The 115,343-nt window shown below is 38.4% G+C and carries 88 protein-coding genes, 1 rRNA gene and 1 riboswitch; of the genes, 28 read left to right on the top strand and 61 right to left on the bottom strand.

From position 1 onward, the window contains the following. Nucleotides 1-300: 300 nt before the first annotated feature. The 4 genes from ACIQXI_RS20525 to hutH all read right to left on the bottom strand — a co-directional run bounded on the left by ACIQXI_RS20525 (nt 301) and on the right by hutH (nt 6,783). Nucleotides 301-2,154 carry an SLC13 family permease gene (locus ACIQXI_RS20525; RefSeq protein WP_402928182.1) on the bottom strand — a complete coding sequence of 618 codons (1,854 nt, stop codon included), beginning with the start codon at nt 2,152-2,154 and terminating at the stop codon, nt 301-303. A gap of 159 nt (nt 2,155-2,313) precedes the next feature. Then, nucleotides 2,314-3,582: an imidazolonepropionase gene (hutI, locus tag ACIQXI_RS20520; protein WP_402928180.1), complete on the bottom strand. Its 1,269-nt coding sequence runs from the start codon at nt 3,580-3,582 to the stop codon at nt 2,314-2,316. Continuing rightward, nucleotides 3,579-5,252: a urocanate hydratase gene (gene hutU, locus ACIQXI_RS20515; RefSeq protein WP_402928185.1), complete on the bottom strand. Its 1,674-nt coding sequence runs from the start codon at nt 5,250-5,252 to the stop codon at nt 3,579-3,581. The genes hutI and hutU overlap by 4 nt, the downstream gene beginning before the upstream one ends. A 16-nt stretch (nt 5,253-5,268) precedes the next feature. Beyond that, nucleotides 5,269-6,783: a histidine ammonia-lyase gene (gene hutH / locus ACIQXI_RS20510; RefSeq protein WP_402928178.1), complete on the bottom strand. Its 1,515-nt coding sequence runs from the start codon at nt 6,781-6,783 to the stop codon at nt 5,269-5,271. 205 nt (nt 6,784-6,988) lie between these two features. Here hutH and ACIQXI_RS20505 point away from each other — a divergent pair, with 205 nt between their 5' ends. The 3 genes from ACIQXI_RS20505 (at nt 6,989) to ACIQXI_RS20495 (ending at nt 12,500) form a co-directional block, all read left to right on the top strand. Then, nucleotides 6,989-8,449, top strand: coding sequence for a helix-turn-helix domain-containing protein (locus ACIQXI_RS20505; protein ID WP_402928176.1), 1,461 nt, complete (start codon nt 6,989-6,991; stop codon nt 8,447-8,449). Nucleotides 8,450-8,782: 333 nt separating this feature from the next. Beyond that, entirely contained in the window at nt 8,783-10,303 is a 1,521-nt protein-coding gene (locus ACIQXI_RS20500; RefSeq protein ID WP_402928175.1) for a catalase, read from the top strand. Between the two features lie 511 nt (nt 10,304-10,814). Further along, a complete protein-coding gene (locus ACIQXI_RS20495) occupies nt 10,815-12,500 on the top strand; it encodes a methyl-accepting chemotaxis protein (RefSeq protein ID WP_402928173.1) in 1,686 nt (561 codons plus the stop codon). A 282-nt stretch (nt 12,501-12,782) separates the two neighbouring features. On the opposite strand, the gene thiC is transcribed toward ACIQXI_RS20495, so the two are convergent. The 3 genes from thiC to ACIQXI_RS20480 all read right to left on the bottom strand — a co-directional run bounded on the left by thiC (nt 12,783) and on the right by ACIQXI_RS20480 (nt 18,487). Then, nucleotides 12,783-14,561, bottom strand: a complete 1,779-nt coding sequence (gene thiC, locus ACIQXI_RS20490) for a phosphomethylpyrimidine synthase ThiC (RefSeq protein WP_402928170.1) — start codon at nt 14,559-14,561, stop codon at nt 12,783-12,785. A gap of 154 nt (nt 14,562-14,715) precedes the next feature. Next, nucleotides 14,716-14,830: riboswitch (TPP riboswitch) on the bottom strand. Nucleotides 14,831-14,878: 48 nt separating this feature from the next. Continuing rightward, a complete protein-coding gene (locus ACIQXI_RS20485; protein WP_402928169.1) occupies nt 14,879-15,808 on the bottom strand; it encodes an AEC family transporter in 930 nt (309 codons plus the stop codon). A 576-nt stretch (nt 15,809-16,384) separates the two neighbouring features. Beyond that, nucleotides 16,385-18,487 (bottom strand): methyl-accepting chemotaxis protein, encoded by a 2,103-nt coding sequence (locus tag ACIQXI_RS20480; RefSeq protein ID WP_402928168.1) that lies wholly within the window; start codon nt 18,485-18,487, stop codon nt 16,385-16,387. A 196-nt stretch (nt 18,488-18,683) separates the two neighbouring features. Here ACIQXI_RS20480 and ACIQXI_RS20475 point away from each other — a divergent pair, with 196 nt between their 5' ends. Together ACIQXI_RS20475 and ACIQXI_RS20470 are read left to right on the top strand one after the other, a co-directional pair. Continuing rightward, complete coding sequence (locus tag ACIQXI_RS20475) at nt 18,684-20,339, top strand: S-layer protein (RefSeq protein ID WP_402928184.1); 1,656 nt, start codon at nt 18,684-18,686, stop codon at nt 20,337-20,339. Nucleotides 20,340-20,739: 400 nt separating this feature from the next. Then, nucleotides 20,740-22,044 carry a hypothetical protein gene (locus ACIQXI_RS20470; RefSeq protein ID WP_402928167.1) on the top strand — a complete coding sequence of 435 codons (1,305 nt, stop codon included), beginning with the start codon at nt 20,740-20,742 and terminating at the stop codon, nt 22,042-22,044. 126 nt (nt 22,045-22,170) lie between these two features. On the opposite strand, the gene ACIQXI_RS20465 is transcribed toward ACIQXI_RS20470, so the two are convergent. After that, the gene (locus ACIQXI_RS20465) at nt 22,171-26,427 is read right to left on the bottom strand and encodes an S-layer homology domain-containing protein (RefSeq protein ID WP_402928165.1); all 4,257 of its coding nucleotides are present in this window, start codon (nt 26,425-26,427) and stop codon (nt 22,171-22,173) included. A 725-nt stretch (nt 26,428-27,152) separates the two neighbouring features. On the opposite strand from ACIQXI_RS20465, the gene ACIQXI_RS20460 reads away from it, so the two are divergent. Next, complete coding sequence (locus ACIQXI_RS20460) at nt 27,153-28,337, top strand: CaiB/BaiF CoA transferase family protein (protein ID WP_402928164.1); 1,185 nt, start codon at nt 27,153-27,155, stop codon at nt 28,335-28,337. Between the two features lie 140 nt (nt 28,338-28,477). Here ACIQXI_RS20460 and ACIQXI_RS20455 read toward each other — a convergent pair whose 3' ends face one another. The 3 genes from ACIQXI_RS20455 to ACIQXI_RS20445 form a co-directional block, all read right to left on the bottom strand. Continuing rightward, a complete protein-coding gene (locus tag ACIQXI_RS20455) occupies nt 28,478-29,980 on the bottom strand; it encodes a hypothetical protein (protein WP_402928162.1) in 1,503 nt (500 codons plus the stop codon). A 430-nt stretch (nt 29,981-30,410) separates the two neighbouring features. Further along, the gene (locus ACIQXI_RS20450; protein ID WP_402928161.1) at nt 30,411-30,965 is read right to left on the bottom strand and encodes an HPP family protein; all 555 of its coding nucleotides are present in this window, start codon (nt 30,963-30,965) and stop codon (nt 30,411-30,413) included. A 248-nt stretch (nt 30,966-31,213) separates the two neighbouring features. Then, the gene (locus ACIQXI_RS20445; protein ID WP_402928159.1) at nt 31,214-32,569 is read right to left on the bottom strand and encodes an acetamidase/formamidase family protein; all 1,356 of its coding nucleotides are present in this window, start codon (nt 32,567-32,569) and stop codon (nt 31,214-31,216) included. Between the two features lie 303 nt (nt 32,570-32,872). Between ACIQXI_RS20445 and ACIQXI_RS20440 the strand changes: the two genes are divergently transcribed. Both ACIQXI_RS20440 and ACIQXI_RS20435 read left to right on the top strand, forming a co-directional pair. Continuing rightward, entirely contained in the window at nt 32,873-33,595 is a 723-nt protein-coding gene (locus ACIQXI_RS20440; RefSeq protein WP_402928158.1) for a response regulator transcription factor, read from the top strand. After that, nucleotides 33,592-34,983, top strand: coding sequence for a sensor histidine kinase (locus tag ACIQXI_RS20435; RefSeq protein ID WP_402928155.1), 1,392 nt, complete (start codon nt 33,592-33,594; stop codon nt 34,981-34,983). The genes ACIQXI_RS20440 and ACIQXI_RS20435 overlap by 4 nt, the downstream gene beginning before the upstream one ends. A 41-nt stretch (nt 34,984-35,024) precedes the next feature. Here ACIQXI_RS20435 and ACIQXI_RS20430 read toward each other — a convergent pair whose 3' ends face one another. The 6 genes from ACIQXI_RS20430 to ACIQXI_RS20405 all read right to left on the bottom strand — a co-directional run bounded on the left by ACIQXI_RS20430 (nt 35,025) and on the right by ACIQXI_RS20405 (nt 40,775). Beyond that, nucleotides 35,025-35,384, bottom strand: a complete 360-nt coding sequence (locus ACIQXI_RS20430) for a YxeA family protein (protein ID WP_402928154.1) — start codon at nt 35,382-35,384, stop codon at nt 35,025-35,027. 1 nt (nt 35,385) lies between these two features. After that, entirely contained in the window at nt 35,386-37,254 is a 1,869-nt protein-coding gene (locus ACIQXI_RS20425; protein WP_402928153.1) for an FtsX-like permease family protein, read from the bottom strand. Further along, complete coding sequence (locus ACIQXI_RS20420) at nt 37,241-38,008, bottom strand: ABC transporter ATP-binding protein (protein ID WP_402928152.1); 768 nt, start codon at nt 38,006-38,008, stop codon at nt 37,241-37,243. Before ACIQXI_RS20420 ends, ACIQXI_RS20425 begins: the two co-directional genes overlap by 14 nt. 346 nt (nt 38,009-38,354) lie before the next feature. Next, nucleotides 38,355-38,828 (bottom strand): glutathione peroxidase, encoded by a 474-nt coding sequence (locus tag ACIQXI_RS20415; RefSeq protein WP_402928151.1) that lies wholly within the window; start codon nt 38,826-38,828, stop codon nt 38,355-38,357. 16 nt (nt 38,829-38,844) lie between these two features. Beyond that, nucleotides 38,845-40,179, bottom strand: coding sequence for an FAD-dependent oxidoreductase (locus tag ACIQXI_RS20410; protein WP_402928149.1), 1,335 nt, complete (start codon nt 40,177-40,179; stop codon nt 38,845-38,847). Between the two features lie 308 nt (nt 40,180-40,487). Then, nucleotides 40,488-40,775: a DUF6509 family protein gene (locus tag ACIQXI_RS20405; RefSeq protein ID WP_402928147.1), complete on the bottom strand. Its 288-nt coding sequence runs from the start codon at nt 40,773-40,775 to the stop codon at nt 40,488-40,490. Nucleotides 40,776-40,955: 180 nt separating this feature from the next. On the opposite strand from ACIQXI_RS20405, the gene ACIQXI_RS20400 reads away from it, so the two are divergent. Then, entirely contained in the window at nt 40,956-42,140 is a 1,185-nt protein-coding gene (locus ACIQXI_RS20400) for an alanyl-tRNA editing protein (RefSeq protein WP_402928145.1), read from the top strand. A 102-nt stretch (nt 42,141-42,242) separates the two neighbouring features. Here the strand turns inward: ACIQXI_RS20400 and ACIQXI_RS20395 are convergent, their stop codons facing one another. The 3 genes from ACIQXI_RS20395 to ACIQXI_RS20385 all read right to left on the bottom strand — a co-directional run bounded on the left by ACIQXI_RS20395 (nt 42,243) and on the right by ACIQXI_RS20385 (nt 48,430). Further along, nucleotides 42,243-44,681, bottom strand: a complete 2,439-nt coding sequence (locus ACIQXI_RS20395) for an S-layer homology domain-containing protein (RefSeq protein WP_402928144.1) — start codon at nt 44,679-44,681, stop codon at nt 42,243-42,245. A 26-nt stretch (nt 44,682-44,707) separates the two neighbouring features. Further along, the gene (locus tag ACIQXI_RS20390) at nt 44,708-46,150 is read right to left on the bottom strand and encodes an Ig-like domain-containing protein (RefSeq protein WP_402928143.1); all 1,443 of its coding nucleotides are present in this window, start codon (nt 46,148-46,150) and stop codon (nt 44,708-44,710) included. Between the two features lie 267 nt (nt 46,151-46,417). Beyond that, nucleotides 46,418-48,430 (bottom strand): methyl-accepting chemotaxis protein, encoded by a 2,013-nt coding sequence (locus ACIQXI_RS20385; RefSeq protein ID WP_402928142.1) that lies wholly within the window; start codon nt 48,428-48,430, stop codon nt 46,418-46,420. Between the two features lie 306 nt (nt 48,431-48,736). Between ACIQXI_RS20385 and ACIQXI_RS20380 the strand changes: the two genes are divergently transcribed. The 4 genes from ACIQXI_RS20380 to tatC are packed head-to-tail and all read left to right on the top strand — an operon-like array spanning nt 48,737 to nt 52,310. Then, nucleotides 48,737-49,477 (top strand): gluconate 2-dehydrogenase subunit 3 family protein, encoded by a 741-nt coding sequence (locus tag ACIQXI_RS20380; protein WP_402928141.1) that lies wholly within the window; start codon nt 48,737-48,739, stop codon nt 49,475-49,477. 18 nt (nt 49,478-49,495) lie between these two features. After that, nucleotides 49,496-51,208 (top strand): GMC family oxidoreductase, encoded by a 1,713-nt coding sequence (locus ACIQXI_RS20375; protein WP_402928140.1) that lies wholly within the window; start codon nt 49,496-49,498, stop codon nt 51,206-51,208. Nucleotides 51,209-51,256: 48 nt separating this feature from the next. Beyond that, nucleotides 51,257-51,460 (top strand): twin-arginine translocase TatA/TatE family subunit, encoded by a 204-nt coding sequence (gene tatA / locus ACIQXI_RS20370; RefSeq protein ID WP_402928139.1) that lies wholly within the window; start codon nt 51,257-51,259, stop codon nt 51,458-51,460. 10 nt (nt 51,461-51,470) lie between these two features. Further along, nucleotides 51,471-52,310, top strand: coding sequence for a twin-arginine translocase subunit TatC (gene tatC, locus ACIQXI_RS20365; protein ID WP_402928138.1), 840 nt, complete (start codon nt 51,471-51,473; stop codon nt 52,308-52,310). Nucleotides 52,311-52,563: 253 nt separating this feature from the next. On the opposite strand, the gene ACIQXI_RS20360 is transcribed toward tatC, so the two are convergent. After that, nucleotides 52,564-53,379, bottom strand: coding sequence for a metallophosphoesterase (locus tag ACIQXI_RS20360; protein WP_402928137.1), 816 nt, complete (start codon nt 53,377-53,379; stop codon nt 52,564-52,566). A gap of 260 nt (nt 53,380-53,639) precedes the next feature. On the opposite strand from ACIQXI_RS20360, the gene ACIQXI_RS20355 reads away from it, so the two are divergent. Together ACIQXI_RS20355 and ACIQXI_RS20350 are read left to right on the top strand one after the other, a co-directional pair. After that, nucleotides 53,640-56,663, top strand: a complete 3,024-nt coding sequence (locus ACIQXI_RS20355; protein WP_402928135.1) for an ATP-binding protein — start codon at nt 53,640-53,642, stop codon at nt 56,661-56,663. A gap of 5 nt (nt 56,664-56,668) precedes the next feature. After that, on the top strand, nt 56,669-57,370 hold the full coding sequence (locus ACIQXI_RS20350) for a response regulator (RefSeq protein WP_402928133.1): 702 nt from the start codon (nt 56,669-56,671) through the stop codon (nt 57,368-57,370). A 134-nt stretch (nt 57,371-57,504) separates the two neighbouring features. Here ACIQXI_RS20350 and ACIQXI_RS20345 read toward each other — a convergent pair whose 3' ends face one another. The 18 genes from ACIQXI_RS20345 to ACIQXI_RS20260 all read right to left on the bottom strand — a co-directional run bounded on the left by ACIQXI_RS20345 (nt 57,505) and on the right by ACIQXI_RS20260 (nt 76,404). Next, nucleotides 57,505-62,067, bottom strand: coding sequence for a cadherin domain-containing protein (locus ACIQXI_RS20345; RefSeq protein WP_402928132.1), 4,563 nt, complete (start codon nt 62,065-62,067; stop codon nt 57,505-57,507). 15 nt (nt 62,068-62,082) lie between these two features. After that, nucleotides 62,083-62,607 (bottom strand): phage tail protein, encoded by a 525-nt coding sequence (locus ACIQXI_RS20340; protein ID WP_402928130.1) that lies wholly within the window; start codon nt 62,605-62,607, stop codon nt 62,083-62,085. Nucleotides 62,608-62,621: 14 nt separating this feature from the next. Continuing rightward, nucleotides 62,622-63,122, bottom strand: a complete 501-nt coding sequence (locus tag ACIQXI_RS20335) for a phage tail protein (RefSeq protein WP_402928128.1) — start codon at nt 63,120-63,122, stop codon at nt 62,622-62,624. A gap of 5 nt (nt 63,123-63,127) precedes the next feature. Further along, nucleotides 63,128-63,652, bottom strand: coding sequence for a phage tail protein (locus tag ACIQXI_RS20330; RefSeq protein ID WP_402928127.1), 525 nt, complete (start codon nt 63,650-63,652; stop codon nt 63,128-63,130). 49 nt (nt 63,653-63,701) lie between these two features. Further along, the gene (locus ACIQXI_RS20325) at nt 63,702-64,820 is read right to left on the bottom strand and encodes a hypothetical protein (RefSeq protein ID WP_402928125.1); all 1,119 of its coding nucleotides are present in this window, start codon (nt 64,818-64,820) and stop codon (nt 63,702-63,704) included. 28 nt (nt 64,821-64,848) lie between these two features. Continuing rightward, on the bottom strand, nt 64,849-65,961 hold the full coding sequence (locus tag ACIQXI_RS20320) for a hypothetical protein (protein WP_402928123.1): 1,113 nt from the start codon (nt 65,959-65,961) through the stop codon (nt 64,849-64,851). Between the two features lie 19 nt (nt 65,962-65,980). Continuing rightward, the gene (locus ACIQXI_RS20315; protein ID WP_402928121.1) at nt 65,981-67,045 is read right to left on the bottom strand and encodes a hypothetical protein; all 1,065 of its coding nucleotides are present in this window, start codon (nt 67,043-67,045) and stop codon (nt 65,981-65,983) included. A 66-nt stretch (nt 67,046-67,111) separates the two neighbouring features. After that, nucleotides 67,112-67,594 (bottom strand): GNAT family N-acetyltransferase, encoded by a 483-nt coding sequence (locus tag ACIQXI_RS20310; protein ID WP_402928120.1) that lies wholly within the window; start codon nt 67,592-67,594, stop codon nt 67,112-67,114. Between the two features lie 306 nt (nt 67,595-67,900). Next, nucleotides 67,901-68,623, bottom strand: a complete 723-nt coding sequence (locus tag ACIQXI_RS20305) for an amino acid ABC transporter ATP-binding protein (RefSeq protein ID WP_402928118.1) — start codon at nt 68,621-68,623, stop codon at nt 67,901-67,903. After that, a complete protein-coding gene (locus ACIQXI_RS20300; RefSeq protein WP_402928116.1) occupies nt 68,616-69,275 on the bottom strand; it encodes an amino acid ABC transporter permease in 660 nt (219 codons plus the stop codon). Before ACIQXI_RS20300 ends, ACIQXI_RS20305 begins: the two co-directional genes overlap by 8 nt. Before the next feature lie 80 nt (nt 69,276-69,355). After that, nucleotides 69,356-70,150, bottom strand: coding sequence for a transporter substrate-binding domain-containing protein (locus ACIQXI_RS20295; protein ID WP_402928115.1), 795 nt, complete (start codon nt 70,148-70,150; stop codon nt 69,356-69,358). A 487-nt stretch (nt 70,151-70,637) separates the two neighbouring features. After that, complete coding sequence (locus ACIQXI_RS20290) at nt 70,638-70,997, bottom strand: Na+/H+ antiporter subunit G (protein ID WP_402928114.1); 360 nt, start codon at nt 70,995-70,997, stop codon at nt 70,638-70,640. Beyond that, nucleotides 70,975-71,259, bottom strand: coding sequence for a Na(+)/H(+) antiporter subunit F1 (locus ACIQXI_RS20285; protein WP_024360779.1), 285 nt, complete (start codon nt 71,257-71,259; stop codon nt 70,975-70,977). Before ACIQXI_RS20285 ends, ACIQXI_RS20290 begins: the two co-directional genes overlap by 23 nt. After that, entirely contained in the window at nt 71,259-71,741 is a 483-nt protein-coding gene (locus tag ACIQXI_RS20280) for a Na+/H+ antiporter subunit E (RefSeq protein ID WP_402928113.1), read from the bottom strand. Before ACIQXI_RS20280 ends, ACIQXI_RS20285 begins: the two co-directional genes overlap by 1 nt. After that, entirely contained in the window at nt 71,741-73,246 is a 1,506-nt protein-coding gene (locus ACIQXI_RS20275) for a Na+/H+ antiporter subunit D (protein WP_402928112.1), read from the bottom strand. Before ACIQXI_RS20275 ends, ACIQXI_RS20280 begins: the two co-directional genes overlap by 1 nt. After that, nucleotides 73,239-73,577, bottom strand: a complete 339-nt coding sequence (locus ACIQXI_RS20270) for a Na(+)/H(+) antiporter subunit C (protein ID WP_402928111.1) — start codon at nt 73,575-73,577, stop codon at nt 73,239-73,241. Before ACIQXI_RS20270 ends, ACIQXI_RS20275 begins: the two co-directional genes overlap by 8 nt. A gap of 3 nt (nt 73,578-73,580) precedes the next feature. Continuing rightward, nucleotides 73,581-74,003 carry a Na(+)/H(+) antiporter subunit B gene (locus tag ACIQXI_RS20265; RefSeq protein WP_402928110.1) on the bottom strand — a complete coding sequence of 141 codons (423 nt, stop codon included), beginning with the start codon at nt 74,001-74,003 and terminating at the stop codon, nt 73,581-73,583. After that, nucleotides 73,993-76,404, bottom strand: a complete 2,412-nt coding sequence (locus ACIQXI_RS20260) for a Na+/H+ antiporter subunit A (RefSeq protein WP_402928108.1) — start codon at nt 76,402-76,404, stop codon at nt 73,993-73,995. Before ACIQXI_RS20260 ends, ACIQXI_RS20265 begins: the two co-directional genes overlap by 11 nt. A 570-nt stretch (nt 76,405-76,974) precedes the next feature. Here ACIQXI_RS20260 and ACIQXI_RS20255 point away from each other — a divergent pair. Next, complete coding sequence (locus ACIQXI_RS20255) at nt 76,975-77,661, top strand: histidine kinase (RefSeq protein WP_402928107.1); 687 nt, start codon at nt 76,975-76,977, stop codon at nt 77,659-77,661. 64 nt (nt 77,662-77,725) lie between these two features. Here ACIQXI_RS20255 and ACIQXI_RS20250 read toward each other — a convergent pair whose 3' ends face one another. Beyond that, nucleotides 77,726-78,931: an MFS transporter gene (locus tag ACIQXI_RS20250; RefSeq protein WP_402928105.1), complete on the bottom strand. Its 1,206-nt coding sequence runs from the start codon at nt 78,929-78,931 to the stop codon at nt 77,726-77,728. Nucleotides 78,932-79,046: 115 nt separating this feature from the next. On the opposite strand from ACIQXI_RS20250, the gene ACIQXI_RS20245 reads away from it, so the two are divergent. Beyond that, nucleotides 79,047-79,772 carry a DUF421 domain-containing protein gene (locus tag ACIQXI_RS20245; protein ID WP_402928104.1) on the top strand — a complete coding sequence of 242 codons (726 nt, stop codon included), beginning with the start codon at nt 79,047-79,049 and terminating at the stop codon, nt 79,770-79,772. A 19-nt stretch (nt 79,773-79,791) separates the two neighbouring features. Here ACIQXI_RS20245 and ACIQXI_RS20240 read toward each other — a convergent pair whose 3' ends face one another. The 8 genes from ACIQXI_RS20240 to ACIQXI_RS20205 all read right to left on the bottom strand — a co-directional run bounded on the left by ACIQXI_RS20240 (nt 79,792) and on the right by ACIQXI_RS20205 (nt 88,432). Then, the gene (locus ACIQXI_RS20240) at nt 79,792-80,496 is read right to left on the bottom strand and encodes a CBS domain-containing protein (RefSeq protein ID WP_402928103.1); all 705 of its coding nucleotides are present in this window, start codon (nt 80,494-80,496) and stop codon (nt 79,792-79,794) included. Nucleotides 80,497-80,753: 257 nt separating this feature from the next. Beyond that, nucleotides 80,754-81,536 carry an ABC transporter permease gene (locus ACIQXI_RS20235; RefSeq protein WP_402928102.1) on the bottom strand — a complete coding sequence of 261 codons (783 nt, stop codon included), beginning with the start codon at nt 81,534-81,536 and terminating at the stop codon, nt 80,754-80,756. Continuing rightward, complete coding sequence (locus ACIQXI_RS20230) at nt 81,533-82,426, bottom strand: ABC transporter ATP-binding protein (RefSeq protein ID WP_402928100.1); 894 nt, start codon at nt 82,424-82,426, stop codon at nt 81,533-81,535. The genes ACIQXI_RS20235 and ACIQXI_RS20230 overlap by 4 nt, the downstream gene beginning before the upstream one ends. After that, complete coding sequence (locus tag ACIQXI_RS20225; protein WP_402928099.1) at nt 82,423-82,626, bottom strand: PLDc N-terminal domain-containing protein; 204 nt, start codon at nt 82,624-82,626, stop codon at nt 82,423-82,425. Before ACIQXI_RS20225 ends, ACIQXI_RS20230 begins: the two co-directional genes overlap by 4 nt. A 219-nt stretch (nt 82,627-82,845) precedes the next feature. After that, on the bottom strand, nt 82,846-83,283 hold the full coding sequence (locus ACIQXI_RS20220) for a protein-tyrosine phosphatase family protein (RefSeq protein ID WP_402928097.1): 438 nt from the start codon (nt 83,281-83,283) through the stop codon (nt 82,846-82,848). A gap of 90 nt (nt 83,284-83,373) precedes the next feature. Further along, nucleotides 83,374-83,751 (bottom strand): hypothetical protein, encoded by a 378-nt coding sequence (locus tag ACIQXI_RS20215; RefSeq protein ID WP_402928095.1) that lies wholly within the window; start codon nt 83,749-83,751, stop codon nt 83,374-83,376. A 190-nt stretch (nt 83,752-83,941) separates the two neighbouring features. Beyond that, complete coding sequence (locus ACIQXI_RS20210) at nt 83,942-86,950, bottom strand: beta strand repeat-containing protein (protein WP_402928094.1); 3,009 nt, start codon at nt 86,948-86,950, stop codon at nt 83,942-83,944. A gap of 531 nt (nt 86,951-87,481) precedes the next feature. Next, nucleotides 87,482-88,432 (bottom strand): carbohydrate kinase family protein, encoded by a 951-nt coding sequence (locus tag ACIQXI_RS20205; RefSeq protein WP_402928092.1) that lies wholly within the window; start codon nt 88,430-88,432, stop codon nt 87,482-87,484. 355 nt (nt 88,433-88,787) lie between these two features. Here ACIQXI_RS20205 and ACIQXI_RS20200 point away from each other — a divergent pair, with 355 nt between their 5' ends. The 8 genes from ACIQXI_RS20200 to ACIQXI_RS20165 all read left to right on the top strand — a co-directional run bounded on the left by ACIQXI_RS20200 (nt 88,788) and on the right by ACIQXI_RS20165 (nt 98,936). Continuing rightward, on the top strand, nt 88,788-89,351 hold the full coding sequence (locus ACIQXI_RS20200; RefSeq protein WP_402928091.1) for a GNAT family N-acetyltransferase: 564 nt from the start codon (nt 88,788-88,790) through the stop codon (nt 89,349-89,351). Between the two features lie 18 nt (nt 89,352-89,369). Continuing rightward, nucleotides 89,370-90,266 carry an EamA family transporter gene (locus ACIQXI_RS20195; RefSeq protein WP_402928090.1) on the top strand — a complete coding sequence of 299 codons (897 nt, stop codon included), beginning with the start codon at nt 89,370-89,372 and terminating at the stop codon, nt 90,264-90,266. Between the two features lie 173 nt (nt 90,267-90,439). Beyond that, the gene (locus tag ACIQXI_RS20190; RefSeq protein WP_402928088.1) at nt 90,440-91,546 is read left to right on the top strand and encodes an extracellular solute-binding protein; all 1,107 of its coding nucleotides are present in this window, start codon (nt 90,440-90,442) and stop codon (nt 91,544-91,546) included. A 262-nt stretch (nt 91,547-91,808) separates the two neighbouring features. Beyond that, complete coding sequence (locus ACIQXI_RS20185; protein WP_402928087.1) at nt 91,809-93,596, top strand: ABC transporter ATP-binding protein; 1,788 nt, start codon at nt 91,809-91,811, stop codon at nt 93,594-93,596. Nucleotides 93,597-93,643: 47 nt separating this feature from the next. Then, nucleotides 93,644-94,714, top strand: coding sequence for an ABC transporter ATP-binding protein (locus ACIQXI_RS20180; protein WP_402928086.1), 1,071 nt, complete (start codon nt 93,644-93,646; stop codon nt 94,712-94,714). Nucleotides 94,715-94,726: 12 nt separating this feature from the next. Then, on the top strand, nt 94,727-96,448 hold the full coding sequence (locus tag ACIQXI_RS20175) for an ABC transporter permease (protein WP_402928084.1): 1,722 nt from the start codon (nt 94,727-94,729) through the stop codon (nt 96,446-96,448). Nucleotides 96,449-96,475: 27 nt separating this feature from the next. Next, the gene (gene argH, locus ACIQXI_RS20170; RefSeq protein ID WP_402928083.1) at nt 96,476-97,993 is read left to right on the top strand and encodes an argininosuccinate lyase; all 1,518 of its coding nucleotides are present in this window, start codon (nt 96,476-96,478) and stop codon (nt 97,991-97,993) included. Beyond that, nucleotides 97,986-98,936 (top strand): N-acetylglucosamine kinase, encoded by a 951-nt coding sequence (locus ACIQXI_RS20165; RefSeq protein WP_402928081.1) that lies wholly within the window; start codon nt 97,986-97,988, stop codon nt 98,934-98,936. Before argH ends, ACIQXI_RS20165 begins: the two co-directional genes overlap by 8 nt. A 28-nt stretch (nt 98,937-98,964) precedes the next feature. Here the strand turns inward: ACIQXI_RS20165 and ACIQXI_RS20160 are convergent, their stop codons facing one another. The 4 genes from ACIQXI_RS20160 to ACIQXI_RS20145 all read right to left on the bottom strand — a co-directional run bounded on the left by ACIQXI_RS20160 (nt 98,965) and on the right by ACIQXI_RS20145 (nt 102,869). After that, a complete protein-coding gene (locus ACIQXI_RS20160) occupies nt 98,965-100,257 on the bottom strand; it encodes a transglutaminase domain-containing protein (RefSeq protein WP_402928080.1) in 1,293 nt (430 codons plus the stop codon). Between the two features lie 155 nt (nt 100,258-100,412). Beyond that, nucleotides 100,413-101,567, bottom strand: a complete 1,155-nt coding sequence (locus ACIQXI_RS20155) for a transglutaminase domain-containing protein (RefSeq protein WP_402928078.1) — start codon at nt 101,565-101,567, stop codon at nt 100,413-100,415. Nucleotides 101,568-101,815: 248 nt separating this feature from the next. Beyond that, nucleotides 101,816-102,076, bottom strand: coding sequence for a metal-sensitive transcriptional regulator (locus ACIQXI_RS20150; protein WP_010857552.1), 261 nt, complete (start codon nt 102,074-102,076; stop codon nt 101,816-101,818). Nucleotides 102,077-102,170: 94 nt separating this feature from the next. Continuing rightward, nucleotides 102,171-102,869 carry a glycosyltransferase family 2 protein gene (locus tag ACIQXI_RS20145; protein ID WP_402928076.1) on the bottom strand — a complete coding sequence of 233 codons (699 nt, stop codon included), beginning with the start codon at nt 102,867-102,869 and terminating at the stop codon, nt 102,171-102,173. Between the two features lie 166 nt (nt 102,870-103,035). Between ACIQXI_RS20145 and ACIQXI_RS20140 the strand changes: the two genes are divergently transcribed. Next, the gene (locus tag ACIQXI_RS20140) at nt 103,036-104,967 is read left to right on the top strand and encodes an SEL1-like repeat protein (protein WP_402928075.1); all 1,932 of its coding nucleotides are present in this window, start codon (nt 103,036-103,038) and stop codon (nt 104,965-104,967) included. A 97-nt stretch (nt 104,968-105,064) separates the two neighbouring features. Here the strand turns inward: ACIQXI_RS20140 and ACIQXI_RS20135 are convergent, their stop codons facing one another. The 6 genes from ACIQXI_RS20135 to ACIQXI_RS20110 form a co-directional block, all read right to left on the bottom strand. Continuing rightward, the gene (locus ACIQXI_RS20135) at nt 105,065-105,469 is read right to left on the bottom strand and encodes a hypothetical protein (RefSeq protein ID WP_402928073.1); all 405 of its coding nucleotides are present in this window, start codon (nt 105,467-105,469) and stop codon (nt 105,065-105,067) included. A gap of 73 nt (nt 105,470-105,542) precedes the next feature. Further along, nucleotides 105,543-106,913, bottom strand: a complete 1,371-nt coding sequence (locus ACIQXI_RS20130; RefSeq protein WP_402928072.1) for an ATP-binding protein — start codon at nt 106,911-106,913, stop codon at nt 105,543-105,545. Next, nucleotides 106,910-107,584: a response regulator transcription factor gene (locus ACIQXI_RS20125; protein ID WP_402928070.1), complete on the bottom strand. Its 675-nt coding sequence runs from the start codon at nt 107,582-107,584 to the stop codon at nt 106,910-106,912. The genes ACIQXI_RS20130 and ACIQXI_RS20125 overlap by 4 nt, the downstream gene beginning before the upstream one ends. Before the next feature lie 105 nt (nt 107,585-107,689). Next, nucleotides 107,690-108,787, bottom strand: a complete 1,098-nt coding sequence (locus ACIQXI_RS20120; RefSeq protein ID WP_402928068.1) for a DUF1648 domain-containing protein — start codon at nt 108,785-108,787, stop codon at nt 107,690-107,692. A 1-nt stretch (nt 108,788) separates the two neighbouring features. Continuing rightward, on the bottom strand, nt 108,789-109,184 hold the full coding sequence (locus ACIQXI_RS20115) for a GntR family transcriptional regulator (RefSeq protein ID WP_402928067.1): 396 nt from the start codon (nt 109,182-109,184) through the stop codon (nt 108,789-108,791). 71 nt (nt 109,185-109,255) lie between these two features. Next, entirely contained in the window at nt 109,256-110,146 is an 891-nt protein-coding gene (locus ACIQXI_RS20110; RefSeq protein ID WP_402928066.1) for a LysR family transcriptional regulator, read from the bottom strand. 122 nt (nt 110,147-110,268) lie between these two features. Here ACIQXI_RS20110 and ACIQXI_RS20105 point away from each other — a divergent pair, with 122 nt between their 5' ends. Continuing rightward, nucleotides 110,269-110,934 (top strand): O-methyltransferase, encoded by a 666-nt coding sequence (locus ACIQXI_RS20105; RefSeq protein ID WP_402928064.1) that lies wholly within the window; start codon nt 110,269-110,271, stop codon nt 110,932-110,934. Nucleotides 110,935-111,269: 335 nt separating this feature from the next. Here ACIQXI_RS20105 and aceB read toward each other — a convergent pair whose 3' ends face one another. Beyond that, nucleotides 111,270-112,868: a malate synthase A gene (gene aceB / locus ACIQXI_RS20100; protein ID WP_402928063.1), complete on the bottom strand. Its 1,599-nt coding sequence runs from the start codon at nt 112,866-112,868 to the stop codon at nt 111,270-111,272. A 99-nt stretch (nt 112,869-112,967) separates the two neighbouring features. Further along, on the bottom strand, nt 112,968-114,251 hold the full coding sequence (aceA, locus tag ACIQXI_RS20095; protein ID WP_402928061.1) for an isocitrate lyase: 1,284 nt from the start codon (nt 114,249-114,251) through the stop codon (nt 112,968-112,970). A gap of 215 nt (nt 114,252-114,466) precedes the next feature. Between aceA and ACIQXI_RS20090 the strand changes: the two genes are divergently transcribed. Continuing rightward, a complete protein-coding gene (locus tag ACIQXI_RS20090; protein ID WP_402928060.1) occupies nt 114,467-115,138 on the top strand; it encodes a LytTR family DNA-binding domain-containing protein in 672 nt (223 codons plus the stop codon). Nucleotides 115,139-115,250: 112 nt separating this feature from the next. On the opposite strand, the gene rrf is transcribed toward ACIQXI_RS20090, so the two are convergent. Next, nucleotides 115,251-115,343: ribosomal RNA gene (gene rrf, locus ACIQXI_RS20085) — 5S ribosomal RNA — on the bottom strand; the annotation flags it as partial.

Genomic DNA, 115,343 nt, shown 5'->3' with positions numbered 1-115,343 from the left:
TAAAAATATGATTGTTTTAGACTACTAACACGAAAAACTTCCTATATATATGTCTGTGTGATTTTGCTATTTAGCAATTTTATTTCATGTTGAATAAAATTGCGTCTACCAGATAATTTCACGTATACATTCTCCATACAGTCGATAATAGATTCTTACAAAATAACAACTCTCTATATTTTCTCACTTACTATTCACGGTTTCCCTCGTCTATAATCATTTACTAGTACCTTTCCGCTGTAGCTTAACCCCATAGCGGAAAGGTACTATCTTTTAAAGCTTTATGGACATAAAACGTTTTTAAAACGGAAAGAAAAATGGAACTGCTATCATCATCACAATAAACATAACAATTTGTAGCGGTACACCAATTTTTACAAAATCCATAAATTTATAGCCACCTGCTGTCATTACTAATGCATTCGTTGGTGAGGCAATCGGTGTGGCAAACGCCATACTTGCTGCTACAGCTACTCCAATCATAAAGGTTGTAGGATTTGCATCCATAGCAATTGCCGCATTCATAGCAATAGGCGCAAACAGTACAGCAGTTGCCGTATTACTAATAAATTGGCCAAAAATGACGGTTAACACATATATCCCTATCAACACTCCATAAGGGCCATAGCTACCGAGCACATCAATAATGCCATTCGATAAAATAACCATGCCACCTGTTTTCTCTAACGCTGTTGCCATCGGGAGCATCGCTGCCACGAGTACAATACTTTCAAAATTCATATTGTTATAGGCATCTTCCATATTCCGCAAACAACCAGTCAAGAGCATCAATACAGCTCCTATCATTACTGAAATAACAGCCGGGAATACCTCAAAAGCCATTAATCCAATCATCAACAACATGATCGCACCAGCAATACCAGCCTTTCCTGTTGCTGCAGCAACACTGGCATGCTCCTTTGGCTGACCAACCACCACAACATCCTGCGTCTCTTTGGCAAGCACTAATATTTCATCCCAAGCCCCTTGTACTAAAATAGCATCTCCAAATTTCAGCTTATGTGTGACCATATCCTTTAATTTATAGCTACCTCTATAGTTAATACCAATAATATTAAGATTGTACTTTTCACGGAATCCAAGTGAGCTTACTGTTTCATTAATAAAACTAGAATTTGGTGTCAATAGAACTTCCGCAATGCCGAGATGCTTTGTTACTAATTCATCCGCCTCATTCTCTGTCAATTCCTGCATTACTAAGCCATAATCCGCTGCCAAGCAAGCAATATTCTCTTCCTCTCCTTGTACATAAAGTTCATCCAAAGCGTGAATGACACTGGTTGGCCCCGCCATTTCTTGATATGTCATAGGCAGTAAGTTAATACCGTCCTGTGATTTACGCTGAATTTTCATCATACAGAGGGCGTATTTCGCAGGGAGCTTTAATTCAGCTAGTGATGTGCCAATAATCGATGAATCTTCCGGCACGAACATTTTAAAGAGTCGATTGTTTAAGTCATATTGCTTAACAATTTTTTTGGGTGACAGTTTATACCCAGTCGAGGTTTGGGTTTTATTTTTATCATGTGGCAGCAATATATTGCGCACAAGCACCAAATATAAAATACCGGCAATCATGCCAACGATACCAATAGGTGTCACCTCAAAAAAGCCCAGTTTCGGATAGCCACGCTCAACCAACAACTGACTAACAATTAAGTTTGGTGGTGAAGCAATTAATGTCATTAATCCCGATAAGCTTGCGACATAAGAAAGAGGTAATAAAAACTTTGAAGGGCTTTCCTTCATATTAATTGCAATACTAACAACAATCGGCATCATCAAGGCAACTGTTCCAGTATTACTCATAAAAGCACCGACAGAGCCAACAATAATGAGCAATAATACAAATAACTTCAGTTCACTATTCCCCGACCATTTTAATAAGAGTTGCCCAGCCATTGCCGCTAAACCCGTACGCAAAATACCGGCACCTACAACAAAAAGTCCAGCAATCATGAGCACAACCGAGTTAGAAAAGCCAGCTAAAGCTTCCGCAGGCGTTAAAATATCCGTAATAACAAATGCGAGGAGTGACACAATGGCAACAAAATCCGCACGCACTCGATTTGTCATAAATGCAAAAATCGTCATTCCTAAAATAAGAAATGTTAATGTCAGTTGCACGTTCAACATTCCTTTCTAACTATAATCACAACTATATTCTATACGAAAAAAAGCATAAATAACGGATTTCTCCCTATTTATGCTTAATCTGTAATATTTAATTTGTCAATATTCCGCAATGGCAAACACATTAAGGTAATTGAACAGCAGAATCCACCTTGATAGTTACAAAAGAATACTATCCCGAACTACTACGCGACCATTTTTAATAACTGTATGCGTATGGTTCATGCCGTAAAAATATTGTAATTGCTTATAATTCGCAACATCTAAAAGAATAATGTCCGCTTTTTTACCCGCTTCAAGCGAACCAATTTCATGACCTCTGTTAAGTGCATATGCTGCATTAATCGTCGTAGCTGTTAATACTTCTTCCAATGTCAAACCCATATGCATACAAGCTAAATTCATAATAAACGGTAAACTCATTGTTGGCGACGAACCTGGATTAAAGTCTGTTGAGATTGCAACGGGTACACCTTCATCAATCATTAAACGCCCTCTCGCAAAAGGCGCACGCAAGAAGAAGGCTGTGCCAGGTAACAACACCGCAATCGTCCCAGCTTTAGCCATATTTTGAATACCTTCATCCGAGGCTACTAACAAGTGTTCTGCGGAAATAGCCCCTACTTCAGCAGCTAATTCCGCTCCCTTATAAGGCTCTATTTCATCAGCATGAATTTTTGGCGTTAGCCCAAGTGCTTTGCCCGCCTCTAAAATACGTCTAGATTGCGCTGGAGTGAATACGCCTTTTTCACAAAACACATCATTAAATTCCGCAAGCTTAAGTTCCGCAACATTGGGCAGCATCTCACGAATGACAACATCGACAAATTCATCTTCACGCCCTTTATAATCACGCGGTACTGCATGCGCGCCCATAAAAGTACTAATGACGTCTACAGCATGTGTGTCTTGTAGCTTTTTGGCTACCTCTAGTTGTTTCTTTTCTGTTTCCCAATCTAGACCATAGCCTGATTTTGCTTCAACAGTCGTCACGCCATGCTTTAAAAAAACATTTAAATGCTGCATCGTTTTTTCATATAACGCATCAAAACTCGTTTCTCGCGTTCGCTCTGTTGTAGCATGAATACCGCCACCTGCATTCATAATCTCCATATAAGTGGAACCGTTCAGTCGCATATTAAATTCTTGCTCGCGCGTTCCACCGTGCACTAAATGTGTATGACAGTCCACTAGCCCAGGCATTACAATCTTACCTGAGGCATCAATGACTTTTGCTACATCAACTAAGCTAGGGAACTCTTGCGCTAATTGCTCATACGTTCCAACAGCAACTATACGTTCTCCTTCTATTAACACACTGCCTTGTTCTATTACTGCAATGTCACGCATCTGTTCCTTTATCCGAGGCCCTGGCACTGCATTTTTCAACGTAATCACTTCATTGGCATTTTTAATTAAAATGGTCACTTCGCATCATCCTTCAACATTGGCATATGGACACCCTTGTTCTTGGCAGTATTAATTGCAATTTCATAGCCTGCATCAGCATGGCGCACAATGCCCATCCCTGGGTCTGAAATTAAAACGCGCGCAATCTTCTCGGCAGCTAGCGCTGTACCATCCGCTACTAACACTTGACCAGCATGCTGAGAAAAGCCCATCCCTACACCGCCGCCATGGTGAACACTTACCCAGCTAGCACCACCGGCCGTATTGATCAGTGCATTTAAAATCGGCCAATCTGATACAGCATCTGAACCATCTAACATTCCTTCTGTTTCCCGATTCGGCGATGCAACCGAGCCAGAGTCTAAATGATCTCGACCAAAGACGATTGGTGCCGATAACTCTCCATTTGCTACCATTTCATTGACCTTTAGTGCAAAGCGATGACGATCGCCATAGCCTAACCAACAAATACGTGCAGGTAGCCCTTGCCATTTCACCATTTTTTGCGCCATATCAATCCAATTGACAAGTCCTTCATCCTCTGCAAACATCTCTTTCGCTAATGCATCTGTTTTATAAATATCTTCTGGGTTCCCAGAAAGCGCAGCCCAACGGAATGGCCCTTTGCCCTCACAGAACAATGGACGGATATAGGCTGGGACAAAGCCCGGGAAGTCGAAAGCATTTGTCACACCCATCTCTTTCGCATATGCCCGAATGTTATTACCGTAATCAAACACTTCGGCACCTGCCTGTTGAAATTCCAGCATCGTACGAACATGCTCTGCCATCGTTTCTTTTGCCTTTTGCTCATATGTTTTCACATCATTTTTGCGTAATTCTAGTGCCTCTTCAAATGTCATTCCGTTCGGCACATAGCCATTAATCGGGTCATGCGCCGATGTTTGATCTGTTACGAAATCTGGAATGATGCCCCGATTCAGCAACTCTCGATTAATATCCGCACAGTTACCAACAAGACCGATAGACGCAGGCTCACGTTGATCACGTAGTTGATTAACTAAAGCAATTGCTTCATCCACTGTCTCAACAAGATAATCACAGTAACCCTCTTTTATTTTGCGTTCAATGCGGGCGCGTTCCACCTCAACGACTAAAATAACTGCGCCTGCCATTTTGCCAGCTAAAGGTTGTGCACCACTCATGCCACCCATACCACCAGTAAGAATAAATTTTCCGCGCAAATCAGCACTACCGAACACTTTCTTACCAGCCTCAACAAACGATAAATACGTCCCTTGTAAAATGCCTTGTGCACCAATATAAATCCAACTACCCGCCGTCATCTGACCGTACATCATTAAATCGCGGTCCTCTAGCTCATAGAAATGCTCCCAATTCGACCATGCAGGTACTAAATTTGAGTTAGCAATTAAAATACGCGGTGCATGCTCATGTGTACGGAAGACTGCTACAGGCTTTCCTGATTGAATAAGAAGTGTTTCATCATTCTCTAACTGTTTTAACGAAGCTATAATCTGCTCGTAGCTTTGCCAATTCCGCGCTGCTTTCCCTATTCCCCCATAAACAATTAACTCATCAGGATTTTCCGCTACTTCAGGGTCTAAATTATTCATTAACATGCGCATTGCTGCTTCCTGTGTCCATCCTTTACAAGAAAGTGCAGTTCCTCTCGGTGCACGAATTGTTGTTGGTGTTTTCATAATGCCATCCCCTTTGCGTTTATTTCGTTAACTCTACTAAATCATCACTTGCCAATAAGTACTTCGCTAACGCTTCAATTTCATCCCCTATAGGTTGATCTGCTAATAAAGGCGGGCAAAACTCACGCACTTTTTCTAAATACTTTTTTGTTGTTGGCGATAATTGCGCTTCTGCCTTGTCTAAGTGAATCGCTTGTGAAGCACAAATCATTTCTATCGCAATCACCCGTGCGGCATTGTGAACAATTTGTCGTACTTGTCGAGCAGATGTTGTTCCCATACTGACATGGTCTTCTTGATTCCCCGATGTTGGAATAGAATCGACACTCGAAGGATGTGCTAGTACTTTATTTTCAGAAACAATTGAGGCCGCCGTATATTGTGCAATCATTAGGCCACATTCAATGCCAGGATTTGTCGCTAAAAATGGTGGTAAACCGTCATTAAGTTGCGGATTAACCATGCGCTCCGTGCGTCGTTCCGAAATATTTGCCCATTCACTTACCCCAACTTTTAAAAAGTCCATCGCTAATGCAATTGGCTGGCCATGGAAATGCCCGCCGGATACAACTTCTCCATTTTCTAAAACAATTGGATTGTCTGTTGTCGCATTCATTTCAACTTGTACACGTTGCTCGGCATAGAAAAATGACTGCCATGATGCGCCATGAACTTGTGGAATACAGCGCAATGAATATGCATCCTGCATGCGGACTTCTCCTTGCTTTGTGACGCGCTTACTGCCGTCAAGCCACTTCCGAATACGGCCACCTACAAGCTCTAATTCTGGATGTGGTCGTACAGCTAGTAAGGCTGCATCAAATGCATTGGTAATACCCTTTAAGGCTTCTAACGACAGACTCGCTGCCATATCTGCGGCAAGCCCAATACGCTCTGCCTCATTCAATGTTAAAGCACCAATTCCCGTCATTGCTTGTGTACCATTTACAAGTGCTAAACCTTCCTTCGCTTGTAGTCTTACAGGTGTTAAGCCCGCTTTTTGCAACGCGACATTCCCCGCCATAAGCTCCCCGTTGAACTCAGCTTTCCCTTCACCTACTAGCACTAATGCTAAATGTGATAATGGCGCTAAATCGCCGCTGGCACCAACTGAACCTTGCGACGGTACGATCGGATGGACACCTTTATTAATGCATTCTAGTAATAATTGCAACGTTTCTTGCCGAATGCCTGAAAAGCCACGCGCTAAAGCGTTAGCACGTAAAATCATCATCGCCCGCACAACATCCGTCGGGAACGGCTCGCCAACACCCGTTGCATCTGAGCGCAGTAAATTTAACTGTAATAACTCAATATCCGATTCTTCAATTTGTATGTGACTGAGCTTGCCAAACCCTGTATTAACACCATAGATTACTTGCCCCTCAGCTAAGCGTTTTTCAATTCGTTCTCTACTCAATTGAACACGTTCCGTACTTTCAGCAGATAGTGCAACCGTTGCCTGACCTCTCACGATTTGTTCAATTTGTTGTCTCGTTAACGTATTGCCATCAAGTTCAATGATTTTTTGCATACGATATCCCCCTATTCCTAACAGCTTATGTAAAGTACAGTGTGAAAAAATAGAATTTCTCTATATCCATTGTACAAACTACCTTTTTCAGAAAATATAGAATTTTAAAAGAGAAAACAGGAATTATTTCAGTTTTTTATGTTATTTTTAATAATATAATCGTATTTTTCTACGAAACTAGAATATTTTCAGAAAGGCTGATTGCATGCGACTACTCTTAATAGATCGAGATCACACTGAACTTTCAGGTATTCGCTGGTTTTTACATACGTACTTCCCAGGAGATTTATCCATTGAGATGTGTACCACTATTTCCGAAGCTGCTCAGAGCATCCAACGCTTTACACCAGAAGTCATTTTATTAAATATTGATTTACTGCCTAGTAATCGCTTAACAGCTCTGTACGGACTTTTACAAAAGTATGCAGGTAAAATACTGGCGATTACGACAGAGCCATTATTTAAAAATGCATTAAAGGCAATTGATTTACAGGTGGCACATCTCTTTGTAAAACCCATTGATTTAGAAGTGTTGAAGCAAAAGCTCTCAACTATTTCACTGCACACACCTGCACTACAAAAAGCTAGCAATGAGGCAAAAGACGAATCTTTTTACTATCAATTATTTTTAGAAAGCACAACCAATTCAGCGGCTGAAATCCAATTTACGATGTTTGAACCGGAGCATGCTGAGTCATTAAATAAACTGTACATATGGCTCCAACAAACACCTATTTTTTATCAAACGAGCATTTATCCATTAGCAGATACAATCATCTGCTTATTTCAAACAAGCGATTTAAAAATTATTGAAAAAGATATTCGTACATTATTAAAAGAATGGCAAATAACAAATAGTGGTGGGTTGAATATCAGTATTTATGATGGCCCCCCTACGACCTTAAAAGAAATGTTTGCTATTACAAAGCGTGCTCTTCTTCAAAGTTTCTATGAAGGCTTTGGTCATATTTTTTATGCGACTAAACAATATCAAACACAGTCTCTAGACCCTTTACTCACACCAGAAGAGCAGCAACTACTTATTAAAAGCTTAGAGGAAGGTAATGTTGAGGCAGTTAAAGCGTTCTTATATCGCTTATCAAATGGAGGTATTTATTACGAGCAAGATGATTTACGTATACATCTAACAAGTGTCTTGGCGCAAATCCGTCGCTTTATGCTGAAATATAAACTGCATGAGAAAGCGGCTATTGAACAGAACTACCGACAGCTTTTTCATTTAATTATTGAGCACCCGATACTCTATACCATTCTCAATGGCATTATTTTATTCACCCAAAGACTTATTGACTTGGCTCGCGAGGCGCGCATTGAGAAAAAAGCAGACTATGTTGAATTAGCGTTAGAAATAATCGATCATCACTATCACAACAGTGAGTTATCCTTACCCTTTATCGCCCATAAATTAGGAATTAGCCCGAATTATTTAAGTACGATATTTTCCAAGAAGCAAGGACAGCCATTAAAACGTTATTTACAACAGGTTCGCATTCAAAGTTCAAGCAAAATGTTAATCGAAACAGATTTTGCTGTTAGTGAAATCGCATTGTTGAATGGCTTTGAGGACCCTAATTATTTTAGTAAATTATTTAAACGCCTAATAGGAACAACACCCAATCGATATCGCAAGGGTTGGAAAATATAAGGAGATATTGTAAAAAAGTGATTTTCAATTAGACCATATCATTTTCAATATGAAGATAAAATTTAGCGAAGTATCCCTACTACACGAAGTTAATACCTATATAATAGTAAATCACTATTTTCTTTAAAAAGGAGCGTTAACACTACAAATACAGTGAAAATATTTTAAAAAACTATGTCTATTTGTTGAAAACCTTGCATATATTATACTTTATATCTTGCTAGATAAATTCTTTAACGATAATTATTATAATGTACTAGAAATTCTATTTTATTTTTGTTATAGTTATAGCGAGGAGTTTGACTCACAATATTTTTCAGGAGGTAAACTAATATGACAAACGCAAATGATCGTAGCCGTCGTTTTACAACAGCAGGTGGTGCTCCAGTAGTAAGCAACCACGACTCTATGTCAGCAGGTCCTCGTGGTCCACTTTTACTTCAAGATGTATGGTTAGTTGAAAAATTAGCAAACTTCAACCGTGAAGTTATTCCAGAGCGTCGTATGCACGCAAAAGGTTCAGGCGCATTCGGCACATTCACTGTAACGCATGATATTTCTCAATATACGAAAGCAAAAATCTTCTCTGAAATCGGTAAACAAACACCAATGTTCGCTCGTTTCTCAACTGTAGCCGGAGAACGCGGTGCTGCAGATGCTGAGCGCGATATTCGAGGTTTTGCACTGAAATTCTATACAGAAGAAGGTAACTGGGACTTAGTTGGTAACAACACGCCTGTATTCTTCTTCCGTGATCCGTTACACTTTACAGATTTAAACCATGTCGTAAAGCGTGATCCACGTACAAATATGAAAAACGCAAATTCTAACTGGGATTTCTGGACACTATTACCGGAAGCGTTACACCAAATCACAATTGTTATGTCTGACCGTGGTATTCCAACTGGTTATCGTAATATGCATGGTTTCGGTTCACATACGTACAGCTTTATCAATGCTCAAAATGAGCGCGTATGGGTGAAATTCCACTTCCGCACAGAGCAAGGTATTAAAAACTTAACTGGTGAAGAAGCAGCTGAAATTATTGGTAAGGACCGTGAATCTTCACAACGTGACTTGTACGAAGCTATCGAAAGAGGCGATTTCCCGAAATGGAAAATGTACATTCAAGTTATGACAGAAGAACAAGCGCGTGAACTACCTTATAACCCATTCGATTTAACAAAAGTTTGGTATAAAAAAGATTTCCCACTCATTCCAGTTGGCGAATTCGAGTTAAATAAAAACCCTGATAACTACTTTGCAGAAGTTGAACAATCATCGTTTGCACCATCTAACATTGTGCCTGGTATCAGCTACTCTCCAGACAAAATGTTACAAGCTCGTATTTTTGCATACGCAGATGCAGCTCGCTATCGCTTAGGCGTAAACCACCACATGCTGCCTGTTAACGCACCAAAATGCCCATTCCGTTCATTCCACCGCGATGGCGCTATGCGTTTCGATGGTAACCTTGGTTCTACATTAAGCTATGAACCAAACAGCTATGGTGAATGGGAGCACAATTTAGACTATAAAGAGCCGCCATTACGTATTGATGGTCATGCTGATATTCACGACTTCCGTGAAGATGACAATAACTACTTCGAGCAACCAGGTAAGTTATTCCGTCTATTATCAGCAGAAGAGCAACAACGCTTATTTGAAAATACAGCAAATGATATGGCAACTGTTGAGGAATTCATCAAACGTCGTCACATCTTACACTGCTACCTAGCTGATCCTGCATATGGTGAAGGTGTAGCGAAAGCAATGGGTCTTTCATTAGAAGGAATGGATCTTTCTAACCCATATGTAAAGAAACAAGAAGTAAAACAAGTAGCAAACATTTAATATTCCACTTTATTGATATCCAATCATACTTGTCATTATTGGTAAGTAGACAAAAGGTAGCGAGAATTCATTTCTCGATGCCTTTTGTCATTTTTACTATGTTTTTTGCTAGTCCCACTAAAGTTATCCGAATAGCCTTTATAACAAGCAGCTACATTGGAAGACCATCATCCATTTTAATCTCCCTTTATCTAAAGCTTTGTCAATGGTCTCTAAAAACCAAACTATCCATTTCATTTCCTGCTCAGTTGATTGGAGCTAAGTTCTACCCCTCTTACTAAGAAGGCATCTCTCCCATCCACTGATACGGTAATTTACAGTGGAATCCAACGCTCTTTCTTACCTATAGTTTATTGATTCCTTAACTATAAAGTTCCCCATGTAATATAGGTGTTGTTAATAACATTTATCTTGAGTCATTCCACATATTTTGTTTGCGTTCATAAATATCGAATTTGAAAGTTGTATTGCTAGTGACAACTACGACAAAATCTAGAATGGAGGAAAATAAATGTCGATTCGAAACAAGCTTTATATGAGCTTTGGAACAATGATTCTTTTATTACTAATTATCTCCTCAATAGCCTACTATCAACTCAATCATATTGATAAATTGAATCATGACTTATTTGACAACCGTGTTTATAAACTTCTGCAAATCGATAAAATCCTTAGTGCCTCTGCCTTACAAGGAAGCTATCTTCGTTCATATATTCTTGAACCAAATGAGGCTACATATAAAAAGCTCGAGGAACAAGAAAACATTATTCAAACGAAGGTGGCTGAGCTAGACAGCCTATTCACTAGTGAAAATACACAAAGGCAAATGGAAATTATAAAAACAAAGCAAGCTCTCTTCGAAAAGGCAGCATTAGAGATTATCAATACATATGATTCTAATAATTTACAATCTGCTATCGATATTCTTAGAACAACTGCACGTCCTGCAAGTGAAGCAATTCAACAAGCAGTTCATGAAATTGCAGTTTATGAGGAGGAACAAATACAATTAGCCCGTGCCAAATCATCACAAGTAGAGGATATTAGTTCGTTTATTATATTAGTTCTCGCCGCCATCTCTACCTTTCTCTCCTTTATTATTGTGTTTCTGATGACCCGGGCTATTACAATTCCAGTCAATAAACTAGCTACTGCAGCAAATATCATTGCTACCGGAGATTTACGCCAAGAAGATGTGACAGTAAAAACAAAAGATGAAATTGGAACATTAGCTGATTCATTTAATACAATGAAAACGAACTTGCACACCCTTATTGATAATGTTGTAACAAATGTAAAGCACACAACCTCGAGCTCCGAAGAACTAGCAGCAAGCACAGACGAAGTTTCACAAGCTTCTAAAGATATTGCCAAACGTATTGAAATTATGGAGAAGGACGGTAACCAAGCCGTAGTTACTGGACAGGAAACAGCTATGGCCATGGATGAAACAGCACGTGGTGTTCAACGTATTGCAGAAGCCACACAAACACTTCACGTCAAAGCTCTTGATACACAAAACGTTGCCAATGAAGGAGATAAGATGTTGCAGACAACTGAAAATCAAATGATGATTATTCAGCAATCCTCACATGACACAAACCGACTCATTCAACAGTTAAGTGCACAATCGACAGAAATTGAAAATATTACGAAGACCATTACCGATATTACTGATCAAACTAACTTACTTGCGCTTAATGCAACCATTGAAGCAGTCCGAGCTGGCGAACATGGACAAGGCTTTACTGTCGTTGCAGATGAAGTACGTAAATTAGCGGAGGAATCCAAAATATCAGCTAACCAAATCATTCATTTAATTACTCAAATTCAGCAAAATACAGTGGAAGTTGAAAAAGCAGTGAGCATTACAGTGCATAATATTGATGAAGGTGTTGCTTACATTCAAAAAGCACAGACTGCCTTTCATAATATTTTGAGCGCGATCGGGTCGATGGCATCTGACATTGAAGACGTTTCCGCTTCTACACAACAAATTTCTGCTAGTACTGAGGAGGTAGCCGCTTCAGTCAATGAAATGTCCTCTGTGGCGAAAAATGTGGCGGAGCAATCTAAATCGATGGCTAAATCTTTAAAAGAACAAGCAGCAACCATTCAAGAAACCCATTCGGTAGCAAAATCATTAAGTGATGGCGCAACGACTTTGCAAGAAGAAATAAGCAAGTTTAAAGTCTAAAAAGATGGAGTTAAAACATGAAATGCGTGCGAATGTGGTGGTATATTTTCACCTACATAAAGTGAAGAGAACCGAGTTGTTGGTAGGCAGGAATTGCTACGGGAACGCACTATGCTGAGAGAAAGCTTACGCCGTAGCACCACAACGCTCATAGCAAAAAAAGAGTTAGATTGACTACGATCAATCTAGCTCTTTTGCCATTCCTTCAACCTGTTTGTTCTGTTCTAAGCAGAAGGTACCACCACTACTGTTACCAAGTGCCTTATGGGGTCTTGTACTTCATTACTGATACAATTTGCTGCCATTATTTTTAAACTGTTGCGCCTTTTCCTGCATCCCTTGGTGAATCGCTTCGGTCGTAGTTAAATCTTTTTCTTTAGCATAATTACGAATGTCTTGAGAAATTCTCATACTACAAAACTTAGGACCGCACATCGAGCAGAAATGTGCGGTTTTTGCTCCTTCCGCTGGCAATGTTTCATCGTGGTATTCTATAGCTCTCTCAGGGTCTAACGACAAATTAAATTGGTCTCGCCAACGAAACTCAAAACGTGCCTTCGAGAGCGCGTCATCTCGCTGCTGCGCTCCAGGATGCCCCTTCGCTAAATCAGCTGCATGGGCTGCAATTTTATAGGTAATGACCCCTACACGAACATCCTCTCGATTCGGTAGCCCTAAATGTTCTTTCGGAGTTACATAGCATAACATGGCTGTGCCAAACCACCCTATCATTGCCGCACCAATAGCAGATGTAATATGATCATACCCTGGCGCAATATCTGTAGTAAGAGGCCCCAATGTATAGAATGGTGCTTCTTTACACACTTCTAATTGCTTGTCCATGTTTTCTTTGATGAGATGCATTGGCACGTGTCCTGGTCCTTCTACCATTACTTGCACATCATGTTTCCAGGCAATTTGCGTTAACTCTCCTAGCGTTTCTAGTTCTGCAAACTGCGCCTCGTCATTGGCATCTGCAATAGAACCAGGGCGTAAACCATCCCCTAACGAAAAGGCAACATCATACGTCTTCATAATTTCACAAATCTCTTCAAAATGCGTATATAAGAAATTTTCTTGATGATGGAATAAACACCACTGCGCCATAATAGAACCTCCGCGCGACACAATGCCTGTTACGCGATTAGCTGTTAAAGGCACATAACGCAGCAAGACACCTGCATGAATCGTGAAGTAATCTATCCCTTGCTCGGCTTGCTCGATTAACGTATCTCGATACACTTCCCATGTTAAATCCTCTGCTACGCCATTGACCTTTTCAAGCGCTTGATAAATCGGCACAGTTCCTACAGGCACAGCAGCATTACGAATAATCCATTCACGTGTTGTATGAATATGCTTACCAGTAGATAAATCCATAATATTATCCGCACCCCACCGTGTTGCCCACGTCATTTTTTCCACTTCCTCGGCAATGGAGGAAGTAACAGCCGAATTGCCAATATTGGCGTTGATTTTCACATGGAAGTTACGACCGATTATCATCGGCTCAGCCTCGGGATGATTAATATTCGATGGCATAATAGCCCGTCCTGCAGCAATTTCGGCACGCACAAATTCTGGTTTAACATGTTCACGAATCGCCACAAATTCCATTTCCGGGGTAATAATTCCTTGCCTTGCATAATGTAGTTGCGTCACATTGCGACCCTTTTTCGCACGTAATGGTTTACGTGCTAGCTGTGGAAATACATGTTCAAACAGACGTGGATCATCTACTTTGCGGAAACCATTATCTTCTGGTTTTATAGTGCGTCCCTCGTATTCCTCTACATCATCACGCTCTTTAATCCACGCACTCCGCAAAGCTGGTAAACCTTTCGTAATATCGATTGTATACGTTGGATCTGTATAAGGCCCACTCGTATCATAAACTCGAATAGGCGCATTTTCTTCTTCTCCAAAACTACCAGTTGTTGGGCTTAACTTAATTTCACGCATTGGCACTAAAATATCTGGTCGTGTTCCTTCTATATATACTTTTTTACTGCCATCAAAGCTTGCCATAATGTTCATGTTTTTTTCGCTAATTGTTGTCATTTACTATTCCGCTCCCTTTTTAGTATTTTTTACAAGGACCGAATCTAGCTCACGCCAATAAGCTCTATTACAAATAAAAAGCCGAATCCAAAAAAATTTGGATCCGGCTGTACATGTAAGGTTTATTAATCGCACAGTTCAAAAGTATAAGGAGTGCGATGTTCATTAACTTTCCCACGCTGGTATGAGCCAGATCAGGTCCAAAGGGTCAAGAAACCTCCATGCGTTTCCCTCTCAGCCCGACTCATCAGACTCCCCTAGTTAAGCTATTCAGTTTGATGTTAGTGTACCAGATATTACTAATAGATGGAAGCCAATTATGTAAAGAGCATTTCCGCTATATAAATTACCACGGTCACGGTAATACAGCTAACGATTGTAGAAAATAGCACGGTTTGCGCAGCAGTAGCCGACTCGATATCATATTCTAGCGCTAAACTGGAGCTATTACGTGACGTTGGAAATGCACTTGCAATAAAGAGCGATTGAGCAACGACACCATCTAAGCCGAGCACAGAAATAATAAGTAATGCTACAGCAGGACCTACTACAAGACGCGTAATACAGCTAACAAACACTGTTTTATTGAACATCGATTTGATTTCAAGTTGCGATAGTTGTGCACCGAGTGTAATAAGTGCTACTGCAATAAAACCATCCGCCACATGGTCAATTGGAATCCGGATAAATTGCGGAATGCCAATATGAAAGAAATTCATTGCCACTCCTATTATTAGGGCATGAATAATCGGCATTTTTAGAAAATCCTTCACTATCGCCATCCCTGATTTAGTGGAGGAGATTAAATTATATAAACCATATGTATAAGTCGTCATATTTTGAAAAATAACGAGAAGTACTTGAATTGCAACTCCAACCGGCTGGGCTGCGAAAATCATTTGGGCTACCGGAATGCCATAGTTACCAGAGTTAATAAGCACAACACTATTTTTAAATACTGCCGTTTCTGTTTTCGCAAGACCAAGTGCCTTTGCTAAAAAGTGACTTAGCACCATTTGACTCCCGATAAAGAGCGCAATAAATAGTGCCACTTCCCCAAGCACCGTTAACTCCACAGTCGTTTCATATAAATTAACAAATACCGCTGCCGGCATAAAACAATATGTAATGAGTTGAGATAATGCTTTTAAATTAAAACTAAATTTCTTCTGCAAAAATGCTCCAAGTACAAGCAATACCAAAATAGGTGCAACAATTTTAAAGAAAATCATACCAAGATACAACATAGAGGCAACCCCCTTTCATCTCCTACTATAGTAAAACTGTTCAACCATCGGGTCAATGCTCCCTTACACCACCTCATCTATAACAGCTTTACATAAAAAAGACTATCCAATAATTGGACAGTCCAAAACTACTATTAATGCCGGTAGATATGCCCTGCTCCGCGGAATTCTTGCTCTGTTTCGCGGGATTACTTCTCTGCTCCGCGGGATTACCTCTCTGTTCCGCGGGATTCTTGCCCTGTTTCGCGGAATTACTCCCCTGCTCCGCGGGATTACCTCTCTGCTCCGCGGGATTCTTGCTCTGTTTCGCGGAATTACTTCTCTGCTCCTAGGAATTACCTCTCTGCTTCGCGGGATTACCTCTCTGTTTCGCGGAATTCTTGCTCTGCTTCGCGGGATTCTTGCTCTGCTTCGCGGAATTACTTCTCTGCTCCGCGGGATTACCTCTCTGCTCCGCGGGATTCTTGCTCTGTTTCGCGGGATTACTCCTCTGCTTCGCGGGATTACCCTCTGCTCCGCGGAATTACTTCTCCAATCCGCGGAATATCCTCTCTGCTTCGGGAAATTTAGCATTAATTAAGAAAGCTTAAAGCGATTCACGACCTCTTGCAGTTCTTTAGAAATTTGGTTCATATTATGAATCGATTCTGCAACCTTCTCCATTTCTGCTTGTTGATCGACAGCAGATGCACTTACTTGCTCTGCAGAAGCAGCTGTTTCCTCTGATACGGCTGAAATACTTTGTATCGCAGTAATGGCTTGATCTTTTTGCTCTAACATTTGTGAAAGATTCGTTAATAGCTCATTAATTGCTTTTGTAATCGCATGTGAAAGCTCATTATTATCCTTAAAGGCTAACTCTGTATTTTGTACCGATTCATTCTGGGCTTGCATTAAGCCAGCATTCGAAGTAATAACTGAAACCGTTTGTTTAGCGTCCTGTAGAATGCTCGCCACTGTTTTCTTTATCACTTCTGTTTCGGTCTTAGATTGTTCTGCCAGTTTACGAACTTCTTCTGCTACTACCGCAAAACCTTTCCCGTGTTCCCCTGCTCGAGCGGCTTCAATACTTGCATTAAGTGCTAGTAAGTTGGTTTGTTCAGTAATTCCTTGAATAGATACAATAATTTGATTGATATTGTTAATATTGCTAGATAAAGATTCCATTTGCTGTTGTATACGACCATTCATTTCATTAGTTTCACTATTACGGTCGCGCAAACTTTCAACTTCTTTCATACCTTGCTCTGTCGAAGCTTTTGTTTTCAATGAAAGCTCATCCATTTGCTTGGAAAGCATTGTAATAGCGTCAATTTGATCGGATAAATCAATCATGCGATAATTTGTTTCTTCTGTATCTTCCGATTGTTTCGATGCACCTTGCGCTATTTCGTTGATGGCTACAGATACTTCCTGATTAGAAGCAACAATTTCATTAAAGGCCTCGTTTACATCATCTGAAGATTGATTAAGTAATGTTGAAGAATTTAATACCGTATGTATGGCATCGTTCGTTTTATCCAGCATATTATTATAAGCGAATGCTACAGCACCAATTTCATCGGGTTTAATGAATTTTTCATCAATTTTTGATGTTAAATCACCCTCGGCAGCTTTTTCAATAGATGCACGTAAAACCTTTAGAGGCTTTAACTGTCGATAGATAAACATAGCACTTGCTGCAGCCATTAAAATGACCATCACAATTGCTGCTCCAATTGTAAATATAAGTACTTTATTATACGTTTCTAGTATTTTGGATTTAGGTAATACTAGCTGCACTGACCATACTTCATCAATATTTTCTAACTTCATAGGTGCAAAAGCATTGAATGACTGTTCACCAAGTTGCTTGGAGTCTACATAAAGACTGTCTGATACCCCCTCTTCCATTGATTGTTTAACATTTGTCCAATCAATAGCATCTTGCATATTGGTTCCGTCTAACTTTTCATTAATACTATTTACCGTTAAAATACCTTGATCTGTTATGATTCCTGCATAACCGCCTTCAGGCTCAATAGAAGCAGCTAATTCCTTTAAAAAGTCGATAGAAATAGTTGCTGATAGAACGCCAAAATATGTACCTTTATTATTCACTAATGGTACAGCAATAGTCGTCATTGAAATCGTATTACCGTTGACATTAAATTCATACGGTTCCGTTAACATTGCACGACCTTCTTCTTTTGGTATACGATACCATTCTGCACCATTCTTTTCGTCAAGTCCTACTACAGGATTAATAATAACTTTGTCTTTGCCTCTTGTTAAATAAGGAATAAAACGATTTTGTTGGTCAATTAAAGCCTTATCAGTCGTCGGCCCAACTTTCACCGTGTTATTTTCTAAAATCACCCCTACACCAAGTAAATCCTTATTATCATCTAGGTTATTATCCAGTATCTCCATTACATCCTCTGTTGATAATTGACCTTTACTTTGCAATGATTGCACAATACGTTTTGTCGTGTGCAACATATCATTTACTTTCTTAAAGCGTTCACTCATCTTTGCAGCCGACAATTCTGCATTTTGAAGTGTTGCTTTTTCTGAATCATGCACACTTTGATTGTGCAGAATAGTGCTTGTTACCAATGTATAGGTAATAAATAACACTAAAAATACTCCTAAAATTAGCGAGCAAAGTTTTAAAGCTATACTTCTCGTTTTTCCCATGACAATACCTCCATTTTTATTAAACAATAATAATGGAAAGACCTATGTTTCTCAACAATTAACACTCTGAATTTCCCAAGTCCATTAAAATTTTCTAGTAAAAATTACATTTAAAAGACAAGATTTTGATACACTTACCCATTTTTACTAAATTTTATGAAAATATGTTATATTTACTAGTAATACTTTAATGGGAGTGAATAACTTGAAAAATAAAGCGTTAACTACATTAATGGCAACTGCCATTACAACCTCTTTGGTATTACCTTTGTCAAATGCAAGTGCTGCTTCTAGTGAAACATCTGTTCATCAATCACATTACAATGCTCAAACTGAGGGTGTTGCTGCATCAATCCTTTCCGGAGAAAAGTCACTAAAAATTACGAATGTGACATCTGATACAGTTCGTACTTCTCTCGGACAATTTAAAATTAGCAGTGCCCTTAAGCCCATATTTAAAGTGGCGAATCGTCAAGCTTTAATGAATGCTGATGCGACAGTTATTGTAAAAAATGACGAGATTACAAGCATAACTTCACTGACTTTAAAAAATGCAGGAACGAACAAAAAAGCAGTCGTTTTTGATGGTGGAGATGCTAAAATTGCCGGCGATGTAACGGTAAATGCTGATTACATCAAAATTTTAAACTTAAATATTGCAAATGACCTTACTGTAACAAATAGAGTAAAAAAAGCAGTAACAATCGACCACGTTACAATTGGAGATACCATCACTTTCAAAGCTTTAGCCACTAGAAAAATAGACTGGTTATACGTTTCATTAAAAGAAATTGAAACACCAGAAATCATCGTTCAACGTACTAAGTTAAACATTGCTGCTGACAAAACGATTTCTTCAATTGATGTGAAAGACAAAGTTACTTCATTGGAGGTAATGGCTGATGTCAAAAAAATGGTGATTGATGTTGAAAATGATTTTAGTCTCTATGGAGAAGGTAAAATCGAGCAAGTAATCGTTAAACAAGGAGAAAGAATCGGCTTAAATTCAGAGCATCAAATTAACAAAGTTCAAGTCGACGCTAAAAATGCGAAAGTCACAATGCCAGCTGTGAACAAGACGGAACTAAGTAAATTACTTGCTTCCCCTCCATATGTTGCTGTATCCATCAACGGCAATGAAATTTTAATTTCTGATAAATGGACAACGCAAGCTGAGCGAACAGCATTCGATTCTGCTGTCACGAGTGCAAGAACGGTAGCCAATAATACAAATGCATCACAAGACCAAGTGCTTAATGCCATTACACAGTACAAAAATGCGCTTTCAAACTATCAAGCAGTGCAAAAATACGGTAAAAGATATGCTGCTGGCGACAAAACAACGCTTACAACATTAATTAATTCTGTACAGTATGTAACAGTTTCTTATAACGGATATGATGTACCATATAATACACCTTGGACATTGCAAAGCGAGAAAGACACTTTAGTATCAGCTGTATCATCAGCTCAATACGTCTTAAATTATTACTACTCGACGCAAACTGAAATCACAAATGCCATTACAAATTTAGAAAATGCTATTTGGAATTATAAAAATGCGTATAAATATGGTACGAATGGATACAATGTTGATAAAACTTCATTGACGACACTTATTAATTCCATAGTGACTGTAAAGGTTTCCTATTACGGAACTGAAATACCGTATTATGAACAGTGGACAACACCTGAAGCAAAAAGTAGCTTAGATTCTTCTATTCAGCAGGCATACTACATCGTAAATAGCACCAATGCAACCCATCAAGATGTGACAAATGCAATTACCAATTTACAAAATGCTATCTATTATTATGAAATTGCAAAAAGCTATGGCACATACGGATATTAATTGAAAAGACTCTACTCAACGTAAAGTCCTTTTAGACACTCAACAAAAGGCATCAAGTTCAACTTGATGCCTTTTGTCATTTTATTACACTACTAATTTGTTCAGTTGCTTAGAGCGAAGTGCGGTGACTCCTGCGGGAACCCAGGCAACGTAAGACGCACCAAACCGCGCGTTAGCGAGGATTGCGGCTTACGGTGTACCCATGGAAAGCAACCGTCCGTAGCGGAGCAATGTCCCTTCCCCTTTTAACTGATCGAATTTTTATAACTTATTAGTTGGTAGTTAGGATACATTATACCACAAAAATCACCGGACCTTTTTACCTATTCAACTAAAATATGCATAAAAAATCCCTAATCTATGATAAAATTAACTATAAAAGAATAGGAGGTTTGTCTGTATGAAACATAAAAGAAGCCTAGCTTTGCTGGCACTTGTAGCCGTTCCTTCACTTATTTATACAACGCCTATAACAACTGCATCTGCTGCCGATACCTCGACACATGCAAAAACATCATACATATATAATAATACATACTACTATAATGCTAACGTTGCGAATGTTGTGCAGCTTATTTCTAATATTAATGATACCTCATTTGCTTTTCAGGCATACTTAGAGGCCGCACTCAAAGCCTACAATGCGTTAACAGAGACCGAAAAACTATACGTTACGAATTATGCGACATTATCCAATCACCAGCAAACAAGACTACAGTATCGTAAACTAGCAGCTCAAATAGAAGAAAAATTGGCTTCGGTGGCCTCTACTTCGGTCAATTATTATCAAAATGTTATCGAAACGCGCGATTGGTACAATACCTTGAATACCGCGCAAAAAACGTTTGTCAGCGCTGAAACACAAAAAATACTGACATCGGCGATTAAACCGAATACTTCTGTTGATAAAGTGGTCAATAAAATTCAATTATTAAATTCATCTCGCCTTAACTTCCACAAGGATGTGGAAGAAGCCCGCGCTGAGTACAATGCCTTACGAAAATTTTCTAACGTCTCTTTGCCTGCAGGCATTGAACAGCTTTTACTAGATGCTGAACAGGTTGTGAAGATGGATAAAGCGGCTGCAAAAGAAGTGGAAAATGCGATTACCGCTTTATCACCTAAAACATCTACAACGCACGATGTTCAAGCAGTGAAAAATGCCTTTGAAGCATTAACACCTGTACAACAACAACTCGTTCCAAACGTTTGGAAATTAGTAGACTATGTAAAGGGAAAATATAAATTACCAAATAAAGTTAACACTACTACGACACCGGAGTTTTCAGACTCCGCCGCAGTGCCTGGTAAAAATACGCTCATGTCAAAAAGTCGCAACACCTATAAAGCAAAAATCAATGTTGACGACTCTGAACATAATAATGAGCGCTTTGTTTTAACAACGAAAGCAAATATGGCTGTCATTATTCCACCATTAAATACGCTTATCAATGAAGATTTAGGCGTAATGGACATTCAACTTTCAAGAAATTTAAATCGTATTACATTCCAGGCCGTATTAAATAAAATGCCGGCTAAATTTGAAGCTAATATCGAAATCATATTAGAAAACATTCCCGACAATTCATCGATCGTTCGAATCAATGAATTCGGTGACCAAGAGCCTGTGTCCTACACAGTAAATGGCAATCAATACATCATCGAAACCCAAACGTCTGGTACGTTTCAAATTGTTAGGAATTAAATAAGTTAAAACCCACATCCTACTTTAGAGTCACTTCGACAATAAATGGATGTGGGTTTTCTCTTTCGTCCATATACAAAAGATACTAGCTATCATTGTAATAGCTAGTATCTTTCTATTTTTAAATTATTTTGTTCTAGGCTGAATTAATACATAATCTAGAGCCGCTGGATCTGTTGATTCTTTTGCATACACAATATTTCCATATTTATCTTTTGTGAACAGATAAATTCGTTGATTTGCTTGGAATACGTTTACTGAACTTGGATCACTACCTGTTTGGATTGCTGTAAAGGTCTTCGCATTACTTGCATCAGAAGGTATTGTTATCTTACCTGTACCGTAGGAAATAATCGCTCCTCCAGTAATATCCGTAAAGTTATTACTATCTGCCTTAGCGATAATCTCTTGAATATTATCAAGTGACAAAGAATTATTATCGTTAAGTACAGCATAGTAATAGTGCTGATTCCACGAAATATCAACATTTAGACTCGAGACGACTTGAACCTTCTTAGAAATATTTAAATTGCCTTGGAAATCCTTATCCTCTAATAATGTCGCAGAAGTAATTGTATTACCCAATGTTGGATATTTATACTCTGCTCGATCTTTACTAAATGTCCAGCCTCCTTTATCTTTTGCGTTGGCATTTACAAGGATATCAAAGCTTTGTGTCACTTCACGATCAAACGTGATAATTAGCTTACGAGATTCCCAATCTTTTATACCCGTCATGTCTTGCCAGTCATATGATTTGTGGGACGGTGTAATAGCTGTTGTTGTACCTGGCTGAACTAATGTAAAATTAAACCCTGAATCGATAGCCTCTGAAAAAGTCACTTCAAATGTTTTACCATCAAGTCGTTTAAAGACTGGTTCTTGAACCTTTGGCGGTGTACCATCCGCTAAGAATGTATATTTCATCTCGCCTTTTCCTTGTCCAGCATCAGTCAAGTTTATCGTTTTATTTTGCTGCTCATCAAATGTGTAAACTTTTGATTCTGTGCCTTCTTGCAACATTGTTGCGTTACTATATTGATCTTTTACAGCAACATATAGCTCATACTGTTGATGTGGCTCAAGGGTTAAAGCAATCTCATTTGTATCTTTCTTCATATCTTTAGCAATTCCCTTAGCAATAACTTCTTCAGCACTTGTTGGCACTGGCGTGGAATCTCCTACTTTTCGAAGGACATAATGATATGTTCCTTTCTCGTCTGATATAAACTTAAAGGTTGCCTTCCGATCTCCCTCTGCTATTTTAATAGACGTATTTTTGATTACTGGTGGTGTACTGTCATCAATCACATGTTTTGTTTGAATATCCGAAACATTCCCTGAACGGTCTCGCAACACCATATAAATCGAATAGCTCTTAAATGGGCTTATTGGCGGGTCTGTATTTGGTAGTGGGATTGTCACTTTCTGTTTTCCTAATTGTGCTGGTTTATTTCCTCCACTACCGACAATCGGAATATTGATGCCCCCTACATTAAAATTATCTGCATTTAATTGCACAGCTTCGATTAATCGTAATCGGTCATCTCGAGTTAAATTTAAATCTGATTCCATAATTAAATAATGATATGTTCCCGCTTTACTAGCATTGAATTCCACAAGTGTCTGATCTTTAGCTGCGTTAATCGCTGGTTCACCGATAATATTTAAATATGGCCACTCACCGTCTCTATGAATATATTCGGCTGTATTACGCGGAACCGTATTCACTGGAGTATTGTTGATATTTTCAAAATCATTATCAGCCAAGTCTTTTACATTTGGAGAAATGGTTACGACCAAGTTATCTCCATTAACAAACCCTGTTAGTGAAGGGATTGTAAAGATTAATCTTTTTTGCGCCTTATTATACACTACTTTTTCTGGGCGAATCGGTTTTTGTAATCCTTGGTTAACAATACCTGTCCCTGTTAGCTCATAGTTTTCTACTTTCTCAGCAGAAACCTTATCTAATTCTTCACTTACTGTTACATAGAATTCATTTTTAATTTCATCTTGTAAAACGAGTTCTCCGTCAACAATATATGGAGGAATATTATCTAAAGCACCTGTTTTAAACTCTTTAATGGCCTCTTTTGGGATTGGATCAACTGAATAATTCCCCGAATCATCCTTCATCACAACATAAAGTTGATATTCTTGTACAGGGTCTAAACCTGTTAACAATCCGTCAACTTTCAATTCCCCAGCAACTACCTTCCCCTTACCTGTCGGGTTAGCAATAATATCCGCTGTTGTCGGATCTGCGGCAGTTGTTTTTTTACGTACATAATAGTAGTATTCCCCTGGTTCACTCGCTGTAAAGGTGAATTCTGCACGTGTCCCACCGTGAAGCGGGTTGACTGCTAGTGATTTTACAGACGGTGGCGATGAATCTTTCATTTGGAACGATTGCGACTTAATATCTGAAGCGTTTTTCGCTCCGTCCACTACCATTACGTACACTACGTATTCTTTTTTCTCACCTAAACTATTAATTTTAATGGTGTTTTTACCATTAACAGCCGATGCCGTGCCTGTTGCGACGTTTTTATCAACCTCAATACGATTCACCATTTCTCGTTTCGTCGGTGCTTCTACGCCCTTTTCGCGTACGATGTAGTAATACGTGCCTACTTTATCTGACGTAAATTCAACTTCTACATCACTACCGTTTAAGACAGTTACTTTCGTAATATCGATAACTGGCTTCGTTTTATCTGCCGGTTTCTGATTGTCGATATCGTCTTTATCGACTGGTTTGCCATCTGGGTCTGTAATATTCCCTACATTATCTTTATCGTTTAAGAAGTCATCAAAAATATTGTTTGGCCCTTCATCTTTTGGAAGGATGACTTTGTCGATATACGTGTAATCACCAATATCAATCCAGCCATATGCATTATCTACATAAAGTGTGCCAACACGACCATCAATATATAGCTCTAAATCCGTATAGCTATTGTAATTAATCCAATCGATATTGCTAGTTCCGTAAATCGTAAGCTTTGTTTCTGTATCTAAATTTAACGTACCAATATTACCTTGAATCTCAAATTCACGGACATTCCCGATAATATCTACACGTGGTAGCTTCGTATTTGTTTCGATTTTCGTACCATTTTGCGACACAACAAGTCGTGATACGGTACTATTGTAAAATTCAATATGCTTTTCAACGTTTTTCATTGTGACAGGATCTTTTGTCCAGTTTTCAAAAGGCTTGTTTTTATCTGGATTTTGATTGGAATCGGTCCAATTATTCAGGTCGCCTGACGAGTTACTATTAGATGAGTTATCCCCTTCTGGCTTATTCGGATTCGACCAGTCGATAAATGAAAAATTACTGCTAGCTACACGGCCAATATTTAATGGCTTAAAATAAGAAACATTTAAATGCAACGGTGGACGAACTGTTTCATTGACTAACATTGTGCCCGTTAATGTTACATTCGCAAATTCAATGTAGTTCCCATTGACAACAATTGTGCCGCCAAAAGATTTATGATCCCCATCAAACTGTAAAAAACGCGAACTTGTCCCACTAGCATTTAACGTTAACTTTGCAACCGAATAAAGCGTTTTCCCTGAAATATCACCCTCAATAAATGCACCCTTTAAAACATCTGCATTATATTCATTGAAAATATGTGAAAGGTTTTCAGGTACTGTATACGGTTCAGCATTTATGTAAAGAATATCATCTTCAACGCCCGTAATTTTATACGTTGATGCATTACTTTTTTTCTCTTGTGAACGAACAATAAACGAAGCAATTTGTCCACGAGTTACGGCATTAAATGGAGAGAATGTTACAGGTGTTGTTCCTTCTGTAATCTGTAAATCTACTAACGTTTGAATATAGTATGCATTACTCGTTTGGCTATTCACATCTTGGAAGCTATGATTAAATTTTGTAGCTACTTCAAATTTAAAGCCAAGAACTAAAATTTTTGCTAATTGCCCACGTGTCATTACTTCATTGGGCATAAATGCACCGCTTGCGTAACCAGACATAATGCCTGCATTTTGTAATGCGGCTACATATTTATAATATTCATTGCTCTTTGGTACGTCTTTAAAATAAGGATCTTCGACATTTTTTAAATCTAGCTTTAAAACCGTTGCCAGCATTTTCGCTGCTTGACCACGTGTTACATTTTGATTTGGTCGAAATGTCTTATCTGCAAACCCACTAATCGCACCTTGAGAGTACAATTTTAAAATATTGTCATAGTGACTTGAATATTGGTTAATATCTATAAATGGTGAAGTTGCTGCTGCTACCTTTTGTGGTGGTGGCACAACAACTGCAATCCCGCTAGTAGCAAAAACAGTTGCAATAAGTGCTTTGTTCACTTTTTGGATTTTTGTTTTATCCATCTCACTCTTCCTTTCACATAAAATTAAAACGCACAAACATTATTTTCATCATACTCTTTATATCGACAAGTAGATAGTGAACCTTCATATGTATTTCTAAAATAATGGAAGAAAGTCGTGCACAAATAAAAAAGCCAAGAAGCATCGGTGCTCTCTTGGCTTTCACAAATTATAGGCATACATCATATCACACTTGTTCTGTCATAAGGGAAAGGGGGATAACCTTAAGTCCTGCCAAGTCGATCGAGAGATGTGTCCCGAGTTTACGTATCATTTACAACAATAGCTTGCCCAAATAATTGGTACATTAATCATCTACCCTTAAAATTTACAAGCTAAACATTTTATAAAGGTGGGTCTATCGGCGATTTCCTCGAGGTTACCGGCGATTTATGCTCTTTTATCAGCGATTTTCCGGCTTCTACCGGCGATTCCCCTTTTCTTATCGGCGTTTGTCACACCACCCCATTAATCAACCATCTAAATTCTAAATTTTTTTACTTTTATTGTTATCGCAACATATAATTTTCTGACAAATTAATTTATAATAAAAATTAACGTAGTCAATGGTATTGTTAATCTGTTATAATACTGGATAAAATAAACATAATCTGTATTAATACAGATTAGTATAACTGCTTTTCACAATATGGGGATATGAGAAAAGCGCTACTAATGCATGGAAACGACTGCATGGTAGCCTACACAAAAAGGGGTTGGAAGATTTGGGTATTTTAAAGGGGTTAAAAATTCTCGATTTTTCTGCATTACTACCGGGGCCAATGGCGACAATGATTTTTGCTGACCTAGGTGCGGAGGTCATCCATGTGGAATCCTCCAAACGCGTAGATTTAACGCGTATTATGCCTCCTTATGATGAAGATCATGAGGCATATATTCATCAGCACTTGAATCGTTCAAAAAAGTCACTTACATTAAATTTAAAAGCGCCAGAGGCTGTTGAGATTATAAAGTCACTGATACAAGAGTACGACGTAATTATTGAAGGTTTTCGTCCAGGTGTTATGGAACGACTCGGAATCGGCTACGAAGCATTAAAAGAAGTAAATCCAAAATTGATTTATTGTGCAATTACAGGTTATGGGCAAACAGGGCCATATAGCAACCGACCCGGTCATGATAATAACTATTTAGCATTGGCAGGGGTGCTCGACTATTCGCGTCATCAGGACAAAAAGCCTGTTTCGATGGGGATTCAGCTGGCGGATATTGCAGGGGGCACGATGCACGCTGCCATCGGAGTACTAGCTGCAGCACTCCATCGCGAAAAAACTGGGGAAGGTCAATATGTTGACATCAGCATGACTGATGCCGTGTTCTCACTTAATGCTATGTATGGCTCTGCCTATATTGGTGGTGGTCGTGTTCCTCAGCCTGAGCAAGAAATATTAAACGGCGGTAGCTATTATGATTTTTATAAAACAAAGGATGGTCGATTTTTCTCCGTGGGCAGTCTTGAACCACAGTTTCGTAGGTTGCTCTGTGAAGCACTAGATATTCCTGAACTAATCGATAATACGTTTAATGATTCGTACTATACACAGATTCGCTTTAAAGAGGCCGTGCACGATGCCTTTTTGTCGAAAACCTACAATGAATGGCTTGAAGTCTTTAACGAAAATTTTGAAGGTTGTGTGGAACCCGTATTGACCTTTCCCGAAGCATGCGAACATCCTCAATTACAAGCTCGTGGCATGATTGTGGAGATTCCGAAAAACGATGGTACAACACAAAAGCAAATTGCATCTGCCTTTAAGTTTGATGGAGCCAATCCAACGTACAAGCACGTTGGTGCAAAGCTAGGCGAACATAACGAAGAAGTACTAACGTCAATTGGCTATAGCACGGAACAAATCAATGCACTTCAAGAAAAAGGTGTTTTAGAATAATAAAGTGCCAGGCACTCAAACAATTCTCACACAATTTCTGAACGGGTTCTATGGAACATACAACAAGCTAAATTAATATCTATTAAATTAAAAAGAGTATCCAATTAAGTCTATCCGACTTCAGTGGACACTCTTTTTTGTTACACATACGCACTAATAAAGACTCGTAGCTTTTCGAAATGGTCTTCCACGAGTAAATATTTTTTATAAACTTCTATTAATTTCTCAAATAGCTCGTACTGCTCTGTGACAAATAGGACCTTTAAAATATTGATCATATGCAACGAAGCGCTCTGTGCTACTAAAAAATATGGGGCGTTCGGCTGGCGGTAATGTTGGCGCCATTCTTCCACCGACAGGCCAATATGTTGTAAAGAATTATTTACTTGCAATGCTATATCTTGTTGCACCGATGCCTCAATAGCAATAAGTTGCTCTTTACTGTAATTTTGCTGGACTAATGCTGCATTTATTTTTTTATTGGATGCGAGGCCATGTTCTTTTAACAGTGTTAACCCCTCTTGATAACGTCCCAATCTGACATAGGTATCTAATAATACAGCATACAGATTTTCTAAGTAATTTAAATTATAATTTTTGATGATTGCTGGTGGTGTTGGTTTTCGATTTGGCAGTAAATCTTTATACTCCAGTAAAATTTCTATTGCGTAGTTATTAAGCCGTTCATCTTCTAATAAATATTCGCCATAGCGAAGGACATGTTCATAATCACGTTCTTGATGAGCTATGCGCAATAAAATATAGGCAATCAAAACCTTTTCCTTCTCTGTTAATGCATACATAGAATAACGCCAATCTGTCTCAAACGAAGCGACCAACTCTTTAATGCATTGATATTGCCCTTCTGATAACCGAAAATGCGTAACAATTTGGTAAAGTCGTAACTGCTTTTTCGCTAAACATGATAAATTACAGTTATCCACATAGGTTATACACTTATCCAGTATGTTTTTATAATTATACACAGAGTTATCCACATGTTCACAAAAAATTGTTGAAGATTGTTCAAAATGACCCATAATTTCATGGATAAATGTGAATTGTTCCAAAGGTTTGTGGATAAGCAGTGAATAAACTTTTTTCATAAACAGCCAATGCCAAAACAACGCTTCTTCGTTATAAATCATATGCACAAAATAGTCATTATTAAATTTATATAAAAAGATTGTTTGTAACTCATTTACAGGTAACTTAACTTGCCAGCGCTTTCCAAACACAAGCCCTACTAACCGTTCTAAATCCATTGTATGCTGGGCAAAAAGTTGCTCAAAAAAGACTTGCTTCCCTTTTTGGGTATAAAAAAAGGCATTGAGACGCTCATTCACAAATTTTGTATCCATACCTTGCTGATCAAAAAATTGTTGTAACTCTGGCGATACCCGTCCCCAATATTTCCGTGCTGTCGAAAAGGCAATGTTCATCGCCGCTTCTTCATTGACTAAAAATAATTGCGTTGACAATGTAGTACCTAGTATTTTAGGATCTGCATGTGAAGTAACCTCGGCTTCCGCCCATTTTGAAAGTAATTTTTCAGCGCCATTTTCACCACTTTGTCTATATGTTATGAATAATTGCTCATCACAATCCAACAGCATACAACCAGAGCCCCCCATCAAATTCATGCAATAAAAATCTTCCTCTATCCTGCGAAAATATATTTCTCAAATATTTCAATACTCTTTCTCCAATATATCAAATCCTATCCAACATATGCTAAAAATTTATAAATATGCACAAGAAAAGAGCTAAAGTGTTCGTCTATCCAACACTTTAGCTCTAACTTAGAGCAACATTAATATACTCCAACGCTCGTTTAATTTTATACAAAGGAAAAATGAGCGCATCTGATCTTTACCCTTAAGTTGGTAGCCCAGTGTATTGTCTCAGATGGCTCATTGCCCGACGCTCTATATGAGCGCCATCATATTTACATACTTAAGTGTCTACTAATTCTAAGAAAAGTTAACACTCCCAATGCAGTAGACGGATGACAAAAAATTTAGTTACACAAAATTTAATAAAAAGTTTTTATTTTTTATTACAGCCAACTGCTCACCAATACTGCGGGTATTTCCTTGTCTGTCGTAAATTATTTATCACCAAGCCAAAGAGGACAATAATGACTGCGCCTATTAACACTGGCATCAATAAATAGCTCCAGCCGTATCCTCCTAAAATGATGATAATCGGATTTGCTCCGGCTGGCGGATGGATAACACCCGAAAATGCCATGAAAAAAATCGTTAATCCAACACCAAGGCTGATTGATACGATATTTGATCCTAATAAGGCATTCATCGCCAATCCGATAAAGGCTGAAATTAGATGGCCACCAATAATATTACGTGGTTGCGACAATGGCGCATTCCATACAACAAAAACGAGTACACAGCTCCCTCCAAGAGATGCCATTAACCAAGGTGCGCCTGTAAAATTTGTTAAACAAAGTAATACAAAAATACAAAGTAAACCACCAACTGCACCTGTTATTGCATCCGCCAGATTAGTTCTTGAAGGAGCATGTCCACCGCCACTCATCTTAGCTATGTATGCTTTTATCCGATGATTTTTTGTTTCCTTTTCTTGCAAACGTACGAAATCTGCCATAGTCACCATCCTTGAATTTAAAAATTAAATTATATCTAAAGTAATTAAAAATGTAGATTTAGAAGCTTTTATTATTATATCAGTAAAAAGGGAGATTACAATTTGACTATTATATTTTAATAATGCTAAAAGTTGCAATAGTACAATCGAAATTTCCCAAAATATTTAAATGCCAAAAATAAATCCCACAGCAAACGCCGATTTAAGTCAGCATAGCTATGGGATTTATATTGGTTAACAATTAAAGCCTAATCGTACTGCTTTTTAACTGGTTTATAAATGCGCGCTTTTTTTAGCACAGGCTTCGGCACTTGGAATGTTGCAGTCACAACACCTGGATGGCGGCCTATTTCAATAGATCCCGAAATAGTTGCGCGATTCATCACTTCCGGCTCAGTCATTTCAAATAGTTTTGCTGCTCGATTAATGGCATTCGTTGTCGCATCGTTTAAGGTTGTCCCTGTACCAACTACAGATACTGGGAATGCTTCTTCCACTTGCTTTACACCAAATTCCTCCGCTAATTCGCGAGCTCGGCGTTTTTCTTCCTTAGAAAAAGGTTTCGCTGTATATGGCAGATCCTCTTCGTTTGGTAATAAAATAGGACCTTCAAGGGCTACTTTTTTCAAAACACTTACTTGCAGTTGGACAATGCCCGCAACATCTGTTGTGTGCCCGGCAATTTCACCATCTCCTTGCATCGCGTGCATATCGCCAATGTAGACGCCACCACCAGGTACTTTCACTGGACAAATAATCGTCGCACCTTCACGAACTCGACTAATATCCATATGGCCATCTGTTCGGTGAGCATCTAATTCAGCTTGTGTAAATGCATATTCATGTGGCGCTCCTATTAAAAATGAACCAAAATCACCCGCATTATGTGAATCGGGCATCGCCTTCGAAGGCGTTGTTCCCAGCTGCCCTAAAAATGGTCTCATTCTTGCCATCACACCTATTAAATCGCTCGGTGCTAACGCTACCACAGGATTTTGCATCGATTTTTCAGGTGTGCGCATATAATTTTTCGCATCTAGCGCTATACGTCGAGCTCCTTCTCGTCCGACCGTTACACCAATATTGCCTTTTTGATCAAGTGCCATTGTATAGCCGTTTGTCATTTTAAATGGCGCTGTTTCCGTATCACACGTTGAACAGCGTATAGCTTGTGAGCCAATACCAGTTACCACAGTACTTGGATGGAGTTTACCGCAGCCAGGGCATTTTACCGATACAAACGGATCACCGATAAATCGGTCCACAATGGCCTCATCATGCCCAGATGCTGTCGCAAGAGATGTTACCTGGATAGATTTAATAGTAATAACAATGGCATCACCAACCTCAGCGCCTTCAACATAAACAGGCTTCGTAACTTCGTGCCCACCACGAATGGTTGGTGTTAACATGGGTCCCCAGCAACCAGGCGTTGTATTCGCAATGATTGTACCTCCATTTTTCACAGGGCCAAGCATTGGTTGCTGTGGATCTAAAATGCCGTCGATGAACTCATTGACAAACAATGTTTCCACTGCCTCCACCTGCTGTACACTTTCATCATTTTCTGGTTGTTTAGCTTTTTCATGCATTTCTGTAATCATGTTCATCCACTCTCCCAATCCAAAAAATAGTTATGTAAAAAGACAACTCTCCACTTCTGAGTAGAGAGCTTATTTATTGATATACAAATCATCTAACTTATTATCTTTATTTCGACATGGAAAACAAAAGTTCCTGCTATTTCGAGTAAAGCATTAGCATTTGATTATTCATCTTTTTGATAAATCAGCTTGTTCGTGAAGAAAGTGACACTTCTATAGCATTTCATCACATTTCGTCTTTCCAGCACTTTCATTTATAATAAAGAAAGCTAAAATGAACCTTAATAGAAAGGGCGTATGACTGTGCCTGAACCAACTATTTTAATCGTAGAAGATGAGGCTGATTTAGCTAATCTGCTAAAGGTTAGTCTCCAAAAAGAAGGCTATAAACAAATATATACAGCTGGCTCGATTGCCAATGCTTGGACTTGCTTTCAACAAATAAAACCCGATATCGCGCTACTTGATGTGATGCTTCCAGACGGTGAAGGCTATGATTTATGCCGCCGCATTCGTGAAGTATCCCATATTCCAGTTCTTTTTTTGTCAGCTAAAAATGAAGAGATCGATAAAATTTTAGGTCTCGCCATTGGTGGAGATGATTATATTACAAAACCTTTTAGCCCTAAAGAAGTTGCTTATCGTGTAAAGGCCCAACTGCGTCGTGCAGGTTATCAAATACAGGAGGCTTCGCCGACTACTACTGCAAAGTTCATTCAAGTCGGTCCATTTGTACTTAATAGCGATGAAACAGAAGTACATAAGGATGGTATTTTATTAGAGCTAACGGCTAAAGAAATCGGATTAATGGCTTGCTTTATGCATCATCCAAATCGCATTTTAAGTAAGGAAACTTTATTCGAGCATGTCTGGGGTGAGGACTTTTTTGGGTCCGACAATACGGTTATGGTACATATTCGCCGTTTGCGGGAAAAAATAGAACATGATCCATCTAAACCGCTTTATATTACAACAGTCAAAGGGCTTGGCTATAAATTTGTCGTGCCAAAAGAGCCACAAATATGAAATGGCGATTAACTGCCCGCTTTCTCCTATCTATTTTGTCTATTGTCATCATTGTGATTTTCGTCAATACCGCCATTTTAATTGGGCTACTTATATATCAGCAGCTAAATAAATTTGAAAGTGCTACTGCCGATACCGAGGAAATCTTTGTGCGCAGTTTTCAGCAGTATATTGATATAACTAATGGTCAACCTACTGTAAGTGAAGATGGTCTACAACATTTACATCAAAGAAATGCTTGGATTCAATTACTTGATGTAAATGGGCAAGTGATCGATGCCTATTTCGCACCTCAAAAGGCACTTGCTCATTATACGCCCGTTGATTTAATTCAAGTGTACAAGTATAAGGAGTTCGATGTTGATACAACGGTTTATGTAGGTAGTAAAGATAATATTAGCTATTTAATTGGTATAAAAGGCAGTGGTGTTTCGAGGTTAGTAGTTCACCTTTCGAGCGCATCGATACTACCCCTTATCGGGAAATATGGATTGCTAATAGTTATTGCCGATTTATTAGTCGCAACACTTGTCGGCTGGTTGTTTGGCCGTACATTAACGAAACCTCTTTATGCCATGATAGAACGTATCCAGCATTTAAAAAATCACAAGCACCTGCCAATAAACGTACCAAAAGGTCTCTATCGACCTGTGTTCGAAAATTTAAGTGAAGTATCGAGTGAGTTAGCTGCCTATGAGCAAGAGCGGAAGCGTCTTGAGACGATGCGTGAAGAATGGATTAGCAATGTCTCACACGATATGAAAACACCACTTGCCTCCATTCGTGGTTATGCAGAGTTATTAAATGATGGAGGTTTAACACCTAAAGAACACAACGAATACGCGCGAATTATTGAAAAACAGTCGTTGCATATGCAAGATTTACTTGAAGATTTAAACTTAACAATGCGGCTAAGACATCAGCAGCTTCCACAGACATTAACTGAGGTCAATATCGTCCAATTTATGCGTGAAATTATTATCGACACATTAAATACACCAACGTATGAACAAGCAAATATAGAATTCGAGGCAACAGCAGAGGTCATTGTCCATTCAATTGATGAACACTTTATGCGGCGTGCTGTTGTGAATTTTTTACACAATGCCATAGTGCATAATTGTCCTGAGGTATGTGTTCACGTGTTAGTAGAAGCGCACACGATCACCATAACTGATAATGGTCGTGGTATAAGTGCGGAAGACCTTACTCATATTTTTGAGCGTTACTATCGTGGGACAAATACGGAGCAAAAACAAGGTACTGGACTTGGTACTGCTATTGCACGAGATATTATTGAAGCGCATGGAGGAACAGTGACTATTACATCTGAGGAACAACAAGGAACAACGGTAACAATCCATTTGCCTCAGGTGATGGAAAAATAAAAAGAGGAGCGGTCCAATTACACATGGACTGCCCCTCTTTATTATTTTATTTGTGCCTGGACCTTAGCCGGCATATCATCAAATTGAATTTCATCATAAGACGTCACTTCGTTATTATTTTTCACATAAAGTTTTAGATAAGCATCTAGGCGTAAATTTTTTTGTGCAGAAAATGTTAAGGTCATTTCTTCCCCGTTCTCTTTAAATGCTGGTAGCTCATACCAATATGTTTGTATTATTTGCCCGTCATTGGCCTTATATTCCTCTACTTCCCCATCGGTCGTTATATGCACATAGAATGTGTCTTTATTTAAACGGTTAAAGTCTACTGTCATGAGGACAATTAGACCTGCCACAAACAAAATAAACAGCGCTCCAATGCTTATAAACATCTTTTTCATATTAATTCCCCTGTCTCACAATTTTATAAAACGACCGTACAGTAAAGAGATAATACAAGCCGTAAATGATGGAATAGGCAATCATCCATAATAACACAGGCTTAGTTATATCCATATTAAATAATTGTGAAAATGCTAGCAGCGCGAAAGCACTGTGTACGATTCCCACAATCAGTGGTGCGCCAAATATAACAGCAACCTGCCCTGCAACGGTTTTTAAAATTTGTTTACTATTTACACCGATTTTATTTAATACTGCATACTTCGCTTGATCTTCTTCTGCCTCTGTTAGCACTTTAAAATAAATAATACTGCCGGTAGCCGCTAAAAATACTAGCCCTAAAAAGCTTCCAACAAACAATAATGAACCGACCGTCCCTAGACTATCTTCATAGCTTTGAGGCACACTTGAAAACCACTCTTGTTGCTCGGAAGTAAGCTGTCCAAAAATTTCTTTGGATACACTTTGTTGCTTCAAGTCATTGCCCATGCCAACAACCTGCATCGTGACCCCTTCTGCATTCGTCTTTTCAAACACCTGATCGTTGACAACAAGCACAGTGCCAGCTGGCATAAAGTTTAGCACACTATCTGTATACATTTTGTCGATATGAAACGATTCCCCACTCTGCAATTTAAAGTTTTCACCCGTAAAGTCATGCGAAAAACGTTCATCATAGTTAACGTCTAGTAGTACAGCGGAGCCATCTGCAATCTGAAGCTCACGTTCATTCCCTTGCAATGAGGCTAAATGATTGTAATCTGATTCCTTCAATAATGTATATTCAAAAAAAGCAAATTCATTATCGACACGTAAATTTTTTGCATGGATTGTTTCGTTGTATTTCACGTTCTGTTGATCAAATTCAACAGCTTCACCCTTCCACATAAATGTGTTGGGCAGCATATGACGTACTGACGCTTCAGTATTGTAATACATCCCAAATACTCCGCCACCAGCTGTAATGGTTGTTGCACTTAAAATGGCGATTATGGACAATGATTTAGCGTTTGCCCGTATACGATACAATAATTGTGAAACGCCTATTAAATTCAAGCCTCTCCAAGACCAAGTTGTTGCTTTTTTCAACGCCGTCAGTACAAACACACTTACACTATGGAACAGTAGATATGTCCCGACAATTGTGAAACCGATTACTAAAAGTGGCGTACCAAGAATAGAAAACACTTTCCAAATGGAACTTGTAAAAATATCAGAAGAGGCTGTGTAATAGCCAAATGCAATCAATATTGTTCCTAGAATAGCCGCTAACAGTGATGCACGTGGAATTTTCTCGCCTTGCTTCTCAGCATGGAATAAGTCGATTAGTTTAAATTGATAAATCACGCGGTAGCCCTGTACAGAAGTCAATAGGAATAACACTGCAAAGATTCCCGCCGTTTGAAATACTGCTTCAGGTGTAAATGTTAAATTCGCTACGACCTGATAGCCCATTAATCTTACTAAAATTGTTAATAACACCTTTGACATAAAAAAGCCGATTACAATACCTAAAATCAGTGATACGAGCCCAATCACTAAATTCTCAAAAAAGAGCATTAGGCCGATTTTTTGTTTACGTACACCAAGTAACGAATAGAGTGCCACTTCTTTTTTCCGCTTCTTCATAAAAAACGAATTGGAGTATGCGATAAAAATCACAATGAAAAATAAAAGTACAATCGATGATGCACTCATTAATCCTTTAATTTGTTGCGACATCCCTGTGGAACTTGCAAGATCGTCACTGTATTTTAGCGTGACAAATGTAAAGTAAATGACGATACTAAATACCATTGAGGCGATATATAAAAAATAATTGGATAAATTGCGCTGAATATTTTTACGCGCCAAACTAAATAACGTCATTTACTCCACCTCCGATGCCTGCAAGCACCTGTAAAATCTCCTGGAAAAACTGCTTTCTCGTTTTGACGCCACGATGAATCTCCTTGGAAAGCTTGCCGTCCTGAATAAAGAGAATACGCTGACAGAAGCTTGCTGCAAATGCGTCATGTGTAACCATCATGATCGTTGCCGCATGTGTTTGATTTAAATCGCTTAAGCTCTCGAGTAAATCTGTCGCTGATTTTGAATCGAGTGCACCTGTTGGTTCATCGGCGAATATAAGTTTCGGTGCGGTTACTAATGCACGGGATGAAGCTGTTCTTTGCTTTTGACCACCAGAAATTTGATAAGGATATTTATCTAGTAGCTCACGAATGCCAAACAACTGTGCAATGCGCTCTACTCTTATAGCTATTTCCTGCTGGGGTACTTTTGCAATTGCCAACGGTAGTACAATATTTTCACGAACGGTTAAGGAATCGAGCAAATTATAATCTTGAAAGATAAATCCTAAATTATCACGACGGAAATCTGCTAATTGCGTGTCTTTCATCTGTGCTAAATTTGTATTACTGATTACTATATCGCCCGTTGTTGGCGTATCAATTGTTGCTAATACATTTAAAAGCGTGGATTTCCCAGCTCCTGATGGCCCCATTACACCGACAAACTCACCTTGTTCTACTTCAAATGTGATATTTTCAAGCGCTGTAAAAGTATTCGCGCCTTTGCCGTATGTTTTTCCTACATTTTGTACCTTTAATAATGGCGTCATATACGCTCACCTCTTTCTGACTCCAGTATACGACCCCAAACTTACAGCAAAATTGTCGCAAGCTTACAACAACCTTAAATCAAAAATCAGAAATGACAACTGTCGTGGATTTCCGCTACTGACGGCCGCTTTACGCGGGCACACCGTAAGCCGCAGGAGTCGCCCGCTCTCCGCTCCAATCCACTAAACAAGGAAAGTTACACGGTAATTAAGCAGAGAAAAAATAGAAAAAGACATCAAGAATGAACTACCTTCTCAATGTCTTTTTCCGACGCTCTATTGCATGCTGCAAATAAATCATATTAATTTTTCAACTAGAGGATATGTTACTATCCCCAAAGTACTTCTAACCTAATACTTCCTTAATATCTTCCTCAAAGCTACTCGGTTTATCGGCAGAGCCGTAGCGTTTAATAATTTCTCCGTTGCGATCTACTAAAAATTTTGTAAAGTTCCACTTAACGCTACTACCAAGGAAGCCTTTAGAGTGGGACGTCAAGTAGTCAAAAACCGGGTGTGCATCCTTGCCATTGACCTTCACCATTTCATGCATCGGGAACGTTACACCATACGTTAATCGGCATTGTGAGGCCGCTTCTTCAGCAGTGGCAACTTCCTGCTTAAACTGATTAGAAGGGAAGCCAAGCACAACAAGTCCCTCATCCTGATATTTTTTATAAAGCTCTTCTAAGTCCTCAAACTGTGGTGTGAAACCGCATTTCGTCGCTGTATTAACAATTAACATGGCTTTCCCTTTATAACGCTCTAAGCTATATTCTGACCCATCTTCTAATGCTACGTGAATATCATAAATACTCATTACTAAGTCCCCCTTATTATAAACGTCCATTCATTCTAGCAACCTGTTGTAACGGATCCCATACACCATTAAAAGGAGGTGCATAGGCTAAATCTAAATCAAGTAAATCCGGTAATGTCATTTTATTGTATAACGCTGTTGCAAAGACATCGATGCGTTTATCCACACCAGCTGGTCCAACAATTTGTGCACCTAACAGTTGTTGATCTCGTTTGCGCACAATAATTTTAATAAACATTCGTTGGGCTCCTGGGTAATAACCTGCAATATGACGAGCCGACAATTTATATGCCTCATAGTCAAAACCAAGCTCCTTAGCGCTACGCTCATTAATGCCTGTTGTGGCAATCGTTAAGTCAAAAAATTTCAGTATAGAGGTGCCGACAATGCCTCGAAACGGTGCAAATTTCCCTGACATATTAAGACCTGCCAACCGCCCTTGTTTATTAGCGGTCGTACCAAGTGGAACATAATCTAAACGTTCTTTTACAATATGGAAATGCGTGGCACAATCTCCTGCCGCATAGATATTTTTTACCGACGTCTCTAAATGGCGGTTTACAATAATTGCGCCATTTTCGGCAAGTACAATATCTGTCCCATTTAAAAATTGCGTATTCGGTTTAATACCCGCAGCGACAATGACTAAATCGGTATCAAACGTTCCATTATCGGTAACGATACGCTCGACACGAGATGTACCTTCAAGCCCTTCCACACTTGTATTTAAGAGAAGCTCAATACCTTGTTTTTTCGCTTCGTCATGAACGTGCTTTGCTAGCTCTTCATCTAAAATATTGGCAACTTGATTCCCTCGCTGAATAAGTCGAACTTTCTTACCACATGCATGGATCGTTTCTGCCATTTCCAGCCCAATATAGCCCCCGCCAAGAATCGTTACTTGCTCTATATTTGACGATAGATCGGCAAGTAAATCTTCTAACGCAGGAATTGTTTTCACTTTATGAATACCTGCTAAATCAGCACCTTGTTGCACTGGAATAATGGGATCAGCACCTGTAGCGATAAGAAGTTTATCATAAGCAATTTGGAATGTTTCGCCTGAAGCTTGTGTTCCCATAACCAACTGCTTCTTTACATCGATATGTTCGACTTCATGTCCAACGCGTGCATCAATACCATATTTATCACGGAACGTTTCAACATCTCGCGCAATGAGACGCTTTGTTGATGAAATCCGTCCATCTACTACATACGGCAATCCACATTGTCCATATGAATAAATATAACCCCGCTCTAAAGAGGTTATTTCTGCACCAGGTACATTTCTGTAAATTTCCATAGCGGCTGACATGCCCGCCGCATCTCCTCCAATGATTACGAATTTCACCCTTCAAGCCCCCTTGTCATTACACCTAGTTTTTTTATTTTTCATAGATGACGTTTCCCGTCAGTCATAGCACATGAGGCATTATAAAACTTATACACCTTTTCACATGAGATGATTCATACCAACTTTTGATATGTACAATAAATTCTAATATTTGCCTCATAAATCAATGTTAACAAAAAGCGAATTACTAATGCACGTTTCCACTACCGCCTTTTTCAAATAAAATAATTAGACTACAGATGAGTAATTGCCATACAAAAAAACAGGTAAAGAAAACGATGTGTTTTCCTTACCTGTAGTAATACTTATGCTTTAGCTATTTCTTCTTTGCAGAAAGTTAAAATTTCTCCTAATTCATCATCTTCTAACGCAAAGTCTAAATACTCTCCCTCTGCCTTTTCCATAATGAAATAATTTAAAATAAATGGAGCACCATCTTTTTCACCGATTAACACACGAATTTCAATACCTGCTTCATGGTATAATTCGTCCTCTTCGTCAATATCCACATCTAAAATAAATTCAAAACGCTTACCCTCAATAATATTCGTTGGATCTAAAATTTCTTCCATTGAGAATTGTGTAATATCCATTTATACTAGCTCCTTTATCTTTACCTATTCTTTTCTATAATAATTCAATTTCAGCATGGGTCAACTAGAAAACCTGTATACACCTCCAAGCAATTATGCCACAATAAAATAAACTTTTAGTAGGAAGCTTAATTCAGCAATAACACTTTACACACTTAAATGACATAAGGAGGCTTTTTTATGAAAGAGCTACTATATTATCAAGATGCTATGTTACGTGAATTTACAGCAACGATTGTTCGTACTGGTATTGAGGCTGATGGACGCCACTATGTTGTGCTTTCTAACACAGCATTTTATCCAACAGGTGGTGGTCAACCACATGATACGGGCACAATAAATAATACGGACGTAATCGACGTTGAAAAAGTTGACGATGAAATTCGACATTATATCGCGGGCGATGCTTCGATTTTATCTGGTGAAGTGCACGGTAAATTGAACTGGGTGCGCCGATTCGATCACATGCAACAGCACGCTGGTCAGCACATTTTAACAGCAGCATTCGTCGAACTTTTTGATGCGCCAACAGTAAGCTTCCATCTCGGCAGTGAACAAGTAACGATTGATATTGCTGTCAATTCATTATCAAGTGAACAACTTGCGGCGGCTGAAGCTCGAGCAAATGCCATTATTTTAGAAAACCGCCCCATTGAAACAAAATGGATTACAGAACAAGAGTTAGGTCATTATAACTTACGAAAAGAAGTAGCTGTCACAGGTGATATTCGTTTAGTGATTATTCCTGATTTTGATTACAATGGCTGCGGGGGTACACATCCAACATCTACAGGGCAAGTGAGCGCCATTAAAATTCTCGGTACCGAAAAAATGAAATGCAATGTACGTGTTTCCTTTGTATGTGGTGGGCGCGTTTTAGAGGAGTTAGCCATGCGCAAAACCGTATTAGCCGATGTTGCAAGACAATTAAGTGTACCTGAAGCAGAAGCTGCCTCAGCACTTGCAAAATTACTAGCTACGCAAAAAACGACTGAAAAGGCACTTGTAGCAGCAAAAGAAGAACTACTAACCTACGAAGCGAAAGCGCTAGCTTCGAGCGATACCCATGTGATTTCAGCTTCCTTCCATAATCGCACAATACAAGAACTTCAAAAATTGGCACGCTTTATTGTTACTGAACGTTGCGATGCAATCGCATTACTTGTTTCAGAAAATGAAGACAAGCTACAGTTTGTCGCTGCTCGGGGCGCACAAGTAGAAGCAAGTATGAAAGAGCTTGCCACAAAAGTTTTACCATTTATTAATGGTAAAGGCGGCGGTAGTGAGCAAATGGTGCAAGGCGGTGGCGAGCGCATTATTGCTTGTGAGCAACTGCTTGTTACTATGCAAGAAGCGTTAAATTAACAATGTAACCTTAGAGACACAACGAGCCTCGCAAGCAATTATGCTTTGCGAGGCTCATTTGTTGATATGTTCACTTCATGAAGGTTGCTTCAATCCACGAAGTTAGTCAATTAATTGCGATGTTTTTAGGAAACGCTCAATTATTACTGCAACCTCTGCACGGCTAATATTTTCAGCTGGCGCTATTGTTTGATTGCTTCTTCCCGTTACTAGACCCGCTTTTACCGATAGTGCAATGTAACGCTTTGCAAAGTCGGCAATTTCTTGCTTGTCCTTAAATGGCGCTAAAATTGTATTGACTTCCTTATCTGTTATATCTGTATTAATAATTGTTAATGTCAAGGCGCGAGCTAAAATAGTCATCGCCTGCTGACGCGTAATTTTATCGTTTGGCCCAAATTTGCCGTTACCATAGCCTTGAATTAAATTATATTCTGTAGCTGTCGTTAAATAGTCTTTGTACCAAGCATTCTCTGCCACATCGCTAAATGAATTTGTTGCTTCACTTGGCTTCAACCCTAGACCACGTACCATGATTGCTACAAATTGTGAACGTGTAATATCTTTATTTGGTTGGAAAATACCTTCGCTAGTACCTTCAATAACGAAGCGAGAACCGAGGTTATTAATAGCATTTTTTGCCCAATGTGTGTTTACATCCTCAAATTCTATCGGATGCCATACAACCGTATATAAACTATTTGTTAAACTGTTAATTACCGCAAAATACTTTCCTTCTTTTTGGACAACTTTTGTAGGCACATGATAAGTGGTACCATCCGGTCTCACCACAATTCCCGTTGTAATTTTGTTTACATCGGCGCCATCCGGGAGCGCAATTGTACGTTCTACATAGGCATTAAACTTACTTATATCACCCTTCATATTGCCAAATGTATAAGTAACTTTAAAATCAACCGGCTTCGCCACTAATGTGGAATTCAATTGCTTTGCCGCAGCATCTACCAGGTTTGCCTCATGTTCTGTTACATTAGCAATTTCTATATGAATCTTAATATCTTTTAACGCAACAGTTTCCCCTAATTGCTGTGAGATGGCATCAATATTAATTTCTTGAGCTGGCAATGTATAAGAGGTTGTCGGTGTTTGCACAACAATCGATGCTTGCTTGTTTTCCATATTTTTTACGATTTCACCATTTAGCTCACCTATGACTATATCTGCACTTGTATCATTGATAGGAATGGTTACAATCGCTTTGTTGCCCGCAGTTTCAAGTCTTTCCAAAAGTTTTTCGGTATCGGCTGTTAATGTAACAACCTTGTGATTATTAACTGTCGTCTGTACTGTTTGCCCAATCGACACTTTTTCCCCATTTACAAAAATAATCGATTCATCTGTAGGGGAAGGTTCAGGTGTCGGCGTTGGACTCGGTGTATTCGAGCCATCGTTATTACTTTCAGCAGGAGCCGCTTTTGTAATGACGATTGTGTACAGTTGACTGGATCCGCCTGTCGCCGTTACCATCACCTGAATAGTATTAGCACCTGTAACAAGTTTAATCGGCTGTGTAGCTAATGTACCGTTGACAGTAACTGTAGATGTACTTTCTTCTACAATAGGTGTAATAATGACACTATCTACTACTGAAGAAACACTTGCTGTATAGGATGTGATTTCTTTGTTAAAAGCAGGGCTTAGTGTGCCACTTGATATCATTAGATTTTTCAAATTGGCATGACCCGCTTGTGATAAAGCTTTTACAATAATCGTGAACGTTTTCGTATTCGTTACACTACCTTTCGAAATCGTCGCTGTTAACATTACAGTTTGATTCCCTTGCAATAAAGATGGGCGAGTAACCGAGCCATTATTATCAATAAATTCCGGTTTACTCGATGACCAACTAATGGTTGTTTCATTCATACCTTCAGTCGGTAATGTAAGTTTTTGCGTAGCGGATGCTGCTGAATCCCCTTCGCTATATATTACTGCTAAGGAGCTTTTATCGTTTTGGACTTTATTTAAAAGTACTTGATAAAGTATTGTATTCATTTCAGATTGAAGCACTTCTACTTTATTAAACCCTTCACTAGGTCGAACTTGCAGCAATTGTTTACACACTTCGTCTTGCTCTGCTGTTGTTAACAATATGTAGTCACTATAGTTAAGTTCTGTATCTTCTTCAAATACCGTCCATAGCTCAAAAGAATCTACAGCACTATTTACATTTATTAAAAATGAGCGGTCTGCTAATGCATTTAAATAGGTTTGTCGAACTATAGTAGTTGAAGTATAGCCACCTTGTGGACGATTTTCTATCATCCAATGGGCTAATTCGTTTTGATCTGCTGCTTTGAAATTCAAAAACATTTCATGGGCGCTAGCTGAATAATGCAAGACATTCCACTCACTAATCATAGCTGTCTTCATATCATCAGTATTGTTTGCATTATTAAATAAAGCGAAATCATATTTGGCTGCTGAGGCATCCGACAATGGTAATATACATAATGCTACCGCCAATATAATTAAAAATAGGCTAGATATCTTATTTTTTTTGTATCGAATATGACTCATCCTTTACGTATCAAAATATAAAACACTTAAAAGTTCGCTCGAATAGAAGAATAATCGCCAGGACTTAATTGTCCCCATTCAGAGCTTTCAAATATAGAAGATCCTGATTGAAATCTGTTATGTCTTTTGAAGCCACCATTATTCGGTAAAAGGGCAGTTGTTGCAGTGGGGTCCCCTAGTAAATCTACTATTTGGCCATTACACTCTAAAGCTATCGCTACAATAGTACTACCACTTGTAGCATGGTACTCAGAATTATAATATTGAGCATTTGTTATATCAAAAAAATCATAAAATATTTCATTAATTGCGACGTAATAAGCAATATATGAACTGAAGACCTCGACTCTTTCCACATTGCGAGTGCCTGTAATTGGGTTATACTGATGGATGACAATTTCATATCCAACAGGTGCTTCGACTGGATTAGGGTTAAATAGTTCGATGACATCTCTACCTTCCCCGCCTTGCACAAAATCAGATATAAAGATCATTGGGGCAGTTACAGTCACTGTAAAGCTTGTTGAAGCTTGACCCCCATTGCCATCATCTGCAGTGACGGTAATCGTACTTGTCCCTACTTCTTTTGGTGTAAGTGACAGGGTTGTCCCTCCATTTGAAGCGGCAGTAGCAATCGCTCCATTACTTGAACTAGCACTGAAGGTTAAAACATCTTGATCTTCGTCGCTAAATACATCTTGCAGGTCCACATTCCAATTAGGCCCGTTTTTATTTCCTCGTTGATTTTTAATTGTTGTTGCCACGATTGGTGCGTGATTAGATGAAGCTGCTATCACTGTTACTGTAAAGGTTGTTGAAATAATCCCTCCATTACCATCCGAAGCCGTTAAAGTAATGGTAGCTGTCCCAACTTCGTTCGGTGACACGCTCAACGTTGTGCCAGTCAAACTTACTGTCGCTATTCCTGTATTATCAGACACTGCACTAAATGTTAAAACATCGTTATCTGCATCTGTAAATACATTGCTAATATCGAATGTGCTATCGGCGCTATTCACAACTAACGTTTGATTCGTAAGAGCTTGTGCTACTTCTGGTGAAGAATTGCTATAAAGTAAACCTTCCACTTCAAAGCTACTCATTGCTCTTCCTAATTTCCCATCATCTGCAGTTACTTTTATTCTCGTATTCCCTGGTGCTAACCCTTCGATTGTCAGCTGATTGCCATTTACTGTCGTAGTAACAATTCCTACAGGAGTCGAAACTACCGAATAAGTTAAGGTATCACCATCTGCATCATAGAATAACTTACTTAAGTCAATCACCTTCGTTTGACCAAGAGCTATTGTTTGTTTTGGAATTCTTTCAGATGCAACGACAACAGGTGGTTTATTGTTAGAAGCCGCATATGTTATTTGTCCCTGTGTAGTAAAACTAAAAATAGTTGAAATGAGCAACAACAAACAAACGCATACAGCCAATTTTCTCTTGTGTATTTTGTAGTGCAAAACAGTACCTCCTTCAATTATTTGTAAATTTTTAAGTAGTATGTAAACCTCAAATCCCCTTAAAGTATCTAAATACCCCGACTGATTATAGCAATTGAAAACTCTCAAAATTCTCTCAAACTAGAGTGCCAGTCACCCAAACAATTCTGAATTTTTACGACAATTCAAACCATTATTGTTGAGGTGAAAATAACCACCGTAGCAGACAATAACGGCATAGAAAAAAGTGTTAGATTGATTGGGAATCAATCTAACACTTTGCTCATTTTACAATTTAAATTTTTGGATGGCTCCTTGTAGACGAGTTGCCATTTCCGACATTTTCACCGTTTGACCGTTCATCGTTTCTACAGTGGTCATTTGCTCAGATGTTGCCTGTTTCACTTCAGATACATAATCACTTGCAGCATGTGCTGTTGCCGCCATTTCTTCCATTGAAGCGGAAACTTCTTCCGTATTGGCTGACATTTGCTCTGCTGAAGCATTCATTTCCTCAATTTGACCTGCAATTTTACCTACCGCTTGAACGATTTCTTCAAAGCGCTCCCCTACCGCGTCAATAGCAACTAAACCTCGGGCTACATTTTCTTCGCCGCTTTCTGCTGCTTTCACAACCTCTAATGTGTACGCCTGCACCCTATCGATTAATACATTAATCTTGGCAGCCGATCCAGCTGTTTGCTCTGAAAGCTTTCTAACTTCCTCTGCCACTACCGCAAAGCCTTTTCCGGCATCTCCTGCACGTGCAGCTTCAATGGATGCATTCAGGGCCAATAAGTTTGTTTGATCTGAGATATCCGTAATCATTTTCGAAATAAGCTCTATTTCTTTCGACTCTTGTTCCAGCTTACGAATAATCTCAAGCTCTACTGCTGTTCCACGCTGAATATCATCCATACGGTCAATCGATTGTTTAACAGCTCCGTTACTCTCACTTATTTTCTCGGAAATAAAATCGGTATTCGTTGCTATTGTTGAAGCAACCTCAGCAATATTTTGAATACCTAGTGCCATTTGCTCCATAGCTGATGCACTTTCTTCAGCCATGGCTGTTTGACTTTGTGCGCCTCGCTCTACCTCACCAATTGCACCTGCAATTTGCTTGGAATGTTTAGTCACAGCAAGTACATCCCCCGTCAAATCACATGACGCTTCATTGACCATTTTCGCTTCCTTACCAACATGAGATATCATATCGCGCATATTATCTGCCATTTTATCTAATGCTCGCGCCATTGTCCCCATTTCATCAATACGTTTCAAATATTTAGCCGGAATTTCTTGTGTAAAATCTCCTTCAGATAAGCCCTCACTTATACGAAGCACATGACGCAATGGTCTACTTACAGAACGAGAAATCGCAAACGAAATCAATAATCCTAATATTGAAACGATAATTGTCATGATAATGAAATTCGTCTTTAATTGCGTAAGCCCAGCTAGCATTTCATCCTCTAATGCGACTACGCCCATTTTCCACCCATTATTTAATGTGTGGTAACCCATCAAATTCGTACCACCTTCCTTCGTATCAAAGGAAAAGTAACCGCTTGATTTTGAAATCATTTCTTGTGCTGCTAATGATTCTCCCGTTATTTCGCCTGATTCTTCAGCCGCAGAAATCGTATTGACCTGCTCTTTTACAAGCGCATGATTTTTATGCCCAATAACAGTACCTTTAGCATCTAGCATCATGGCATAACCATTTTCGCCAACTTTAATATCTTCGACAATGTTGGATAAATAGTAGCCATCTATACGCGCTAAAAGCAATGCTTTTTCACCTGTTACTGTATCAATCGGTGCGACAATTAAAATAACTGGCTCATTCGTTACACGACTAATCGTAATTTCCGACATCACCGTTTTGCCCGCAAATCCTTCCTTTACATAGGCACGATCACTTAAGTCTGCCGTTGTATCATCTAAATAATGGGCTATTCCATCTGATGTAATAATGCCAAATCCTAAATAGTTTTTCGTATCTTTAAAGCGTTTCGTTAAGTATGTTTTTTGCTCTTCAAAGTCCATACTGCGGATAGCTGCTTGCTCCGCAATGGCTTCCACTTCCACTAAGGCTAGTTGGAAATGCTCTTCTATGTATTTCGATACGTCCTCTGCCCTCGAAATTAAATTCGATTGCACCTGATCCTCGACTGCTTTTGTACTATTCCACCATGTCGAAAAACCGAGCGTTCCGCATGTCACAAAAACTAAAGCAATAATTGCTACAACTAATTTACCACCAATACCTTTAATCCACATAATCTCTTTACCCATTCCTCCAATTTCTTCTTAATAATTTTGTGATTTTTTGCCCATCTTCAGAGTAAGGTCCTTAAAACTAGAAGTCAATAAAACTTTTCCAATAAGGATAAGAATTGTTTAAAATTGTATTTTTCATTATATTCATAGTGTTTATAGTCCAATACATTTTACCCATACACTAACTAATCTGTTATTTAACGGTTTCTTTTTTGGTTTAAATTTAAAATTTTCCCATGGAAATTTGATTATAATTTACTTTTTTTGCTGATTATAAAAGATAGAACACAATCTATATTTACTTTTGAGGGGAGGATTTATATGAGTACAGATAATAATGTCTCACGTCGTGATTTTTTAAAAACAACTGGTATTGCAGCTGGAACTTTAGTCGGTGGTGGATTAATAGGTGGTCTTGTTGGCTACAACATGAACGGCAAAGGGACTTCAACTTTAGAGCATGGTGGGACAACGAATGAAGCTGCAGGTTCACCTAAAGCTAAAATGTTCTTTATGAACGACCGCGATTTTAATATTTTATCCAATGCCACTGAGCGTATTTTCCCTGAGGATGATTTAGGCCCAGGCGCTATTAAATTAGATGTTCCTTACTTTATTGATCATCAGTTAGCTGGACAATACGGTAGTAATTCCAAGGAGTACATGCATGGTCCCTTTGCTGAAGGTGCCCCAACACAAGGCTATCAAACCCGCTTAACAAGGGCAGAAATTTTCAAACAAGGCATTGCATTAATGGAAACGGAAGCTCAAACTCGCTTTAAAAAAAGTTTTAACGATTTAGACGACAAGCAAATGGATGAAATATTAACTGCCTTTCAAAAAGGTGAAATTCAAATGAATGGTGTAACGTCAGCATTCTTCTTTACTTTATTACGTGCCGCTACTTTAGAGGGCGCCTATTCTGATCCTTTATACGGCGGAAATCGTAATATGGAAGGTTGGCGTATGAAAGGTTTCCCTGGCCATCAAATGGCTTATGTCTCCATGATTGAAGATCCTAAGTTCCAAAAAATTGAACCAAATCAATTAGGCAATCACTAATTAAGGGGGGTTTTGTAAATGGCAAAAACATTACCAAGTGTAGACGTTGTAACAGTAGGTGTCGGCTGGACAGGCGGTATTATCGCTGCTGAGTGCTCAAAAGCCGGATTAAAGGTAGTTGGTTTAGAACGTGGACAAAAACGTGGCACGGAGGACTTTTTAAATATCCATGACGAATACCGTTATGCTATTCGCTATGATTTAATGCAAAATCTTTCAAAGGAAACCGTTACTTTCCGCAATAATCGAAAGATGCAGGCTTTGCCAATGCGTCAGCTCGGTTCCTTTTTATTAGGTGAGGGACTTGGTGGATCTGGTACACACTGGAATGGTATGACTTATCGCTTTTTGCCGTATGATTTCCAGATTAAGACGATGACAGATGAACGTTATGGGGCAAATAAATTAGGACCCGACTATTTAATACAAGATTGGGCGTTAAATTACGATCAATTAGAGCCTTATTTCGATAAATTCGAAAAAACAACCGGTATTTCAGGCGATGATAAAAATCCTTTTGCTGGAAAACGCTCAAGCGCTTATCCAACGCCTCCTATGAAAATGACGCCCATGCTTCAACAATTTGAGAAAGCTACAAAAAATCTAAAATTATCACCCTATATGGTGCCTTCTGCGAACTTATCAGAAGTTTATAAAAATCCTGACGGTGAAACCATTAATGCTTGTCAATATTGTGGCTTCTGTGAGCGCTTTGGCTGTGAATACGGGGCAAAATCTTCTGCAGAAGTTACCGTTGTTCCTACTGCATTAAAAACGGGTAATTTTGATTTGCGTTATAACTCTAACGTAGTGGAAATTTTAAAACAAGGAAATAAAGCAACAGGCGTAAGATATATCGACACGATATCTGGGGAGGAATATATTCAACCTGCGAATATTGTCGTTTTAACAAGCTACGTCTTTAATAATGCGAAACTGCTCATGCTCTCCAACATTGGTCAGCTTTATGATCCAACAACAGGCAAGGGAACATTAGGGCGAAACTATTGCTATCAAATTTTACCTGGAGCAACTGGATTCTTCGATGAGCAATACAATACATTTATGGGTGCAGGGTCTCTCGGTATGAGTATTGACGATTACAATGGTGATAACTTTGACCATAGTGAATTAGATTTTATTCATGGTGGCAATATAGCCCTTACGCAAACGGGTGCACGTCCAATTGGTTCGAACCCAACGCCTCCAGATACGCCTACATGGGGAGCCGAATTTAAAAAACAATCGATTCATTACTATACACGCTCATTCGGTGTTGGGGCTCAAGGAGCATCTATGCCACATAAAGAGAATTTCTTGTCACTGGATTCTAATTACAAAGATGCGTACGGTTTACCACTTTTACAATTAACATATAACTTTACTGACCAGGATCGAGCGCTCCATAAATTCGTTTCGGCTCGCGCAGCTGACATTATGAAAGAAATGGGCGCCAAAACAGTTGTACCAAATGCGGAGATTACAGATTACAACATCGTTCCTTATCAAACGACACACAATACTGGTGGAACGGTGATGAGCTCAACACCTGATAAAGGTGTTGTAAACAATTACCTACAACATTGGGACATGGAGAACTTGTTTGCATTAAGCTCCGGAAGCTTTGCTCATAATAGCGGTTATAATCCAACGGGTACTCTAGGCGCATTAGCTTATCGCTGTGCAGAAGGCATTTTAAAATATAGCAAATCAGGTGGTTCTTTAGTGTAAGTAGTCATCTTTAATAAACCCAAAAATGATATATAGGAGGTTGAAGCGATGGGCGGTCTTGGAGCAATTGGCGTTCCTGGCTTAATTATTATTTTAGTTATAGTACTAATCGTTTTTGGTCCGAAAAAATTACCAGAAATCGGTGGTGCAGTTGGTAAAACATTTGCAGAGTTCAAAAAGTCAACTAAAGGATTAATGGATGACGATGAAGAGCCTGCGAAAAAAATAGAAAAAAAATCTGACGCTTCGTAGGAGGTTTCCTATGGATCCTTATGAAGAAAAAAATTATTTAAGTCCACTTGATAAAAATGAACAAGAGCCTCCACCGTTACGGGAGGCTCTTGTTGAAATTACAAACGGTGAAGTTGAACAGCCAACACTTGAGGATAAACCGATATTCCCTTTAGATTCAATAGTCGAGCATGTTGCCGAGCTTCGGAAGCAAATCATCAAGGGCCTTGCCGTCTTTGTATTATTTTTTATTTTTGCATTTTCGACCATAAATATTTGGTTTCCTTATGTAACTCGGGGACATTCGCTTATTATTTTAGGACCATTAGAGGTCGTTAAATTTTATATGACTATTTCCACTACTTTGGCATTTGGTCTATCTATGCCTTTTCTCGTTCATTTCCTTTGGAGCTTTGTGAAGCCGGGCTTAAAAGAAGAAGAAAGTCGTTTCCTAGGTCTCTATGCACCTGTTATGTTCGTGCTCTTTTTATTAGGTATAGCGTTCGGCTATTTTGTTGTCAATCCACTTAGCTATTCCTTTTTAGTGAGCTTAGGTGCGGCTAATTTTGATGTCATGGTTTCAGCCAGTGAATATATGCATTTTTTAATTATGACAACAGTGCCACTTGGATTATTATTTGAGCTGCCCATCGTAGCACTCTTTTTATCATCCATTGGTGTACTAACTGCTGCATCCATGAAAAAAATACGAGGCTGGTCCTATATTGCAATGGGCGTTGGCTCAGCAGTCATTACCCCACCTGATTTTATTAGCCAATTACTCGTATTAATACCAATGATTATTTTATATGAAATCAGCATTCATCTTGTTAAACGTATGGAGCGTAAACAACTTGAAAGCACAGCTTAAAGTAGTGATTAGAGAGTGGCATGTTGATTTCCGCTACGTGCGGGTGCGTTCCGCGGGCACACCGTAAGCCGCAACCCTCGCTATCGCGCGGATTGTTGCGGCTTACGTGCTGTGCGTTCCTCTAGGAGTCGCCCGCCCTGCGCTCCAATCAATCAGTAAATTGTTCCAGAATTGTTTGAGTGCCTGGCACCCAAAAGTGGCACCCAAAAGGCATCAAGAGTGAACTTCAACCTCTTGATGCCTTTTGTTAACATTATTTTTTCTTTAAATCCATCACAATAATTTCTGGTAGGTTAAAAACTCGAAATGGTACACTACTATTCCCTAGCCCGCGACTAACGACCATTTTGGTGTTTTGTTGTTCGTAAACACCTGCTGTGAACTTAGGAAACAGTCCTTGCCCTGGTGCAACAAGTCCTCCTATGCCAGGAATCCGAACTTGCCCACCATGTGCATGACCTGAAAATACCAAATCTATTGCTTGATTTACATACGTACTAAACACTTCTGGCCGATGTGCAAGCAGCAGCTTTAGCATATCCTCCGGAATATAAGCTGTCGCCATCTCCAGCATTTCTTCTGTCGGTCTACCCATTAACGGATCTTCGATACCAATAATCGCCAAGCGCTCCCCGTCGCGCTCTAATACGGTTGATTCATTGGCCATCACATGTACACCTAACGATGACAGCGCCTCATAAATTTCACTTACCTTATTGGTCGCAACTTCATGGTTTCCCAGTACATAATATACATCCGCTAATTCAACTAACCCACTTACTGCCTGTAAGCTCTGTTCCAAATTATAGCGATTACTATCAATAACATCACCTGTTATAAATATATAATCTGGTTTTTGCGCCTTTACCTTTGCAATAAGTTTTTGTTGGTTATTACCAAAAAGGGCATCATGTAAATCTGATACTTGTACAATGCGTAGTCCATCGAATTTAGCTGGCACTTTTTCAGACTCATATACATGCTTACTGACAACCAGCCAGTGATTGTTTACGTACAAAAAAATGACTATAAAAACTAGAAAAAATACTACGTATAATAATTTTTTCAATCGCAATCGCTCACTTTGTGGCTACTTTTTCAGAAAAATATCTTACCCGTCTATTATAAGCAAAAAACAGTTCGATTGTAAGTATATGTGCTTCAAATACATAAAACGCCCAAAATCTAGCCAACCTATTCCCTTTAATAGCGTTCATCTACCTTGCCTCTATTCGCAGCTCACTTTCGCATGCTATAATATAGGTATAAATTCACATTTATTTACATAAAATTAATAACTCAAAATATGACAAGAATGCGAGAACAAAAATGAGAATGCGAAAGCTCTTACTTATTTTTATGGTCATTATTAGTGTGGTGATGATCGGGATGACATCTCGATTATTTAATAATGACAGCCAAAATGCTCCTACAGCTGTTGCAGGAGTAATAGATCTTAGACAGTATGATTTGCATCATAATACTGTCAGATTAGATGGCGAATGGGATTTCGTCCCTGACGAATTGTTGAATTATTCAGATTTCAATAGCTATCAGTCCTATTTAGTAAATGTCCCCTCCCTATGGTCTAGCTACAAACTCGATAATCAAAATTTCACGACACTTGGTAGTGGTACCTATCGTTTAAAAATTTTAATTAACGATACAGATACCATATTAGGCATCAAAACAGGTAATATTCGCATGTCGAATGCTATTTACATAAATGATAAACGAATTGGACAAAGTGGAGAACCGACAGAGGATTCAAGCTATGTACAACAAAATGTACCATACGTTGCTTATTTCTCCCCTGAAAAAGAGGAACTTGAGCTCATCATTCATGTTGCCAATTTTGATTATGCCTCAGGTGGAGGAATTATTGGTTCTATTTTTATTGGGGATCAAGAGAGCATTGGTAAATTAAGAGAAGGTTCACTTTTCTATGATTTAATAACCATTGCTGCCTTTTTTACAATGTTTATTTATTTTGCTGGTTCTTATCTATATGCCAAGCTTGAAATTGAGCAACTCTACTTTTCTTTATTTTGCTTCATGGTTGGTTTATACAGTACATCTCATGGGGAAAAAATATTAATGTTGCTACTCCCTATCAATTATGAATTTCTAATAAGAGTCCAGATCATATCAAGTATCGGCTCAGGAATCTTTATGTTGTTGTATTTTAACCATGTTCTACAGCAATTTTCACATAAAAGATTCGTCAAAGTACTATATATTATTGGCGGTTTATTATTAGCTACGGTTTTGCTCCCGATTTCCATTAGCTCATATTTACAAACGGCACACTCTATTTATATTTTAATAAATATTTTTTATTTGCTTTACATACAAACGATTGCAATCTTTAAACGTTTAGTAGGTGCGATTTATTTATGGCTTAGTACGATGGCCATTCTTATTTATATGGTTGTAGCGACTTTAAATCTCAATATTAATCTAGAAATTTACGCTTTACCACCATTGCTTCCTTTTATTTGTTTAACGATGCTCTCTCTTTATATTTCTCATCGTTTTACCGATTCATATTTAGAGAAAGGCAGATTAACAAATGCCTTACTTCGTGTGGATAAATTAAAAGATGAATTTCTTGCCAAAACTTCACATGAATTTCGTACGCCGTTACATGGGGTGATTGCCATATCGCAGTCCATGTTAGAGCCCAAAGAAAGCGCTTTATTAACTGTGGAACATCAAGAAAAAATTTCACTTATATTTAATATTACTGAGAAGTTATCACATCTTGTAAATGACATTCTCGATTTTTCTAAATTAAAAGAAGGCGAATTAAAGCTTCGTCTTACGACCGTTGATCTTTACTCTGTGACCCATGTTATCGTTGATATTTTATCTTACATCGGCAATAAAGACGTCAAGATTTACAATTATATCGAACGAGGAAAATTCCTAGTAGCCGACGAGGATAGATTACGTCAAATTTTATATAACATAATAGAAAATGCTGTGAAATATACAAAACAAGGGAAAATAGAGATTTCATGTTATGAAGAGCACGGATGCCTTACGATTGAAGTAAGTGACACTGGCCGGGGCATTGCTCCAGAACATTTAGAGTCGATATTTGAGCCATTTCGACAGTTAGAAGACGCAAGTAAAGGTACTGGTCTAGGACTAAATGTAACAATGGAGCTTGTGAAGTTGCATGGGGGTGAAATCACAGTCCAATCTGTTGTCGATCAAGGAACAACGTTCTGTGTCAAACTACCTGTGGAACCTATAAGGAAAGAACTGCAACAGCAGCAACAAAATAAAATTATTTTAACGAAAGATTATTTACCAATAGCATTCCCTTATTTTGTGGAAAGAAATAAGGGTAAAAAAATACTGATAGCCGATGATGATCACATTAACCTCAAAGTACTTATCGATATTCTCGCAAAGGAAAACTATTCTGTTATTGCAGTTGACGATAGTCGGCAAGTATTTGAGCAATTACAATTGCATCCTGATGTCGACTTATTAATTTTAGATATTATGATGCCTAACCTTTCTGGCTATGAGGTGTGCCAACAAATTAGAAATAACTATGCTGCGGCGGAATTACCGATTTTAATGCTTACAGCAGCTATTCGTCCTGAAGATTTACTAGCAGCATTCCAATCAGGAGCCAATGATTTTCTCCATAAGCCATTGGATACTGCTGAATTGCAGACAAGAGTAAGAAATCTTATTTTACTAAAAGAATCTGCCGAAATTGCTATTAAAATGGAAACAGCCTTTTTACAAGCCCAAATTAAGCCACATTTTATTTATAATGTTTTAAATTCTATTTTATCGCTCAGCTATTTAGACTTGGATAAAGCTCGTATAATGATAACGGATTTTGCTACATTTTTAAGAAGTAGCTTCTCGTTTGAAAATACAAATAGTCTTATTCCATTAGAGCAAGAAATTACACTAATACAAGCTTACGTCAATATTCACCAAACAAGATATCCAGATCAATTGGAATGGGAAATTCATATGGATGAGCCTTTAAATATACTAATACCACCTCTTCTGCTTCAGCCTTTAGTAGAAAATGCGCTTTTCCACGGCTTAAATAACAAAAATGGAAAGGTACTTATGACGATAAAAAAAGTGCATGAAATGATTGATATTGAAATCCAAGATAATGGTAAAGGCATGACACAAGAAATACTCGAAAAGGTTTTATCGGAAGAGCCATCTGTTCATCAAAGTGTCGGTATCCGCAATATTACTAGACGCTTAAAAAAATACGAGAATGCCACTTTCCATATCGACAGTATTGTAGGTGAAGGCACAACTGTCAAGTTGAGGTTTCCGCTAATTTTGGATAAAAAGAGGTGATAAGCATGTTAAAAGCAGTCATTGTTGACGATGAAATTTTAGCGATTAATTTATTAGAGACGATGTTAAAGGATAATGCTGCGATTGCGGTTATCGGGAAATTTCTGAACCCTTTAGACGCTATAGCAAACATTCCTACACTCCAACCGGATATTCTGTTTTTGGATATTGAGATGGCCGAGATGAATGGCATTGATTTAGCTAGTAAATTAGGCGATTTAGCACATGAATTAGATATCGTTTTTGTTACTGCCTATGAACGTTATGCAGTGGACGCTTTTTCTGTTCAAGCGAGGGACTATATATTGAAGCCCATTGACAAAGCGCGCTTAATGAAAACAATTGATAGAATTACGCTACGAAAAGAGAAAATTCATCAAACAGATGTCCCTATACGAAATGAAGACGTTCATGTTATTGATAATCTTCAATTTCATGTGCATTCAGGAAAGGTTTACATTAATGGTGGTGCTTTAATCTTATCTACGAAGGAGTTTCATATTCTGTACTTCTTAGCGCAACGACCTGGGGAAATTTTTCACCCCTCTGACTTATATAAGCTCATTTGGGCGGAAGATAGTATTGGCCAAACACAGGCATTAAAAGTTCATATTAGTAATTTACGAAAAAAACTGGAGTTCATCTCTGGCCACCGAGCGAAAATTGTAACTGTCAGAGGATCAGGCTATCAGTTCCTCTTTGACTAATGGAGACGGTGATGCGAGAGAAATTGCTGATTGAAGGCTGTGAATCGCCACTAAAAGTGCGGAAAGTTCTTGCTATAGCAAAAAAGTGTTAGATTGATTGCCTCAATCTAACACTTTTTCTCTTTTGGCTTAGTTTATTTTTTCGCCGCTTCTTGAATCTCATAAAAAGCCCAATGTTTACTTGGAACATCTTTAAATATTGCTACCTGCTGTTCCGTTTCTACTTGACGCTCAAACAAGCGATTTAGTACTTTGACAGCTTGGGCACGTGTTAAATAACCTTCTGGATTAAATGTATCGTCCGTCACCCCTGTCATAATGCCCAATGCATTGACAGCACTAATTTCTTTAACAGCCCAATGATGGGCACTTACATCTTTGAACACATTACCTTCTAATGTTGGTTTACAGAAGTCTGCATTTGTATCGTCCGAGCACTGCTTCTCTATCCAACGAGCTGCTACAGCTGCCATTTGTGCACGTGTAATCGAACCATTTGGCTTAAAGCTTGTCTCTGTAACACCGTTAAATAAGCCAGTCTCTTTGACAAATTCTATGGCATCTTTGGCGTCATGTTGCGCAGTATCTATAAATGTCGCCTGCGATGTTGGAATGGCATTCCCAGTTATCTGTCGCGCAAACATACTTGCCATTTGCGCGCGAGTAACAACGGCATTCGGTCGGAATGTACCGTCTGCATACCCTTGAATATACGGGGAATGTTTCACATCATCAGCCTGCTCTGGCAAATAAATCATAGAGAAGGTAGAGAATTTCTGCACATCAAATTGCAAACCTTGCATATCTTTTTGATAATCTACAATTTTGCCACGTAATAACTCTTTTGTACCATCGCTATGCTCGATAAAAATAGCCAAATGATCAAGTTGTTCTTGTGTGACATTTTTCGGTAATGGCATTGTTAATGTCACAGGGCGATTTTGCATATTCGTTTCAATCGTCATTGGACGACCAATTAATTGCACTTTTTCACTTTGCAATGTCTCTTTAATCAGCTCTTCTTTTTGTATTCTTTCTTCCACTTGTTGCTGCTGTTCTGAAGTTTTAATCGGCACCAATCGGAAGTATAAATCATCATTGAAAGCAACCATCGAGCTCTTTGGAATCGCAATTTTAGCATTAATCGTGTCAATTTCTAAATGCACAGCGCTTTGTTCTAGAATGGCTACAATATTACTTGGTATCGACACGTTAATTTGCTTCGTTTTATCCTGCAAATCCGGAATGATAATATGTGCCTTATCTGTCCCCTGCTCTTTTAATTTAGCAATCGTTTCTGTTGCGCTCTTTTCAGTAAATACTACATCATCATTAAATGTACCGTCAGCATTTTTTGTGCGTTTAATCGTCGTTTTTGAAACAGTCATGCCATCGTCTGATGCTACATCTACTACAATATTTTCAACATCAGATGAAGGTGGTGTTGTCTCTGAGCCTGAATTATTTGCTGGTGGATTCGTATTACCGCCATCTGTAGGAATGCTACCCCATTTAGCGTACAACGTAATATCCGCTGTTATAACATCTGTTGCAAAGTTCCATGCTGTTGTGAAAGTGGCGTCTTTATACCAACCTTCAAATACATAGCCTGGCTTCACTGGGTGTTCCGCTGAAATTTTTGCATTATATTGAACTTGCTTCGAATTAATCGTTGTTCCACCATTTGACACAAAGCGCACTGTAAATTGTTTTATTGCCCATTGTGCAAATAGTGTTACATTCTCGGTTACCATTTTAAACGAGTCATTTGGTGAATAATTAATTCCTGTACCATCTGCCTTTGTATTCCATCCCGTAAATAGATGTCCTGTTTTAACAAGCTGTCCATCATTAGCAGACACGACAATATCATCATACTGAGCGTATTCTGTACTATCTATTGGTGGAGTTCCACCTGTACTACCGTTACCATTGTACATAACCGTATACGTCACAGGGGAAATAATGATAGGCCCAGATGCAGTCCCTTGGTCTCCATCTAAAATAAGCCCCCCATCTCCTTTTGCTTGAACTGTAAAAGTATAGCTCCCTACTCCATTTGATAAGAGCTCTGTAGCAAAATCTACACCATTTTGAATATTTTCTGCTGAACTATTTTTCACCGTTCCGACAACCGTACTATCCTTATACAGAAGTACATCGTAGCTAACTGCATTGGGAATGCCTTGCCACTTGGCAACACTACCATCCCAGCTTAACCCATCCGATACAGTAGCTAATTTTATGATCGCTTGGCTATTGGAAGATGCTGACGCCTCACCGTCTAAATAGTCTAGCCCATCGCCTTTAGCTGTTATTTTTACTGTATACACCCCAGTTCCAGCAGCTCGCATGACTGCTAAGAAATTATAAGATGTTTTATTAGTCATTAGGCTAATGGCACTCCCAATTGGCAGGCTATCTTTATAGAGCTGTACATCATAAAAAAATTCGTTCTCTACATCCGACCAGGTTGCTATACCAACTGGGCTTAAGCTTACATTTGTCACTTGTTCAAGTGTAGGCAAGGCACGTATGACATCGATAGTATAGATTTTAGTTGTTAATCCATTTTCAGCCGTCACCATAATCGATATCGCGTTATGACCGGCGTTGAGAGATACTGTCTTCCCTACTGCATTTGTGCCTGTTTGCCCATTTATCGTAATTGTTGCATTACCATCTGCCGTTGTTGGAACGATATCCACTGTCGGCACATCGTGGGCTACATTAACTTGATAATGGTATTGCCCACTTGAAAAAATCGGATCTAGTTGCTGTGTTAAAATGCTTAAATTACTTAAGTCAGCATTATTGCTTGGCAGGAATGTTGTAAAACGCCATTCATTCACTGCAATAGCCGCCACTTCTTGATTGTCTGTATCGACAAATGCTCCATTATCCATTAATACATAATAGGTCATTGCTTTTGTTAAATATTTTGTCAACTGAATTGTCGCGGTTGTGCCATTCATTGTTACATTTGTTGAAGAAGCATCTATTGATTCTATTAAAGTATTTTCTTGATTATAGATACGAAGATATTTTCCTGCAACGCCACTGACATTTTTACTGAAATTTAACGTTAGCGTTGGTTTCGTTGAAGCATTTATCGCATTGTTAGCCGGTACTGTTGATACGACAGTTGGGATCGGCGCTTCCATAATATCTGTCACCGAAATAGTAAATGATTTTTCATAAGATAAGCCACCTTGATCGGTAACTCTAACCCGTACACTGTAGCTATTCTTTGTTTCATAATCAAACGGACTATTTGTTTTTAAACTATTCCCAGCTATGCTAAAGCTATTATTATCTGTATCTCCCGCTCCAATTACTAAACTATAAGTAAAAGTAGAATTTGCATCAGGGTCAATGGCACTTAATGTCCCAACTAAGGTGCCCGGTGGTTGATTCTCAAACACTTCATTCGAGCTTAATAAAATATCCGTTGGGCTTTCATTGACATTAGTAATGAGAATAGTAAATACTTTTTCGAAAGTAAATCCACCTTTATCTGTTACATTAATCCGAACACTGTAGCTGTTTTTGGCTTCATAATCAAATGAACTATTCGTTCTTAATTCATTTCCTACTATGGTAAAGCTATTATTATCCAACGCTCCCTGTACTAAACTATACGTAAAGGTTTCTTGTGTATCGGGGTCTGTGGTGCTTAACGTTCCCACTATAGTTCCCAATGGTTGATTTTCGGTCACTGCGTTTGAATTTAATGTAATATTAGTTGGAGATTCATTTACATCCGTAACGGCAATCGTTAACGTTTTTTCAAATGTTGAGCCCGCTCGATCTTTAACCTTAACTCGAACACTGTAGCTGTTCTTTGTTTCGTAATCAAATGAACTATTCGTTCGTAATTCATTTCCTACTATGGTAAAGCTATTATTATCGTTATCCCCCGCTCCGCTTACTAAACTATACGAAAATGTGTCTCCTGCATCGGGGTCAGTGGCACCTAATGTTCCCACTAAAGTGCCCTCTAGTTGATTCTCAGACACTTTGTTAGGGCTTAATGTAATATCAGTCGGTGCACTATTTTGTTGGGCTTCACCGTAAGTAATTTCTAGATATGGGTCCATTGTAGAACTAATTGTATTTCCAAATTTAACAATGACCATATTTTGAGAATCACTGCTTAGTAAAAATGTTATCTGTTGACCTTCAACTGCTGAAGGACTTTCTAATAGCTGTTTTACATCAATCGATACCTTCTCTGGTTCACCTGTATCACTTTTAGAAATTGATACTTTATTGGAGGGTAAACCAGATAATTCATTTGGAAAGCTTCCATTATTCCAAGTACTCGTCCCAATCTTTGTTACTAGTTCGGCAGTGCCCAATCCAGCTATATTATTGTTATCATTTAACACATATAATATAAGGTTTGCTGAAATAATGCTCTTAGACGTATCAATATCATCAAATTTCATAGCAGCTACGCGCGTTATATCATCAGTATGTGAAACATCAAACGCTTCATCATTATCTTCAATTAAGCTACCATTATTGTAAGCATTCAACTGCGCCACAGGATGTAACGTTTCTGGAGCAGTACCAACAGCTCTAGCACTAGCACCTGCAGGCTGTATTCCTAAAGTTGAGAAAACCATTGTAGCAATAGTGGCTATTACAATTATTTTGTATAGTGCTGTTTTCCTAAAAGAAGTTAAATTCATTGTCACTCCCTCTTTCTATTGCTTCGGAGGATAAACTCCTTCTAAACAAATAATAAAATTCATTGCAACAAAAGGCTGCATATTATTGTGAGGTTGATTTCCCCCTTGTGGCTTTACTATGTCTGCTTTCATTGCCACTGGGTCTTTCACATTCACATACGGTTTTGCCGAAAGAGCTGACTCGCTCCCCCAAATAGCATTCGTTGGGTTGTCAATGCCGCCTGCTACTACAGAGGAGCCTTGTGCTCTATGCGTATGAATAGGCATTTGCGTTTCGTTTAGCGTGACTGTACTTGTTCCAATTGTTTGCGCGATTGTCCTTGGCGTTAAATTAGGGCCATTCCCTAAGTGCATAGGGGCACGTCCCCTTAAATCAGGTAACTTAAATGTTGTCGTACCATCTCCGCCATAAGTTGCTCCAATTATTGAAAATAAAGCACTATTTTGCGCAACAGACAATTCACGTCCATCACAAAATGCCCAATCCCTCGGAGCATAGTTTCCTGCGAAAATTCTAATTTCACCTAAGTATGGATCCATACCTATATTCCTCCTTATCCTCTACTTGGGAATATCCCCAATGTTGCGATACAAAAAGAGACACTTAAATAGGGTTGCATATTAGGATGTGGTGTACTCTGTCCTGTAGTTGACAAAGCAGCTGCATTCATTGCCACATTGTCATTTTCAGCATATATATATCTATCTTTAACGGCACCCCATGTATTGTCTTTTGGTGAGGGCTTATCTGTTGTCGATGCATCTGCTGTTATTTGATGTGTATGAGAAGGCATTTCATTCACTGTCAATGTATGTTCTGCTTCTCCACCTACTGTTCCATAGGCAATCTGATTCCCTGCATGTAATGGTACTTTTCCTTGTAAATTAGGAATAGCGAAAGTTGTCTTGCCATCCCCTCCATAGGTAGCGCCTAACAATGAATAAAGTGCTGTATTTGTAGCTATTGAAAGCAATTGACCATTACAAGGAAGCCACCCACTCGGTATTTGATCAAAACTAAAAAGACGTATTTCCCCTAAAAATGGCTCTGCCATTGAACTCACTCCTCCTTGTAAATAAAATCAGGATAAAGACCTTGTGTTGCAATGATAAAATTAAGGACAAATGAAGGCATGATGTTACTATGTGCGTAAGTCCCACCTGCATAAGAAACTAACTCGTTGCTCATTTGTACAATCTTACTGGAAGCATCCGTTTGATAGTTTGTGAGATTCGATACACCCCATGTATTATTAGCTGGTGAATTTTTTGTCGCTTCAGCTTTTACATTATTGGCATAAACGCCATGTGTATGTGCAGGTAAATGTTCCTCCGTTAATGTCACTGTCTCCACTCCGCCTTTACTTGCTATCGGATATTGAGAACTGTTATGAATCGGTAATCTTCCTCGTAAATCAGGTACAGCAAAATTTGTTTGACCATCTCCACCGTATAAAATACCTATTAATGAATAAAGTGCCTCATTCCCTGTAATAGGCAACAATTGACCATTGCATAATTCCCATCCTACTGGTGCATATTGACCGCTAAACATGCGAATTTCGCCTACATATTGATCTGACATGGTGCACAACCACCCTTACTGTATTTTTTCTAATAAATTTACAATCACATTAAGCAACACTTGCTAATACAGCCTGATTTTCTTCTTGTATGGACTCCACTTCTTGCACTTCCATATCTAAAACCTTCGCAATCTCGGCTGGTGTATGTTTTGTAAATAACATATACATTGCCTTAATCTTTTTTGCCTGCTCTTTAGGAATGTTTAAAGTGCTTGAAATGCCAGTTAAATCTGTATTTTCCTCAATTAAATACATGCCCATTAAAGTAGTAGTGACTTTTTCTAACTCACTTTGATCTGCAACATTTTTACATAATGCTTCAGCCGCAATACTAGCTGCGATAGATAAATTCATTCCTTTTTCCTGCATACGTTTCATGGCATTAAATTGATCCGACCATCTACGTAAAGTGTTGCTTTGCTCCTTCACTAAGAAAACCAGCTCTCGATTATTAACATTTATATCTTGTAAAAGTCCTGTCTCCTTAAAAGTCTTGGCAACTTCTTTAAAGAAAGTGTTCACTTGATTTTGCCCACGTTGTATTTCTTGTTTTGTCTCTGTTAAATCCGCTTTTGCCTTATTCGTTTCAGCTTGGATATTTTCAAAATATTCCTTCCGCATTTCCCCTTGAATAATTCCTGTAATCAAATAAAGGACAGCAGCTATTCCACCAAGCACACCAAGTTTCGCCACTAAGCTATCCAGCACTTTTATTTTTCCAATACATTGATTTGCAACAAATAAGAAAAGTGCGACCCCTTTATCTAAAGAGATTTTTTTATATGTAGGCACAACAATGGATAAGGAAATTAGCGGCAACATATTTTTAAAGCACTTTCGCCACTCCAAAAACTCCATTAGCAAACTATTTACCTCATCTTGAATATCATGCTTTAAAATATTTAAATCGATTGTTGTTCCACTTAACTCACCTTTTAGCTCTTTTAATAGCTTAATTGCCTCTGCCTTGCGCTCCGGATTATCTGTACGAAATATATGATCCCCAATCCAAGCACTAATCTCTAAATCTTCGTCTAACAACTTAGAAATAATGCTATCAATGCCCTCTTTACATGCAGTCAACTTGTCTTCTACCTCATAAAGATTTTTTAGACAAGGTTGCAATTCTTCTACATAAGTTCCTAATGTCGCTTCTGTAATCGCCATATATACCCATCCATTCTAAAATTATTTTTTAACTAACGATTGCTAAAATATTGCTATTCGTCTCTTGAATTGTGCTGACCTCGTTTACATCCATCTCTAATACTTTTGCAATCTCTTCTGGTGTATGCCTTTTAAATAACATATAGGTTGCTTTCACTTTTTTAATTTTTTCTAAGGACATATCAAGCTTTTGACACAAGACACTATCAGACTCGCCCGTTTCAATAAGATAAGCACCCATTAACATTTTGATACAATTGTTCAATTCATTTTCATCATCTTGTTTAGTTACTAAAATGGCTGCAACTACTTCTGCTGAAAATTCAATTTCTAATCCTTTACTAATCATGCGTTTCATCGAATCATATTGATCTGACCACCGTCTTACAGTACCAGCTTGTTGTTTAACGAATGATACGAGCTCCTGATGGTTTGTAAATGGCTTTGTTAACAAGCCAGTCTCTTGAAAGCTCTTTGCCACATCATCAAAAAATGCATTTACTTGATTCTGTACCTCTTTAATATCAAGCCTTAGCTTATTAACATTTTCGATTGCTGTTTTTGATTCTTTTTGGATATTTTCAAATAGCTCCATTCTTTTTTCGCCTTGAATTAACCCATCTATTAACACCATCACAACGATTAGACCTACAACACCCAAACCTATCGCTTCAAATATCGGTAACAATATATCTTTCAACACGATCGTTATTACAAACCCTAACATTAAGCGATGAAAGGGATTAGAAGCCTGGAATTTAGGTATAGCTACGGAAAACGCAATAAAAGGTAATCGATTATCAAAGTAAGCTTTCCATTCGTCATATTCTTTTAATAAAGTATTTAATTCATCTTGGATATCATGCTTTAAAATATTTAAATCTATCTTTGCATTACTTAGCTCATTGTTTAGGTCGTTTAACAAGGCGATAGCGATTTCTTTTCTTTTTGGATTATCCGTGCGAAAAAGATTATCACCAAGCCATGCACCTAGATCAAATCCTTCATCGTTTAATTTGGATAAAATACTATCGATATCTCCACCTGTTTTGCCAAGACTATCTTCTAATTCAATAATATTTCTAATACTCGGTTGAAGCTCTTTGACATACGCGGCTAATTGGTTATCTGTAATTGGCATGGCATATACTCCTTTCTAATTAGGCAATGACGATAGAAAGTAAATCTTTATTTTCTTTATAAAAGAAATCTATATCTTTAAATTCCATCTCCACTTTTTCAGATATAGATGTTATTTCGATGTTATTCAGCAATAGATAGATTGCTAATAATTTCTTTGCTTGTCGCTCTGTAAGCTTTATATCTTGTGCTATTGTCGAATAGGCTACACCCGTTTCAAGAAGATACGCTCCCTGTAAAATTCTCTGATTTTGATATATTTGCGACGGTTCTTCTAAACTTTCACTTAATAACTTTGCGCTCAGGTGTACCCCATCATGAAACGCCATCCCTTTTCCAAGCATTGTTTGTAACATTTGATAATGATTCACCCATAGCTTGATATGTTGCGTCTTGTTTTTAACTTCATCCACAAAGTGCTGCAAACTGTACGTGGATGCTGGCAATATATCTTTTTGATATAAACTTGCACTCACATTCCCAATTTGCCTAACCAACTCGTTTTCTATCTCTGCTAGCATGCTGTTTAGTTTTCCTACACCTTGCTTAGCTTCATTTATTTGCTCTTTTATATTCACATCAAGTTTGCCAAGAGATGCAATTATCTCTTTAGCTTGCGTCGATTCAATAGTTGCTGTTAGTAGTGGTAATTTTGATACAATCTCTTCTTCGATTAAGGGGATTAAAAACACACTAAATTGAACAGTTGACGAAAGGCTTGTCTTAAAGGGAGAGCTTGCTACTGTAAATGGAAGTAATGGGAGCATTTCTTTATACGCTTGCCTTATTTCTCTACTAGTCGTTAGTAACGTGTTTACTTCGTTGATAAGCAACTGTCTGATATGTGCAATGCCTATTAAAGACTTTTGTAATTCAGCTTGTAATGCCCCTAGTATTTGGAGTGTTTTTTCCTTCTTTTTACTGGTTAAAAATATGCGTTTGCTTCTTTTTTGAATATAACTTTTGCGATTTTCTTCTAAGCGACCTATAATACTTTCTATTTGTCCCTCTAAATAAAAAAAGCATTGAATAGTTTGCCTTAACTCTACTTCGTATGTTAGTAAAACATGATTTGAAACCGGCAATGCTCATTCTCCTTACTTTTTAATAATGGATGGAAGATAGCAGTTTATTTAGACATAAAAGTGAGATCAACATGACGAGCTCTTCTGATATTGCCATCGCATTTTTAAATACAGTTCATCACCTGATACGACTTGAAATCCTAATCTTTCGTAAAGACCTCTTGCAGGATTTGTATGAAAAGCTTGCAAAACTACTGCTTTATTTCCTTCTCTTGCTGTTTGTAGAAGCTCGGCAATAATACATGATCCTATGCCTTTACCTTGGAAAGCTGGCAAAATAGAAATATCGATAAGATGATGATAATCTGCCATTTCTTCAATTAATAATCTCCCTACAAACTGTTTATCTACGACAATCAAGGAATGGCTTGCCTTAGAAAATTGCCGATTATATGAAGCTTGCTGTGAACGCCATTGCATTGCTAAAAAAAGCTGCTTTTGATCAACTGTCCATCCCCATAAAGCTACTTCATGATTTCTCGTTGAACGATAGACTTTATAAAGAAATGCCTCATCTTCATTTGTGATAGCTTTCAGCTCTACATTCATCAAAAGTTCACTTTCCTTTACTAGCTCTTAATTAAGTTTATCCGCCTTTATAATTCTCAATATTCTGAATATATTAGCCGTATGTATAAACGGACTATACCTTACTACCTAAAAACGGTGTCGATTATTGCGTTTTATTAGGACTCCCTTACTGTTTTTATTATATTATAAATCCCCTCATTTTTAAGTTAAGATTTCTTAACCTTTCTACCTACTACTGTGTTGTAATATATACCATAAGCCCATAGGAAAATAAAAAACGCATTAAAATTCCTTCTGTAAAAGGGTTTTAATGCGTTTTATTTTTTATAAAACTTTCTCTAAAAAGTCCTTTGCACGTTGTGTAGAAGGTGCAGAGAAAAATGCTTCTGGTGTTGCATCTTCTATCAGCTTACCGCCATCCAAGAATAGAATGCGGTCTGCCACTTCACGCGCAAAGCCCATTTCATGTGTGACAATTAACATTGTCATTCCTGAGTCAGCTAAGTTTTTCATAACTGCTAAAACTTCTTTCACCATTTCAGGGTCAAGTGCAGAAGTAGGCTCATCAAATAAAATTACTTTTGGATCCATCGCAAGCGCTCTAGCGATTGCCACACGCTGCTTTTGCCCGCCTGAAAGACGGTTTGGATACTCGTTTCGTTTCTCGAACAGGCCAACTTTTGATAATAAATCCTCACCATTTTTAATAGCGGTTGCCTTATCCACGCCCTTTACATTGATGGGTGCATAAGTTAAATTTTCTAACACTGTTTTATGTGGGAAAAGGTGAAAATGCTGAAATACCATACCCACTTCTTCACGGATTTTCATAATATTTGTCCCTTTATCCGTAAGGACATCTCCAGCAATCGTAATCTTGCCGCTCGTCGGCTCTTCTAATAAATTTAAGCAACGTAAGAAGGTAGACTTACCAGAACCGGATGGGCCGATAATCGCAATTACTTCTTTTTCTTTTACTTCTGTTGAAATACCCTTTAGTACTTCATTCTGACCGTACGATTTGTGTAAATCTTCAATTTTAATCACTTTTTCTCATTCCTTTCTCGATTCGTTTACCAAGGAACGTCAAGACAAGCGTCATAATATAGTAGATTACCCCAGCAAATAGTAATGGTTCAAGATAGCGATATGTTGAACCACCGACAATATAGGCACGGCGCATAATATCAAGTGCACTAATTACTGTTACAACGGCTGTTTCCTTATTTAGTGTAATAAATTCATTGACTAAAGAAGGTAAAATATTTTTTACTGCTTGTGGAATAATAATATCCTTCATCATTTTTGAATACGGTATACCTAATGCTTGAGCAGCTTCCATCTGTCCTTTATCAACAGCATTAATACCAGCGCGGATAATTTCAGAAATATAGGCACCTGAGTTTAACCCGAATGCAATAATTGCTGTTGGGATAGGCTCAATTTGAATATCTAATAATTGTGGAACTGCGTAATAAATAATTAATAATTGGAGTACAAGTGGTGTACCGCGGAAAATAGACGTGTAGAAATCCGCAAACCAACGCAACACTTTTACATTTCCAATTTTACATAATGCTAATAATATACCCACGACAAAACCGATGATCGATGCACCGATTGCAATTTGAAGTGTAACACCTATTCCTTTTAATATATAAGGAATAGAGGGAATGATTGCTGTAAAATCTAAATTCACAGCGTCCCCTCCTTTCTCGTTTCCTTTTAGTGAAATGGACAAGCGATAGCTCTAAATAGAGCTATCGCATTTCAATTAAATTATTCAGCTTTTTCTAACCATTTTTCTTCTAGTTGTTGAATTTTACCTTCATCAGCTAATTCTTTTAACGCTTTATTAATTTTATCTTTTAAATCGCTATCTTTTTGTACAGCGATCGCTTTATAGTCTTCTGGCTGTTCTTCTACTGGGAACGCAGCTAATTTATCGTTTGTTTTTAGATAACCTTTCGCTACGCCACCTTCCATGATTGCTCCGTCTAAACGTTTAGACATCATATCTTGGATAATTTCAGGAATTCGTGTACGTCCTTCAATCGATACATCTACTTTTTCAGCAATAGCTTTACCTAAATTTTCTTGAATAGATGCAGTTTGTACGCCGACTTTTTTACCTGCTAAGTCCGCTTCTTTTTTAATGCCACTATCTTTTTTAACGACAATTACTTGTTCCGTTTGGTTATATTTATCAGAGAAATCTACGACTTTTTCTCGCTCTTCATTTGGTGTCATACCAGAAATTACAACGTCGATTTTCCCTGCTTGTAAAGAAGGCACAAGGCTGTTAAAGTCCATATCTTGAACTTGCATTTCTACACCTAACTTTTCACCAACAAGTTTAATTAAATCAATATCAAATCCGATAATTTCTTCACCTTTAGCAGCGTCAACATATTCAAATGGTGCATAGTCTGCTGAAGTCCCCACTTTTACTACTTGTTTTCCGGCTGTATCGGAGCCAGTATTTGAATTTGTTGCATTATCATCTTTAGCGCCACATGCCGCAAGTACACCGATAACTAGAACGAGCATCAGCATGAAAAATTTGTTCTTCATATTCTAACATCTCCTTGTTGTCATTTTTTATTGTCTATGAGACACGTATGTCTCGAAAGTGTCGATTGGATATTTATTCATACATAAGAATAAAAAATCTATCTGCTAATTAAGATATACTCTTTCAATATAATTTTCAAGCTATACATGAAATTTTTTAACAAAATATTTTACACAGAATTTTCTAAAAAATCAATGTTTTTATATTTTCTTATTACTGCATCTCTCGACGTGTTACTTTACTATTTTCATTCTTCGCTTTATTTATGCCTGTAAAACAAAGGTCGTCGCTCAAAATCAACATATATGCTTTCGGACAAAATAAAAAAAGTGTAGGATTGATTGCCAGTCAATCTTACACTTTTTCATTTATTATTGTTGTTTGCTAAGATGGTACTTTTCGCAAAAGAATACCCTGTTTTTCCTCATATTTCATTGCACTAAATTTACGAAATCCTATGATCGCATCAATGAAAAAATTTATATGCTATTCATCGTCTGCAAATAACTTTGCTTTTAATTCATCGTCTCCTGATCCTTCAGCTAACGGTACACGTGATCGATAGGCAGCACGACATATTAAATGTCCTGCTACCGGTGCTGTTACAAATACAAAGAGAATTCCCAAAATTAATCGAACACTGACATAACCGTCATGGATCCAAAAATAAATAAATGCACCTAATAGACAGGTTAGTACAGATAATGTAGAGCTTTTCGTTGCCGCATGTGAACGGGTATAAACATCAGGCAAACGAATCATACCTAATGCACTAATGACGCTGACAATCGAACCGACAAGTATAAGGATGACTGCCGTCCACTCAATCATTTGATTTACGTTCAACAATCACACCTCTTTCAATATATTTTGTAAAGGCAATTGTACCGATAAAAGCTAATATACCTAAAATTAAAATTGCTTCAAGATATGCCTTCGTTTTTAATACGATGGATACAATAGCAATCGCCGAAAGTAGATTTATACCGATTGTATCGAGTGCTATCGCACGATCAGGCATGGATGGGCCTTTTATAACTCGATATAGTGACAGTGCAATCGACACACTAAATAACGCAAGTGCTAGTAATAAAATTTTCTCAACCATTAGCGTGTCACCTCCATAATTGCTTCTTCAAATTTCCCTATGGAGCGAATTACTGCGTCTTTTGATTGCTCAATATCCATCGCATGAATATAAAACATATCCCCTTCCTCTGAAACTTCCATCACAACGGAACCCGGTGTCAGTGTTAGCAAGAGTGCAAGCGCTGTAATTTCCCAGTCTCCATTCAGCTTTGTCTTATACGTAAAGATACCTGGCGTAATATTCAATTTAGGTGTTGTTATTTGTTTTAGTACATTGTAGCTTGAAAGTAATAGCTCCCAATTAAAAAGCCAAAGTAGTTTAATAATAGAGAATACACGGCGTAAATAAAACTGTGTACCATAAAAGCGGTGCATGGCATATAAAATGCCAATCCCAACAACAAACCCCATTAAAAAGGTTGTAAACTGTGGTGTAATTTCATCCTGTAATAATAACCATAAAGTCGCAATAAATAAATTTAGTATAAACTGCATTGCCATTACTGATTCACCTCACCTTGCCATTTTTCGCCGTTCAATACTGCGTCAATATAAATAGAAGGTGTGTGAAGCGTCTCTGCTGCATCCTTTACATACGGTGCCATCCACTCTGCACCAATACCTAAAGCTATTGTACAAACAGCTAATAACGTCAATGGTAGTACGATACGCTTCGGTAGTGGTTTTTCATCCTCAATACTAATAATCGTTTCACCGAAAAAGGAGGAAAGAAAAATACGAAGTAGCGAATAAAGAACAATTAAGCTAGAGAGAAAGCCTAGTCCTAAGAGAACAAAATTCCCTCCTTCTATCGCCCCTTGTCCTATTAACACCTTACCTAAAAATCCACTTAAAGGTGGAATGCCTGCAAGAGAACACATCATAACAAAGAATAGCCACCCGAAAAATGGATAGTTACGAATAAGCCCACTCATTTTATCTATAGTTGTTTCACCAGTGACATAAATCATCATGCCTACCGCTAAAAATAGCATGGCTTTTAAGACCATATCATGCATTAAATAATACGTTACACCTTGTAAAGCAGACTCCGTTCCGATTGCGAGTCCCGCGACGATAAAGCCAACACCGATTAAGACATTGTACGCAGCGATAGTTCTAACATCTCTTCCAGCAAGTGCACCCATACAGCCAGCAATAATCGTTAACCCTGCCATGATTCCGAGCATCGTATGTGTTACTTCTGTATTCGTTGTAAATAATAATGTAAATGTACGTACTAGTGCATAGATGCCCACTTTCGTTAACAGTGCGGCAAACAATGCAGCAATGGCCGTTGGCGGTACACTATAAGAACCTGGCAACCAGAAGAATAGTAATAAACCTGCCTTTAAGCTAAAAACAATTAGGAACACAAGCCCTACCGTTGTTATTAATGGATCTACGCCTGCTTCTGTCACACGCAGGGAAATATGCGCCATATTTAATGTACCTATCGTGCCGTATAAAAAGGCTAGTGCCACTAAAAAAATCCATGATGCAACAATATTTATTAGTACATATTTTAGTGCTTCACGTAGCTGCACCTTGCCACCACCTAAGCTAATAAGGGCATAGGAGGCAAGCAACATCACTTCAAAGCAAACAAACAGATTAAATATATCGCCTGTTAAAAACGAACCATTTACCCCCGCTACCATTAACAGCACAAATGGATAAAAATACATCCTTTCATATTGCTCGCCAATCGTAAAAAAGGCGTAAATCACACAAATTGTTGCGACAATATTCGCCACTAAAACAAGTAACACGGCAAAAGAATCAGCAACAAATAATATGCCAAATGGCGGAAGCCAACCACTAAAGTCAATACGCATAACACCTTGGTCTTGCACCTCTAGCAAAAGCACAATACTGATGATGACAACAAAGGCTAAAGTACATAAACTCACAATGCGTTGTATCATAATATTTTCTCTTAAAAACACTAGTAAAATGGCCGTAATTACCGGCACGATTAATGGTAAAACGATCATATTACTCATCAGACGTACCTCTCAGTTCATCAAATTCCCCGGTACCATTTGTTTTATAAGCGCGATAGCCGAGAACAAGCACAAAGGCTGTTACTGCAAAGCTAATGACGATAGCTGTTAAAATTAATGCTTGTGGCAGTGCATCTGTATAAGGACCTGCCGATTCACCAATAAGTGGCACATCCCCCTTTTTTAAGCCACCCATCGTTAAAATAAGTAAATGTGCTGCGTGTGAAAGTACAGCTGTTCCTAGAATGACACGTAATAATTGCTTTGAGAGGATTAGGTACGTTGCAACTGCAACTAACACACCAACTAATATTAGTATTAAAGATTCCATTGGCTATTCATCCTCACTTATACTTAAAATAATGGTTACAACAACACCTACAACCGTTAACGCCACCCCGGCTTCGAAAATAGTTACAGTCGAAAAGCCCATTTTCCCAAAAATCGGCACGTTGATATACGTATACGTTTGCGTTAAAAACGGCACATCAAAGAACAGTGAACCGATAGCAGTTCCCGTAGCTAGTAATACGCCCAAGGCTGCTACCTTCTTAAAATCAAACGGCATCCCTTTGTGCACCGTTTCTATATCATAAGCTAAATACAGCAGTACGATTGCCGAGGCCAACACAAGGCCACCGATAAAGCCACCACCTGGCGCATGGTGTCCTGCAAAGAATAAATAAACGCCAAGCGTTAATATAATAAATACGACAGCCTTCGTAATCGTGCGTAAAATAACATCATTAATTTTCATGGTCTGCCTCCTCTTTTCGTGGCTTGAGCTTTGTTAGCGTATAGACGCCTAAGCCAGCAATTAAAAGAACGACAACCTCTAACATCGTATCAAATGCACGGAAATCTCCTAAAATGGTATTTACAATATTTGAACCCCCTGCTAAATCATAGGCATCATTAAAGTACTCCGCGACCGTTTCAAATCGATCATAATGCACGACAGCTAGACCAACTAATGTCACAGTTGCTCCTACAAAAATAGCGATAACAGCATTCGACCATTTCACTCTCAAACGAGATATTTCAGGCATTAAATCCGGCAAATATTTGAAGCATAATAGGAATAATGCGGTTGTCACGGATTCAACAACTAATTGTGTAAGTGCCAAATCAGGTGCTCTGAAAATAACGAAGAAAAACGCAATGGAGTAGCCAAGAACACCGTTCAATAACATTGCTGTAATACGACCCTTTGCAAAAATCATCCATATGGCAGCAAACATCATAACAAAGACCAGCATTAGCTCATAGGAATCTACTGGTGAATCCTTTGCAAAATCAAATGCAAGTGCATCTGACCATATAAAATATCCCGCGATAAGTGCAACGAAAAATACATAAATATAGACAAAATAGTGCGTTAAATTACCTGACATATAACGATTTGTAACCTTCCTCGACCCTTTTTCACTAAAGTCAATAAGATAATTATAGTAGGTATTAAACGTATATTTTGGTGAAAAGACACGGTATATTGGCTTCCAGCTTTTCATCGTTTTAAATAAAATAATGCCAATAATAATAACACCAATAGTCATTAACAATTCTGTATTAACACCATGCCATGCATAAATATGCGGTGTTAAATCACTAGCGGAAGGATAAGTTGGATAAATACTTGCCATTGCAGGCTGTAAAATATAATGTCCAAGGACATTCGGAAAGAAGAATATGCTCACCACTAGTAAGCACAGTATGATTGGCGAAATAAGCATGCCAATCGGTGCTTCATGAGGTTTTTTATCTAGCTTAGCGGGCTGTAATTTACCAAAAAACGTATGACTAATTAAAATCATGCAGTAAACAAACGTAAATATACTTGCAACCCATGCCACAATCGGGAACAATATCCCCCAACTATCAATAGAAAAGACATCAACATGGCGAATGGCTAAGACAGCCGCAAAAAACATTTCCTTACTTAAAAAGCCATTAAACGGTGGTAATCCTGCCATTGAAAAGCCACCAATTACTGCGATTGTGAACGTTACCGGCATTAAGGCCATTAAACCCCCGAGACGCCGAATATCACGTGTTCCCACTTCATGATCGACAATGCCGACCATCATAAATAACGCGCCTTTAAACGTGGAGTGATTAATTAAGTGGAACAACGCGGCAAAGCTTGCCTGTGTATAAATAATTGAACTCTCCGCATAGCCAAAATAATGTGCTACAGAACCAAGCCCAAATAAACTCATTATTAAGCCAAGTTGGCTAACTGTTGAAAATGCCAGTAAGGCTTTTAAATCTGTTTGACGTACTGCGTTGAACGAACCCCAGAACAACGTTATTAGACCTATACCACTGACTAACCAGAACCAGATTGCCTCTCCTCCAAATACTGGAGAGAAACGCGCAACTAAATAAATACCTGCTTTTACCATAGTAGCTGAGTGAAGGTAGGCACTAACTGGGGTTGGGGCTTCCATCGCATCTGGCAACCAAATATGAAAAGGAAATTGTGCGGATTTTGTAAAGGCACCTATTAAAATTAATAACAGCGCAGGAATGAACAATGAATGCTCACGAATTATCTCTACATTAGCGACAATATCCCGGATGCTAAATGTTCCCGATGCTACATACAGCATTAGAAAACCTGCAAGCATAGAAAGACCACCAAATACTGTAATGGTCATTGCTTTTCGTGCACCAGCACGTGAAGCTTTACGATGATGCCAAAATGCAATTAACAAAAATGATGACACACTTGTTAATTCCCAAAATGTATACAGCACCATTAAATTATCTGAAATGACGACGCCGAGCATAGCGCCCATGAATAGTAATAAGTAGCAGTAAAAATGATGAAGAGATTCTTTCGTTGATAAATAAAAAATTGAATATAAAATAACTAAACTACCTACGCCTGTAATCAGCAAACTAAAAATAATGCTGAGTCCATCGAGGTATGTCGTGAAGTTTATAGAAAAAGAGGGAATCCACTCATATGTATGAATAAATGTTTTACCCCCGGCAATTTGAGGAATGTACCGTGCAAGTAAAATAAACAATATGATTGGAACGGATAAAACAAACCAGCCTAAATGTGCAATTCGCCTTAGTCGCCTATAAAGTAATGGGATAAGAGCGGCACATACAAATGGTAAAAGTATCGCAATGAGAACTGTACCCAAATGAAAACCTCCTACAATCAAATTCGTGCAGCGAATTTACGCCTGGATTTAATTACTTAGGACCGCATATTCTTAGATCCTAAGCTATTTTCTAAGCCATTCGCCGATGCTTTGTTTTGTTGCCTACTGAACAATGCAAAGCACTTCTATCACTACCCATCGTAAGCGGGTAGATTAAGCAAAAAGTTTAACGTATATCAGAATTCTTTTACCTGTATAAAAAGGAATTGTATTCAGAAGATTTATCATGCTTAAAGTACCCGATAAATGTTTCGATGCATCAATACTTGACTATCCATTTAACTCACTGCATAATAATGTGGCATATGGAAGCTATTTATTTAAATGCACATCTTGCATAAATAAAATAAGCATAAAACTTGGATTTAAGCTGAATTTCTTAAGCCTTTTCCGTATATCGTCATTAACTTTTATTCACTTTTAAGTATACAATATAAATAAGCATAATGCACTGTAACAGCATTATTTTTAGCTGTTTTAGGATATTTTTTTCATCATCTGCAGTACAAATAACAAAATATCAATAGGATAAAGAGGTGTATATTTTTAATGAAGCATGTTAAAGGGAGATTGGACGAAAGTATTTTAGTTTGTGTCTATTATGGGCTGAATGGGGAACGCTTAATTCGTCGGGGTCATAAAATGGCCATGATGCTTGATTGCCCACTCTATATTCTTTCGGTCGATTCACAACCTCTCGATGCATTTGATGCAGAGAAATCTGGTTACATTGAACAGTGGAAAGACCTCTCCGAAGAACTTGATGTAGAAAAATTTATTTTATTAGATAATGAAAAACGTCCTATCCAGAAAGTAATTGCTGAAGTAGCAAAAAATTACGGTATTTCACAAATTATCGTAGGTCAGAGTGCACAAAGCCGTTGGGAGGAAATTACCAAGGGCTCATTCCTAAATGTTTTATTAAAAGAAGTACCATTTGTAGATTTTCACATCGTAGCTGTCCAACGCCCTACCGAAGATGACGCGTATGATACATACGAAAAAGGTGTACGTGCCTATTTAATTAAAGAACAGGATCATTTTAAAGTAGCGTTTACTTGCCCACAGCACGTTTCTATTGAAGGTATTTTCTTCAAAGAAATTGGCACTGACTTTGACAACGGGGTATTTAAATTCACTTACAATGATAAAATGCATGAGGTTCATATTACTGAAGGCTTGGTCAATGATATAGAAAAGTTACCAACAGAGTTTACAACCCCATTACGACATTAGTACGCTGTAAAATTATTATGCATCTAGCTGACACGCCTCTAAAGTGGAGGCGTGTTTTTTACGTTTACAAAGCAGATGCTGGTTTATCTTTCGGTAAGAAAAATGCCACTAGTAATAATAACGGTAATAATGACACGATTAACATCGTAAAATCGATTCCTTTATGATCCATTAATACGCCTATGACAATCGCTCCAATTGCACCCATACCAAATGCAAAACCAGTCGTTAACCCTGCCATGGTGCCGATTTTAGTCGGGACAAGCTCTTGTGCATACACGACTGTGACCGAGAAGCTAATCATAATTAATGTACCGATAATCACTAAAAATATTGTTGCTGCCCAAAGTGGGACATACGGTAATGCTAAACAGAATGGCATTGGTACAACAACGGAAAGTAAAATGACATTTTTTCGCCCAATACGGTCTGACAACGATCCTCCAAAAAATGTACCGACAACACCAAAAGCCATAAAAGTAAAAATTAATATTTGACCGAGTCGCAAACTCACATCGTAATGATCCATTAAATAAAACACATAAAAACTTGTGATATTCGTTGTATAAAATGAGCGTGCAAAAATAATAGTAAACAATAATGTTAAAGCAACTCCGACTTGCTTCTTAGTCAATGGAGGTAAGGATGACACCAATGTACGCTTTTTCTTGGCTAGACGTTCTTGCTCTAATTGCTTTTTATACCACCCTGCAATTTTGCTTAAAATGAATATCCCAAAAGTGGTTGCAATTAAAACAAATGCTGCTCCACGCTGTCCAAAAATGTCCAAAATATAAGCACTAATTAATGGCGCAAGCGCTTGTCCTGAGTTCCCACCAACTTGATAAATCGATTGGGCAAGACCTCTTTTTGAACCTGCTGCCATAAAGGATACACGTGAACCTTCCGGATGGAATATTGCTGAACCAAATCCTAAAAATAATACAGCTATTAGAATTACCCAATATTGTGTTGTAAAAGCTAAAATGGCAATACCAATAAACGAGCTAATCATACCAATTGGCAATGCATATGGCATTGGCTTTTTATCGCTGATAAAACCGACAACAGGTTGCAGAGCCGAGGCAAACATGTTCAATACAAATGAAATAAGCCCGATTTGCGTAAAGGTCAAACCGAGCTCACTTTTCAATATTGGAAACATTGCAGGTATGACAGACTGCATTGTGTCATTAATCAGATGGGCAATGGCAATAGCAATCATTATCGGAAAAACTGGGTTATTCAAATTTGTCATTTGTTTATTCATGCTACTACCACACTTCCTTAATTGTTCTAAATTTTATTTATAGATGATTGTCGCATACAATTCCTGTTTTTGCACAAGCTATTTTTCGATAGCAGTTCTAAGGAGTTGAAATTGTATGACTGTAGATGAATTTTTCCATGCTAATGTATTGGAAATGGTAGTTAGGGCAACCCTTTCCTTTTTTGCACTACTCATTGTTACACGATTATTAGGGAAAAAACAGCTAGGTCAGCTTACCTTTTTCCACTATACAACCGGTATTACATTTGGGTCGATTGCTTCTGAAATTGCAGCCCAATCTGAGACGCCTTTTTTAGAAGGACTTATTGCATTAATTTGGTGGAGTGTTTTAACGTATCTTATGACGGTTGTCACGATTAAATCTAAAAAAGCGCGTGTACTGGTAGACGATAAACCAACCATTCTTATTCAAAATGGCCTTATTTTAGAATCTGGACTAAAGAAAAATCGTCTGCATATGGATGAATTAACAATGATGTTACGTGAACAATCGGTATTTTCTGTTCAAGATGTCCAATATGCCCTCTTAGAAACAACAGGAAATTTGAGCGTCTTATTGAAGCCGGCAGAGCAACCTTCCACGAAACAAGATATAAAAGCCGATGTTACGCCACCAACTTATTTACCAACAGAAGTTATTTCAGATGGACAGCTCATTAAAGAAAATATTGTTGAGCTTGAGTTAACTGAAGACTGGGTTATGAAAAAGCTAAAAAAACAAAATGTCCAATCTTATGAAGATGTCTATTTTGCACAAGTTCAAACGAATGGCTCCTTATACATTAGCCTAAAAGATAAAGCGAGACGGTCAAGCCCTTAAACAGCTTGTCTCGTCTTGCTTATTGTATTTGCATAATATCTAGTGGTGTAATTATACCAATTAGTTTTTGATGTATCTTGCCATGTTCTGTGATTAACAGTGCCTCAAAGCGTCGTCCACGTTCCACTCCTTGCTTAAATATTTCCTCTGCCTCATAAATCGTTATGTATCTACTGACAAATTTATAATTCACTCTATTTTTTTCGTGCAATAATATATCATGCAATGTTGGCACATGTTTCGGCACATGATTGCCACCCATTACTGATGCAAGCCAGTTGGTAATACCAACCGTTGTTACTAGACCTTTAAATTGGTCTTTATGATAGACAGGAAACTGGGTAAATTTCCGTTGGCGAATTACTTTTAATACATGTTTTAATGAATCACTTTCTTGAAAGACAAGCACCCTTTTTCGAAACATTTGCCCGACAAGCGTTGGCCTTGCAAGCGTTTCATCCATATATTCAATGCGCTCAACTACGTCTTCGTGCGGTTCTGCAATTACATATTCCATAGATGTCCGATGATGGACAATTGCATTACGTAAATCTGCATAAGAACGCAAATCATCCTCATATTTACGTACTAGTACATCCTTTTTCTTGGCCTGGTCGACGAGACGGTAAAAAGGCATAAAATCCTTTGCACCAATAATATCCCTTAACCGATGATCAATGCGATTAAAGGCCGTCAGAAAACGATCGGAATTTTGTGTAGTCAACTATATCACCCACTCCATAGCAAGATTTTATACTTCAAGTTATGAGACAACTCCGGAGTTATAGCTCCATTATATTCCTAAGTAATGGATATTCCAAGAAGTTTGGGTACTACTATCGGTGCCTGGCACTCTGCTGTTACATATAAAAATCCACTTCGCTTTCTTCAGGCTTATAGAAGCCATAAGAATCAAAGTGGATTTTGGGTGACAGGCACTGACACAATTTTAAATATTCGGAATCGTTTAGGTGTCAGGCACTATATTTTTGTCATGGCCGCATTTTTATTCATTGAAAAGACGCCAATACTTATACAAATAACTATAAGAACTATTGTAATAGCTAGGCTCCACCAATAATGGGGCATTTCCATTGTGCCACGAATAAGCTGCACACCATACGATGGTAACTTCCAAGGTGATATTGTCCAAAATGTACCTACAAGTCCATCAAGTATTTGACCTACAAAAATAACTATAAATGCGCATGTTGTAGCCACTACCGTGTTAAACATTGCACTCATCATAAGTGTTAAGGCTATGACAAATAATAACCAGATGAAATACGTACTGACACTGGCTAATAGAGTTCCTATTTCGAATTTGCCGTACAACACGACCGTATAATAGACACTTGCCGTAAATCCAGCTACGATACTTACAAAGCCCACTGTACTTATCACTAAAAACTTACTTATAAAAAACGCGCCAAATGAAATAGGACGTACATACAATAATGTAGCCAGACCGCTTGAACGTTCCTTGCTAATAGAGCCTACAAACGAAGCCATCAGTACAAGTAACCCAATTAATTGAAATTGACTTATCGTAGCTAACAATAGATCAGCAGGAACTAATTCTGGCATCAGCATTTCGAAACCTTCAGGCATATTACCAACAGCCTCTAAAATATCCATCATATAAAAGTTAGTCAGTGGTTCACTCATCCCTATAAGTGCGAAAACGAGCGGAATCCATAAAAACTTCCTACTACGCCACGCTTCACGAAATTCCTTTTGAAGCAGTACATTTAATCCATTCATGTTCGTTTCGCCACCTTCATGAAAATTTCCTCAAGCGACGCCGTTTGACGTGCTACGTTCCGTACTGCATAAGGATAAGCCGTAAGGCGTTCGAGTAATTGCTGCATGCTAGGTTGCTCGTTTTCAATTGCTACGTTCACATAGCAGCCATTCACTGTACATGTAAATGGCGATTGACTGGCAAAACGCTGTGCCTCTTCCTGCGTGCTAAATTCCACACCATAACTTGGTTCATCAAAGCGTTGGCGCACTTCTTGTAATGTTCCCTGCTCCACAAGCTTGCCATGACGTAAAAATAATAACTGGTCTGTCATTTCTTCAGCATCATTCAAAATATGCGTTGAATACAAAATCGTCGTCTCTTGCTGTAAACCTTTTAGTAAATCAAGAACTTCTCTTCGACCAACTGGGTCTAAAGCAGATACTGGCTCATCTAACAGAAGTAATTTAGGCTTATGCACAATTGCCTGGGAAATACCTAATCGTTGCTTCATACCACCTGAAAACGTTGCGATTTTTTTATGCAAATCATTGCCTAGTCCTACAAATTCTAATGTTTTTTGTGCCTCTTGCTTTGCTTTTTTAGCAGGTACACCACTTAATTTTGCTGCCATTTCTGTAAACTCCAGCGCACTTAACCAAGGTTGAAATTGCGGATACTGCGGCAAAAAACCAATATTTGCACGAATATCTCCATACGACATTTTTATACTACCTAAAGAGGGCTTTAATAAGCCTGTTAACATCGATAAAGTTGTTGTCTTCCCTGCCCCATTTGGGCCGATTAATGCTGTGGAAGTATGTTCATCTAATGAAAAGTCAATGGCATCCACTACCGTTTTATCACCAAAACGCTTCGTCAAACCCGTTACTTGCAGTAATGTAGTCATGATTGTTTTCTCCCGGCGATAAAATATGCAACTGGTCCTAATAGATTAATAAACAATATAATAAATACCCATAAAATTTTTGGCCCATTCGTTGCATGAATCTTACGAAGGTCAATGAGTGCAACAATCATTAGTATAATTTGTACCCCGATTAGTGGCGCTATAACAGCCCAAGGGATTTTTGCTAATTCCTCCATCATATAAACCACCTCATCTTTTGTTCTAATACAACTATAACAATTTTGTTCTAATATGTATAGAACAATTTTATCTATTTTGCAGCATTTTTATTCCATTGAAAATTTCCCCTATATATTTCATTTAAGATTGTCGCGTCTCCAGATAAAAAAACCACCATTTAAACATGGTGGCTAAGTTTATACTTATTCATTTGTTTCGTACCAGTAATCTTTTGAAATTCACTTGTCATACAACTGCTTTAAAGCAGTCGCCATATTTGGGCGTATCGTTACTTGGGAACGCGCCTTTTTCACAGCAGATTCCGCTTCCTCTAAGGAATTCGCTAAGCCAAGTTCCATTAACACAGCCGTTGCAGCTACACCTGCTCGTCCACCGCCACTTCCACAGTGGAAATAAACCTTTTGTCCAGATTCATAAGCAGAGACAATCTTTTTCGCGACCAGGTCGATAGACGGCGCTACTTCCGTTTCTTCATCAGCGATAGGGATATGGTGGTAGTCATAATGTGCGGCTTGCTGTTGTTGTTCAGTTAATCCATTTACTCGAACATCAATCACAACATCTACCTGCTCATTTGAAAAAGCAGCGTCTGCATCTTGTGCACCACCAAAAAATAATCGATCCTTCACTAACACATCATAGTTTTTTTCCATCATATCCACACTCCAAGCTGATATTTCTCTAATAAATGTCCAATCGCTTATTATACACAGGTTCCGCCTCAATCGCTCGTTGTTTCAAGACTTCTAGGAAAAACCTATTTTTTCCATCATATCTATTACTCGTAGTTTCAATGCTTCTAGAGAAAACCAATCTTCTTCGTCAACAACGCTAGCTTGTACTCTGTCAATTGCTCGTTGTTTAAAGACTTCTGGAGTAACCCAATCTTCTTCTTCGAAACTATCAATTGGCGCAACTTCAATACCCTCTAGACCATCTCCCCATGTAACTGTAGCTTTAACTTCCTCTAAAATTTCTAAATATTGTTGATATAATTCTTCTTTTTCTTGTTGACTTAAGACAGCTACTGGTGCTGCACCATTTTTTGTAATAAAGAAAATCAAGAGAATACAAGCCAAGGCAAAAACAATCGTGAACAATTTGTACGTTTTTTTGGACTCCATTCTATCCTACTCCTTATGATAGTTAGATGTCTCATAACGAAATATATTTTTGATTTACGTTATGAAACTACACCAGTTGGACTGCAATAGAATTTTGTATTTAATGTGTGGTAACTGTAAAGATTAAGGTAATCTAACCTTCCACCGATAGTGAATTAATAAGTTGTACCTCGATTAGTAACACGAGCGGCTACTCTCGATCGTGTAAAGTTACTTCATTATCAATCATTGGTATTGTTTCGTCTGCCACAGATGCTGGTTCATTCGTTTTCCATTTTGCGAAAACTTCTGTTTTTCTATTAATTGGTTTGTCAAAATCAAAAGTTTGCCCTTGGTCATCCACCCATTCAATAAATTCCCTGTCATCATTAATGATTGGGGTAAACGATTTTTGAACCTTTGAACCTCTAGGAACAATTGATTTGAATAACTTTTTCTTCTCTCCATCAATACTCTTATCATAATATGTGACCGTGTGGTAGTTTAAAGTAGCAGGGAAAATTCTTCTAACACTATCAATTGTGACAGTTCCGCGTGATTCTAACATATGATGAGCAGTTTCACTTTTATCAGTATCTGTTATATCATAGACATTATATGGTCCTATGTGTCTCACAGCAAATTTAGACGGTGCATTTCTAGTATAAAATGTAGCTAGGTTTTCCGGAAAAGCCAGTCGAATTATTCTGTTTTTCCATAAATTACTGTTACGGACTATTCTGCCATCTAAATTCATTCTAATGTGTGTACCAAATTCCAAAAAACCTATTATATTCCTTCCGTAAGGTCTTCGAACAAATTTAGGCTGGCTCTTCTCTTTTTTAACTACCTCTACTGATTCTTCTACCACCGATGTTGATTCTTCTATTGTCGGTGCTGTTCCACCTGCTGGCGATGCCGACTCATCTATCGATCCTTCTGCTGTTATTTCACCTGCCGCCAATGTTGATTCCTCTGTTGCTGATGTTGATTCTTCTGTCTCTCCACCGGCTGATTCTTCTCCCGTTGATGCTGTTGTTCCACCCAATTCTGGTTCTATTGGGGAGTTATTTGTTGCCAATACTAGTCCATCTGTTGATCCATTTGCCACTGGTGCTGATGTATCTGTTGTTTCACTAACTGTCGATGTTGATTCGTCCGATGTTCCACTTGTTGATTCTTCTGCCATTGATGCTGATCCTTCAGTTGCCGGGATTGTTCCACCTTCCACCAGTGTTGATTCTTCTGTTGTCGGTGCTGTTGTTCCACCTGGTTCTGGTGCTGATGCTAATTCATCTGTTGACATCGTTGTTCCACCGGTTGACGGTACTGTTTCGCTTGCCTCCGATGCTGATTTACCCGTTGCTCCATCTGTCGATTGATCCGCCAATTGTGTTGACTCACTTGTTGTTGGTGCTTGTCCACCTGTGTCTCCATCAGTTGAACCACTTGCTACCTGTGTTGAACCTTCTGCCACCGGTGTTAATTCATCTGTTGTCGGAGCTACTTCTTCAGATACTGTCGGAGCCGATACACCTATTGATTCTTCTGTCATCGATGTTGTTTTATCTGCTGATTCTTCTACTACTGATGCTGATTCCTCAGTTACCGGTGCTGTTCCACTTGCTGGCGATGTTACTTCTTCGGATACTATCGATGTTGAACCACTTGTGAAACCTTCAGTCACCACTGTTGACTTACCTGTTACCGGCGTTATATCATCTACCATTGATGTTGATTCACCTGCTGGCGATGCCGACTCATCTATCGATCCATTTGCTGTTGTTTCACCTGCGTCCAATGTCGATTCACCTGTTGTTCCACTTGCCACTGGTGCTGTTCTATTTTCAGCCGATGTTGACTCATCTCCTGCCTGTGCTGTTGTTTCACTTGATTCTAGTTCTGTTGGTGTTGTCATCGCTGTTGTTTCTTCTGTTATTCCAATTGTCGATTCTTCTGCCACCGTTGCTGATCCCTCAGTTGCCGGGACTGTTCCACCTCCCGCCAATGTCGATTCTTCTGCCACCGTTGTTGCTTCATCGGTTGTCAATGCTGTTGTTCCACCCAATTCTGGTTCTGTTGGTGATTTATTTGTTGTCGATGCTGAATCTTCTATCGTACCACTTATCAATCCATCTGCCACCGTCTTTGATTCTGTTACTGGTGCTGTTGTTCCACCTGCCGCCGATGTCAATTCTTCTGTTACTCCACTTGTTGATTCCTCTACCATCGATGTTGATTCACCTGTTGATCCATCTGCCACCGTTGTTGATTCTGGTGTCGGCGCTGTTGCACCACCCTTTGCTGATTCCTTTGCTGATGCTGATTCTTCTGTTGTTCTACTTGTTGGTCCTTCCACCACTTGTGTTGCCCCACCTGATACCGGTGCTATTCCCCCCATGGCCGGTGTTTTTCCACTTGTCACTGGTATTGATTCCTCTGCCATCGATGACGATCCACCTGTTGATCCATCCACCACTTGTGTTGCCCCGCCTGCTACTGGTACTGTTTCACCCATTGCTGGTGTTGTTCCACTTGTTGATCCATCTGCCACCGTTGTTGATTCTGGTGTCTGCGCTGTTGCTCCACCTTTTGCTGATTCCTTTGCTGATGCTGATTCTTCTGTTGTTCTACTTGTTGGTCCTTCTACCACTTGTGTTGCCCTACCTGATACCGGTGCTATTCCACCTATTGCCGATATTGTTCCACTTGTCACTGGTATTGATTCCTCTGTCATCGATGTCGATCCACCTGTTGATTCACCTGTTGATCCTTCTACCACTTGTATAGCCCCACCTGATACCGGTGCTACTCCTCCCATTGCCGGGGTTGCTCTAGCTATTGCTGATGTTAATCCTCCTGTTGTTCTACCTGTCGCCAGTGCTGTTCGGCCCGTTGCCGGTACTACCGGTGTTGTTGCTTCATCTACTATCGATGCTGATTCACCTGTTAATCCATCCATCATTCCATTTGCTACCGTTGTTGATTCAATTGTTGCCGGGGTTGGCGGGGCTGTTGAGGATTTCGCTCTACCCGCTTCTGATTTTACTTGTGGTAATTCAGCTCGAGCGGTGTCAACTGAACCATAGTTTGCGTCTGTTAAGTCATTGCTATCAATTTGATTTACTATTGCTGGTGTTGCGGCAGCAGCTACGGCGGCAGAAACAGCAATAATAAGTGCTTTCTTCTTTTTCTTCTTTGTTTCTTCTTTTTTCTTCATTTCAAATAGATCCTTCCTTTCTTTAAATTTTTCTGCGAATCAGCAATTTTCCGAAATTCAGGTACTACCTACTATTACTCCACCCCTCCTCAAAACTTTTAGAATAATTAAATAATAAAATGTTGAAATAGCTTTAGTCTAGTAAAAAGGATTGACAGAACCCATTAAAATAGCAGTTTTTTAATATATTTTATTAAAATATAATTCTAACAAAAGATTTTTTTCAAAAAGATCACTCATTGGTCTTGTACTTGAATAATTTTTTTGTATTTTGGTAGCAGTATGCGAAAAGCAATAAAACATCCTTTCAACTCGAGCCACTACGCTAATGAACAAAGCTATCGGCTATATTAAAGAAAAATACTTACATTATCATTTTTAAGCTACTTGACCGAGAGCAATGTTACACAATAATCTATTGAGATAGTTTTAGCTGTGTCAATTTAATTACTTTCTAAAAAGAAAAAAGATGTACTATAATCAGCACATCTTTTCGTTAATATTTATATAGACATTCACTTGCTTCGGCAGTTATTTCTCTAATAAATGTTTGATATCTTCATAATAAGGTAGCGCCGTCAATGCTCCTGCCTTTGTCGCTGCCATAGCGCCTAAACGATTGCCAAAGCTAACACAACGAACTAGCTCTTCTTCCGTTGTTGGTAAGCCATTGTAATGTACATCGCGCAATACGCCAGCCATAAAAGCATCGCCTGCACCAGTCGTATCAACTGGGACAACCTTTTCTGTCGGAACATGTATAACTTCGCCGTTTAATGCGGCATACGTACCCTCTTCACCTACTGTTACTAAAATGATGGGCACTAAATAACTATTTAACTGCGCAATACCTTCTTCTAACGTAGTCGTCTCTGTTAAGAAAAATAATTCATCATCCGTTACTTTTAAAATATCTACATTGTCAAAGAAAGAAGTAATCGTTTCACGACAAATTTCTTCACTGCTCCAACGTAATGGGCGAATATTGGCATCCATTGCGATAATAGCACCTTTTTCTTTTGCCATTTCAACAGCCGCACTAGTAGTTGCTAGGGCAGTTGGGTGAAACATTGTACCTGAGCACACAATCAATGCAGATGCATGTTTAAAAGCAGCTTCATTTAATTGCGCTGCCTCAACTTGTAAATCGGGTGTTTCATCGACATAATCTTTAAAAATTCGCTCACATTCTTCTGTTAAATGCACGTAAACGCCACTTACACGTTTTGCAGGATTAAATACCGCGAAATCAAGGTTTACACCTTCTTGTGCAAGACCATCTCGAACAAATTGCGAACCTTCGTCATCACCAGTAATTGTAATCAGTGCAGATGGAGCACCGATTCTGCTAATACCCGCTGCGACATTGACCGTTGCGCCACCCATATATTTAGTAAAAGATGAATTCGTTACATCATCAGCAATATAGTCAATAAAAGCATCTCCATAGACTAAAATAAAATCCTTATCTTCCTTTGTCATTATTGTCCCCCCGAAAGTCTAGTCATTATAGATTAACACGAAAGTTGATTTCCTATAAAGTTTTAAACTTTCGGAAAAATAATGAAATCCATACATTCTTTATAGAATCTCACTACTAAAACGCTATTTTCCGACTTTATTCGCTAAACTACACTGAACAATTATGATTCATCATTAAATGGTCATCCTAAGGATTACAGCGCAGGTTGTGCTTTAAAAAGTGACCGCACACAGCGTCCATTTGCACCGACAATCAACGGCAATAACCTCTATAACAAAGTAGTGAATATTTCAAAATCTTGAGACATCATCTATCTTTGTTATACTTGCCTATAGAAAGGTAGGGATTTTGACAATGAGTATTACAATTCGACAAGCGCAACCGCAAGATGCCCATGCCGTTGTGCCACTAATTATTGATGCGATTGGTGAGATTGCCAACCGTTTAACAGGTGAACAAACAGCTTCAATGGTTGAACAAGAACTAACACAGCTTTTTAAGCGTGAAGATAATAGACATTCCTATTTAAATACTTTTGTTGCTGTAGAAGGTGAACAAATATTAGGAATTCTTGTATACTACAACGGCGAACAAGCCATCCAAATGGATGCCAATCTCGTAAAATGGCTTAAAGAAAAAAATGCCCCTTCTATTACGATTGATAAAGAGGCACATGAAGATGAATATTATATTGATACAGTTTGTGTATCGCCAGAGGCTCGTGGTAAAGGAATAGGTACACTATTAATCCAATTCGCCATAGACCAAACGATCGAACGAGGCTTTACAAAATTATCATTAAATGTAGAAACACAAAAAGAAGATGCTCGTCGCTTATATGAACGCATGGGCTTTGTTATTACAGAACCATGGTCGATTATAGACGAACCCTTCCATCATATGGTGAAACAAGTTTAGGATGTGGATGAATTAAGTATGAAAACAAATTTATTATATCCTCTTTTGATTGTCATTGCTTCAAGTAGCTATGGTATTTTATCGACCATTGTCAAAGTAGCTATGCAGCATGGCTTTACATCATCAGAGGCGGTATCGAGTCAATATATTATTGGCTTTCTGCTTGTTGGGATGATTTTTATCATTACCCAAAGGCAACTACCGAAACTTTCAAAAAACGGGCTAGTTATTTTAGTTAGCGCGGGTATTTTTACAGGCACTACCGGCATTGTCTATGGTGAATCATTAAAATATTTACCTGCATCACTTGCCGTCGTTATGCTCTTCCAATTTACTTGGATTGGTTTATTGTTAGATTGCCTTATTCGTAAGCGTCTACCGAGTAGACCTGAAGTTATTTCTATAGTGGTTTTATTTGCAGGAACGATTTTAGCTGCTGGTGTATTAAATGTCGATTTAAGTGGTATTCCTGTACAAGGCTGGTTATTCGGGTTAGCTGCTGCCTTTACCTTCGCCTGCTTTATTCAATTTAACTCTCGTCCCGTTGAAGGTGTTACAACAACATCAAGAGTTTTAATTGTTTCCTTTGTAGCACTTATTATGATCAGTATTTTCCTAAGTCCTGAAATTGCATGGAATGGGAAATTATTCGCAGAGGGCTTGTGGAAGTATGGACTAGCACTTGGACTTTTCGGTATTATTCTACCGATTTATTTATTTTCGATTGCAGTACCTAAAGTTGGTGGCGCACTTGCCTCTATTTTAAGCGCGATTGAGCTACCTGTTGCTGTCACTGTTTCTGTCATTGTATTGCATGAATCACTTACGATTTTACAAGTCATTGGCATTATTTTTGTTATTTTGGGCATGATGCTCCCTACTCTGCTCGCCAATCGTAAAGCAAAAACGACTTAAAAATGGTTCTAGCCATTTTTAAGTCGTTTTTTATTTAGATGGTTGAAAATCGTTATTTTTTTCATTTATGATAATATTACGTTAGATTTTTTTAATTATTCTAACATTAATGCTTTGTTTAAGTATTATACTGCACTATGTAAGTAACACACTATAGGAAGGGGAAGATGATTATGAAAAAAACACGTATTTTCGGATTTTTGCTTGTGTTGATGCTTATTGTTGTAGCTGCATGTAGCAACAGCGACGATAAGGATTCGACAAAAGAAGCCACAAATGGCGACACTGCATCTGATGCTAACAAGGCAGAAGACAACACATCTCCATCGGGCAAACTGGTCATTTACACAGGACGTGATGAAGAAATGGTGCAAGGCGTAATCGATCAGTTTAATGAGAAGTACCCGGACATTCAAGTGGAGTTTTTAACAATGGGAGCGCAGCAAATATTGGAGCGCCTTCGCGGTGAAAAAGCGAATCCTCAGGCAGATTTTTGGTGGGGTGGTACACAATCGGCATTAATGGTAGGTGCTAATGAAGATTTACTACATGCTTGGCAACCGAGTTTTATCGACACGATCGATACAAACTATAAAGATGCGGAAGGTCGCTGGTTCGGTGAAATGCTATTACCTGAAGTTATTATGATTAACAGTGACTTACTAACAAAAGAGAGCGGCCCACAAGATTGGGACGATTTATTAGACCCAAAATGGAAAGATCAAATTTTAATTCGCGGCGTCTTAGCCTCTGGAACGATGCGTACTATTTACTCTTCAATGATCGTTCGCCAAGGTGCTGATACACCTGACAAAGGTTATGATTGGCTTTTAAAATTAGATGCCAATACGAAAGAATATACACAAGATCCAAATGCCCTTTATTTAAAGCTTACAAGACAAGAAGGCACTCTTTCTTTATGGAATTTACAAGATATTTTATTAAAGAAATATACAACGGATTATCCATTCGATTACATTTATCCGAAGAGTGGTGCACCGATTTTAGTTGATGGTGTTGCGGTCGTTAATAATGCCAAAAACTTGGAGAACGCAAAATTGTTCGTAGAGTTTTTATTTGAAAAAGACATGGTCACAAAATTAGCGAATGATTATTACCAAATTCCAACACGCTCCGACATCGATCAGGCGACAATGCCAGAATGGTATCAAGAATTAGATTTAAAAACATTTGATATTGACTGGCAACTTATGGCGGAAAAAGAAGCCGAGTGGATGGAGCATTGGGATACAAATATTAAAGGTAGAGGAAAAAAATAAAATTTGTCGACTGATACTTCACGAAATAATACAGCTAGTGGGTCCTGTACAAGGATCCACTTTCTCTTAAAAACAACGCACATTATTAACATTGTCTTATATTGAACTAATAAGACTTTTGTTTAAATAAAATACTTCCCACTTATTTGGAGTTAGAACCCGTATAACTCGGATTGTTTTTTGTCGTCCCTTGCCTATTAATTATTGTGCGGCCGTGAAATTTCATTCGGAATATCTATACTATAATCTTAGGTGAAGAATCATGAATACAATCTACGCTTATTTCAAACTTACCCTAAAAAACTTTCCTCTTTTTTGGGAAGCTTCCAAGTTTTATTCGATTATTTTGTTCATTATTATTCCCTTTCAAGCAATATTGCCATCTCTAACAATATGGTTCTCGAAAGGGTTAATTGATGCCATTTCTACTACCGACACAATCGTGTATTCTATCATTATTTTCTTTGTAATTTGCTGGATAGTTGTATCATTTATGAACGCCATATTAGGGCCACTAGAAATGACTTTTCAAGGCTTGATGACCGATAAATTAATTGCCAAGTTAAACAAAAGCTTGATGGATAAATCCTCAGCAATCAAGGGACTATACTACTTTGAGAATCCAGAATTTTATGACGATATACAAGTACTTGAGCAAGAGGCTGCATGGCGCCCAGTAAACCTTATTGTTTTTACTTCAGGCATGATCAGTAGTGTGCTAACAGGTATTTCGATGTTGTTGTTATTGACGAACTTTAATATATGGATTGCATGCATTATTTTTATTGCAATCGTTCCGCAGGCTATCGTTACCTATCGATTACAAAAAGAAGCATTTGAAACACTGGTCATAAATAGTCCTGAAGCAAGGAAGATGCAATATTATAGCTCCGTTATGCTGTCAAAAGAACATATTAAAGAAGTGAAATTGTATAACACAGCTACCTTTTTCATTAATAAATACATGATGACATTTCATAAAATTCATACAGATATTAAAAAAATCAGATATAAACAAGCCTGCTATTCAATCGTCTTTGTTGGCATTGGCATGATCGTCATTGGCTTTAGTTTTTGGTGGGTGGTTACTGGTGTACTAAATAACAAATTTACGTCAGGCGATATATTAATTTTCGCTTCGTCTATTTTACTTGCCCGTCAAAGTTTGGCGAGTTTTATCGAAAATTCAAGCTTACTATATGACACGCTACTTTATATGGAAAAATATTTTAAATTTATCTCTTTACCATCGGATATTACATCAGGTGAGAAAGTATTGACCCTAGAAAAAAATGATTTTACGATTCGTTTTAAAAACGTGTCCTTTCAATATCCTAATTCCTCAAAACGCATACTCGATAATATAAGTTTTACAATCAACATGGGTGAAAAGATTGCCCTCGTTGGTGAAAATGGTGCTGGAAAATCCACCATTGTGAAGCTAATTACCAGACTATACGAGCCAACCGAAGGCATCATCGAATTAAACGGCATTGATATTGCAGTATACGATATTGATGTTTACCGCCAAATCATTGGTATCGTGTTTCAAGACTTTTCGCGTTACCAGTTAACGTATAAAGAAAATATTTTCATTAGTAACATCGAAAATACACACGATGCAAAAAGGCTAGCAGACGTGACCGAAAAAAGCACTCTTAGTGAGTTAGTTGCTAGTTTTGAACATGGCTACGATCAAGTATTAAGTAAAAACTTTGACAATGGCACAGAACTTTCTGGAGGCGAATGGCAGAAGGTAGCCATTGCAAGAGCCTACTACCGTAATGCAGCATTTCTGATTTTAGATGAGCCCTCTGCATCTCTTGACGCTCGAAGTGAGCATCAAATACTTGAAACATTAACAGACCTTTCAGCAACTAAAACGTTACTATTAATTACGCATAAATTATCGGCTTTAAAAATGGTTGATCGAATCATTGTATTGCAAGATGGTCACATCACGGAGGAAGGCTCGATGCAAGAACTATTAATGAATAAAGGCTATTTTGCGGAGTTATATCAATTGCAAGCAACTAAGTATGCTACGTAGCTTGTCGGGCATATCCATCTTTTCATAAAGAGAAAGGAGCATTTTAGTTGAAAAATGTCAAAATCGAAAACGTTTCTAAACAATTTGGGAAAGTGCACGGGGTGAAAGATTTAAATCTTACGATTAAAACAGGCGAATTTTTCACTTTCCTTGGGCCTAGTGGCTGCGGGAAAACAACGACATTACGAATGATTGCAGGTTTTTATTATCCTACTGAAGGAAAAATTTTTTTCGATAATCGTGATGTGACATTGTTGCAGCCCAACAAACGCAACATCGGTATGGTGTTTCAAAACTACGCACTGTTTCCCCATATGACTGTAGACGAAAATATCGCTTTTGGTTTGCAAGTACGAAAGCTCTCTAAACAGGACATAAAACAAAAAGTCGATCGCATTCGAGGGCTCGTTCACCTTGCACAATACGGCAACAGGAAAATCAACGAATTGTCTGGTGGTCAGCAACAACGTGTTGCATTGGCAAGAGCTCTTGTTATTGAACCGGATATTTTATTACTAGATGAACCTTTATCAAATTTAGATGCAAAACTACGCGAGGAAACGCGGGTTGAAATTAAAAGGATTCAATCAGAGTTAGGTGTTACAACTATTTATGTTACCCACGATCAAATGGAAGCGATGTCCATGTCAGACCGCATTATGGTGATGGACAATGGCTATGTGCAACAAATCGGCACACCGCAAGAGATTTATAATCGACCATTAAATCGCTTTGTAGCAGATTTTATTGGAGAGACCAATCTAATTGAGGCAACAATTATTGCACTGCATGATGATGAAGTACAAGTAAAAACAAAGAACGGACTTGTGTTAACTGGGCGAAAGCAACACAGCTCCCCTACTTTAACGCATATGATTGGAGACAACGTCTTTATTTCGATTCGCCCGGAGTCCGTCAATCAAGGTCCTGGGGAAAACACATTAACAGGAACCATCACTTTTGTTGAATTTACAGGAATCAGCGTGAATTATATTGTCGATTTTAGCGAGTTTTCATTGAAAGTTATGATTATTAATAAAAATGCTCAGCTCAAGAACATCGGTGAAAGTATTACATTAAATATAGCGCGTGAATCACTTTATTTTTTAGGAGAATAGGAGGCAAACCATATGGCAAAACCACCTGTATATTCTGATCAAAATAATGCTTGGACACGGCTAACTCAATCAAAATGGTTTGTTTATATGTTAATTTCACCATTGTTTTTAGTGTTGTTTGCCTATGTCGTCTATCCTTTCTATCAAACATTTCTTCAAAGTTTTTCAGGCGACAGCACCCTTACGTATTATCAAAAGTTTTTTAGTCTCGCTAGCCCTGCCAATCTCGAAGCACTCTGGACTAGTTTATATATCTCGATTATTAGTGTAATTTGCTGTGCATTTGTGGGCGTTACAATGGCCTTTTTGTTGGAGCGTTATGAGTTTCCAGGAAGACGGATACTGTCAATTTTAGTATTAGTGCCAATGGCTCTTCCACCGCTTGTTGGTGTCCTGTCCTTCACATTTCTATATGGGGAGAGCGGTATTTTCCCACGTGCCATCCAACATTTATTTGGACTACAACAAGTTCCTTTTTCTTTAAAAGGCATATGGGGTGTCATCGTCGTCCATACCTTTACGATGTACACATACTTCTACTTAACCGCTTCCGCTGCTATTAAAGGACTTGACCCATCTTTAGAAGAAGCAGCCACTAGTCTTGGCGCAGGGCGTATTCGTGTATGGACAAAGGTTATATTACCGATGCTGACACCTTCTATTATTGCATCTGCATTGCTCGTCTTTATGATATCGATGGCATCCTATACAGCCCCATTAATGTTTGGTGTAGAGCGAACGATGACTATGCAAATATATTTATCGCGTACAAATGGCAATTTAGGTATGGCTGCTACACAATCCATGATTTTATCCTTTGTATCGATATCCTTTTTAATTATCATGCGCTGGTACCAAAATCGTAGAAATTATCAAAACTTGAGTAAAGGCATTAGTGTGCATCGCTCTGAAGTATCTTCAAAATTAATGAAAATTTTCGCGACCATCGCTTCATTCGGTGGCACACTAATATTAATTTTACCGATTTTAGTCCTTATTTTAATTTCATTTTCAGTCGATGGTGCCTGGAAAACCCAGATTCTCCCGACCGACTACACAGTGGACCATTATGTTGCGCTATTTACGGATGAACGCACATGGAGACCTATTTGGAACTCTATCCAAATGGGTATTGTCGCAACGTTCGGCAATCTTCTTTTCGGTGTTGCCGCTGCCTATGCAATGGTGCGTCTAAACTTTAAAGGAAAAACCTTGCTTGATATTTTAATTATGGTTCCGTGGGCATTGCCTGGCACGGTCGTTGCCGTCAACTTAATTGCGGCCTTTAGCACTGAAAATATTTTCGCCTTTAACCAAGTGTTAATTGGTACGTTTTGGATTTTACCGTTAGCTTATTTTATACGGCATTTACCGCTTGTATTCCGTTCAACGTCAGCCTCCCTTGTGCAATTAGATCAGTCTATCGAGGAGGCATCACGCAGTTTAGGAGCAAATTGGTGGTATACGTTTCGACGTATTGTACTGCCGCTTACTTTTTCGGGCATATTAGCAGGAACTTTGTTAGCACTTGTGCAAAGTTTAGGTGAGTTCGTTGCTTCTATTCTTATTTATAGTACTTCTACAATTCCACTATCTGTAGCTATTTTTCAAAAATTATATGCCTTTAAGTTTGGAACAGCTTGTGCCTACGGTGTTTTACAGATTTTCTTAATTTTAATTGTTCTTATTATTTCCGAAAAGCTATCAAAAGGCAGTGCTGGCTCAGCCATTTAACTGTCATTCTATTAGGAGGCCATTACTATGTTTGAAGATTTCCGCAACAAAATTCAGCAAGAGGACGGCATCATTTTCCCTTCGAATATTTATCGTAAAATTGTTTTGCAACCGGCCTATGATGAAGCAAAGAAAAACTTTTTAACAATTATGCTTCAAATTAATATTGCACATTTAAAAATGCTAGAAGAACAAGGACTTGTAAAAAAAGAAGAAGCACAGCAAATTGCAGCTGCACTAAAAAAACTAGATCTGAACTATTATCGAATAGAAGATTATAGCCCTCAATACGAGGATCTCTTTTTTCGCATTGAAAATAAATTAATAGAACTTGCTGGTGATGTTGCTGGAAATCTTCATATCGGTAGAAGTCGTAATGATATGGGTATTGCCATATATCGCATGACTTTACGCAAAAAACTATTAATGCTGATGGGCGAGTTACTTAAATTACGGGAAGATTTAATCGCAGCAGCTGAGGAACATATTGATACAATTATGATTGGCTATACGCATACACAACAAGCACAACCAACTACTTTTGCACATTATTTAAAAGCTGTGATTGATCAGCTCGATCGTGATTTTGATCGAATGCAACATTGCTATCAAACGGTTAACCGTAGCAGCATGGGTGCAGCTGCTTTAACGACGACTGGTTTTAACATTAGTCGCGAACGCATGCGAGACTTATTAGCATTCGACGATATTATTGAAAATGCTTGGGATGCAGTTGCTGGTGCGGACTATATCGCCGAAACTGCAAGTATCATACAGCTAGCAGCCCTTAATCTTGGCCGTACATCACAAGACTTTTTACTATGGGCTACACAGGAATTCAACGCATTTACACTGGCGAGTCCGTATGTTCAAATAAGCTCAATTATGCCGCAAAAGCGCAATCCTGTGTCCATTGAGCATACGCGCTCATTACTGTCTGCAGTTGTTGGAGATGCAAGTACTGTTCTACAAATGGTACATAATACACCGTTTGGCGATATTGTGGACACTGAAGATGATATGCAACCATATTTATGGCGCGCTATAGACCGATTAATCGGCATTTATAAATTATTTGGCTCTCTTGTCGTAACAATGGAAGTCAATAAGAAAAAGCTCCGAAGTCGCGCAGAAAATAGCTTTGCTAATGTTACCGAGCTTGCGGATTCATTAGTACGCTCTGAAGGTATTTCATTCCGTCAAGCACACAGTATTGTAAGTAAATGCATCAAGGTGTTGCTAGCGCACGGAGAAGAATCCCTGGCTAGTCTAACGTGGGGGCTAACCAATACACAAGCCAAATTAGTTACTGGCAAACCTTTACGTATTTCCGAAGAAGACTTCTATAATACCTTAAAACCAGAGTTTTTCGTAAGTGTCAGAACATTACTAGGGGGTCCTTCACCTGAGACAATGCGTGCATCTATTGAACGTTCGAAGGAACAAGCACAAACTTTATTTGAGTGGATCAAGCACAAAGAAACAGCAATTACGGAAGCTGAAAAGCAATTAATTACGTTTATAGAGGAATGGGATCATGAATGAATGGCTACTAATTATTGACGGTGGTGCAACTAAAACGGCATGTGCTATCGTGCATGCCGAGTCAGGTGAAATTCAATATACAACGGCATTAGGTGGATCTAATTACCAAGCAATTGGAGTCGTATCTGCAACGGAAATATTACGAACATTATTAGAGAAAGCGCGAGTATTTTTGCAGGAACAAGCTATTGCTAAAATCGCCGTTGCAACGTTTGCTATGGCAGGAATTGATTCTCCAAAGGATCATCAAATTGTGAAGGCAATGGTCCATGAGGCTATTACAGCGGCACAGCTAGACATTCAGATATTAATTATCGAAAATGATGCGCAAGCTACTTTATTAGGTGTGACAGCTGGACAAGCAGGTGCACTGCTTATCGCAGGGACTGGGGCCATCGCATTTGGCTTTGATGGGCAACATATCACTCGTTCCGGCGGCTGGGGCCATCGTGCAGGTGATGAAGGGAGTGGCTATTGGTTAGGTCAAGAAGTCATCAGGGCTATTTTCCGCATGGAGGATGGCCGAGGTGAGTCAACCATCTTACAAGAAGCCGTTTATAACTACTTGGGTATTCAAGATGTTACAGAGTTGGCTGCATGGTTGTTCCGTCCAACTTATACAAATGCTCAATTAGCTAAAATGGGAGCATTTTTAGCTGATGCTGTCGCTAAAAATGATGCCTGTGCTATTCGTATCTCTATGCAGGCGGCCCATGAGTTAGTTACACTTGCAAGTGCTGTACTAAATAAAATGGGCTATCAAGGCGCAGAACCATTTCACTTTTATTGTAATGGTGGCGCTATTAAACATAACCCACTTATAATAAAAATATTTTCCCAGGAAATGAACTCCTTGTACCCCAAAATTCAAGTTTCCCTTTGTCAGCATCAACCGATACATTATATTATTCATCGTACAAAAAGGGCGTATGACCATCGTTAATGTCATACGCCTTTTTATGCACCCAACACTATAGTTGCATTTTCTTCAGTTCATCGGTCATAAAATATAAATAGCCATCCTTAACAATTAAATCTTTCGTATCTTCTCGATTCAACAGTTGTTCGCCGCTTCCATCAGGGCGTATTTTCGTTAAATAAGCACCGTGCGAATAATTACTAAAGTAGAGCCAGCCATCTGCATAAACAATATATTGGGCACGTGTTTTCGTGACGCGTTGTGCTTTACCTGTAGTTATATCCAGTACATACAATTTATTATCATCACTTATACTGCTATAAAATATTTGATTTCCTACCTGTGCAGGGAAATCGATATCTTGGTAGTAACTATAAAGCGTGCTTGTTGCTTTCGGATAGTCATTCGCTATCCATGTATGGTCACGTGCCATTGTGCGATCATCTACTAAAAAGTATTGATACCTTACAGCGCCTTTTCGATCAGGCACAGGGTCATTCCACGTTGTATCAAGGTGGTACCATTGTCCATCAAGCTTCACCAAATTCCAAGCATGCCCTTCTTGACCAACATACCCAACAATATATTGTGTTTCGAAACCAAGTTTTTGTAACAAAGTGTGTGCTAATAACGCATAGCCCTGACAAACACCCCCATGCTCCGCAAGCACTGTATAAGCACTATGGGGACTTGACTTTGTTTGCTCTGTATAAGCCGTATTCGCTACGATATAATCATTAACAGCTTTAATTTTCTCTACATCCGTGCGCGCATTTTTCTCAATCGAAGCTACTATTTCTTGCGCATTCATCTCGACATATGCCGCTTGTTCTGGCGTCATTAAATAGCTTTGTTGTCCTATAATTTTAGCTGATTTTGCGCCATATTCATAACGTATGGAATGCTTACTTATATGTCCGTATACGTAATCGTCTCGTTTTATGGCATTGTCATATGCTTCTTCCACTATCTTCTCAATTCGTTGCGTACTGCCCTTATATTGAATCTCAAAGCTAGGTGAAAAACTACTATAATAGGCGTACATTGCATCCGCCAATTCCTTAGTATTTGTGACAACAAGTTTAGTTTCTGGTTGCTGTACAGCTCGAGCCGTAACAGCTAGCGCCTGTTCCTCAACATCTTCAGGATTGGCTGTTTGGATGGAGGCATCTTCTGAAAATTTAGTGGTAACATCAACAATTTTCTCTTTTGTTGCTAGTAACATTGTTTCAATGTCATCATTATTTGCCCAAGTAGCGACTTGTTTGACAGTCGTTTTACCAACTGTATAAATTGGTTCAATAAAAATGATCAATATTATAATAATGGCTAGCTTCTTCCACAAAAATCTTCACCTCACACAGTTTCACTACTATCATTATATACAAAAAAAGCACAAAGAACTCATTTAGGAGCCCTTTTGTGCTTAAAATAATATATGCAATAAACATGTAATATAGAAGCTTGCAGTTGACCTGTAAGCATTTCATTCACTATTTATCAGTTAATCTTTAGTTTTTGTTCTTTACCCTTAACTTTATATATTAAATAACCGTTATGAATCATTAAGTCTGTTACCGATTGCTTTACCACTACACTTGTCTTTAATGTTTTCAGGTTTAGTTTTGTTAAGAAACCGCTATTACTATAGTCGCTATAATAAAGATTATCTCCTATACCCGTAATGTATAGTGCACGGCTATTCATAACCTTTGTTTTCTTCCCACTTACCAAATCAAGTTTATATAATTTATCATTGTCTGCTGTATTGCTAAAAAATAAAGTATTGTTCATTTGATGGGCAAAATGTACATTTTGCATAAAACTATATGTCGTACTCGTTGCAGCAGGGTAATTTGCAGCAATCCAAGTATGATTTTTCTTTAGTTGCGCATCTGTGACAAGGAAATAATCATAGGATGATGCACCTATACGATTTGGTAATGGATCATTCCACGTTGTATCTAGATGGTACCACTTGCCATCAACCTTCACCATATTCCATGCATGTGCTTCATTGCCATTTACATACCCTACTACATATTTCGTTTCAATGCCTGCTTGCTCCAACATTTTATATGCGGATAGTGCATAGCCTTGACAGACAGCTTGTCCTTCAAATAATAATGCGTAAGCGCTATGCGGACTTGCTTTCGTTTTTGTACCATAGGTAGTATTTGACACAATATAATCATTGATGGCTTTTACTTTTTGAAATTGTGTCATGGACGGCTTAATAATCGTTTTTAAGACGCTATCAATTTTCTTTTGAACGGCCGTTTCCTGTGTTGAGTTCGTAAGATATTTGGCTTTATAAGTGACATTACCTGCGGAGTCAGCAGACATTGTAACACCTTGAAGATGGCCGCTTGCATACGTAGCCTGTTGCTGTGCCTTTTCAAAAGCTTCCATAAACTTTTTATCGAAATCCGTCATTGAGCCGCTATATGTAATTTTAATTTCTGTAGCGAATTGATTAAGTTGTTTTGCTATTTCATTTGTTAACTGTTCAAACGTTTCAATTTTTGTGCTCGCCATGACATTGTATGACATCGTTGCGTGCGCGTTCATTGGTTGAGTCTGTGTACTTTGTGCATGGGCTACTGTCGGGCTTAACATTAACAATGTTGCACTGCTTAATAACCATTTTTTCAAGATAAACTCACCTTCTTTTTTATAATATATCTTTATCATTATTATAAAAGAAGATATAACATCAAATCTATCATACAAGTTCACTACATGTGACTTTTTTCTATAATTTTCATATTACAGTTTTAGGATTTTACACCTAATCAATCCGTTTATTTAATAAATTCAAGTAGTTTTTTGCATAATCATTGAATATAAAAGCCCCGCCCGTATATATCAAGGCGAAGCTCGTTCATTCAATCTTATGGATGTTAGCGACTTTTCACGACTAAATTAACGGCCTCTTGAATAACTTCATTCATTTTTTCGCCGTCCCCTTCAGCATTTTGTACGCATTCTAACAAATTTGTGCTAACGATTACGCCTACTGTACGATCTACCGCTGAGCGTACGGCCGATAATTGTGTAATAACAGCTTTACAATCCTTTTCTTCTTCCATCATTTTTAAAATACCGCGTAGCTGACCTTCCATGCGCTTTACACGATTTTTTACTTGATCTGAATATTCCACATGCATTACCCCTTCTTTAATAATGACCACGTCCAGTTGAGTAATTATTATTCTAGCACAAAATGTTTAAATTACACCTATTACACTTCTCTTACTAAGGTTTCAAATAATTAATCAGCATCTTGGCCATTACCGTACCTGCATTCGTTAATTCATCATATTGAATAATTGAATTCTTTTTAATGCGTAGCTGACCAATTTCGACTTCGAAAATTGGACATTTTCTTTTTAGTGCGACGACTAGCATATTGGTATCGTATTCAAAACCATCACCTTGTACTTCAATAAGCCACGGTATTTCTTTGATTGCGATGTAGCGCAAGCCTGTTTGTGTATCCAAAAGCTTTTTATGAAACAATAATTCAAATAACAAACTAGTCGCTCGATTTCCCCAATAAGACAAGAACGTACTATCAGATGAATGAAAATTGCGAATGCCAAGGACAATGCCTTCTGAAAATACTTTGGTCATGGTCAATACTAAGTTGATATCCTTCAATGTATGCTGGCCGTGTGCTCCTACTGTTAGAACGCCCTGAATATCCCCTTGCTTTGACCATATATAAGAAAATGCTGTTTTCAAAGCGGCCCCTTTGCCAATGTTTTGGTCATGTTGGAGAACTTTACAGCCTTCTATTGTCTTTATCTCTTCAAAAATAGGTGTATATTTTTGATCGCTACCGTCATTTACAATAATAATTTGTGTAATTGAGGTGGCTAATAATTGACGTATAAATGTTACAAATGATTGTTGTGGATTAAATGTTGGAATAATTGCTGTAATTTTTTTCATCAACCAATCCCCCTAAAGGCTATAAACGAACTCTTAAATCAAATAGTATCATGTAATAATGACATTTCAACCGATGAATTCATCTGCAAAGAATCAATAATGGTCATAATTTCCCGATATATGATAAAAGACTATTACCATTTTTAAATATGAAGAGGTGCGTACCATGGTCATACATTCCGATATCCTACATGAGCAATGTAAAAAGTTACGTCTATTCGCATTTACACAATTAGCAGAAAGCTTAGAAGCTGCTAGCAGTCTTGCTATAGCTCAGCCGTCCATTGCCCTACAGAAATCACGCCTCGTTATCGAGGAAATTATTTATCACTTTTACGAGCTGGAAATGCATGCCCAACCTACAATAAAGAATAGTCGAACACTATTAAATAACCGTAACTTCGTCGCCAAAATACACCCACGTCGCATTTATTTATTAATGGGGCTTGTACTTAAAATGACAAGTACTAGCAATAATGACATTGTTGAAGCAAAATCCGCTAAAATCGTCCTCGATTATGTCAGTGATATCGTTGAGTGGTTTATTCAACGTTATGATCGTAGCCTTAAAAATTCTATGTCAGCGCGAAAAGGCATGAAGTTTGAGGATATAATGCCACTAATAGATACGCAACTGATTGATCAGTACGCTGCAAAAGACTACGAACAAGCTGCTAATTGGTTTGCATTAGCCGCAAAAAAGGGCTCTGCAAGTGCTCAATACAATTTAGGATTTCTTTATAATCATGGGCGTGGCGTCCAAAAAGATTATGCTGCTGCGAAAATGTGGTATGAGAAAGCAGCGGCACAACATGATGCCAATGCACTTTATAGTCTCGGTGTGTTATACCATTTAGGACAAGGAGTTAAACAAAATTATCTTGAGGCTGCACAATATTATCAGTCAGCGGCTGATTTAGGAAATGCTGACGCGCAGTATAATCTTGGCGTACTTTACAATCAGGGGCTTGGACTTCCTGTTAATTTTGAAGAGGCGGCAAAATGGTATATGTCAGCGGCCAATCAAGGCAACACAAGTGCACAAAATAATCTTGGCTTTCTCTATCATAATGGCACCGGTGTCCAACAAAGCTTCGAAAAGGCGATAGCCTATTTTGAAATGGCTGCACTTGCTGGAGATGCAAGTGCACAGTATAACCTTGGCTATATGTATTTCAAAGGGCGTGGCATCCAACAAAATTTTGAGGAAGCTGCAAAATGGTTCCATATGGCTGCACTTCAAGACCATACAAATGCCGAATTTCAATTAGCCTTATTATACAATACAGGACAGGGCATTCAGCAAAATCACCTGGAAGCTATGAAATGGTTTAAACTTGCGGCACATAAAGGGCATACAAATGCGCAATATTGTCTCGGTTTGCTTTATCAGAAAGAACAAAATACTATACAAGCGGAACGATGGTTACAGCTTGCCGCTGACCATGGACATATTAGTGCTGGCTACGAGCTCGGTCTCCTCTATGTCTATCAGCTACTGCAACCTGACAAAGCACTACCGTATTTTAAAAGTGCTGCGGATAAGGGCTATGCGGATGCACAATTCGAACTTGCTTTGTTATATGCAAATGGTGCCGGTGTTACATTGAATTATGGAAAGGCTGTTCATTGGTGGAGAGCTGCAACTGATCAATCTCATATTAAAGCTGAATATCAGCTAGGCTTACTATATGAGCAAGGATTGGGTGTTTCCCAAGACTTAGAAGAAGCTCGTCGTTGCTATAGACTTGCTGCTATTCAAGGACATTCAGGTGCACAATACCAACTTGGTAACTTATTTGATAAGGGAAAAGGTGTGAAGCAAGATTTCACGGAGGCAGCTAAATGGATTGAACAAGCTGCTTCTAAAGGACATCCCAAAGCCCAATACCAATTAGCACAAATGCATAGTCATGGACAAGGTGTACCAAAAGACTTTGCAAGAGCAGCACAACTTTATCGACTTGCTGCTAATCAAGGGCATCAAAAAGCACAATTTCAACTTGGTATGCTTTACAAGAAAGGACAGGGCGTTGCACAAGATTATAATGAAGCAACACGCTGGCTCAATAAGTCATTAGAACATTTAGTACAATAGGGACAGGTGCTCTACGAAGCGAAAAAAATATAGGCAAACTCAAATGCTTTGAATTTGCCTACACATTAACCGCGTCACATACTGGCGCGGTTTTCTATTAATTTTTTAGTGCCTCTTTAGTATTTACCATAAATGTTACAACAATAAATAATGCGAAACTAATTAACAATGTTGTGCCACCTACGATAAAGAAAATTAAAGTAAAAGTATGACTAAAGTTAAAAGGGTTAATATTGTAAAACCACATACCAAGTGTTAAACCGAAGACTCCTATAATCGCTGACCAGCCATGTAGTGCCACTAATTTCTGTGATTTTACTTTAAAGGCACGATAAAATATACCCCAGGCAAACATACTTAACCAACCAACAAGTAACACGTGTGCATGAATTGGTCGAAACTCATAGCTACCTGACCCTGACATATGTGAACCTAAGTACGTACCCACTAACGCGAAAATCGCGGCGAGGCGAATAAGACGTAAACTCCATTTTTGCTCCATACGACAACTCCTCCAAGTTTTTAACTTACTGAGAAGTTTATCGATTGAATATGAACTTTATATGAACTCTATATTACAATTTTGGCAGGTGTATACAAACGCTTGTCCCAACATTCATAGCACTTTTCATTTGCACTTGGCCACCATGCAATTCAATTATTTGTTTAACAATAGCTAGGCCGAGTCCTGTCCCCTGTTTCGTTCTAGAGTCGTCAGCTCGATAAAAACGGTCATACACCTTTTGCAGTTGCTCCTCATTCATCCCAATACCACTATCCTCGATGAGCACCTCTATGAAAGTAGCTTGTTCTTGAAGATGGATGTGAATTTCTCCCCCATCCACATTATATTTAATGGCGTTTGTTAATAAATTATCCCAGACATTTTGCAATAACCCGGCATCGCCGTTATATGTTACTGGCTCCATCTGATACGATAATTGGACATTCGCTTCCTCTAGCTGCCAACGATATTTACGCACCGTTTCCTTCAATTGCTCCTCTAAAGGATATGGTTCTCTTTTCAGCATTCGAGTAGATTGGTCGAGTGATGTCAGTAGCAATAGTTGCTTGGTCAATGTCGACAGTCGTTTTGTTTCTAGCTCGATAATCGTTGCATATTCTTGCCGTTCAGGTTCTGAAAGACTTGGATTTTTCAGCAAATCCACATAACCTTGAATATTTAATAATGGCGATTGAAAATCATGGGACACATTGCTTATAAACTGTTTACGAATCCGGTCATTTTCTTGTAATTTTTCTGTCATTACATTGAAGCTATCTGCTAGTTGTCCAATTTCATCTGCTCGATCTATTTCAAGTAACGTATCAAACTTCTCATGCGCAAGTTGATGCGTTGCTTCTGTTAACTGGGTGATCGGTCGAATTAGCGCTTTTGCAAACAGTAGCATAGCCAGTAGGCTCAGCACCGCCATAACAAGAATAAGACCGCCTAATAACGTATGGGCTTCAGAGAACAGCAGACGGATATCAGGTCGAATAAACAATGCGTATTGTTGGTTATTGTAGGTGAATGGTACACCAATCGTATTAATGAGTTCATTTGCAAAAAAACCTGTCATAAACGTCTCTTTTGGAAACTCCCTCATACCATGATAGACTTCCCCTTCTAAAACATGGTCAATGACATTGGTAGATAATCGTTTATCTCGATATTCGCCACCAAAAAAACGATGCTCTTCGCCCGTTGTAACATAAATTTGATAACCAATCTCCCCAAGCGTTGTCAAATAATTATCTAAATCCATTTGCTTTGACGATTCAATATAATTAACAATATCCTCTGCAATCGCAACGTTTTTTGCATCATTTTTTTCTTTTGTCACTTGATGATAATACGTATTCGTCATTAAAAATCCAATACATAGGCTTCCAATCATAATGAGCATCGTTGTGATAACAAACTTACTATACAACGTCTTCATGTCGGACATACCTCAAGCTTATAACCGACACCACGCACCGTCGTGATCTCGACCCCTGTATCATAACGATGCAAGCGCTCTCGAATCCGCTTCACATGGGTATTTAACGTTTGCTCGTCCCCTTCATAATCATAGCCCCATACTTGTTCCATAATAATGCTACGTGTAAATACTTGATTGGGACGAGAGGCAAGCAACGCCAGTAATTCAAACTCCTTTAGAGGTAAAACTAGCGTGTCTCCTCCAATCGTCACTTCAAAGCTACGTCGATCAATGTCGAGCTTACCAACCTGTATTGTAACTTGATTTTTTTTATCTAGCCTACGTAAAATTGCAGCTATGCGAAATAGCAACTCCTTAGGCTCGAACGGCTTCACAACATAATCATCGGAACCTGCTAAAAAGCCCCGCTCTTTATCTTCAAGCTCTCCTTTAGCTGTTAATAACAGCACCGGAATATCATAATCTTTACTTAAAATTTCCGTTAGTGTAAAACCATCCATTCCTGGCATCATCACATCGACAACTGCTAAATCGGGCATATTGCCATCAAGCAATTGCAATGCTTGTTCACCGTTCTCTGCCTGCATTACCTGATAGCCCTCGCGTGTTAAATAAATATTGACTAACTGCAAAATATGCACATCATCATCGACCACTAAAATTTTCATTCACACTTGCCTCCGTTCAATAAAGTGCTCTAAGAGTTCATTTCCTAAACTTTCCACAACGTTAAATTTTCAGAATTGTTTGGGTGCCTGGCACTCAAGTGGGCACTAAAGCGAAAATATAGAAACCAGCAGCAATAGTAGGAATGGCAAGCCAATGACGATATAACCTCTTGGGTTTGCAAAATTCATTGTCCAGCCTACCCCAAAACGTTTTTCCACAAAAACAGATGGATCTTGGCGATTAATATAAATAAGACCGCCCTTCCAGTAACGATCCTCATCAACATCCATTATCTCTGAAACGACATTGTCTTTATATTTCAAACGTAACTGTCGCTTTTTCCATGCATAAACAAGCACTGAACCTGTAATTAGAACAATAAAAGCCATAAAAAATGGTAGCAGCCTTTTACCCTCAGCCATCTCAGGGTATATATTACTTAACTGTAGTATTGTTAATAGGCCTGTTAAACTATAGCTGACTAACGCGATATTCCAGCTCATAAATTTCCGTGCTTTTAATTCACTTTCCAAAGACTCCTGTTGACGATTAACAGACAGACGAATCGCCGAACGCTTTAGAGAATCAGCAGTACCCCACATCATACATTGCATCATTAACATGACTACTGGTAACGCAATTGCCGTAAAATATGTTTTTTCCTGCCACGCATCTGCCGCTCCGCTTGGTCCCCAATGGACGGCTACGGCATTTGGTATTTGATCATAATGCAACAACGTAAATACAACGAGATAAATCGAGCCCACTATAGGTACTACATAAAACGGCCAAGGTAGTATTTCATCACGGCTACGAGCTGTTAAATCGACTGCTCGCATTTGTTTTAAGTGCATGCCCCATTGCTCACGTATTTTCAGCTTCATTATTTTTTGATGATTAAACCAGTATAACACCATACTGACGGCTAACATTCCAAATAAACAGCTAAGTAATAGAATGCCTTGTGCACTTTCAGATGGTGCGAGCATTCCGTAAAGCACAAACATAATAATTAAAATAAGCACGCCACAAAGGCCTACTATTTGCGCATAGCGCTTTTTCGCAACAGCTAATGCAGAATGCTTTACATGCTGTTCAGGTACTGAAACACCAAATACAATTGTCTCACGGACGATAAAAGGGACAAAAACTTGCATAGCTAATGTCATCATATACAAAATTGTAAAAATACCTAGTAGCATGCTACACCTCTTCTAGTGGCAGTTGCAAATCTGCAAATACCTTTTTCATCATGTGCTCAATTTGTTCAACTGTTGCGCCGAGCACCATTCCTTCTGCCACAACAGGCTTTAAGTTTTTTTCAATTTTCTGCAACTGTTCTGGCGTTAGTGCACGCTCCTCGGTTGAGCGAATAATTGCGCCTGATTTAGCACGAATTGTAATAATTCCTTTTGCCTCAAGCTCATGATAGCTCTTGTTAACCGTATGCATATTAACACCTAAATCAGCGGCTAAACTACGTACTGATGGCAATGTATCACCTGGGCTCATGTCTCCTCTAGCAATGCCCTCTATAATTTGCCGTGTAACTTGTTCATAGATAGGTACATCCGATAAAGGCTCTATTTGAATTAACATCTATATCAGCTCCATATTTGTTATATAAATAGTATAACAAATATCCAATTTTATGCATAGAAGCAGCTGTATCAAAGGGCATAGTTTTTTATAGCCTCAATAAATTTATGCACAAGTACACTGTGCTTTTCATTATTCCTTGTACAGATTACCACTTTATGTTTACTCTGTATCCCCGGTATATATACTCTTGCCAATTGCCCCGTTTGAACATACTCTTTCACTGCGAGTGATGAGATAAAGATTGCGCCATACCCAGCCATAACAGAGCGAATGGTTTCATTTATTCCACTAAATTGCAATGCAACTCTTGGTGGTTGAATTTGGTGGGTTTCACAAAGTGAAAAAAGATGATCTCTCATAGAGCTCCCTTCCTCTCGCATAATAAAAGGTTCCTTCATGATATCCGCTAAAGTAATCGTTTGATTCGCATATCGATGTTCAGGAGCAACAACAAACCACAACTCATCTTCAAAAAGCTCATCCCATAATACTTCCTCAGGTCTCTCCGCAATGCCACCTCCATAAATAGCGATATCCGCCTTATAATGTATAAGCTGTTCAAATGCTTCCTTCGTATTGGCCGTTGTAATAACTAAATTAACCTCTTCATTTGCACCTTTAAAAGTGGCTGCCCATTTCGGAAGTAAAAAATTTGCAGGTAAATATGTAGCTACTATATGAATCGTTCCAGTTTTAGCAGTACGATAGTCTTCAATAAATGACGCAATATGTTCCTCAAGTGCAATGAGGTTTTGTGCCTTTTCAGCTAACGCCTCACCGAATTCAGTCAATACAATGCCTCTGCCTTGCTGTTTAAATAACGGCACACCTATTTCCTGTTCAAACCTTTTAATTTGGCTGGAAACTGCAGGCTGACTAATATGCAAGTATTCAGCAGCCTTTGTAAAACTCCCTGTTTTCGCTACTTGGTAAAATAATTTTAATGCGTGGCTATTCATGCCTTCCCCTCTCTTATAACTTTAAGTTATAGATAAGTAATAATTATATATTTTTATTATGGTTTATTTTAGCATACACTTTAGTTGCAAGTGAAACCACTTAGGAAAAGAGGAGTTATCATATGTTAACAAACAATGTATGGCATGATGTAGATGAGTATTTTTTTGAAAAGCTAATTCCAGTTGATAAGACGTTGGACAACGTCTTACAAACAAATAAAAATGCTAACATTCCAGAAATTGATGTATCACCGACACAAGGAAAACTGCTCTACCTACTAGCAAAAATAAAAGGTGCTCAAAACATTTTAGAAATCGGTACACTTGGGGGCTATAGTAGTGTATGGCTTGCGCGCGCGCTTCCTGAAACAGGGAAAGTCTATACATTGGAGATTGACCCAACGTATGCAGAAATTGCGAAACAAAACATTTTACAAGCAGGCTGTGGCCATAAAGTCGAAGTAATTGTTGGGAATGCATTAGATTCATTGCCAATCTTAAAAAAGTCAGGGCCTTTATTTGACTTCATTTTCATTGATGCTGATAAACCGAATAATCCTCAATATTTAAAGTGGGCATTAGAATTGGCGAATACAGGTGCACTTATCATTGCTGATAATGTCGTTCGAAACGGAGAAGTTATCGATAGTAAAAGCGAAGATGAACGGGTACAAGGTGTACGTCACTTTATGGATTTATTAGAACAAGAGCCTCGTATTGAAGCAACAGCCATTCAAACGGTCGGAATTAAAGGCTATGACGGCTTTGTATTAGCAACTGTTAAATAAAGCGATGGTTGCAAGGCAGGCGTCCGTCATGGTCACAAAAAAAGTGTTAGATTGAATGCAATCATTCTAACACTTTGCCTTTCTGCTTTTTGAGCAAGCACAAAAAAATGCCTTACAAGCTCCCCATCAAAGCTCGCAAGACATTTTGGACCCCATTTTTAAATCTCGTTACTCTATTAGCAAACCCCTTTTATTAAACAGTGCTCAATGTGTTTCAGTAAGAAACGGGGGAACAGACCCCGTTCGTTACGTTAGTGGAATTTGTGAGCTGCATTCGAGTTCAGCCCACTGTAATGTAGGAAAGTTAGATTTATTCTTTAGTAGATACCGATTAATTAATTTAATTTTTCATATCCTGGAAGTGTCAAGAATTCCACGAACTCATCTTGCTCAATTAAAGATTTAAACAGTTCGGCAGCTTCATCATAGCGACCACTGTTATATGCTTGTTCCCCAACAGCCTCTTTAATTTTCACAAGCTCTTCTTCCAAAATTTCTAAGACAAACGCTAGTGTAATACCACGGCCATCATCTAAAATACCCTTTGGATGGCGAATCCATTGCCATACTTGTGTACGGGAGATTTCTGCTGTGGCTGCATCTTCCATCAAATTATTGATTGGTGCAGCACCATTGCCTCGTAACCAAGAAGCAATATACTGTACGCCCACACTACAGTTGATACGAAGACCTTCAAGTGTAATTGTCCCTTCTGGAACAGCTACTAAATCTTCAGCCTTCACATTAACATCTTCGCGTTTTTTATGAATTTGATTTGGTGTCTCCATAATCGCATCAAACTGCTCCATAGCTGTTGCCACCATACCAGGGTGTGCTACCCAAGTGCCATCATGACCAGCTGTTGCCTCACGACGTTTATCTTCCGCAACCTTTGCAAATGCGACTGCATTCGCTTCATCATCACCTTTTACAGGGATTTGTGCCGCCATACCACCCATAGCTGGTGCGTTGCGTTTATGACATGTTTGAATACATAAAGACGTATAAGCCTTCATGAACGGTACTGTCATCGTTACTTGACCACGGTCAGGTAATATCACGTCAGGCTGATTACGCAAACGTTTAATATAGCTGAAAATATAATCCCAACGGCCACAGTTCAGACCTGCTGAATGGTCGCGTAGTTCATATAAAATTTCATCCATTTCAAAAGCAGCCAATATCGTTTCAATTAAAACTGTCGCTCTAATTGTACCTTGTGGAATACCGATATAATCTTGTGCAAAGACAAATACTTCATTCCACAAACGAGCTTCTAAATGGCTTTCTAGCTTTGGTAGGTAGAAATATGGACCTGTACCTTTAGCCAGTGCATTTTTAGCATTGTGGAATAAATACAGTGCAAAATCAAAGAAACTACCTGAAACAGGCTCCCCATCCACAAGTACATGCTTTTCGAGTAAGTGAAGACCACGAGGACGTACTAATAATACAGCTGTTTCATTGTTTAATTTATACGTTTTACCGTTTGATGCTTGCGTAAATTCAATTGTCTTATTAATAGCATCACGCATATTAATTTGGCCAGAAATCATGTTTTCCCATGTAGGTGCCGATGCATCTTCAAAGCAAGCCATGAACATTTTTGCACCAGAGTTCAATGCATTAATAACCATTTTACGGTCTACTGGACCTGTAATTTCTACGCGTCGATCTTGTAAATCCGCCGGCAGTGGCGCAATCGTCCAATCGCCCTCACGAATATGTTTCGTTTCTGGTAGGAAATCAAGTTTCTCACCAGCATCTAGACGCTTTTGACGTTCTTGACGAGCCTCTAAAAGCTCTTTACGACGAGCATCGAACTTTTCGTGCAGGGCAAGAACAAACTCAAGGGCTTCCGGTGTTAAAATTTCTTTTGTTTGCTCGTTTTGCTCCCCAACAATAGTAAGCTTACCTGTAGTTACCTGTTCCATTAGTAGTTCCCCCACCTCTCGTGATTTAAGTTTCCCCCGCTTAGGAGGTGCGAGGGAAACTTATCTATGATTATGAATTTAGGAATTAACGTAATTGAATTAAACGAATTGTTCTGTTTCTGTTGAACCAGCCATAGCTGTTGTCGAAGAAGTCCCACCTGAAATAACTTGTGACACATCATCGAAGTAACCTGTACCTACTTCACGTTGGTGACGTGTAGCAGTATAGCCCTTAGACTCAGAAGCAAACTCAGCTTGTTGCAGTTTAGAATATGCAGCCATGCCATTATCTTTATAGTCATGAGCAAGCTCAAACATAGAATGATTTAATGCATGGAAGCCTGCTAACGTTACAAACTGGAATTTGTAACCTAGTTTACCTAGTTCACGTTGATATTCTGCAATTTCTTCTTCTGAAAGATTTGCTTTCCAGTTAAATGAAGGTGAGCAGTTGTAAGCAAGCATTTTACCTGGGAATTCAGCATGAATTGCCGCAGCGAATTCACGAGCTTCTTCAAGTGATGGCTTAGACGTTTCACACCAGATTAAATCTGCATATGGAGCGTAAGCTAAACCGCGAGCAATCGCTTGTTGAATGCCTGGTTTTGTACGGAAGAAACCTTCTGGTGTACGTTCGCCAGTAATAAATTCAGCATCACGTGGATCAATATCTGAAGTTACCATATCAGCAGCATCAGCATCTGTACGTGCGATTAAGATTGTATCTACGCCCATTACATCTGCTGCAAGACGAGCAGCAATTAAGTTACGGACAGCATTTTGTGTAGGAAGTAATACTTTACCACCTAAATGTCCACACTTTTTCTCAGAAGCTAATTGGTCTTCTAAATGAACACCTGCAGCCCCTGCTTCGATCATTCCTTTAACAAGTTCGAATACGTTTAAAGGACCACCAAAACCAGCTTCAGCATCAGCTACGATCGGTGCAAACCAATCAAAATCATCTACACGGCCTTCAGCATGATCAATTTGATCAGCACGTTGTAATGCTTGATTAATACGCTTTACGACAGCTGGTACAGAGTTAGCTGGGTATAATGATTGGTCAGGATACATCTGACCAGAAAGGTTAGCATCAGCGGCTACTTGCCAACCGGATAAGTAGATTGCTTTTAATCCTGCTTTTACTTGTTGAACAGCTTGATTACCAGTTAATGCACCTAATGCATTAATGAACGGTTCTTCATGTAATGAGTTCCAAAGTCGTTTTGCACCTTTAGTAGCTAAAGTTTGTTCAATAACAACAGAACCTTGTAATTTAACTACCTCTTCAGCAGTATAAGCACGTTCTATACCAGCCCAACGTGGGTTTTCCGCCCATTGTTTTTCTAAAACTTGAATTTTTTCTTGACGCGTTGACATTTTGAAATTCCACCTTCCCCTTTGTATAAAATATACTCTGTTAAAAAACTTTTTTAATTTCTGTTCCATAACAGGTTTATTTGTTGTAAATTAATATATAACAGAACATCTGAATTTTCATTATTTTTAGATAAAATACCAAATTTTAAGGATGAAACCACATTTTTAAGCGACAAAATTTGGTAATCTGTTTTCATATAAGGGGGATAATCACAATGAATAATGAGTTCAATTCTTTACAAAAAGATATTTCACAACAATTTATTACGTTGTTACAAGACTGGATTCCAGCTAACTCGTCCATCGCCATTGCTGTTCCAAACTCCTATATTTATTTTCACGCTGGAAATCATGATATTCATTTTGAAGTAGGTCGGCCAGTAGAACGTGGCAGCATTGCCCACCTAGTACTGCAAACAAAAAAACGTACAGACGCAATCTTAGATAATACGCTATTTGAAACACCTCATTACGGTATTGGCTATCCTATATATATACAAGGTACTGCAGCTGCACTAGTAGTCGTTTTACCTTCGGCAACCACTACACAGAAATTAGAACCTTATCAATTTTTAACTGGTAAAAGAGATGAAGAATGGAACCCAGTCGCAATTGATAAAATTTCTTATATTGAAAGCCTTCAAAAAAGAACATGGTTTTATGTAGAGAAAAATCAATTTAAAACAAGTATTACACTTAAAGAATTACAAATGCGATTACCTCCATTCTTCATTCGCATTCATAGATCCTATATAGTTAATATTTATTTCATCAAAAAGATGGCACGTGATCTCACTTCAAATTTTATTGTAACTTTAAAAGATGGGACAGAATTACCTGTCAGCCAATCCTATCTGAATAACCTGCGAAACGCCCTTGAATTTTAAAATAAACAAAATAAAACAGCTGTATAACTACAGCTGTTTTTCATATGAGGTGTAATGCCATTTAGCTTTAAACAGAAAAACCCTGAGAATTTTATTCTCAGGGTTTTTATTTGCCTAGCGACGTCCTACTCTCACAGGGGGAAGCCCCCAACTACCATCGGCGCTAAAGAGCTTAACTTCCGTGTTCGGTATGGGAACGGGTGTG

This window comes from Lysinibacillus sp. NPDC097195 (assembly GCF_044762075.1).
In the GTDB taxonomy this organism is placed as follows: domain Bacteria; phylum Bacillota; class Bacilli; order Bacillales_A; family Planococcaceae; genus Lysinibacillus.
The sequence above is the reverse complement of the archived record's forward strand: the minus strand, read 5'-3'. Positions and strand labels throughout refer to the sequence as shown.

Bases quoted from the DNA above. Each gene is read 5' to 3' on its own strand.
- ACIQXI_RS20420 (WP_402928152.1), bottom strand. From the start codon at position 38,008: ATGACGCCATTATTAAAGGTACAAAATGTAGGAAAAACATACGGCAAA.
- ACIQXI_RS20380 (WP_402928141.1), top strand. From the start codon at position 48,737: ATGAGTACAGATAATAATGTCTCACGTCGTGATTTTTTAAAAACAACT.
- ACIQXI_RS20230 (WP_402928100.1), bottom strand. From the start codon at position 82,426: ATGACTACATTACTGCAAGTAACGGGTTTGACGAAGCGTTTTGGTGAT.
- ACIQXI_RS20480 (WP_402928168.1), bottom strand. From the start codon at position 18,487: ATGGGAAAAACGAGAAGTATAGCTTTAAAACTTTGCTCGCTAATTTTA.
- ACIQXI_RS20245 (WP_402928104.1), top strand. From the start codon at position 79,047: ATGACTGTAGATGAATTTTTCCATGCTAATGTATTGGAAATGGTAGTT.
- ACIQXI_RS20125 (WP_402928070.1), bottom strand. From the start codon at position 107,584: ATGAAAATTTTAGTGGTCGATGATGATGTGCATATTTTGCAGTTAGTC.
- ACIQXI_RS20255 (WP_402928107.1), top strand. From the start codon at position 76,975: ATGAAGCATGTTAAAGGGAGATTGGACGAAAGTATTTTAGTTTGTGTC.
- tatA (WP_402928139.1), top strand. From the start codon at position 51,257: ATGGGCGGTCTTGGAGCAATTGGCGTTCCTGGCTTAATTATTATTTTA.
- aceA (WP_402928061.1), bottom strand. From the start codon at position 114,251: ATGTCAACGCGTCAAGAAAAAATTCAAGTTTTAGAAAAACAATGGGCG.
- ACIQXI_RS20165 (WP_402928081.1), top strand. From the start codon at position 97,986: ATGAATGAATGGCTACTAATTATTGACGGTGGTGCAACTAAAACGGCA.
- ACIQXI_RS20225 (WP_402928099.1), bottom strand. From the start codon at position 82,626: ATGATGGAGGAATTAGCAAAAATCCCTTGGGCTGTTATAGCGCCACTA.
- ACIQXI_RS20345 (WP_402928132.1), bottom strand. From the start codon at position 62,067: ATGAATTTAACTTCTTTTAGGAAAACAGCACTATACAAAATAATTGTA.
- ACIQXI_RS20210 (WP_402928094.1), bottom strand. From the start codon at position 86,950: ATGAAGAAAAAAGAAGAAACAAAGAAGAAAAAGAAGAAAGCACTTATT.
- hutH (WP_402928178.1), bottom strand. From the start codon at position 6,783: ATGCAAAAAATCATTGAACTTGATGGCAATACGTTAACGAGACAACAA.
- ACIQXI_RS20130 (WP_402928072.1), bottom strand. From the start codon at position 106,913: ATGAAGACGTTGTATAGTAAGTTTGTTATCACAACGATGCTCATTATG.
- ACIQXI_RS20275 (WP_402928112.1), bottom strand. From the start codon at position 73,246: ATGAGTAATATGATCGTTTTACCATTAATCGTGCCGGTAATTACGGCC.
- tatC (WP_402928138.1), top strand. From the start codon at position 51,471: ATGGATCCTTATGAAGAAAAAAATTATTTAAGTCCACTTGATAAAAAT.
- ACIQXI_RS20175 (WP_402928084.1), top strand. From the start codon at position 94,727: ATGGCAAAACCACCTGTATATTCTGATCAAAATAATGCTTGGACACGG.
- ACIQXI_RS20385 (WP_402928142.1), bottom strand. From the start codon at position 48,430: ATGGGTAAAGAGATTATGTGGATTAAAGGTATTGGTGGTAAATTAGTT.
- ACIQXI_RS20405 (WP_402928147.1), bottom strand. From the start codon at position 40,775: ATGGATATTACACAATTCTCAATGGAAGAAATTTTAGATCCAACGAAT.
- ACIQXI_RS20340 (WP_402928130.1), bottom strand. From the start codon at position 62,607: ATGGATCCATACTTAGGTGAAATTAGAATTTTCGCAGGAAACTATGCT.
- ACIQXI_RS20485 (WP_402928169.1), bottom strand. From the start codon at position 15,808: ATGTTGTATCTTGGTATGATTTTCTTTAAAATTGTTGCACCTATTTTG.
- ACIQXI_RS20190 (WP_402928088.1), top strand. From the start codon at position 90,440: ATGAAAAAAACACGTATTTTCGGATTTTTGCTTGTGTTGATGCTTATT.
- ACIQXI_RS20320 (WP_402928123.1), bottom strand. From the start codon at position 65,961: ATGCCAATTACAGATAACCAATTAGCCGCGTATGTCAAAGAGCTTCAA.
- ACIQXI_RS20500 (WP_402928175.1), top strand. From the start codon at position 8,783: ATGACAAACGCAAATGATCGTAGCCGTCGTTTTACAACAGCAGGTGGT.
- ACIQXI_RS20470 (WP_402928167.1), top strand. From the start codon at position 20,740: ATGAAACATAAAAGAAGCCTAGCTTTGCTGGCACTTGTAGCCGTTCCT.
- ACIQXI_RS20280 (WP_402928113.1), bottom strand. From the start codon at position 71,741: ATGGCAATGCAGTTTATACTAAATTTATTTATTGCGACTTTATGGTTA.
- ACIQXI_RS20215 (WP_402928095.1), bottom strand. From the start codon at position 83,751: ATGGAGTCCAAAAAAACGTACAAATTGTTCACGATTGTTTTTGCCTTG.
- ACIQXI_RS20335 (WP_402928128.1), bottom strand. From the start codon at position 63,122: ATGGCAGAGCCATTTTTAGGGGAAATACGTCTTTTTAGTTTTGATCAA.
- ACIQXI_RS20330 (WP_402928127.1), bottom strand. From the start codon at position 63,652: ATGTCAGATCAATATGTAGGCGAAATTCGCATGTTTAGCGGTCAATAT.
- ACIQXI_RS20325 (WP_402928125.1), bottom strand. From the start codon at position 64,820: ATGGCGATTACAGAAGCGACATTAGGAACTTATGTAGAAGAATTGCAA.
- ACIQXI_RS20355 (WP_402928135.1), top strand. From the start codon at position 53,640: ATGAGAATGCGAAAGCTCTTACTTATTTTTATGGTCATTATTAGTGTG.
- ACIQXI_RS20110 (WP_402928066.1), bottom strand. From the start codon at position 110,146: ATGAATAGCCACGCATTAAAATTATTTTACCAAGTAGCGAAAACAGGG.
- ACIQXI_RS20220 (WP_402928097.1), bottom strand. From the start codon at position 83,283: ATGATGGAAAAAAACTATGATGTGTTAGTGAAGGATCGATTATTTTTT.
- ACIQXI_RS20135 (WP_402928073.1), bottom strand. From the start codon at position 105,469: ATGGAGCAAAAATGGAGTTTACGTCTTATTCGCCTCGCCGCGATTTTC.
- ACIQXI_RS20465 (WP_402928165.1), bottom strand. From the start codon at position 26,427: ATGGATAAAACAAAAATCCAAAAAGTGAACAAAGCACTTATTGCAACT.
- ACIQXI_RS20350 (WP_402928133.1), top strand. From the start codon at position 56,669: ATGTTAAAAGCAGTCATTGTTGACGATGAAATTTTAGCGATTAATTTA.
- argH (WP_402928083.1), top strand. From the start codon at position 96,476: ATGTTTGAAGATTTCCGCAACAAAATTCAGCAAGAGGACGGCATCATT.
- thiC (WP_402928170.1), bottom strand. From the start codon at position 14,561: ATGACAACAATTAGCGAAAAAAACATGAACATTATGGCAAGCTTTGAT.
- ACIQXI_RS20250 (WP_402928105.1), bottom strand. From the start codon at position 78,931: ATGAATAAACAAATGACAAATTTGAATAACCCAGTTTTTCCGATAATG.
- ACIQXI_RS20400 (WP_402928145.1), top strand. From the start codon at position 40,956: ATGAAAGAGCTACTATATTATCAAGATGCTATGTTACGTGAATTTACA.
- ACIQXI_RS20425 (WP_402928153.1), bottom strand. From the start codon at position 37,254: ATGACGTTATTTAGTTTGGCGCGTAAAAATATTCAGCGCAATTTATCC.
- ACIQXI_RS20395 (WP_402928144.1), bottom strand. From the start codon at position 44,681: ATGAGTCATATTCGATACAAAAAAAATAAGATATCTAGCCTATTTTTA.
- ACIQXI_RS20415 (WP_402928151.1), bottom strand. From the start codon at position 38,828: ATGAGTATTTATGATATTCACGTAGCATTAGAAGATGGGTCAGAATAT.
- ACIQXI_RS20495 (WP_402928173.1), top strand. From the start codon at position 10,815: ATGTCGATTCGAAACAAGCTTTATATGAGCTTTGGAACAATGATTCTT.
- ACIQXI_RS20105 (WP_402928064.1), top strand. From the start codon at position 110,269: ATGTTAACAAACAATGTATGGCATGATGTAGATGAGTATTTTTTTGAA.
- ACIQXI_RS20430 (WP_402928154.1), bottom strand. From the start codon at position 35,384: ATGAAAAAGATGTTTATAAGCATTGGAGCGCTGTTTATTTTGTTTGTG.
- ACIQXI_RS20450 (WP_402928161.1), bottom strand. From the start codon at position 30,965: ATGGCAGATTTCGTACGTTTGCAAGAAAAGGAAACAAAAAATCATCGG.
- ACIQXI_RS20140 (WP_402928075.1), top strand. From the start codon at position 103,036: ATGGTCATACATTCCGATATCCTACATGAGCAATGTAAAAAGTTACGT.
- aceB (WP_402928063.1), bottom strand. From the start codon at position 112,868: ATGGAACAGGTAACTACAGGTAAGCTTACTATTGTTGGGGAGCAAAAC.
- ACIQXI_RS20145 (WP_402928076.1), bottom strand. From the start codon at position 102,869: ATGAAAAAAATTACAGCAATTATTCCAACATTTAATCCACAACAATCA.
- ACIQXI_RS20285 (WP_024360779.1), bottom strand. From the start codon at position 71,259: ATGGTTGAGAAAATTTTATTACTAGCACTTGCGTTATTTAGTGTGTCG.
- ACIQXI_RS20375 (WP_402928140.1), top strand. From the start codon at position 49,496: ATGGCAAAAACATTACCAAGTGTAGACGTTGTAACAGTAGGTGTCGGC.
- ACIQXI_RS20205 (WP_402928092.1), bottom strand. From the start codon at position 88,432: ATGACAAAGGAAGATAAGGATTTTATTTTAGTCTATGGAGATGCTTTT.
- ACIQXI_RS20435 (WP_402928155.1), top strand. From the start codon at position 33,592: ATGAAATGGCGATTAACTGCCCGCTTTCTCCTATCTATTTTGTCTATT.
- ACIQXI_RS20185 (WP_402928087.1), top strand. From the start codon at position 91,809: ATGAATACAATCTACGCTTATTTCAAACTTACCCTAAAAAACTTTCCT.
- ACIQXI_RS20295 (WP_402928115.1), bottom strand. From the start codon at position 70,150: ATGAAGAACAAATTTTTCATGCTGATGCTCGTTCTAGTTATCGGTGTA.
- ACIQXI_RS20455 (WP_402928162.1), bottom strand. From the start codon at position 29,980: ATGAATTTGATGGGGGGCTCTGGTTGTATGCTGTTGGATTGTGATGAG.
- ACIQXI_RS20090 (WP_402928060.1), top strand. From the start codon at position 114,467: ATGAATAATGAGTTCAATTCTTTACAAAAAGATATTTCACAACAATTT.
- ACIQXI_RS20200 (WP_402928091.1), top strand. From the start codon at position 88,788: ATGAGTATTACAATTCGACAAGCGCAACCGCAAGATGCCCATGCCGTT.
- ACIQXI_RS20115 (WP_402928067.1), bottom strand. From the start codon at position 109,184: ATGTTAATTCAAATAGAGCCTTTATCGGATGTACCTATCTATGAACAA.
- ACIQXI_RS20310 (WP_402928120.1), bottom strand. From the start codon at position 67,594: ATGAATGTAGAGCTGAAAGCTATCACAAATGAAGATGAGGCATTTCTT.
- ACIQXI_RS20120 (WP_402928068.1), bottom strand. From the start codon at position 108,787: ATGCTACTAGGTATTTTTACAATTTTGTATATGATGACATTAGCTATG.
- ACIQXI_RS20445 (WP_402928159.1), bottom strand. From the start codon at position 32,569: ATGATTACAGAAATGCATGAAAAAGCTAAACAACCAGAAAATGATGAA.
- ACIQXI_RS20195 (WP_402928090.1), top strand. From the start codon at position 89,370: ATGAAAACAAATTTATTATATCCTCTTTTGATTGTCATTGCTTCAAGT.
- ACIQXI_RS20270 (WP_402928111.1), bottom strand. From the start codon at position 73,577: ATGGAATCTTTAATACTAATATTAGTTGGTGTGTTAGTTGCAGTTGCA.
- ACIQXI_RS20505 (WP_402928176.1), top strand. From the start codon at position 6,989: ATGCGACTACTCTTAATAGATCGAGATCACACTGAACTTTCAGGTATT.
- ACIQXI_RS20235 (WP_402928102.1), bottom strand. From the start codon at position 81,536: ATGAATGGATTAAATGTACTGCTTCAAAAGGAATTTCGTGAAGCGTGG.
- ACIQXI_RS20265 (WP_402928110.1), bottom strand. From the start codon at position 74,003: ATGAAAATTAATGATGTTATTTTACGCACGATTACGAAGGCTGTCGTA.